The sequence below is a fragment of the Nocardia sp. NPDC023852 genome (genome assembly GCF_040639505.1).
In the GTDB taxonomy this organism is placed as follows: domain Bacteria; phylum Actinomycetota; class Actinomycetes; order Mycobacteriales; family Mycobacteriaceae; genus Nocardia.
In genome coordinates, this window is sequence record NZ_JBFAAB010000001.1 from 630,878 (window position 1) to 743,542 (window position 112,665).

At 67.2% G+C, this 112,665-nt stretch carries 110 protein-coding genes (2 of these 110 only partly in view); 64 read left to right on the forward strand and 46 right to left on the reverse strand.

Going from position 1 to position 112,665, the window contains the following annotated elements; all coding sequences use genetic code 11:
- On the reverse strand, positions 1–614 hold the 5' portion of the coding sequence (locus tag AB0H00_RS02815) for a beta-ketoacyl-ACP synthase III (protein ID WP_357259711.1). 415 nt of this gene lie to the left of the window's left edge; the window shows 614 of its 1,029 coding nt (coding positions 1–614); it begins with the start codon at positions 612–614; its stop codon lies off the left edge, out of view.
- Between the two features lie 222 nt (positions 615–836).
- On the opposite strand from AB0H00_RS02815, the gene AB0H00_RS02820 reads away from it, so the two are divergent.
- The 6 genes from AB0H00_RS02820 to AB0H00_RS02845 all read left to right on the forward strand — a co-directional run bounded on the left by AB0H00_RS02820 (position 837) and on the right by AB0H00_RS02845 (position 5,907).
- A complete protein-coding gene (locus AB0H00_RS02820) occupies positions 837–1,109 on the forward strand; it encodes a GlsB/YeaQ/YmgE family stress response membrane protein (RefSeq protein WP_357259713.1) in 273 nt (90 codons plus the stop codon).
- Positions 1,110–1,210: 101 nt separating this feature from the next.
- A complete protein-coding gene (locus AB0H00_RS02825) occupies positions 1,211–1,936 on the forward strand; it encodes a phosphatidylserine decarboxylase (RefSeq protein ID WP_357259715.1) in 726 nt (241 codons plus the stop codon).
- Entirely contained in the window at positions 1,936–2,859 is a 924-nt protein-coding gene (locus AB0H00_RS02830) for a phosphatidylcholine/phosphatidylserine synthase (protein ID WP_357259717.1), read from the forward strand. The genes AB0H00_RS02825 and AB0H00_RS02830 overlap by 1 nt, the downstream gene beginning before the upstream one ends.
- 165 nt (positions 2,860–3,024) lie before the next feature.
- Complete coding sequence (locus AB0H00_RS02835; RefSeq protein ID WP_357259720.1) at positions 3,025–3,954, forward strand: RNA polymerase sigma-70 factor; 930 nt, start codon at positions 3,025–3,027, stop codon at positions 3,952–3,954.
- An 81-nt stretch (positions 3,955–4,035) separates the two neighbouring features.
- Positions 4,036–5,124: an FAD-dependent oxidoreductase gene (locus tag AB0H00_RS02840; RefSeq protein ID WP_357259722.1), complete on the forward strand. Its 1,089-nt coding sequence runs from the start codon at positions 4,036–4,038 to the stop codon at positions 5,122–5,124.
- A gap of 57 nt (positions 5,125–5,181) precedes the next feature.
- A complete protein-coding gene (locus tag AB0H00_RS02845; RefSeq protein ID WP_357259725.1) occupies positions 5,182–5,907 on the forward strand; it encodes a Clp protease N-terminal domain-containing protein in 726 nt (241 codons plus the stop codon).
- Between the two features lie 36 nt (positions 5,908–5,943).
- On the opposite strand, the gene AB0H00_RS02850 is transcribed toward AB0H00_RS02845, so the two are convergent.
- Positions 5,944–6,618: a suppressor of fused domain protein gene (locus AB0H00_RS02850; protein ID WP_357259728.1), complete on the reverse strand. Its 675-nt coding sequence runs from the start codon at positions 6,616–6,618 to the stop codon at positions 5,944–5,946.
- A 60-nt stretch (positions 6,619–6,678) separates the two neighbouring features.
- A complete protein-coding gene (locus tag AB0H00_RS02855) occupies positions 6,679–8,778 on the reverse strand; it encodes an NAD(+) synthase (protein ID WP_357259731.1) in 2,100 nt (699 codons plus the stop codon).
- A 163-nt stretch (positions 8,779–8,941) separates the two neighbouring features.
- Between AB0H00_RS02855 and AB0H00_RS02860 the strand changes: the two genes are divergently transcribed.
- Both AB0H00_RS02860 and groL read left to right on the forward strand, forming a co-directional pair.
- A complete protein-coding gene (locus AB0H00_RS02860) occupies positions 8,942–9,235 on the forward strand; it encodes a hypothetical protein (protein WP_357259734.1) in 294 nt (97 codons plus the stop codon).
- A gap of 226 nt (positions 9,236–9,461) precedes the next feature.
- Positions 9,462–11,087 carry a chaperonin GroEL gene (gene groL / locus AB0H00_RS02865; protein ID WP_357259737.1) on the forward strand — a complete coding sequence of 542 codons (1,626 nt, stop codon included), beginning with the start codon at positions 9,462–9,464 and terminating at the stop codon, positions 11,085–11,087.
- An 88-nt stretch (positions 11,088–11,175) separates the two neighbouring features.
- Here groL and AB0H00_RS02870 read toward each other — a convergent pair whose 3' ends face one another.
- Entirely contained in the window at positions 11,176–12,171 is a 996-nt protein-coding gene (locus AB0H00_RS02870; RefSeq protein WP_357259740.1) for a superoxide dismutase, read from the reverse strand.
- 124 nt (positions 12,172–12,295) lie between these two features.
- On the opposite strand from AB0H00_RS02870, the gene AB0H00_RS02875 reads away from it, so the two are divergent.
- A complete protein-coding gene (locus tag AB0H00_RS02875) occupies positions 12,296–12,748 on the forward strand; it encodes a MarR family transcriptional regulator (RefSeq protein ID WP_357259743.1) in 453 nt (150 codons plus the stop codon).
- A gap of 145 nt (positions 12,749–12,893) precedes the next feature.
- On the opposite strand, the gene AB0H00_RS02880 is transcribed toward AB0H00_RS02875, so the two are convergent.
- Entirely contained in the window at positions 12,894–13,583 is a 690-nt protein-coding gene (locus AB0H00_RS02880; protein ID WP_357259746.1) for a ZIP family metal transporter, read from the reverse strand.
- A 481-nt stretch (positions 13,584–14,064) separates the two neighbouring features.
- On the opposite strand from AB0H00_RS02880, the gene AB0H00_RS02885 reads away from it, so the two are divergent.
- The 4 genes from AB0H00_RS02885 (at position 14,065) to AB0H00_RS02900 (ending at position 16,272) form a co-directional block, all read left to right on the forward strand.
- On the forward strand, positions 14,065–14,298 hold the full coding sequence (locus AB0H00_RS02885; protein ID WP_357259748.1) for an HAD hydrolase-like protein: 234 nt from the start codon (positions 14,065–14,067) through the stop codon (positions 14,296–14,298).
- Complete coding sequence (locus AB0H00_RS02890) at positions 14,277–14,495, forward strand: hypothetical protein (RefSeq protein WP_357259751.1); 219 nt, start codon at positions 14,277–14,279, stop codon at positions 14,493–14,495. The genes AB0H00_RS02885 and AB0H00_RS02890 overlap by 22 nt, the downstream gene beginning before the upstream one ends.
- 240 nt (positions 14,496–14,735) lie before the next feature.
- The gene (locus AB0H00_RS02895) at positions 14,736–15,368 is read left to right on the forward strand and encodes a TetR/AcrR family transcriptional regulator (RefSeq protein ID WP_357259754.1); all 633 of its coding nucleotides are present in this window, start codon (positions 14,736–14,738) and stop codon (positions 15,366–15,368) included.
- A 46-nt stretch (positions 15,369–15,414) separates the two neighbouring features.
- Positions 15,415–16,272, forward strand: a complete 858-nt coding sequence (locus AB0H00_RS02900) for an alpha/beta fold hydrolase (RefSeq protein ID WP_357259757.1) — start codon at positions 15,415–15,417, stop codon at positions 16,270–16,272.
- A gap of 156 nt (positions 16,273–16,428) precedes the next feature.
- On the opposite strand, the gene AB0H00_RS02905 is transcribed toward AB0H00_RS02900, so the two are convergent.
- Both AB0H00_RS02905 and AB0H00_RS02910 read right to left on the reverse strand, forming a co-directional pair.
- Positions 16,429–18,486, reverse strand: coding sequence for a prolyl oligopeptidase family serine peptidase (locus tag AB0H00_RS02905; protein WP_357259760.1), 2,058 nt, complete (start codon positions 18,484–18,486; stop codon positions 16,429–16,431).
- Positions 18,487–18,522: 36 nt separating this feature from the next.
- A complete protein-coding gene (locus AB0H00_RS02910; RefSeq protein ID WP_357259763.1) occupies positions 18,523–19,062 on the reverse strand; it encodes a hypothetical protein in 540 nt (179 codons plus the stop codon).
- Between the two features lie 218 nt (positions 19,063–19,280).
- Here AB0H00_RS02910 and AB0H00_RS02915 point away from each other — a divergent pair, with 218 nt between their 5' ends.
- Positions 19,281–20,252 (forward strand): membrane dipeptidase, encoded by a 972-nt coding sequence (locus AB0H00_RS02915; protein ID WP_357259765.1) that lies wholly within the window; start codon positions 19,281–19,283, stop codon positions 20,250–20,252.
- Between the two features lie 7 nt (positions 20,253–20,259).
- Here the strand turns inward: AB0H00_RS02915 and AB0H00_RS02920 are convergent, their stop codons facing one another.
- Both AB0H00_RS02920 and AB0H00_RS02925 read right to left on the reverse strand, forming a co-directional pair.
- Entirely contained in the window at positions 20,260–21,285 is a 1,026-nt protein-coding gene (locus AB0H00_RS02920) for an NADP-dependent oxidoreductase (RefSeq protein WP_357259767.1), read from the reverse strand.
- Positions 21,286–21,477: 192 nt separating this feature from the next.
- A complete protein-coding gene (locus AB0H00_RS02925) occupies positions 21,478–22,575 on the reverse strand; it encodes an AraC family transcriptional regulator ligand-binding domain-containing protein (protein WP_357259770.1) in 1,098 nt (365 codons plus the stop codon).
- A gap of 132 nt (positions 22,576–22,707) precedes the next feature.
- Between AB0H00_RS02925 and lpdA the strand changes: the two genes are divergently transcribed.
- The 3 genes from lpdA (at position 22,708) to AB0H00_RS02940 (ending at position 25,359) form a co-directional block, all read left to right on the forward strand.
- Entirely contained in the window at positions 22,708–24,108 is a 1,401-nt protein-coding gene (gene lpdA, locus AB0H00_RS02930) for a dihydrolipoyl dehydrogenase (RefSeq protein ID WP_357259773.1), read from the forward strand.
- Between the two features lie 4 nt (positions 24,109–24,112).
- Positions 24,113–24,538 carry a hypothetical protein gene (locus AB0H00_RS02935; protein ID WP_357259776.1) on the forward strand — a complete coding sequence of 142 codons (426 nt, stop codon included), beginning with the start codon at positions 24,113–24,115 and terminating at the stop codon, positions 24,536–24,538.
- 119 nt (positions 24,539–24,657) lie between these two features.
- Positions 24,658–25,359 carry a polysaccharide deacetylase family protein gene (locus tag AB0H00_RS02940; protein WP_357259779.1) on the forward strand — a complete coding sequence of 234 codons (702 nt, stop codon included), beginning with the start codon at positions 24,658–24,660 and terminating at the stop codon, positions 25,357–25,359.
- A gap of 65 nt (positions 25,360–25,424) precedes the next feature.
- Here AB0H00_RS02940 and AB0H00_RS02945 read toward each other — a convergent pair whose 3' ends face one another.
- Together AB0H00_RS02945 and AB0H00_RS02950 are read right to left on the reverse strand one after the other, a co-directional pair.
- Positions 25,425–25,841, reverse strand: a complete 417-nt coding sequence (locus tag AB0H00_RS02945; RefSeq protein WP_357260415.1) for a PPOX class F420-dependent oxidoreductase — start codon at positions 25,839–25,841, stop codon at positions 25,425–25,427.
- Between the two features lie 53 nt (positions 25,842–25,894).
- Positions 25,895–26,293: a helix-turn-helix domain-containing protein gene (locus AB0H00_RS02950; RefSeq protein ID WP_357259782.1), complete on the reverse strand. Its 399-nt coding sequence runs from the start codon at positions 26,291–26,293 to the stop codon at positions 25,895–25,897.
- 98 nt (positions 26,294–26,391) lie between these two features.
- Here AB0H00_RS02950 and AB0H00_RS02955 point away from each other — a divergent pair, with 98 nt between their 5' ends.
- Positions 26,392–27,243, forward strand: a complete 852-nt coding sequence (locus tag AB0H00_RS02955; protein WP_357259785.1) for an SDR family oxidoreductase — start codon at positions 26,392–26,394, stop codon at positions 27,241–27,243.
- Between the two features lie 292 nt (positions 27,244–27,535).
- On the opposite strand, the gene AB0H00_RS02960 is transcribed toward AB0H00_RS02955, so the two are convergent.
- Complete coding sequence (locus AB0H00_RS02960) at positions 27,536–27,913, reverse strand: VOC family protein (RefSeq protein WP_357259788.1); 378 nt, start codon at positions 27,911–27,913, stop codon at positions 27,536–27,538.
- Positions 27,914–28,040: 127 nt separating this feature from the next.
- Here AB0H00_RS02960 and AB0H00_RS02965 point away from each other — a divergent pair, with 127 nt between their 5' ends.
- Positions 28,041–28,814, forward strand: a complete 774-nt coding sequence (locus tag AB0H00_RS02965) for a TetR/AcrR family transcriptional regulator C-terminal domain-containing protein (protein ID WP_357259791.1) — start codon at positions 28,041–28,043, stop codon at positions 28,812–28,814.
- A gap of 9 nt (positions 28,815–28,823) precedes the next feature.
- On the opposite strand, the gene AB0H00_RS02970 is transcribed toward AB0H00_RS02965, so the two are convergent.
- Entirely contained in the window at positions 28,824–29,357 is a 534-nt protein-coding gene (locus AB0H00_RS02970) for a carboxymuconolactone decarboxylase family protein (protein WP_357260418.1), read from the reverse strand.
- A 228-nt stretch (positions 29,358–29,585) separates the two neighbouring features.
- Here AB0H00_RS02970 and AB0H00_RS02975 point away from each other — a divergent pair, with 228 nt between their 5' ends.
- Positions 29,586–30,464, forward strand: coding sequence for an NERD domain-containing protein (locus AB0H00_RS02975; protein ID WP_357259794.1), 879 nt, complete (start codon positions 29,586–29,588; stop codon positions 30,462–30,464).
- A 3-nt stretch (positions 30,465–30,467) separates the two neighbouring features.
- On the opposite strand, the gene AB0H00_RS02980 is transcribed toward AB0H00_RS02975, so the two are convergent.
- The 6 genes from AB0H00_RS02980 to urtA form a co-directional block, all read right to left on the reverse strand.
- Entirely contained in the window at positions 30,468–31,175 is a 708-nt protein-coding gene (locus AB0H00_RS02980; protein WP_357259797.1) for a GntR family transcriptional regulator, read from the reverse strand.
- An 8-nt stretch (positions 31,176–31,183) separates the two neighbouring features.
- Positions 31,184–31,876 (reverse strand): urea ABC transporter ATP-binding subunit UrtE, encoded by a 693-nt coding sequence (gene urtE / locus AB0H00_RS02985; protein ID WP_357259799.1) that lies wholly within the window; start codon positions 31,874–31,876, stop codon positions 31,184–31,186.
- Positions 31,876–32,706, reverse strand: a complete 831-nt coding sequence (gene urtD, locus AB0H00_RS02990; RefSeq protein WP_357259801.1) for an urea ABC transporter ATP-binding protein UrtD — start codon at positions 32,704–32,706, stop codon at positions 31,876–31,878. Before urtD ends, urtE begins: the two co-directional genes overlap by 1 nt.
- Positions 32,703–33,845, reverse strand: coding sequence for an urea ABC transporter permease subunit UrtC (gene urtC, locus AB0H00_RS02995; RefSeq protein ID WP_357259804.1), 1,143 nt, complete (start codon positions 33,843–33,845; stop codon positions 32,703–32,705). Before urtC ends, urtD begins: the two co-directional genes overlap by 4 nt.
- The gene (gene urtB / locus AB0H00_RS03000; RefSeq protein WP_357259807.1) at positions 33,842–34,726 is read right to left on the reverse strand and encodes an urea ABC transporter permease subunit UrtB; all 885 of its coding nucleotides are present in this window, start codon (positions 34,724–34,726) and stop codon (positions 33,842–33,844) included. The genes urtC and urtB overlap by 4 nt, the downstream gene beginning before the upstream one ends.
- Before the next feature lie 136 nt (positions 34,727–34,862).
- Positions 34,863–36,143: an urea ABC transporter substrate-binding protein gene (gene urtA, locus AB0H00_RS03005; RefSeq protein ID WP_357259810.1), complete on the reverse strand. Its 1,281-nt coding sequence runs from the start codon at positions 36,141–36,143 to the stop codon at positions 34,863–34,865.
- A gap of 374 nt (positions 36,144–36,517) precedes the next feature.
- Between urtA and AB0H00_RS03010 the strand changes: the two genes are divergently transcribed.
- A complete protein-coding gene (locus AB0H00_RS03010; protein ID WP_357260421.1) occupies positions 36,518–38,347 on the forward strand; it encodes an acyl-CoA dehydrogenase in 1,830 nt (609 codons plus the stop codon).
- Between the two features lie 52 nt (positions 38,348–38,399).
- Here AB0H00_RS03010 and AB0H00_RS03015 read toward each other — a convergent pair whose 3' ends face one another.
- Positions 38,400–39,242: a TetR family transcriptional regulator gene (locus AB0H00_RS03015; protein ID WP_357259813.1), complete on the reverse strand. Its 843-nt coding sequence runs from the start codon at positions 39,240–39,242 to the stop codon at positions 38,400–38,402.
- A 73-nt stretch (positions 39,243–39,315) separates the two neighbouring features.
- Here AB0H00_RS03015 and AB0H00_RS03020 point away from each other — a divergent pair, with 73 nt between their 5' ends.
- On the forward strand, positions 39,316–40,527 hold the full coding sequence (locus tag AB0H00_RS03020) for an MFS transporter (RefSeq protein WP_357259816.1): 1,212 nt from the start codon (positions 39,316–39,318) through the stop codon (positions 40,525–40,527).
- A gap of 344 nt (positions 40,528–40,871) precedes the next feature.
- Here AB0H00_RS03020 and ramB read toward each other — a convergent pair whose 3' ends face one another.
- Complete coding sequence (gene ramB, locus AB0H00_RS03025; protein ID WP_357259819.1) at positions 40,872–42,278, reverse strand: acetate metabolism transcriptional regulator RamB; 1,407 nt, start codon at positions 42,276–42,278, stop codon at positions 40,872–40,874.
- 93 nt (positions 42,279–42,371) lie between these two features.
- Between ramB and AB0H00_RS03030 the strand changes: the two genes are divergently transcribed.
- The 6 genes from AB0H00_RS03030 to AB0H00_RS03055 all read left to right on the forward strand — a co-directional run bounded on the left by AB0H00_RS03030 (position 42,372) and on the right by AB0H00_RS03055 (position 47,564).
- Positions 42,372–43,883, forward strand: coding sequence for an ATP-dependent DNA ligase (locus tag AB0H00_RS03030; protein WP_357259822.1), 1,512 nt, complete (start codon positions 42,372–42,374; stop codon positions 43,881–43,883).
- 149 nt (positions 43,884–44,032) lie between these two features.
- Entirely contained in the window at positions 44,033–45,289 is a 1,257-nt protein-coding gene (locus AB0H00_RS03035; protein WP_357259825.1) for a lipase family protein, read from the forward strand.
- A gap of 91 nt (positions 45,290–45,380) precedes the next feature.
- Positions 45,381–46,616, forward strand: coding sequence for an inorganic phosphate transporter (locus tag AB0H00_RS03040; protein ID WP_357259828.1), 1,236 nt, complete (start codon positions 45,381–45,383; stop codon positions 46,614–46,616).
- Between the two features lie 11 nt (positions 46,617–46,627).
- Entirely contained in the window at positions 46,628–46,909 is a 282-nt protein-coding gene (locus tag AB0H00_RS03045; RefSeq protein WP_357259831.1) for a hypothetical protein, read from the forward strand.
- An 11-nt stretch (positions 46,910–46,920) separates the two neighbouring features.
- Positions 46,921–47,256, forward strand: a complete 336-nt coding sequence (locus AB0H00_RS03050) for a DUF3349 domain-containing protein (protein ID WP_357259834.1) — start codon at positions 46,921–46,923, stop codon at positions 47,254–47,256.
- 17 nt (positions 47,257–47,273) lie between these two features.
- Positions 47,274–47,564, forward strand: a complete 291-nt coding sequence (locus tag AB0H00_RS03055) for a DUF3349 domain-containing protein (RefSeq protein ID WP_357259837.1) — start codon at positions 47,274–47,276, stop codon at positions 47,562–47,564.
- 60 nt (positions 47,565–47,624) lie between these two features.
- On the opposite strand, the gene AB0H00_RS03060 is transcribed toward AB0H00_RS03055, so the two are convergent.
- Both AB0H00_RS03060 and AB0H00_RS03065 read right to left on the reverse strand, forming a co-directional pair.
- Positions 47,625–48,065, reverse strand: a complete 441-nt coding sequence (locus AB0H00_RS03060; RefSeq protein ID WP_357259840.1) for a DUF4254 domain-containing protein — start codon at positions 48,063–48,065, stop codon at positions 47,625–47,627.
- 50 nt (positions 48,066–48,115) lie between these two features.
- Positions 48,116–48,418, reverse strand: a complete 303-nt coding sequence (locus AB0H00_RS03065; RefSeq protein ID WP_357259843.1) for a hypothetical protein — start codon at positions 48,416–48,418, stop codon at positions 48,116–48,118.
- Positions 48,419–48,604: 186 nt separating this feature from the next.
- Between AB0H00_RS03065 and AB0H00_RS03070 the strand changes: the two genes are divergently transcribed.
- Both AB0H00_RS03070 and AB0H00_RS03075 read left to right on the forward strand, forming a co-directional pair.
- Complete coding sequence (locus tag AB0H00_RS03070; RefSeq protein WP_357259846.1) at positions 48,605–49,465, forward strand: DUF5753 domain-containing protein; 861 nt, start codon at positions 48,605–48,607, stop codon at positions 49,463–49,465.
- A 31-nt stretch (positions 49,466–49,496) separates the two neighbouring features.
- Positions 49,497–49,682, forward strand: a complete 186-nt coding sequence (locus tag AB0H00_RS03075) for a DUF397 domain-containing protein (protein WP_357260424.1) — start codon at positions 49,497–49,499, stop codon at positions 49,680–49,682.
- 523 nt (positions 49,683–50,205) lie between these two features.
- On the opposite strand, the gene AB0H00_RS03080 is transcribed toward AB0H00_RS03075, so the two are convergent.
- Positions 50,206–50,904, reverse strand: a complete 699-nt coding sequence (locus AB0H00_RS03080; RefSeq protein ID WP_357259848.1) for a class II fructose-bisphosphate aldolase — start codon at positions 50,902–50,904, stop codon at positions 50,206–50,208.
- Between AB0H00_RS03080 and AB0H00_RS03085 the strand changes: the two genes are divergently transcribed.
- Positions 50,816–53,827, forward strand: coding sequence for a Tn3 family transposase (locus AB0H00_RS03085; RefSeq protein WP_357259850.1), 3,012 nt, complete (start codon positions 50,816–50,818; stop codon positions 53,825–53,827). The two genes, AB0H00_RS03080 and AB0H00_RS03085, sit on opposite strands and share 89 nt — an antisense overlap.
- Before the next feature lie 145 nt (positions 53,828–53,972).
- Here AB0H00_RS03085 and AB0H00_RS03090 read toward each other — a convergent pair whose 3' ends face one another.
- Positions 53,973–54,551: a helix-turn-helix domain-containing protein gene (locus AB0H00_RS03090; protein ID WP_357259853.1), complete on the reverse strand. Its 579-nt coding sequence runs from the start codon at positions 54,549–54,551 to the stop codon at positions 53,973–53,975.
- 201 nt (positions 54,552–54,752) lie between these two features.
- Between AB0H00_RS03090 and AB0H00_RS03095 the strand changes: the two genes are divergently transcribed.
- The 5 genes from AB0H00_RS03095 to AB0H00_RS03115 all read left to right on the forward strand — a co-directional run bounded on the left by AB0H00_RS03095 (position 54,753) and on the right by AB0H00_RS03115 (position 58,410).
- On the forward strand, positions 54,753–55,568 hold the full coding sequence (locus AB0H00_RS03095) for an oxidoreductase (RefSeq protein ID WP_357259856.1): 816 nt from the start codon (positions 54,753–54,755) through the stop codon (positions 55,566–55,568).
- Between the two features lie 19 nt (positions 55,569–55,587).
- Positions 55,588–56,439, forward strand: coding sequence for an alpha/beta hydrolase (locus tag AB0H00_RS03100; protein WP_357259859.1), 852 nt, complete (start codon positions 55,588–55,590; stop codon positions 56,437–56,439).
- Positions 56,440–56,458: 19 nt separating this feature from the next.
- Entirely contained in the window at positions 56,459–56,725 is a 267-nt protein-coding gene (locus tag AB0H00_RS03105) for a low temperature requirement protein A (protein WP_357259862.1), read from the forward strand.
- A complete protein-coding gene (locus AB0H00_RS03110; RefSeq protein ID WP_357259865.1) occupies positions 56,722–56,934 on the forward strand; it encodes a hypothetical protein in 213 nt (70 codons plus the stop codon). Before AB0H00_RS03105 ends, AB0H00_RS03110 begins: the two co-directional genes overlap by 4 nt.
- 438 nt (positions 56,935–57,372) lie before the next feature.
- Positions 57,373–58,410 (forward strand): recombinase family protein, encoded by a 1,038-nt coding sequence (locus tag AB0H00_RS03115; protein WP_357259868.1) that lies wholly within the window; start codon positions 57,373–57,375, stop codon positions 58,408–58,410.
- A gap of 52 nt (positions 58,411–58,462) precedes the next feature.
- On the opposite strand, the gene AB0H00_RS03120 is transcribed toward AB0H00_RS03115, so the two are convergent.
- From AB0H00_RS03120 to AB0H00_RS03140, 5 genes are read right to left on the reverse strand one after another with little or no spacing between them, the layout of a single operon-like run.
- On the reverse strand, positions 58,463–58,834 hold the full coding sequence (locus AB0H00_RS03120) for a class II fructose-bisphosphate aldolase (RefSeq protein WP_357259871.1): 372 nt from the start codon (positions 58,832–58,834) through the stop codon (positions 58,463–58,465).
- A 13-nt stretch (positions 58,835–58,847) separates the two neighbouring features.
- The gene (locus AB0H00_RS03125) at positions 58,848–59,795 is read right to left on the reverse strand and encodes a 1-phosphofructokinase family hexose kinase (RefSeq protein ID WP_357259874.1); all 948 of its coding nucleotides are present in this window, start codon (positions 59,793–59,795) and stop codon (positions 58,848–58,850) included.
- Positions 59,792–60,943: an amidohydrolase family protein gene (locus AB0H00_RS03130; RefSeq protein ID WP_357259877.1), complete on the reverse strand. Its 1,152-nt coding sequence runs from the start codon at positions 60,941–60,943 to the stop codon at positions 59,792–59,794. Before AB0H00_RS03130 ends, AB0H00_RS03125 begins: the two co-directional genes overlap by 4 nt.
- The gene (locus tag AB0H00_RS03135) at positions 60,940–61,926 is read right to left on the reverse strand and encodes an ROK family protein (RefSeq protein ID WP_357259880.1); all 987 of its coding nucleotides are present in this window, start codon (positions 61,924–61,926) and stop codon (positions 60,940–60,942) included. Before AB0H00_RS03135 ends, AB0H00_RS03130 begins: the two co-directional genes overlap by 4 nt.
- Positions 61,927–61,939: 13 nt before the next feature.
- Positions 61,940–62,851 (reverse strand): sugar isomerase, encoded by a 912-nt coding sequence (locus tag AB0H00_RS03140; RefSeq protein WP_357259883.1) that lies wholly within the window; start codon positions 62,849–62,851, stop codon positions 61,940–61,942.
- 158 nt (positions 62,852–63,009) lie between these two features.
- On the opposite strand from AB0H00_RS03140, the gene AB0H00_RS03145 reads away from it, so the two are divergent.
- The 8 genes from AB0H00_RS03145 to AB0H00_RS03180 all read left to right on the forward strand — a co-directional run bounded on the left by AB0H00_RS03145 (position 63,010) and on the right by AB0H00_RS03180 (position 70,995).
- Positions 63,010–64,260 carry an extracellular solute-binding protein gene (locus tag AB0H00_RS03145; protein WP_357259886.1) on the forward strand — a complete coding sequence of 417 codons (1,251 nt, stop codon included), beginning with the start codon at positions 63,010–63,012 and terminating at the stop codon, positions 64,258–64,260.
- A gap of 1 nt (position 64,261) precedes the next feature.
- Positions 64,262–65,143, forward strand: a complete 882-nt coding sequence (locus AB0H00_RS03150) for a sugar ABC transporter permease (protein ID WP_357259889.1) — start codon at positions 64,262–64,264, stop codon at positions 65,141–65,143.
- On the forward strand, positions 65,140–66,033 hold the full coding sequence (locus tag AB0H00_RS03155) for a carbohydrate ABC transporter permease (RefSeq protein ID WP_357259892.1): 894 nt from the start codon (positions 65,140–65,142) through the stop codon (positions 66,031–66,033). Before AB0H00_RS03150 ends, AB0H00_RS03155 begins: the two co-directional genes overlap by 4 nt.
- A gap of 155 nt (positions 66,034–66,188) precedes the next feature.
- Complete coding sequence (locus AB0H00_RS03160; protein ID WP_357259895.1) at positions 66,189–66,980, forward strand: DeoR/GlpR family DNA-binding transcription regulator; 792 nt, start codon at positions 66,189–66,191, stop codon at positions 66,978–66,980.
- Positions 66,981–67,129: 149 nt separating this feature from the next.
- Positions 67,130–67,933 (forward strand): ABC transporter ATP-binding protein, encoded by an 804-nt coding sequence (locus tag AB0H00_RS03165; RefSeq protein ID WP_357259898.1) that lies wholly within the window; start codon positions 67,130–67,132, stop codon positions 67,931–67,933.
- A 127-nt stretch (positions 67,934–68,060) separates the two neighbouring features.
- On the forward strand, positions 68,061–68,807 hold the full coding sequence (locus AB0H00_RS03170; RefSeq protein WP_357259901.1) for an ABC transporter permease subunit: 747 nt from the start codon (positions 68,061–68,063) through the stop codon (positions 68,805–68,807).
- A 211-nt stretch (positions 68,808–69,018) separates the two neighbouring features.
- On the forward strand, positions 69,019–69,816 hold the full coding sequence (locus AB0H00_RS03175; RefSeq protein WP_357259904.1) for an ABC transporter permease subunit: 798 nt from the start codon (positions 69,019–69,021) through the stop codon (positions 69,814–69,816).
- A 90-nt stretch (positions 69,817–69,906) separates the two neighbouring features.
- Positions 69,907–70,995 carry an ABC transporter substrate-binding protein gene (locus tag AB0H00_RS03180; RefSeq protein WP_357259907.1) on the forward strand — a complete coding sequence of 363 codons (1,089 nt, stop codon included), beginning with the start codon at positions 69,907–69,909 and terminating at the stop codon, positions 70,993–70,995.
- Here the strand turns inward: AB0H00_RS03180 and AB0H00_RS03185 are convergent, their stop codons facing one another.
- Both AB0H00_RS03185 and AB0H00_RS03190 read right to left on the reverse strand, forming a co-directional pair.
- Positions 70,996–72,033: an XdhC family protein gene (locus tag AB0H00_RS03185; RefSeq protein WP_357259910.1), complete on the reverse strand. Its 1,038-nt coding sequence runs from the start codon at positions 72,031–72,033 to the stop codon at positions 70,996–70,998.
- A gap of 13 nt (positions 72,034–72,046) precedes the next feature.
- Positions 72,047–72,634 carry an NTP transferase domain-containing protein gene (locus AB0H00_RS03190; protein ID WP_357259913.1) on the reverse strand — a complete coding sequence of 196 codons (588 nt, stop codon included), beginning with the start codon at positions 72,632–72,634 and terminating at the stop codon, positions 72,047–72,049.
- A 151-nt stretch (positions 72,635–72,785) separates the two neighbouring features.
- Here AB0H00_RS03190 and uraD point away from each other — a divergent pair, with 151 nt between their 5' ends.
- Genes uraD through AB0H00_RS03210 form a run of 4 tightly spaced genes read left to right on the forward strand, consistent with a single transcriptional unit; the run spans position 72,786 to position 75,864 of the window.
- Positions 72,786–73,289, forward strand: a complete 504-nt coding sequence (uraD, locus tag AB0H00_RS03195; RefSeq protein ID WP_357259916.1) for a 2-oxo-4-hydroxy-4-carboxy-5-ureidoimidazoline decarboxylase — start codon at positions 72,786–72,788, stop codon at positions 73,287–73,289.
- Positions 73,286–73,603 carry a hydroxyisourate hydrolase gene (gene uraH, locus AB0H00_RS03200; RefSeq protein WP_357259919.1) on the forward strand — a complete coding sequence of 106 codons (318 nt, stop codon included), beginning with the start codon at positions 73,286–73,288 and terminating at the stop codon, positions 73,601–73,603. Before uraD ends, uraH begins: the two co-directional genes overlap by 4 nt.
- Positions 73,604–73,609: 6 nt before the next feature.
- On the forward strand, positions 73,610–74,515 hold the full coding sequence (pucL, locus tag AB0H00_RS03205) for a factor-independent urate hydroxylase (protein WP_357259921.1): 906 nt from the start codon (positions 73,610–73,612) through the stop codon (positions 74,513–74,515).
- Positions 74,503–75,864 (forward strand): 8-oxoguanine deaminase, encoded by a 1,362-nt coding sequence (locus AB0H00_RS03210; RefSeq protein WP_357259924.1) that lies wholly within the window; start codon positions 74,503–74,505, stop codon positions 75,862–75,864. The genes pucL and AB0H00_RS03210 overlap by 13 nt, the downstream gene beginning before the upstream one ends.
- A 109-nt stretch (positions 75,865–75,973) precedes the next feature.
- On the opposite strand, the gene AB0H00_RS03215 is transcribed toward AB0H00_RS03210, so the two are convergent.
- On the reverse strand, positions 75,974–78,589 hold the full coding sequence (locus AB0H00_RS03215) for an AAA family ATPase (RefSeq protein ID WP_357259927.1): 2,616 nt from the start codon (positions 78,587–78,589) through the stop codon (positions 75,974–75,976).
- A 984-nt stretch (positions 78,590–79,573) separates the two neighbouring features.
- On the opposite strand from AB0H00_RS03215, the gene AB0H00_RS03220 reads away from it, so the two are divergent.
- The 5 genes from AB0H00_RS03220 (at position 79,574) to puuE (ending at position 86,823) form a co-directional block, all read left to right on the forward strand.
- Positions 79,574–80,425 (forward strand): FAD binding domain-containing protein, encoded by an 852-nt coding sequence (locus AB0H00_RS03220; protein WP_357259930.1) that lies wholly within the window; start codon positions 79,574–79,576, stop codon positions 80,423–80,425.
- Positions 80,422–83,226 (forward strand): molybdopterin cofactor-binding domain-containing protein, encoded by a 2,805-nt coding sequence (locus tag AB0H00_RS03225; protein ID WP_357260427.1) that lies wholly within the window; start codon positions 80,422–80,424, stop codon positions 83,224–83,226. The genes AB0H00_RS03220 and AB0H00_RS03225 overlap by 4 nt, the downstream gene beginning before the upstream one ends.
- The gene (locus AB0H00_RS03230) at positions 83,223–84,452 is read left to right on the forward strand and encodes an aldolase/citrate lyase family protein (RefSeq protein ID WP_357259933.1); all 1,230 of its coding nucleotides are present in this window, start codon (positions 83,223–83,225) and stop codon (positions 84,450–84,452) included. Before AB0H00_RS03225 ends, AB0H00_RS03230 begins: the two co-directional genes overlap by 4 nt.
- 257 nt (positions 84,453–84,709) lie before the next feature.
- Positions 84,710–85,687 (forward strand): allantoicase, encoded by a 978-nt coding sequence (gene alc / locus AB0H00_RS03235; RefSeq protein WP_357259936.1) that lies wholly within the window; start codon positions 84,710–84,712, stop codon positions 85,685–85,687.
- Positions 85,688–85,914: 227 nt separating this feature from the next.
- Entirely contained in the window at positions 85,915–86,823 is a 909-nt protein-coding gene (gene puuE / locus AB0H00_RS03240; protein ID WP_357259939.1) for an allantoinase PuuE, read from the forward strand.
- Here the strand turns inward: puuE and AB0H00_RS03245 are convergent.
- Together AB0H00_RS03245 and AB0H00_RS03250 are read right to left on the reverse strand one after the other, a co-directional pair.
- A complete protein-coding gene (locus AB0H00_RS03245) occupies positions 86,813–87,262 on the reverse strand; it encodes an RDD family protein (RefSeq protein WP_357259942.1) in 450 nt (149 codons plus the stop codon). The two genes, puuE and AB0H00_RS03245, sit on opposite strands and share 11 nt — an antisense overlap.
- Positions 87,263–87,361: 99 nt before the next feature.
- The gene (locus AB0H00_RS03250) at positions 87,362–88,621 is read right to left on the reverse strand and encodes a cytochrome P450 (RefSeq protein ID WP_357259944.1); all 1,260 of its coding nucleotides are present in this window, start codon (positions 88,619–88,621) and stop codon (positions 87,362–87,364) included.
- A 776-nt stretch (positions 88,622–89,397) separates the two neighbouring features.
- Here AB0H00_RS03250 and AB0H00_RS03255 point away from each other — a divergent pair.
- From AB0H00_RS03255 to AB0H00_RS03280, 6 genes are all read left to right on the forward strand, one after another.
- Complete coding sequence (locus tag AB0H00_RS03255; RefSeq protein ID WP_357259947.1) at positions 89,398–91,176, forward strand: long-chain-acyl-CoA synthetase; 1,779 nt, start codon at positions 89,398–89,400, stop codon at positions 91,174–91,176.
- Positions 91,177–92,049: 873 nt separating this feature from the next.
- Complete coding sequence (gene aceA / locus AB0H00_RS03260; RefSeq protein WP_357259950.1) at positions 92,050–93,336, forward strand: isocitrate lyase; 1,287 nt, start codon at positions 92,050–92,052, stop codon at positions 93,334–93,336.
- A 289-nt stretch (positions 93,337–93,625) separates the two neighbouring features.
- Positions 93,626–94,495, forward strand: coding sequence for a 3-hydroxybutyryl-CoA dehydrogenase (locus tag AB0H00_RS03265; RefSeq protein ID WP_357259953.1), 870 nt, complete (start codon positions 93,626–93,628; stop codon positions 94,493–94,495).
- A gap of 352 nt (positions 94,496–94,847) precedes the next feature.
- Positions 94,848–97,151: a 5-methyltetrahydropteroyltriglutamate--homocysteine S-methyltransferase gene (gene metE, locus AB0H00_RS03270; protein WP_357259956.1), complete on the forward strand. Its 2,304-nt coding sequence runs from the start codon at positions 94,848–94,850 to the stop codon at positions 97,149–97,151.
- A 123-nt stretch (positions 97,152–97,274) separates the two neighbouring features.
- Positions 97,275–97,694 (forward strand): VOC family protein, encoded by a 420-nt coding sequence (locus AB0H00_RS03275; RefSeq protein ID WP_357259959.1) that lies wholly within the window; start codon positions 97,275–97,277, stop codon positions 97,692–97,694.
- Complete coding sequence (locus AB0H00_RS03280) at positions 97,694–98,260, forward strand: TetR/AcrR family transcriptional regulator (RefSeq protein ID WP_357259962.1); 567 nt, start codon at positions 97,694–97,696, stop codon at positions 98,258–98,260. The genes AB0H00_RS03275 and AB0H00_RS03280 overlap by 1 nt, the downstream gene beginning before the upstream one ends.
- On the opposite strand, the gene AB0H00_RS03285 is transcribed toward AB0H00_RS03280, so the two are convergent.
- From AB0H00_RS03285 to AB0H00_RS03295, 3 genes are all read right to left on the reverse strand, one after another.
- The gene (locus AB0H00_RS03285; RefSeq protein WP_357259965.1) at positions 98,250–99,590 is read right to left on the reverse strand and encodes a hypothetical protein; all 1,341 of its coding nucleotides are present in this window, start codon (positions 99,588–99,590) and stop codon (positions 98,250–98,252) included. The two genes, AB0H00_RS03280 and AB0H00_RS03285, sit on opposite strands and share 11 nt — an antisense overlap.
- A 127-nt stretch (positions 99,591–99,717) precedes the next feature.
- Positions 99,718–100,935: an AI-2E family transporter gene (locus AB0H00_RS03290; RefSeq protein WP_357259968.1), complete on the reverse strand. Its 1,218-nt coding sequence runs from the start codon at positions 100,933–100,935 to the stop codon at positions 99,718–99,720.
- 72 nt (positions 100,936–101,007) lie between these two features.
- Positions 101,008–102,060, reverse strand: coding sequence for an NAD(P)-dependent alcohol dehydrogenase (locus tag AB0H00_RS03295; RefSeq protein WP_357259971.1), 1,053 nt, complete (start codon positions 102,058–102,060; stop codon positions 101,008–101,010).
- 265 nt (positions 102,061–102,325) lie between these two features.
- Here AB0H00_RS03295 and AB0H00_RS03300 point away from each other — a divergent pair, with 265 nt between their 5' ends.
- On the forward strand, positions 102,326–103,444 hold the full coding sequence (locus tag AB0H00_RS03300) for a trypsin-like peptidase domain-containing protein (RefSeq protein ID WP_357259974.1): 1,119 nt from the start codon (positions 102,326–102,328) through the stop codon (positions 103,442–103,444).
- Between the two features lie 9 nt (positions 103,445–103,453).
- Here the strand turns inward: AB0H00_RS03300 and AB0H00_RS03305 are convergent, their stop codons facing one another.
- From AB0H00_RS03305 to AB0H00_RS03315, 3 genes are all read right to left on the reverse strand, one after another.
- Positions 103,454–104,020: a vitamin K epoxide reductase family protein gene (locus AB0H00_RS03305; protein ID WP_357259977.1), complete on the reverse strand. Its 567-nt coding sequence runs from the start codon at positions 104,018–104,020 to the stop codon at positions 103,454–103,456.
- Positions 104,017–104,793 (reverse strand): thioredoxin domain-containing protein, encoded by a 777-nt coding sequence (locus AB0H00_RS03310; protein ID WP_357259980.1) that lies wholly within the window; start codon positions 104,791–104,793, stop codon positions 104,017–104,019. Before AB0H00_RS03310 ends, AB0H00_RS03305 begins: the two co-directional genes overlap by 4 nt.
- A gap of 233 nt (positions 104,794–105,026) precedes the next feature.
- A complete protein-coding gene (locus AB0H00_RS03315; RefSeq protein ID WP_357259983.1) occupies positions 105,027–105,602 on the reverse strand; it encodes a TetR-like C-terminal domain-containing protein in 576 nt (191 codons plus the stop codon).
- A 91-nt stretch (positions 105,603–105,693) separates the two neighbouring features.
- Between AB0H00_RS03315 and AB0H00_RS03320 the strand changes: the two genes are divergently transcribed.
- Positions 105,694–107,031: a carboxylesterase family protein gene (locus tag AB0H00_RS03320; protein WP_357259986.1), complete on the forward strand. Its 1,338-nt coding sequence runs from the start codon at positions 105,694–105,696 to the stop codon at positions 107,029–107,031.
- Positions 107,032–107,395: 364 nt separating this feature from the next.
- On the opposite strand, the gene AB0H00_RS03325 is transcribed toward AB0H00_RS03320, so the two are convergent.
- From AB0H00_RS03325 to AB0H00_RS03340, 4 genes are all read right to left on the reverse strand, one after another.
- Entirely contained in the window at positions 107,396–108,241 is an 846-nt protein-coding gene (locus tag AB0H00_RS03325; RefSeq protein ID WP_357259989.1) for a polyphosphate kinase 2 family protein, read from the reverse strand.
- A gap of 61 nt (positions 108,242–108,302) precedes the next feature.
- A complete protein-coding gene (locus AB0H00_RS03330) occupies positions 108,303–109,013 on the reverse strand; it encodes an ESX secretion-associated protein EspG (protein ID WP_357259992.1) in 711 nt (236 codons plus the stop codon).
- Between the two features lie 5 nt (positions 109,014–109,018).
- Positions 109,019–109,672, reverse strand: a complete 654-nt coding sequence (locus AB0H00_RS03335; RefSeq protein WP_357259995.1) for a hypothetical protein — start codon at positions 109,670–109,672, stop codon at positions 109,019–109,021.
- A 40-nt stretch (positions 109,673–109,712) separates the two neighbouring features.
- Positions 109,713–110,105 (reverse strand): hypothetical protein, encoded by a 393-nt coding sequence (locus tag AB0H00_RS03340; protein ID WP_357259997.1) that lies wholly within the window; start codon positions 110,103–110,105, stop codon positions 109,713–109,715.
- 184 nt (positions 110,106–110,289) lie between these two features.
- Between AB0H00_RS03340 and AB0H00_RS03345 the strand changes: the two genes are divergently transcribed.
- Positions 110,290–111,018 (forward strand): GntR family transcriptional regulator, encoded by a 729-nt coding sequence (locus tag AB0H00_RS03345; protein WP_357260000.1) that lies wholly within the window; start codon positions 110,290–110,292, stop codon positions 111,016–111,018.
- Between the two features lie 80 nt (positions 111,019–111,098).
- Positions 111,099–111,290 carry a hypothetical protein gene (locus tag AB0H00_RS03350; protein WP_357260002.1) on the forward strand — a complete coding sequence of 64 codons (192 nt, stop codon included), beginning with the start codon at positions 111,099–111,101 and terminating at the stop codon, positions 111,288–111,290.
- A gap of 76 nt (positions 111,291–111,366) precedes the next feature.
- Here AB0H00_RS03350 and deoC read toward each other — a convergent pair whose 3' ends face one another.
- Positions 111,367–112,035: a deoxyribose-phosphate aldolase gene (gene deoC / locus AB0H00_RS03355; RefSeq protein WP_357260005.1), complete on the reverse strand. Its 669-nt coding sequence runs from the start codon at positions 112,033–112,035 to the stop codon at positions 111,367–111,369.
- 155 nt (positions 112,036–112,190) lie between these two features.
- Between deoC and AB0H00_RS03360 the strand changes: the two genes are divergently transcribed.
- Positions 112,191–112,665 carry the 5' portion of an N-acetyltransferase gene (locus AB0H00_RS03360; protein WP_357260008.1) on the forward strand. 89 nt of this gene lie beyond the right edge of the window, so only the first 475 of its 564 coding nucleotides appear in the window; it begins with the start codon at positions 112,191–112,193; the stop codon falls past the right edge of the window.

Sequence of the window (112,665 nt, forward strand, 5' to 3'; positions counted from 1 at the left end):
TCCTTGTCCTGCCGGATCGCGTGGTGCTGGGTGCCGTCCGAGCCCCACACGGTCGGGCCGATGCCCTGCTCATCGGAGGGGCCGACGATCACCGCGCCCGCGCCGTCGGCGAAGAGGAAGGCGGTGGAACGGTCGGCCGGGTTGATCGTGTTCGTCAGTTTCTCCACGCCGACCACCAGCACATGCGCGGCGGTCCCCGCCCGGACCAGATCGGAGGCGAGCGCGAGCGAGTGGCAGAAGCCCGCGCATCCCGCCGAGATGTCGAAGGCCGCGGCGCCGTTCATGCCGAGCTCGGTCGCGATTTGCGGGGCGGCGGCGGGCGTCAGCAAGAGATGCGTCGACGTAGCAACGATCACGCAATCGACTTGGTCGACCGCGATGCCCGACGATTCCAGCGCTCCGCGGGCGGCCGCGACGCTCATACTGTGCAGCGTCTCCGATTCGTCGGCGAAGCGGCGGGTTTTGATCCCCGACCTGGTCCGAATCCACTCGTCGCTCGAGTCGATCGGACCAGCCACCTCGTCGTTGGTGACTACTCGAGCAGGGCGGTATACGCCGAGCCCGAGGATCGCCGTGTGCGCTGCCCCGGTGGTCTGGGCGATTCGAGCAGCCATCTGCGTCTCCTATGTACCTGCGGCGGCGCCGCCGGGTTGTCCCCGAAGCATCGAAATCGGTCCCTCATCAGCCATGGCTTGCGCGGGCGTAGACATGAGGCCTCCTCATATTAGCCCGATAGTCGCTCACATGGCGCGCGTATTCTCACAATCGGCGGGTATCCCCTCGAAAGCACGTCGATGCACTTGCGGCGTGGACCCAACTAGTGATTCGAGGACACCATGCTCGGACTCGGGATAATCGGATGGATCATCATCGGCGGTCTTGCCGGATGGATAGCCAGCAAGCTCATGAAGACGGACGCCCAGCAGGGCATCCTGCTCAACATCCTTGTCGGCGTCATCGGTGGCCTACTCGGCGGGTTCCTTCTGAAGGTGCTGGGCGTCGACGTCGAGGGCGCCGGCCTCTGGTTCAGCTTCTTCACCTGCCTCGGCGGCGCGGTGATTCTGTTGTTCCTGGTGAAGCTGGTGACCGGGCGTAGAGTCAGGTCCTGAGGGCCGGTGCCACAGGTTCCTTTCCCGTAAGGTGTGAACGCTTGCGCCGGTCTTATCGTTGAGGGCGCAACCTGTCTGCATCGAGCACGAAAGAGGAGCCTGTGGCCCGCCGTCCCACCCCGCCCGGCACGCCTGAACGCACCGGGGTCGGCCACGTCGCCGACCTGGTCCGCAACGCGATTCCCCCCTTGCATCCCGCCGGGCTTCCGTTCGTCGCCGTCCCGCTCGCCGTCGCCGTCGCCGGCGGCAGACGCAAGTGGGTGCGCCGGACGGGACTGCTGGCCGCGGCGGCCTGTGCGACGTTCTTCCGGCATCCGAACCGGGTGCCGCCGAATCGCGTCGGTGTCGTGGTCGCCCCCGCTGACGGTGAGATAGCCCTCGTCGACACCGCCGCTCCGCCCGCGGAGTTGGGCCTCGGCGACCAGCCGTTGCCCAGGGTCAGCATTTTCCTCTCCGTGCTGGACGTGCACGTGCAGCGCACGCCGGCCTCCGGCATCGTGCGCACGGTGCTGCATCAGCCCGGCCAGTTCCGCTCGGCAGACCTGCCCGAGGCCAGTTCGGTGAACGAGCGCAACAGCATGGTGCTGGAAACGTCCGGCGGACAGCAGGTCGTCGTCGTGCAGATAGCTGGGCTGCTGGCCCGCCGGATCGTCTGCGACGCCCAGGTCGGTGACGTGCTCACGATCGGCGACACCTACGGTCTGATCCGCTTCGGCTCCCGGGTCGACACATACTTCCCGCCGGGCACCGAGCTGCTCGTGGAGCCAGGCCAGCGCACCATCGGCGGCGAGACCGTGCTCGCCGTGCTCGCGTCAACCGAGTCGTGATGGAAGCCGCGGTACCCACACAGCGGCGGCGGCGGCGCAGGACGATTCGGCTGCTGCCGAGCATCGTGACAATCCTCGCGCTGTGTGCGGGACTATCGGCGGTGAAGTTCGGCCTCGACGGCAAGCTCGACATCGCGCTGGCGATGATCGGCGCCGCGGCCGTGCTGGACACCCTCGACGGCCGCCTGGCCAGGATGCTCGACGCCACCACCAAGATGGGCGCCGAGCTCGATTCGCTGTCGGATGCCATTTCCTTCGGCGTCGCCCCAGCGCTCGTGCTCTACGTGACGCTGCTCAACAGCAACAGCGCGGGGTGGATCGTCTCGCTGCTTTTCGCGGTGAGCATCGTGCTGCGTCTGGCCCGATTCAACACTCTGATGGACGACGACACCAGGCCGGAGTGGGCACGGGAGTACTTCGTCGGCGTGCCCGCTCCGGCGGGCGCGCTGATCGCCATGGTGCCGGTGGCGCTGTTCGTGCAGTTCGGCGACGGCTGGTGGGTCGGCTACTACGAGGTCGCGGCGTGGACGGTTTTCGCGGCGGCGTTGTGCGTCAGCACGATTCCGACGCTCGCCATGAAGTCGGTGTCGGTGGCGCCGCAGGCGGCGGCCGGGTTGTTGGTGCTGGTGGCGCTGGCCGCGGCGGCACTGATCACCTACCCGATCGTGCTGCTGCTGGTCATGGTCGCGTTGTATCTGGGGCATATTCCGTTCGCCTGGCATTCCCAGCGGTGGGTGGCCGCGCGGCCGGAGACCTGGCAGCACAAGCCCGCCGAGCGGCGTGCTCAGCGCCGCGCCAACCGGCGGCTGCCCGCGATCCGGCGTCCGGCGATCCGTGGTTCGTCTGCGCGCTTACGGTTGCGCCGTCCGGGCGGCAAGCAGCGCCAAGAGGGAAATCCGCCGCCGGGCGCGGGCATTTCTTAAGGCGCCGGTGCGACACCCTGCCGTGCCGGAGATCGGTTCTTCGTAGATCTCGGGTGGGTGCGTTCTTCGATGTCCCAGAGATCGGAGCGGGTCGAGCGCGCGCGCTCATGCGGCCGGGGGAGCGGTACGGTCGTATCCGGCGTTCGGGCGCGAAAGAAGGTGACGATGGAGTCGGATGGGCTGCGTGAATTCGTAGAGCATCGACCTCGGCTGTTCGCGCTCGCCTACCGGATGCTCGGCTCGGCGAGCGAAGCCGAAGACGCGGTGCAGGAAACCTATCTGCGCTGGGATGCCACCGATCGCGCCCAGATCCGTTCCGCCGAAGCGTGGTTGACCACCACGCTGGTGAATCTCTGCCGTAGCTGGCTGGTTTCGGCGCGAGCGCGGCGGGAGCGTTATGTGGGCCCCTGGCTACCGGAGCCGGTGTCCACCGCGCGCGGTGAGCTCGGTCCGTTGGAGACCATCGAAGAGCACGAACTGGTTTCGCTCGCGCTGCTGACCGCGTTGGAACGGCTGACCCCGGTCGAGCGCGCCGTCTTCGTGCTGCGTGAGGCATTCGGGTACGCGCACCGCGAGATCGCCGACATGCTCGACGTGACCGAGGCCAATTCGCAACAGATCTTCCGTCGAGCCGGGCAGCATGTGCGAGAAGGCCGGGCCCGCTTCGGCATTCCGGCCGAACAGGCCCGCGAACTGATCGACCGATTCCTGAAGGCGGCGTGCGACGGCGACATCGAGTCGCTGGAACAGTTGCTCGCCGCCGATGTGAGCGCGACGGCCGACGGTGGCGGTGTGGTCAAGGCCGCCCGGCGGCAAGTGCACGGCTCGAAGCATATGGCGCGCTACCTTGCGGGGTTGCTGCGTCTGGAGGTGCCGGGCCTGGAGCTGCTCGTCGAGGAGGTCAACGGCGCGCCTGCCGTCGTCGCCCGGTCGAGCGGCGCTCCGCTACTGGTCGTCGGGATCGACGTTGCCGACAGCGCGATCGCGGCCCTGCGGTTGATCGCCAATCCCGAGAAGCTGGCCTACTTTGCCAGGTCGAGTGGTTCGGACGGGGCGATCGGCGCGTTGCAAGGCCGCCGTCGCCGCTCACTGTGACGCGCTTCACGGCCTTGGTCTGTCAGGAATTGCGGTCCTGTCCGGTCTGGAGGATGTCGGCCGTTCGAAAGGAGCCACATCATGACCGGACAGCATCGGATCGTCGTTCTGGGCGCGGGATACGCGGGACTGGCGGCGGCCCGCAGGCTCGCGGGCACGGCGCGGGACGCGCAGATCATCGTGGTGGACGCCCGCTCGACGTTCGTCGAGCGGGTGCGGCTGCACCAGCAGGCGGCTGGTCAGCGCATTCCGGCGTGGGATCTACGGAAAGTGCTGGAAAGCAAGAACATTCGCTTTGTGCACGCCAGGGCAACGGAGCTCGATACGGCGGGAAGGCGGGTGCTTTTCGACGCGGAGCCTGCCCTCGACTACGACATCCTGGTGTACGCCCTCGGCAGCATCGCGGACCCGGAGAGCGTGCCCGGCGTGGCCGAACACGCCTATTCCATTGCGACACCGGAGGATACGCATCGGCTCGCCCTCTCGCGTGGTCCGGTAGCGGTCGTCGGCGCGGGGTCGACCGGGATCGAGCTCGCCGCGGAACTCGGGGAATCGTATCCGGGCCTACCGGTCCTGCTGCTCGGGTCGGAGGAGCCCGGTGCGTGGCTGTCGCCGCGGGCGCGGGCGCACATCCGACGGACGCTCGAGCGTCTCGGCGTGCGGATCCGTTCGGACGCCAAGGTGATCGAGGTGACAGCCGACGGTGTTCGGCTGGCCGACGGCTCGTTGGTCGAGGCCGCCGCGACCGTGTGGACCACCGGTTTCCGCGTGCCCGAGCTGGCTGCGCGTTCGGGTCTCGCGGTGGATGCCGAGGGCCGGGTGCGGACCGATGGCACCCTCCGCTCGGTGTCGCATCCGGAGATCTACGCCGCGGGCGACGCCGCCGTGGTCGCCGGACCGGGCGGGCGCGAGCTGCGTATGGCCTGTGCCACCGCACTGCCGACCGGCAAGTACGCGGCCGATGCCGCCGTCGCGCGGCTGCGCGGGGTCGAGCCGCGACCATTGCGCTTCCGGTATCTGGTGCAGTGCCTGAGCCTGGGGCGTCGGGACGCGCTGCTCCAGTTCCTGCATGCGGACGATTCGCCGCGTCGAACCGTGCTGACCGGGCGGACCGCGGCTTGGGTGAAGGAGGGGATCGTGCGCGGCGCCGCGCACGCCGCGCGTCCATGAAGGCCCGGTCGTCAACCCATGGTTGACGACCGGGCATCGTCAACCTATGGTTGACGTATGACATCTCAGTTCCGCCTCGACGATCTGATCGAGGGCATCAAGAAAGCCCGTCCCGACAACGCGCTCGAGCAGCTTTCCGACGCGGTGGTCGTGGCGAATCACCTCGGCGAAGTAGCCGATCACCTGATCGGCCACTTCGTGGACCAAGCTCGTCGCTCCGGGGCATCGTGGACCGATATCGGCGCCAGCATGGGTGTCAGCAAGCAGGCCGCGCAGAAGCGGTTCGTGCCCAAGGCGCCCGACCCGGCCGACGCCTCGGCAATGGACCCGAACGCGGGCTTCGCACGGTTCACCCCCCGGGCACGCGCGGTCGTCATGGCCGCGCAGGAGGCCGCGCGCGCCGCGGGCAACCCGGAGATCACCGTCGGGCACCTGGTGCTCGGCTTGCTCACCGAACCGGACAGTCTCGCGGTGCACGAGATCATCGCCAACGGCGTCGAGCTGGACGCGGTCGCCGCCGCTGCCACCGCGTCCCTGCCGGCGAGCGAGGACACGGTCCCCACCCTGATCCCGTTCGGCCCGGAGGCCAAGAAGGTGCTCGAGCTCACCTTCCGCGAGGCGCTTCGCCTGGTGCACAACTACATCGGCACCGAGCACATCCTGCTCGCCCTGCTCGAACAGGAGAACGGCTCCGGTCTGCTCAGCGATCTCGGCATCGAGAAGGCGAAGACCGAAGCGCACCTGGTCGAATTGATCGCGTCGATCGTGCCCGGGAAATCCTGATTCCGCGATATTCGTCGGGACGCTCGAGAGCGGATGTCAAACCCGACCGCGCAGGCCTCCGCCCCACCGCGGCCAGCGGGCCTGGGGTTTCGGCTCTGATACCAGCGGGTCGCGGTGGATGTCGGTGACGTACAGGGGTAGGTGGGGATCCAGCCTCGTGAGCAGTTCGAGGGCTCGGCCGCCCTGCGCCGCATGGTATTCCGGCATGGTCAGGCCGACGATCTGGAGGAATCGGACGCGGCCGTGCGGGGTGTCGATGCGGCCGAGTTCCGGGTCGACCGCGAAGCAGACGGCATGGATCGTGCACTCCGCGCGGCCGGTCGCGATCGGCCCGTTCGCCTTGATCGTGTGCCCAGGCTCGAACCACTTACCGGACTGGAACACGTAGCGGGCCAGGTTCTGCAGGAAGTTCGTCGGCCACACCGGCGGCTCCGTCTCGTCTGTCTTCCGGACCAGGCGAAAGGTGAATTCGAAGCCCCAGCCGGACTCCTCGGGGTTGTCCCACTCCTTCTCGTACAGTTCGGTCATTCCGTAGCAGACGTAGTGCCAGTGCGGCACCGGCTCGGTGCGGGAGTACGCGCTGATCCCGTCGAGCGGGTCGGGTCCACCGAGGGACCACGGGTGGTCGGGCGCCCAGTGGAAAGGCTCGATATCGCCGTACAACGGTCGCAACGCGCCGTCGATGGCATCCCAGCCGGGTTTTTCACTCACCCCGCCACCATAGGCATGCGCCGCGTGCCCGCATCCGGGGCGTCGGAATGCGTTGCCGGGTCAAGCCTCCGGAACATTACGCGCCAGCTCGTCCAGCCAGGCCGCCGCCGAAGCGTCGCTCGGGGCGCGCCAGTCGCCGCGCGGCGAAAGCGATCCGCCGGAGCCGACCTTCGGCGCGTTCGGCAGCGTCGAGCGCTTGAACTGGCTGGTCTGCACGAAGCGGCGCAGGAATTCGGCCAGCCAGTGCTTGATCGTGGCCAGGTCGTAGGCATTGCGCTGGTCGACGGGCACGAGGTCGGGCCAGCGTCCGCGGTGCGGGTCGGACCAGGCGTGCCTGGCCAGGTAGGCGATGCGGCTCGGCAGATAGCCGAAGCGCAGCAGGTAGTACAGGTGGAAGTCCTGCAACTCGTACGGGCCGACCGTGGCTTCCGAACTCTGGCTCGGTGCCGAGGAGTCGGTGTGCGGAATCAGCTCGGGCGAGATCTCGGTCCGCAGCACCGAAGAGAGCACCTCGCCCGCTTCGGGGCCGAACTGGTCGGTGTCCACCGCCCAGGCGATCAGATATTTGATCAACGTCTTCGGTACCGAGGCGTTGACGCTGTAGTGCGCCATGTGGTCACCGACGCCGAAGGTGCACCAGCCCAGCGCCAGTTCGCTCAGGTCACCGGTGCCGACCACGAGCGCACCATGCTGGTTGGCCAGCCGGAACAAGTGCGAAGTCCGCTCGCCGGCCTGCACGTTCTCGTAGGTGATGTCGTACTGCGCCGCGCCGTCGGCCGCCGGGTGGCCCAGGTCGCGGAGCATCACGGTGGCCGAAGGGCGAATATCGATCTCCCTCGCCGTCACGCCGAGCGCGGCCATCAGGCGGTGCGCATCGGTCCTGGTTCTGGTGCTCGTCGCGAATCCGGGCATGGTGTAGGCGAGCACGTTCGCCCGCGGCAGGCCGAGCCGGTCCATCGTCTTGGCCGCCACGATCAGCGCCTGAGTGGAATCCAACCCGCCCGACACCCCGATCACCACGCGCTGTGATCCGGTGGCGCGCAGACGCGTGCTCAAGCCCTCCACCTGGATGTGGTGTACCTCGGCGCAGCGTTCGTTGCGCAACGCCGGATCAGCGGGGACATAGGGGAAGCGCTCGATATCGCGTTCCAGCGCGACCGGTCCGTCGGGGACCGGCAACTCCACCTCGACGCGTCGCAGCGCGACCAGCCGTTCCCGGTGGTCGTGCACGTTGTCGGCGAAGCTGGTGGTGCGCAGCCGATCCGCCGCGAGGCGCTGGAGATCGAGGTCGGCGGTGACCAGCTGCGGGTGATCGGAGAACCGCTCGCCCTCGGCTAGCAGGTCGCCGTTCTCGCAGACCAGCGCTTGTCCGTCCCAGGCGAGGTCCGTGGTCGACTCGCCGTGTCCGGCGGCCGAGTACAGGTACGCCGCGAGATAGCGCGCCGAATGCGACGTGCACAGCGCCCGCCGGTAGTCCGCCTTTCCGATCACGATATTGCTCGCGGACAGGTTGACCAGCACCGTCGCGCCCGCCAGCGCGGCGAACCCACTGGGCGGCAGCGGAACCCAACCGTCCTCGCAGATCTCCAGGTGGAACACGAACCCGTTCAGATTGCTCGCACGGAACAGCAGATCGGATCCGAACGGCGCCCGCTGCCCGGCGATCGTGATGTGGTCCTCCAGCGTCTCCCGTGCCGCCGCGAACTGCCGCTTCTCGTAGAACTCCCGATAGCTCGGCAGGTAGCTCTTCGGCGCCACTCCGAGCACGACCCCGCGGCAGATCGCGATCGCGCAGTTGAACAACCGGCCCTGCGTCCGCACCGGCGCTCCGACCACGAGCACAGTGTCGATCTCCGTGCTCGCCGCGACGACCCGCGCGAGCGCCGCCTCGACCGCCGCGTCCAGCGCGTCCTGATGGAACAGGTCGTCGGCGGTATACGAGGACAAGCCCAGTTCGGGAAAAACCGTCAGCACCACTCCGGCCGCCGCCGCCCGCGCCGCCAGCTCCAGCGTCTGCTCGGCGTTGTAGCTCGGATCCGCCACCCGGACCCGGGGCACGGCTACCGCCACCCGCGCGAACCCGTGTCGGTAGAGCGAATCGAATGGCACCTCGGCCACCACATCCCCCTTCGGGATCGACGCGAACTGATCGTGGTCCATCCGGAATCTACGCCGGGTCGGGTAAGTCGGCACGGCACCGCGGGCACCTCTCTCGCCTCGACAACGCTGTGACTTGCGATTTTGTCGAAGCATCCGGCTCTGGCGCGAGGGGGTCGGGTCCTCCGAACCGGGGAGGGGGACCACTGGCGGCTAAGCTATAGCAATGGCGGATGACACCGATTCCGACCTAATCGCGGGGGAGCGGCGCGCTGATCTTCTGCGTGCGCTGTCTTATGTGTCCACCGAGTCCCAGCCGGACGGCAGCTACATCGTGAACGGAGACCTCCCTCCGGACGTGGCGCCGCCGTTTATTCGCGCCATCATGCGGGTGGAGGCGGAGCTCCTGCTGCACGACGCCGAACTCGTCACCGTGGAGGGCGGCGAGCCCCGCACCCCGGAGGAACGGCGCACCGACGCGTTCGTCGCCTTGGTACTCCGTGTGGACGACCGTCCCTAGACCGCGGCCGCGGCGGCGGGTGACCTTGCACTCGTCACCCTCGAGTGCTAAAAAGGGCTTTGGCACTCTCTACCTGTGAGTGCCAGGTCGGGACGGTGAGACCGGGTTCCATCGACACCCTCGGTCGTCCGTCGCGGGCACCGAACCTGGCCAGCGTAAATAGGGCGATCCAACCTGCGGTCGCTCTGTGTGTCAGCCCCATATACATGTGGAGGATCTCAACGCAATGGCCAAGACAATTGCGTACGACGAAGAGGCCCGTCGCGGCCTCGAGCGGGGTCTGAACGCCCTCGCCGACGCGGTCAAGGTGACGCTGGGGCCGAAGGGTCGCAACGTTGTCCTGGAGAAGAAGTGGGGCGCCCCCACGATCACCAACGATGGTGTGTCCATCGCCAAGGAGATCGAGCTGGAGGACCCGTACGAGAAGATCGGCGCCGAGCTGGTCAAGGAAGTCGCCAAGAAGACGGATGACGTCGCGGGCGACGGCACCACCACCGCCACCGTGCTCGCCCAGGCGCTGGTGCGCGAGGGTCTGCGCAACGTCGCGGCCGGCGCCAACCCTCTCGGCCTGAAGCGCGGCATCGAGAAGGCCGTCGAGGCCGTCACCGCCAAGCTGCTCGACACCGCCAAGGAGATCGACACCAAGGAGCAGATCGCTGCTACCGCGGGCATCTCCGCGGGCGACTCGTCCATCGGTGAGCTGATCGCCGAGGCCATGGACAAGGTCGGCAAGGAAGGCGTCATCACCGTCGAGGAGAGCAACACCTTCGGCCTCCAGCTGGAGCTGACCGAGGGTATGCGCTTCGACAAGGGCTACATCTCGGGCTACTTCGTCACCGACCCCGAGCGTCAGGAAGCGGTCCTCGAGGACCCGTACATCCTGCTGGTCGGCTCGAAGATCTCGACCGTCAAGGACCTGCTGCCGCTGCTGGAGAAGGTCATCCAGGCGGGCAAGCCGCTGTTGATCATCGCCGAGGACGTCGAGGGCGAGGCCCTGTCCACCCTCGTGGTCAACAAGATCCGTGGCACCTTCAAGTCTGTCGCCGTCAAGGCGCCCGGCTTCGGTGACCGCCGCAAGGCGCAGCTCGCCGACATCGCCATCCTGACCGGTGGCGAGGTCATCAGCGAAGAGGTCGGCCTCTCGCTGGAGACCGCGGGCGTCGAGCTGCTCGGCCAGGCGCGCAAGGTCGTCGTCACCAAGGACGAGACCACCATCGTCGAGGGCGCGGGCGACGCGGAGGCCATCAAGGGCCGGGTTGCGCAGATCCGTTCCGAGATCGAGAACTCGGACTCGGACTACGACCGGGAGAAGCTGCAGGAGCGTCTGGCCAAGCTGGCCGGCGGTGTCGCGGTGATCAAGGCGGGCGCGGCCACCGAGGTGGAGCTCAAGGAGCGCAAGCACCGCATCGAGGACGCCGTCCGCAACGCGAAGGCCGCCGTCGAGGAGGGCATCGTCGCCGGTGGTGGCGTGGCCCTGCTGCAGTCGGCTCCGGCGCTGGACGAGCTGAAGCTCACCGGTGACGAGGCCACCGGCGCCAACATCGTGCGTGTCGCGCTGTCGGCTCCGCTGAAGCAGATCGCCTTCAACGCGGGCCTCGAGCCCGGCGTCGTCGCCGAGAAGGTCTCGAACCTCCCGGCGGGCCACGGCCTGAACGCCGACTCGGGCGAGTACGAGGACCTGCTGGCCGCCGGCGTTGCCGACCCGGTCAAGGTCACCCGTTCGGCCTTGCAGAACGCGGCCTCCATCGCGGCCCTGTTCCTGACCACCGAGGCCGTTGTCGCCGACAAGCCGGAGAAGTCCGCCGCCCCCGCGGCCGACCCGACCGGCGGCATGGGCGGCATGGACTTCTGAGTCCCGCCACTGCGTAACACCTCTCGAACCGGAAGCCGGTCCACCTTCGGGTGGGCCGGCTTCCGGCATTTCGGGGATGGCTGGTTGGTCAGATTCCGTCGATGGTGACGACCGCGAAGGGTGTCGTCGGGCTGCCCGGGCCCATGGGACCGCCCTTGTCGAACTGAGAGGAGACGATGAGCGTCCGGTCGCCGTTTCTGGCCAACGTGGTGGGGAGGCCGAGGGATTCGTCGGTGACTCGGCGCTCCTGAGTGGCGGTGGCGCCATCGTCGGAGACGGTCCAGCGGGCGATGGTGTCGATCGTGTTCTGGGCCACCCACAGCGTGTCGTCCCGCAGTTCCAGTCCGTCGCCCCTGGCGAAATCTCCGCCGCGCGCTGTCACCTTGGTGATCGGATTCGCCGCTGGTGTCAGCGCGATGCGGTACAGATCGCCGCCAGTCATATCGACCGTCAGCAGGTATCGGCCCGCCGGGTCGGCGACGATGCCGTTCAGGGTGCAGCCGCCCGGATTGCTCGGCTCGAGGACGGTGCGCAGGTCGAATTGTGGTGTCAGCTCGCCATGTCCGCCCTGTGTGGCGGCGGTCAGCTGGTCGGGGGTGACGCGATAGACGACCGGCCGTGCGCTGTCGGTCAGGTACGCCGTGCCGTCCGGTGTGATGGCGAGGTCATTCACGAAATGCGGGTCCGTGCCGGGCACGGTGAAGTCTGCAAGCAACGCACGGGTCGCGATGTCGTACACCGCGACTCCCGTGGTCGAGTCGGTCACCCACAGCCTGCCCTGCCGGTCGACTTTCAAGCCATTGGCGGTTTTGTGGCCGTTGGCGCCTTGGGGCAGGAAGACTTCGGCCTGGCGAGCTTCCCGCGTGGCTCGATAGACGGCGCCGGTGGTGTAGGAGCCCACATAGGTGTCTCCCGTGCGTGAATCTACCGCGATGCCTTCCGGGTAGGCGCGATCGCCGGGAATTTCATAGGCGGTGTGGACGTGGCCGGCGGGTGTGTCGGTCGAGCCGCAGGCGGCAAGCGCGGTGCAGGTGACCGCGGCAGCCAGGGCCGACATGAGGTGGTGCGGCAGTGCGAGAGACATCGGGTCTACCTCTTCGAGATCATGCAGTTGAATATAGTCACATTGAAGTGTGTATTCAAAGATAGATTAGAGCTCTAATTCTCGTCAAACTTCGAATCATATGACGTGCAGATATCATGCGGATATGACGTCCATGCCCGCCGCCGAACGCATCGGCTCGTACCTCAAGCGCGCCGAGCAGTCCCTGAACACGGCCAAGAACGCCGCGTTGAAACCGGCGGGCGTCACCGTCTCGCAGTACGCAGCGCTGCTGTACCTCAGCGAGAACCCCGGCATCTCGGCCGCTGCCCTCGCGCGGCTCTGTGGGGTGACCCCGCCCACCATGAACACCGTCCTGGGCAATCTGCAGGACCGCGGCCTCATCGAACGCACCCCGCACGCATGGCACAAGAACGTCCTGGAGACAGCGCTGACCGAGAAGGGAGCGACCGTGATGCGGGACGCGGACGCCCGCGCCATCCGCGTCGAACGCGCCCTGGCCACGGAATTCACCGCGGCCGAACAGGTAAGCCTGCAAGACCTACTCACCCGCTGCGCCGACAAACTCGACTCCATCCGCCCCGACCCGGTCGCATAATGGGCGCAGCCGGACCAAGTCCGCAGCCCACGCAGGGCCGAGTGAAGGCTCGAGGCAGCCGCTGCCGCACGATCTGCGCCGCATGACCTGGATCAGCGTTCTCCCGGCCTCCTGGACGGGGTTGTCACCGGCGCGCGCTGACCACTCAGCCGCCGAGCACGAAGGCGACTAGAAACCCTGCCGCCGTAGCCATTCCGATCCACCAGCCGCCCTCGCGGTAGGCCTCGGGCATCAGTGAGTCGGCGAGCACGGCGATCGTCGCGCCGCCCGCGAATGCCTGCACGATGCTGATGTGCGTCGGGGAAAGATTGTCCGACAAAGCGTTTCCGAGAACAGTGACCAGCACGAGCGCGACGGCGGTGATCGCCCAGAGCCAGAGGGCGCGGCTGCGTTCGAAGCCGTGTTGATCGCGCATCAGTGCGGCCCCGCTGATCGCCTCGGGGACGTTGCCGACGGCCACCGCCACCAGCAGCACAAGCCCGCCGCTCCCGGCGAGGGAGACGCCGAGCGCGGTGTTCTCCGGAACACCGTCGAGCACCGTGCCGAGCATCAGCGCCCAGCCGAGCGCGCGCGGTCCCAGTTTGTTCTCGATGAGATGGTTGGCCACCACATAGACGCCGGCACCCGCGAACAGGGCGAGCGCGGCGATCACTGCTCCCGCCTGGTGGAATGCCGGCTCGAAGAGTTCGGCGGACACCGCCGCGATCATGGTGCCCGCGCCGAAGGCCATCAGTGCGCCCAGCACCGCCTTCGGCAGCTGCCACCGCAACCCGATCGCGGCGCCGGCGACGAGCGGTGCGGCCGTCCCGAGTCCGTAGAGCAGCGCGGTCAGCATGAGATCACCCTAGGGCGGGGCAAATGCACCGGCCGCAGCGCGGCGAAGACACGGCCCCCGTCGGATCGTTGGTACCGGTAGCGCTTCGGCAGGGCAGGAGGTGTCGATGCGAGCCACGGGCGGTGGCGGGCGGCGTCATCGTGGTTGGGCGACGCCGCGGACCCGCGAAAGCGGTTTGCCGGGCATTTCTCACCAACGCCACGTCGCGGACCTGTGCCGAGATCGCGGAACGCCAGTGCGCCATCGGAATCAACGTAGCGCCCGCCGAGATCGCCGTCGCGGCGTGGCTCACCACCGAGTCGTGCGCCGCCGCTACCCAGGCGCGACCGTCTGGGTCCTGGACCACGGCGACATCGGCCCGACCTCACCGGTCTGGTGCTCGACGACCAGCCGGGCGTAGTGGTAATCGTCGGCACCGCGCGGAATTCACGCATCGGGAGCTGAGCCGAGTGGCTGAGCTGACGCTGAACGGCGCCCCGTCGTGGCCACGCACCGCGGACTCACCTGGGTGACGGCCGATGGGTTGCGCATCGACGCGGGCGCCTACCTGCCCGGCCTGGAGGCGGCCGGCAACGCGCGCATCGAAGTGGTCGGCAAGCCCCCTGCCCCCTGCTTCCGCACCTGGGCGGAACAGATGCGGCTCGACCCGTCGGAGGTGTCGATGATCGGTGACGACCTCATTCGGATGTGCTTGTGGCACAGGCGGTCGGGCTGACCGGCGTACTGGTGCGCACCCGAAAATTTCGGGCAGAGGTGCTCGACGCATCGGCCCACGCACCGAGCATGTCATCGACTCGGTGGCCGCGCTGCCCGCCCTCCTTGCCGACCGGGCGAATCGACCGTAACCGGCGAACGGGACTGTGCGCCAAAAAATTCTATATATCCCCTTTAAAATCAGCTGCAGTCGTGTAGGGTCTGAATATGGTCCATTTCGGCAAATGTCCAGTCACACGGTCGGATTGGAGCAGTCGAAGGCTTGTTTCCGTCGAGAGCGGTTGTTTACGCGCTAATGCATGGGTGGAACAAGGCAACTGATTCCACGAGGGTTCTAGCGCTCGGCCAACTTTCGGCTAACTCGGAGTCGGCCGAACGTTGTAACGAAGAGCCCGATCCATGACGATAGGTTCGGGCGCTTCTGTATTGTCTGGCCCAATGTCACAGGATGCGAATACGGGTCGAATGTATGCCGGGCAACCCGTAGAGGACCGGCAACGTCAGCGGCGTGCGCGTTTTCTGGAGTCAGGCCTGACGGTCTTCGCGCGCGACGGCTACGCCAATAGCTCGGTCGGCGCCATCTGTAAAGACGCCGGGCTCTCCTCACGGCAGTTCTACGAGGAGTTCACCGGTCGCGAGTCCTTACTCCTAGAGCTCTACGAACAGATCGACCGGGAGTCGCGCGACTCCGTGACGAAGGCGTTGGATGCGAAGTCCGACGCGAACGCGCTCGAAATCATCGACGCCTCGGTTCGCGCCTACGTCGAATCCATCGGATCCGATCCGCGCAAAGCGCGTGTCGCGCTGGTCGAGGTCGTCGGTGCAGGCCCGAAGGTGGAGAAGTACCGCCTCGAGCTGCGTCGGGTATGGGGCTCGCTGCTGGCGAGCGCAGCCGAGGACGCGGCCCGGCACGGCGAGATCCCGACCGGCGACTACGAGATGCGGGTGCTCGCGATCATCGGCGCTGTCAACTACGTGGTGGACTCGTGGAGCGGTGCGGACCCGCGCCCCCCGCTCGATGACGTGATCCGGGTGTTGAGCAGGGTGATCATCGGCGCGGTCGGCGCGTAGCGCGCGCGTGCGCGGCGGGGCACCGCAGGCGCGGTAGCGTGCGGACATGCAGACAGTTCCGATCCAGATGCCGGATGGCAGCACCGTGCCGGTTCGGCTTATGCCGGCCGAGGGCGTGCACCGGCATCCGGTCACGCCGGACGCGCCGCGCCCGGTCCTGGTGATCGTGCCTGGGCTCGGTGTGCCGGCGGGGTACTACGAGCTGTTCGGGTCGGGTCTGGCGGCGCGCGGGTTCGATGTGGCCATCGGCGAGCTGCGCGGCAACGGTGACAGCAAGCCGAAGCCGAGTTCCGCCAGCACCTTCGGCTACCACGAGCTGGTCTCGGTCGATTTCCCCGCGATCTTCGAGGTGGTCCGCGAACAATTCCCGGACAGCACGCCGTATCTGCTCGGCCACAGCATGGGTGGACAGCTCGCCGTCATGTACGCCGCGCGCATCCGTAGCAGGCTCGGCGGGCTGATCCTGATCGCGTCGGGAACTCCGTATTACCGTGGCTACCCAGGGCTTTCGAAACCTGGCATGCTGTTCGGGACGGCGGCGATCTCGCTGACCGCGAACCTGGCGGGCTTCTGGCCCGGCGACCGGATCTCGATGGGTTTCGGCCGCCAGTCCAAGGTGCTGGTCTCGGACTGGGCGAGGCTGGCGCGCACCGGCCGGTTCGTTCCGGTGGGGGCGGACATCGACTACGAGGAGCGGATCGCGCGGCTGAGGCTGCCCGTCCTGTCCATCACGATAACCGGCGACGATCTCACACCGCCCAGCTCCGCTGATCATCTGTTGGAGAAGCTGCCGAACGCCGAGGTGACGCGGTGGCGGCAGCCGGAAGAGCTGGGCCACAACGGCTGGATCCGGCAGTGCACCAGCACGGTCGACCAGATCGAGAAGTGGCTGCGCGATCGTTAGGGGCGTCAGGCGCTCGGCGAAGTCCGCGGACTGCGACGGGACGGTACGTGTCCGCCTGGGAATTCAGCAAGCGCATCGGTGGCGACGCGGACGTGCGCCCCGCCCCAGAAGAGATCGCGCACGAGGCGGCGACCCCTTCGGGCGGGGGCTGGACGGTTACCCGCGTCGTTCGATCAGCATCTGGGTGAAGAACTCGTAGATCAGCGCGGCTTGGAAGGCGGACTGCTTGTTGTCGGCGGCGCCGCCGTGGCCGCCTTCGATGTTCTCGTGGTACCAGAACTCGTGGCCCTGCTCCTCCAGCAGCGCGGCCATCTTGCGGGCGTGACCGGGGTGCACGCGGTCGTCCCTGGTCGAGGTGGTGAGCAGGATCGGAGGGTAGGCGAGGTCGGCGCGAGCATTCTGGTACGGCGAGTACTTGCCGATGTACTCCCACTCCTCCGGCTTCTCCGGGTCGCCGTACTCGGCCATCCACGAGGCGCCCGCGAGCAGCAGGTGGTAGCGCTTCATATCGAGCAACGGCACCTGACAGACGATCGCGCCGAACAACTCGGGATAACGGGTCAGCATGACGCCCATCAGGAGTCCGCCGTTGCTGCCGCCCACCGCGCCGAGCTGTTCGGCGGTGGTGATGCCGCGTGCGACGAGGTCTTTCGCGATCGAGGAGAAGTCCTCGTACACCTTGTGCCGGTTGGCCTTCTGCACAGAGGTGTGCCACTGCGGCCCGTACTCGCCGCCGCCGCGGATATTGGTCATCACCCAGGTGCCGCCGTGCTCCAGCCAGCCCATGCCGGACGCGCCGCTGTAACCGGGGGTGCGCGACACCTCGAAGCCGCCGTAGCCGGACATCACGGTCGGTCCGGGCGCACCCTTGCGGTCGCGATGCCGGACCACGAAGTACGGCACCATGGTTCCGTCGTCGGACTCGGCAAAGAACTGCTCGGTCTCGACACCGTCGGCGTCGAAGAAGCCCGGCTCCTGCTTGAGCTGCTCGGTGCGCCCGCCGACAGCGCTGGCCAGCAGCGTGGCCGGCGTGGTGAACCCGCTGGTGGTCAGCATGAATTCGTCGCCACCCTCCAGCGGGTCGAGGTTCGACACGCTGGTGGTCGCCATCGGCGGAGTGTCGGCCAGCGGCTCGCGCCGCCAGCCGTCGGCGCCCGGGGTCAGCACGTAGAGCTTGGTCTGCACGTCTTCGAGCGTGATCAGCAGCAGGTGGTTCTCGGTCCAGCCGTAGCCATGCAGCGAGGTGTGTGTGTCGGGAGTGAAGATCAGCTCGAATTCCCGGGCGCCGGCGAGGAACTTCTCGAAGTCGATGGCCAGCAGCGCGCCGGCGGGATAGCTGGCACCCCCCACCTCCCACGGCGACTTCAGCCGGACCAGCAGCCAATCCTTGTACCAGGATTCGCTCGCGTCGGTGGGGATGTCGAGATGGCGCAGCGTGCCGTCATCCTCGAGCAGGTAGACCTCTTCATTGAAGAAGTCGGTGGCGCGGCCGACGAAGTGCCGTTCGTAGCCCGGCGTACGGTCATACCCGGCTGACACCGCGACGTCACCGGTTTCACCCTCGAAAACCGTTTCCGCATCAGCCAATTCGGTGCCGCGCCGCCACCGCTTCGCGATGCGCGGATACCCGGAATCGGTCAGCGAGCCGGGACCGAAATCGGTGCCGACGTACACCGAGTCGATGTCGATCCAGTGAATCTCCGACTTCGCCTCCGGCAGGAAGTACCCCCCTTCGGCGGGATCGATGAACGCCTTGCGCTCCATATCGAACTCGCGCACCACCTTGGCGTCCGCACCGCCACGGGACAGGCTGATCAGAGCGCGGGACTGTTCCGGGCGCAGCACCGCGGGGCCGCCCCATACCCAGTTCTCGTCCTCGGCGGTGGCCAGCGCGTCCAGATCGATCAGCACGTCCCAGCCAGGGTTGTCCTTCACGTACTCGGCGAACGTGGTGCGCCGCCAGAGGCCGCGCGGGTGCTCGGCATCGCGCCAGAAGTTGTAGAGCCAGCGTCCGCGCCGCCCCGGGTAGGCGATCTTGGTGTCCGTGTCGAGCATGTCGAGGATGCGGCGCTCGAGCCCGCGGAACCGTTCCGACTTTGCGAAACGCTCGACCACGACGGCGTTGTGCGCGCGGGCCCAGTCCAGGGCGCGCTCGTCGGTCACTTCTTCGAGCCAGAGATAGGGGTCTGTCACATTCTGCTCAACACCGCTCATGCCCACATTGTTGCCGAGTGGCGCAACCGGGGATCATCAGGAGTGCGCTACGTCGACCACGACGCGCGACCCGCTGCCCGGTCCGTCCAGCCTGTGCACCTGGAACGGCAATCGAGCGCGCACGCCGAGTCCGACCGTGGTCTGCCCCTCGAACGATCCGGCCCAGGCCACCTGGCGGAAGGTCTGGTATCCGCCGACATCGGCCAGCTCGGCTCGGTTCTCGGGCCGGTAGGTGGCGTTGCCCGCGTCGTCGTAGGCGGGGGCGCCGACGACGATATTGAGCAACGCCCCACCGCGCAGCGGGACCACTGCTCCGGAGCCGTCCATGACGACCCGATCGACGTAGCCGACGTGATACCCGGTCGCCGATCCGGCAATGTCGAACACCAGTCGATCGAAGCATTCGTGCCGACCGGACCGCACCCCGGTGATCGGCGCGAGCGATCGGTCAGGACTCACCTTGGCCAGCGAATCCCAGGCCGATCCGCAGTCCGGGGCCGCGGCTGCCGGTCCTGGAGCGATCCAGCAGCCGACGAATGTCATGAGGGAGACGTACAGGAGAACCAAGCGACCCATGGTCGCACCGCCTTCGGGACGAAGGGAATGACGTACTGGTGCATCGGTCGTCGCGGACACTCTGTTACGAGTCCCGAAATACCGAAATGCGTTGGTGACGTGGGACGCTCGCCCGCCGCTGTCCGCGTAGCGATTCGATATTTGCTGGGCGCCGCCGCATGGTTCCGGCGGCCAGTAGGATCGCTGCTTCGAGGCCGATCCGACCAGGAGGTTCGAGGTTGCGACCGTTTCTCTGGGAGCAGCATTGCTGTCTGCCGCTGTCGCCCGCGGCGCGAATTTCCGACCTCGCGCGGTACCCGGCCGGGTCGTATCTGTCGGTGAACGTCGGATACTCCCGCCAGTCGACCGCCGACTCGCTGGCGCTGCTGCACCGGTTTCGCCGGGATGCGCAGGAAGACAGACGGTTTCGGCTGGTGCGCGGTGTCGAAGACATCGGCGGCGACACCATCGCGCTGGCGTTCGACCTGGAAGACTCCGGACCGCTCGGTGCAGATCTGGACAACGTCGAGCAGTTCTACGAGCTCGGCGTTCGCTCGCTGTTGCCCACCTACAACCACGCCAATGCCGCCGGTTGCGGCTGCCTGGACGCCGATGACACCGGGCTCACCCCCTATGGGCGCGATCTGGTACGCAAGCTCGATGAGGTCGGGATGTTCGCCGACGGATCGCACTGCTCGCGGCGCACCGGCCTGGAACTGTCCGAGCTGAGCGCGGCGCCGATGATCTACAGCCACTCGAATTTCGCCGCGCTGTGGGACCACCCGCGCAACATCACCGACGAGCAGGCCCGCGCGTGTGCCGCGACCGGGGGCGTGATCGGGATCAACGGCGTGGGGATCTTCTTGGGGCACAACGCCGTCGATGAGCGGGCCGAGCGAGTGGAGGCGATGGCGGCGCATATCGAATACGGGGCCGCGCTGGTCGGGATCGAGCACATCGGGGTCGGGTCGGACTATTCGTTCGACGCCGAGGACTTCAACGACGAGCTGAGGCAGAATCCGGACGCCTTCTCGGCGATGTACACCGCATGGGGTCCGCTGCAATGGGTTCCGCCGGAGGACCTGCTCGGCGCTACCGAGGTGCCCGGCCTGAACGCGGCGCTGGCCGGCCGCGGGTTCAGCGCGGCGGACCGGGCGGCGGTGTTCGGCGGCAATTTCGCACGGATCGCCGGGCAGGTCTGGCGGGCTTGACCGGAGATCACTGCAGCCGCACCAGCATCTTGCCGGTGTTGGCGCCGGACAGCACGCCGAGGAACGCGGCGGGCGCCTGCTCGAGTCCGTCGTAGACGGTCTCCTTGGTGCGCACAGTGCCGTCCGCGAGCCAGGCGGCGGCCGTGGCGATGTACTCCCCGAAGATAGGGAAGTAGCTGTTGACAAGCATGCCGCGCAGCGAGAGTTCCATGGTCGCGGCACGATACAAGTCCGGACCGGCTTCGCCGTCGGCCCCGTTGTATCCACTGATGGCACCGACCAGCGCGATCCTGCCTTTGCGGCGCATGGCCTCCACCGCGACGCGCAGGTGTTCGCCGCCGACGCTGTCGAGGTAGACGTCGATACCCTCGGGTGCGGCCGCGGTCAGCTGTCCGGCCAGATCACCCTTCCGGTAGTCCAGAGCGGCGTCGAAGCCGAACTCGTCGAGCAGCAGCGCCGTCTTCGCCGCTCCGCCTGCCGATCCGATGACCCGCGCCGCGCCGAGCGCCTTGGCGATCTGCCCCGCGACGCTGCCCACCGCACCCGCCGCCGCGGAGACGAATACGGTGTCGCCCGGCTCGACCCGCGCCACGTCGGTCAACGCCGCATAGGCGGTGAGGCCGGTGGTGCCGAGCGCACCGAGGTAGTGCTGCGGCGCGGCGAGCGCGATGTCGATCGGCGTGGCGGTCGCGGCGTCAACGACCGAGTAGTCCCGCCAGCCTGCGAAGTGGGTGACCGGCACGCCTACCGGGAGGCCCGGAGCGGCCGACGCGATCACCTCGCCCACCGCCGAGCCCTCCAATGCCTCACCCAGCTGGAACGGGGAAATGTAGGATGGGCGATCGTCCATCCGGCCACGCATGTAGGGGTCGACCGACATCCAGGTGTTGCGCACCAGGATCTGGCCCTCGGCGAGCTGCGGGATCGGCCGTGCGACCAGCGCGAAGTGGTCCGCCGTCGGCACGTCGGTGGGCCGCGCGGCCAGCTGGAACTCACGCGCGGTGGTCGGTAGGGCGAGGGTGGTCTGCGTCATGACACTGCCTTCTCTGTGGAGCTGTCCGTCTCTGTCCGATCCGGTACCGATGACGTTATGAGCGCCGTGGCTTCGCTCCCAGGTCCTGCGGCGCCACCGACCGGTCCCTGCGCGCCAACCGCGCCGGATCATCGAACTGATCGCCGGCCCAGCGCATCGGATCGCTCGTCGGGGCGATAGTGATCGCGGCGGTTACCGCGCTCGTGCCCGCGACGGCGGCGAGCCGCTCCACCGACGGTAGGCTTTGCGCAGCGCGCGGTCGTCGGCGAACCCGAGCCGCCCCGCGATCGCCGCCGTCGTCAGGCGTCCTTCCGCCAGCAGGGTTCGCGCCCGTGCGTAGCGGAGGAGATCGTATTCGTGCCGCCACGTGGTGTCCGCGTCGGCCAGTTGGCGTTGCAGCGTGCGCGTGCTCACCGCCAGGCGGCGTGCGACCGAGGCAAGAGACGGTTCGCCGTCATCGATCGCCGCGGCGAGCGCTATCCGAAACGTCTCCAGCGGCCCCGGGACCGGGCGCGCGGCGGCCAGGACAAGGTCGGCGTGGCTGCGCAGGAGGTCGGCGAGCACCGGATCGGCGCGCGGTAGCGGGGCGGTGGCGTCGGCCGCGGTGAAGGTGATCGCGTCGGCGGGTGCGTCGAATTCGATGTGTGCGGTACCGAAGGCTTCGACGAGGATGCGATGGTCGGCCGGTGCCGAGCGGCTGAATGTGACGCGTTCGGGAACCACGGGTCGTCCGGTGGCCTCGCGGGCCCGGCGCAGGTAGTAGGCGAGCACGTACTCGTTGATCACCGCGACCGCGGCCGGGTCGCCCGCGGTCGTGCGGTAGCCGATGGTGACCGCGCCGTCGTCGTCCAGGTCGAAGCCTTCGGCCGCCGCGGTGACCAGCCGGTGGTACGGCTGGGCCGTGCGCAGCGCATCGGCTAGGGTCGCCCCGTTCGTGACGAGATAGTCCCAGGTGTTGAGCGTGCCCAGCGGTGCGGCGTCGACAACTGCGAGCCCGGCGCCCGGCACGGTACGCGTCCGCGCGAGCAGTTCCCACAGCCGAACCAGCGAGCGCAGCGGGATCCGGTTCAGCTCGCCGCCCAGTGCCGCGTCGTCGACGCCGGGAACGGCGGCGATCCGGTCGGCCCCGACTCCTGCGCGCAGTGCGGTGTCGCGGACCAGCCGGGTCAGATGGGTGGAGGCGGTCCCATCCAGCAGATCCGGCCGCGGAATCCCGGCGCCGTCCCTGGTGGGTGTCGAAGGGCCGGGCGCGGGGACGGAGACCGGACCGCCCGATCCACCACTGCTCACGCGCCCAGACTAGCCGCGAGAACCTACTTGACCTGCACCGTCGATGGGTCGGTCTCGGTCAGATGTGGCGGGGCTCTCACTGTGGCGGGGACCGGTGGGTGAAGTTCACCCGGCGGAGCTAGGCTCGCACCTGTGACTTCCCATTACGATGTTGTTGTTCTCGGTGCCGGTCCAGGCGGTTACGTCGCCGCCATTCGTGCGGCACAGTTGGGCCTGCGTACCGCGATCGTCGAGCAGAAGTATTGGGGTGGGGTGTGCCTCAATGTGGGCTGCATCCCGTCCAAGGCGCTGCTGCGGAATGCGGAACTGGCACACATCTTCACCAAGGAGGCGAAGACCTTCGGCATTTCCGGTGAGGTGAACTTCGACTTCGGCGTCGCGTTCGACCGCAGCCGCAAAGTCGCGGACGGCCGGGTCAAGGGCGTCCATTTCCTGATGAAGAAGAACAAGATCGACGAGTTCGACGGCAAGGGCACCTTCACCGGACCCAACTCGCTGTCGGTCGAGCTCAGCAAGGGCGGCACCGAGGCGGTCACGTTCGACAACGTGATCATCGCGGCGGGCACCGTCACCAAGCTGCTGCCCGGCACCCGGCTGAGCGCGAACGTGGTCACCTACGAGGAGCAGATCCTCACCCGCGACCTGCCCGGCTCGATCCTCATCGTCGGCGCCGGCGCGATCGGCATGGAGTTCGGCTACGTCCTGAAGAACTACGGCGTCGACGTGCGGATCGTGGAGTTCCTCGACCGTGCCCTGCCGAACGAGGACGTGGACGTCTCCAAGGAGATCACCAAGCAGTACAAGAAGCTGGGCATCACCATCACCACCGGTGCGGCGGTGCAGTCGATCGACGACGACGGCGCCAAGGTGACCGTCTCGATCAAGGACAACAAGACCGGCTCGATCGAGACCGTCACCGTCGACAAGGTGCTGCAGGCTGTCGGCTTCGCGCCACGCGTCGAGGGCTACGGCCTCGAGACCACCGGTGTGCAGCTCGAGCGTGGCGCCATCGCGATCGACGACAACATGCGCACCAGCGTGCCGCACATTTACGCCATCGGTGACGTCACCGCGAAGCTGCAGCTCGCGCACGTCGCGGAGGCGCAGGGTGTGGTCGCGGCCGAGACTATCGCGGGCGCGGAGACCGTCACCCTCGGTGACTACCGGATGATGCCGCGCGCCACCTTCTGCCAGCCCCAGGTCGCCAGCTTCGGCTTGACCGAGCAGCAGGCCCGCGACGAGGGCTACGACGTGAAGGTCTCCACCTTCCCGTTCACCGCCAACGGCAAGGCGCACGGCCTGGGCGACCCGACCGGTTTCGTCAAGCTCGTCGCCGACGCCGAGTACGGCGAGCTGCTCGGCGGTCACCTCATCGGACCAGATGTGTCGGAGCTGCTGCCCGAGCTCACGCTTGCGCAGAAGTGGGACCTGACGGTCAACGAGCTGACCCGCAACGTGCACACCCACCCGACCCTCAGCGAGGCCCTCCAGGAGGCCTTCCACGGCCTGGCCGGGCACATGATCAACTTCTGATTGCGTGTCGTCCTCGAACGGCCCGGGCGGTCATGCGCGACCCGGGCCCTTCGCGCGGCTGCTGCTCTGCGCCGTGCTCGGCGGCTGTGCCACGCTGGCGATCGTCCTCGCTGACACCGGCCTCCACCGGTTCGAGGCGGTGCAGCGCATGGCGCAGCCGGAGCACGTCGAGTATCCCGAGGACACCGCAACCCATTACGTGGGCATCGTGCGGAAACGCAGCTGGCTGCTCGGCCGTCCCCAGACCTACGAGGTGTACGCCGGCCGGTCCCCCGATCTGGTCTACGGACATTTCGTCGAGATCGCCATCACCAACGTCGAGCGCCCCGTCCTGCGGGAGGCGGACTGGCGGCCGGAAGGCGTACACATCCGATTCGAATCGGGTCACGAGTTGTTCGTTCCCGCGAAGTCATTCCTCGGCGGACGCTGAGCGGGACCCCCGTGCCGTCTTTCGAGCGGCGAGCCTCTCGGCTTCTCGGGCAAGGGTTTCCGCGCCGGTAGGAACTTCGGAATTCGGCGTCGGCCCCGGTGGTCTGCTATACAGCGAGCATGCTTCGCAGATTGCTGCTCGGAAGTATTCCGGTGCTCGTCGTCGTGGTGCTGGTCGGGATGGGCAGCTACTACCTGATGAACGCCCGTACCTTCCAGCTGGGTGGTCACGTGGTGAGCCGGGTGGACACCGACGAGAAAGTGGTCGCGCTGACCTTGGACGACGGGCCATCCGACCGTGCGCCCGAGGTGCTGAAAGTCCTTGCCGACGCCCAGGTTCCGGCTACGTTCTACCTGAACGGCCGTGATATCGCCGCGCATCCCGAGCAGGGGCGGGCGATCGCCGCGGCAGGCCACGAGATCGGCAACCACACCTATTCACATCGGCGGATGGTCTTCGTCACCCCCGGGACGGTCCGTGACGAAGTGGAGCGCACCGACGCCGAGATCATGAAAACCGGTTACGTCGGGCCGATCACCTTCCGCCCGCCCTACGGCAAGAAGCTCGTAATGCTGCCGCACTACCTTGCCGAGCACAACCGCGTCACCGCGATGTGGGACGTCGAACCCGATTCCGGCAAGGACGCGACCGCGGACGGGATTGTCGCCGAAACCCTCGACAAGGTCCGCCCCGGCTCGATCATCCTGCTACACGTGATGTACGGGCCCACCGCCGCACTGGCCGCCATACCCCGCATCATCGCCGAATTGCGTTCCGCGGGCTATCGTTTCGCCACGGTGTCCGAACTGATGTCCCGCTGAGCGATCGGCGGCGCTCGACCGACTCGCTCCGGCATCCGCACGGGCCCGGCCCAGCGGTTGGCCCCTCAGAGCATGCCGTAGGCGTGTGTCGGGGTGAGTAGGACCATTGCGCGGCGGTCGGCGACCATCGCGGTGCGGTATTCGGCCCAATCCGGGTGTTCGCCGGAGGCGGTGCGGTAGTAGTCGACGAGGGCGTCGACCGTGGCGTCGTCGGGGGAGGCGGCGACAGCGGTGACTTCCACCGTGCCTTCGAGAACCACGTAGGCGAAGAAGTCGTCGCGGGTGATGTGAACGGCGGCCCATGGGTCGCGAATCAGGTTGTGATACTTGGCGCGGTCGGCGGTGATGGAGATGCGAAGGCGGCCGTCGTCGCCGACGACGTGCAACACGTTGGACAGTTGCGGGCGCCCGTTGCGGCGGATCGTGGTGAGCACGGACCTGCGGTGGTCCCGTGCGAAATCGACTGCGGCGGCGAGTTCCATGCCCATGTAACCGCCGGTGTCGGCGGTCTCTTCCCGTACGCGCGGCGATTCGCTCAGTCGCGGTGGTAGGCCGCCTGCGCTTCGTGGACGCGCGGCATGTTCGTTTCGACCAGCTGGATGAGTGCTTCCAGGGCCGCGGCTACCTCGGCGCCCAGTTCTGTGAGGGTGTACTCGACGCGCGGAGGAATGGTCTCGTGTACCTCGCGGTGCACCATGCCGTCGCGCTCGAGCGCCTGCAGGGTCTGCGACAGCATGCGCTCGCTCACGCCGTCGACCCGCCTGCGCAGGGCGCTGAATCGGTACGGACCTTCGCGGAGCGCGACGAGTGCCAGGGTGCCCCAGCGGCTGGCCACATTCTGTAACACCGGCCGTGACGTGCAGTTCCTGGCGAAGACATCGGCTTCCAGCGCGGGATCGTCGCCGTCCGCCGACACGGTTCGCTGGGGGCTCATGATTCCGATAGTACCCAGCTCGATGAAAGTAGTGTAGAAATGTTCAGTACTTACTATTTGTTAGTACTAGCAGAACCGTACATACCTTGGAGGTAGTCATGACCGTCGCAGTGACCGGGGCCAGTGGACAGCTGGGCCGACTTGTGGTGGAGGCGCTGGTGCGCGAGGGATCGACACCGGTCGTCGCGATTGTGCGCGACCCGCGGAAGATCGCCGACCTGGTCGAGCATGGCGTCGATGTCCGGAAGGCCGACTATGACGACGTGGCGGCGCTGGACAAGGCGCTCGACGGCGTCGACCGGGTGCTGCTGGTCTCCGGCAACGAATTCGGTGCGCGTGTAGCCCAGCACACCAACGTCATTCGCGCCGCCGAACGTGCAGGCGTCGAGCTGCTCGCCTACACCAGCATTCCGAACGCGACCGACAATCCGCTGATTCTCGCGCAGGAGCACAAGGGGACCGAGGCGGTGCTCGCCGAAGCGACGGTGCCGCACGTCATTCTGCGCAACGGCTGGTACTGGGAGAACTACCTCGGCGGCCTCGCGCACGCGGTGGAGTCGGGCGTGCTGCACGGCGCCGCGGGCGAGGGGCGGGTGGCGGGCGCGGCGCGCGCCGACTACGCCGAGGCGGCAGCCAGGGTGCTCACCACGGACGGTCACGCGGGACAGGTTTATGAACTCGGAGGCGACGAACGGCTCACCTACGCCGAACTGGCACAGGCGATCTCGCAGGCAGCGGGCAAGCCGGTGCGCTACGAGAATCTGCCGGAGGCGGATTACGCGGCGGGGCTCGTCCAGGCGGGGCTGCCCGCCGCCTACGCCAACGGACTCGCCGACGCCGACACCGGCGTCGCCCGAGGCATTCTCGATGTGCAGTCCGGCGATCTGCAGAAGCTGCTCGGCCGCCCCGCCACCTCGGCGGTCGAGGTATTCCGCGGTGCGCTCGGTTGAGGTAAGCGTCCTGGCGCCCGCCGCTTTCGTGACGTAGCCGCAACGACGTCACGGCCGCAAGGGCTAGTGGCGAATGCTCGGTGCTGCCGCGGTTGAGCACCGCACGCCACCGCTTCGGCACAACCCCGATTTTTCGAGCGGAGCGAACGGAGCGAGAACGAGCATTGCCCCTTCGCGGCCCGGCTCGCGTCCAAGCGGCCGACGTGTTCGCGACGAAGTCGCCGGCGTCGCCTGCTTGAACGCGAGCCGAGAGGGGCCGCGAACACGCCCCGCCCGCGCGGCCGAAAACACGTCACATCCACTGCACCAGTTGGATGACGATCCCGTTCGGATCGCTCATCTGGAAGTACCGTTCGCCCCACTCCTCGGTCTCGACGGGCGTTACGATCGGCACCCCCTCGCCGCGCAGCCGGGTGTATTCGGCATCGATGTCGTCCACGACGAACACCACGAGCAGTCCTTCGCCCGCGCTGCCCGCCGCGCTCTTCGGCTTGAATGTCGCCAGCCCGGTGCGCAGGTAGATCACGTTCAGCCCAGCGTCGGGCCGGTCCAGGGAAACGAAACCGTCGGCCGACATCTTCTCCTCGAATCCGAGGTGGTCGACGAGAAACTTCGCCGAGGCCTGCGGGTCGGGAACGTTGAGTGAGATGGCGGAAGCGGTGATGTTCATATGTCCTCCTCGGTTGCCGACATAATTCTATACTAAGTACGTTGTACTTTGTAGACTAAACTGCCCCGTTCGTGCTATGAGTTGAATCACGTCGATACGATCGGGGTTCGATCGGATCGGAGGCAGCGTGGGACAGCCGAAGGAGCGCAGCAGCGCGGGCGACCCCGTGCGCACTTTGGAGTTGCTGTGGCGGGTTCCGGCGAGCCCCGGCCGCGGGCCGAAGCAGCGCAGCAGCGTCGAGGCGGTGGTCGCGGCGGCGATCGCGATCGCCGACTCGGCGGGCATCGGTGCGCTCACCATGCGCGCGGTCGCCACCGAACTGGGCCTGACCCCGATGGCCACCTACACCTACGTGCCGGGCAAGGCGGAATTGGTCGACCTCATGCTCGACACGGTGTACGCGGAAATGGAGCGCGCCGATCTGACCGGCCTGTCCTGGCGTGAACGAGTCACTCTCGTCGCCGCGGAGAACCGCGCCATGCTGGCGCGCCATCCGTGGGTCGCCTACCTGCCGACCACCCGTCCGCCGCTCGGCCCCGGCCTCGTCGCGAAATACGACCACGAGCTGCGGGTGTTCGACGGTCTCGGTCTCGATGACGTCACGATGGACGCCGCCCTGACATTCGTGCTCGGTTTCGTCACGTCCATCGCCCGCATCGCCATCGATACCGAGCGTGCCGCCGCAGACAGTGCGATGTCCGACCGACAGTGGTGGGAACGCGCCGCCCCGCTGCTGGAGCAGGTCTTCGACGTGCGGCGCTATCCGCTGGCCGCACGTGTCGGCGCGGCCGCGGGCCGAGTCCACGACGCCGCCTACAGTGCTGACCACGCCTATGAGTTCGGGCTGGCGCGAGTGCTGGACGGGCTGGCCCGCCACATCGAGGGGACGCGCGCCCCCTGATGCCGGGACCTAGACGCCGTCGCGCTGGATGCGCAGGGCGGTGATAGTGGCCGCGAGACCCTCATATTGGTTGACGAGCAAGACGATTTCGATCAGGCGGCGCTCGTCGTAGTGTTCCGCCAGCGCGGCCCACGTCTCGTCGTCGAGGTCGCGCGTTTCTACCAGCTGGTCCACTGCGGTGAGCAGCGCCTGGTGCTTGTTCGACCAACCCTCCGCGCCCGGTCCCCCGCGCAGCCGATCGAGAATCTCTGTGGTCACACCGGCTCGCCTGCCGAGCCGGATATGATGGTCCATCTCATAGTCACACCCGCGCAGGTGCGCGACGCGAATGATGACCAGCTCCGATTCGAGGCGCGGCAGCCGCCCACCCGGCATGAGCTTGCCCGAATAGTGCAGCCAGCCGCGGAACAGGCCCCGCGTGCGACCGAGCGTGCTGAACAAGTGCGCGTCGTCGGTACCCGCGGCGCGGGAAAGTAGCTGCCAGGCAACCCAGTTGATCGGGCCGAGTTCCCGGAGTCGTCCGGGCGAAATGCGTGGTCGCAGCGCTGAAACCATGCTTGGTCGCCACCTCCGCGTGGTGTGTGCGGCCGGCGCCGGTGCCGGCCGAGTTGTGAGCCTACCTTGCGGTAGCCCTCGGATCGCGGAAGCATTCTTATGCTTTCCAGTGGTTTTCGGCGGCGTACACCGTCATCATCAGTACCGGTGCGAGTCGCCGCGGCCACAAAGGGATGCCCGCACCCAGGTGTACGCAACAGGTCGGCAGGGGAACAGATGCTGGTGAGGGTCAGGTCCGGAGCGCAGCTTTCCGGCGCCGAGCAGGAATTCGTCGCGTGCCTGCGGTCGTATCCGACGACCGGGCTCGCCATGATCGACCTGGAGGCGGACAACCGGCGGATCGACGCGGTGGTATGGACGCCGCGGGGGCTCACCGTGCTCGAGGTACACGGGTTCGAACGCAGGCAGAGCGGCATCCTCAGCATTCCCGCCGACGGACCGTGGAAGATCAGCGACGCCCCGGTGCAGCTGGACGACCTCGGTTCCGGAAGCCCGTCCGCTCGAGTGGAACACGGCATCTACGCCGTGAAGCACATGCTCGAGCGGTCGCTGCAGGACCCGGGGCACATCAGCGGAGCCGTCGTGCTCATTCCATTTCGTGGCGCGGTGGTGCGCCCTTCGCGCACCACCCTGCGGCCCGGGCTGGATGTCGTCGTCGGCAATGTCGCGGACGCGACCGAGCTGCGCATCTATCTGGAGGGGTTCTCCGCGGGCCCGCGCAATTGGACCGCGGACCGGGTGATCGGCGCGTGTAACGCGCTGGGCCTCGCCGACCTTGTCCCGCCCCGCACCGAGCTGATCGACGCGGGATTCGAGGAGAACGTGCCGGAGGCGACGACCACCATCGCGCGCCAACCGAAACCGCGAGTGGAGCCGACTCCGGGTGTCGCGACCAGACAACAGGCATACGCGGGCTGGACCGTGGTCGCCGTCGCGGTTGTCGGCATGGTGCTCGTGCTCGGAGTGATCGCCACCGCGCTGGCCCACGATTCGGCGCAGCAGGCCCCGGCGGCCGACACCACCACGATAAGTCCGACACCATCGCCGCCGCCGCACCGTCCGGCCGAGTGCTGGCCGTTCCAACCGAACTGCTGAACGTCAATCCCGCACGGCCCTGCCCAGTTTGGTGAGCCGCAGCGCGTGCTGCGCTCGGGCGAGCACATGTGCCCGCGAGGTATCGATATGGGTGGTGAGAGTCTCGAGCGCGGCGTCGACCGCCCCGGTCAGCAAATGCTCCGCGATGGCGATGTGCTCGGCGGTCATCGTGGCGATCCGGTCCGGGGTGGGTAGATCCAGTGTGCGCACCGGGCGTACTCGGACGTGCACGGCGGCGAGCGCGTCGGCAAGGGCGGCATTGCCCGCCGCGGCCAGCAACGTGGTGTGGAATCGTTCGTCGGCGGCCACCAGCCCGGGGCCGGGCTCGGGCGGATCGTCGCGCGAAGCGCGCCATATTTCGAGTTCCGCGTGCACCAGATCCAGGTCGTGCGCGGGTGTCGACCCGGGTCCTCCGGTCCGCACCCGCTGCATTCCCCTGGCCTCCAACACAATCCGCAACTCGTAGAGATGATCGAGTTCATCCAGCCGAGGCCGGTACGGGTACAGGCCGTCGGAGAGTCGCTCGACCAGCCCCTCGGCTTGCAACCGCGCCAGCGCCTCGCGCACCGGGGTGCGCGACACCTCGTAGATCTCGGCGAGACGTTCTTCGCCGAGCCGTTCGGTCGGCACAATCGCTCCGGTGGCCAGATCCCGGCGCAGCGAGTCGTACACGCGCTCGCTCAACGGGATCCGACCCCTGTGGCGGGTCATGGCGGCGCTCAGATCGCCATCGCCGAGCGGACCGCGGTCTCCGCGCCCGCGCCGCCGGCCCCGGTGGAGGTGACCCGGCCGGATCGCAGGACGTAGTAGCGCTGCGCCGCCTGCAGCGCGAAGCCGATGTGCTGCTCGACCAGCAGCACACTCAACCCGCCGCGCTGGGTGAGATCAATGATGGTGCGCTCGATCTCGTCGACCACCGACGGCTGGATGCCCTCGGTCGGCTCGTCGAGGATGAGCAGCTTCGGCTCGGTGATCAACGCCCTCGCGATCGCGAGTTGCTGGCGCTGGCCTCCGGAAAGCAGACCCGCCTTGCGGGTGAGCAGGTCACGCAGCGCGGGGAAGAGGTCGAGCGACTCGTCGATCAGCGTCTTGCCCCGCTTCCGTCCATCCGCGACGACCTGCAGGTTCTCCGCGGTGGTCAGCTGTGGAAAGCTTTGCTGCCCCTGCGGCACGTAGGCGATGCCGCGGCGCACCCGCCGAGACGGGGACAGCTTGGTGATGGTTTCTCCGTCGAATTCGATCCGCCCCGACTTCGTGCCGATCAGGCCGACGGCGGTGCGCAGCAACGTGGTCTTACCCGCCCCGTTGTGCCCCATGACGGCGACCACGCTGTCGTCCGGAACCGTCACCGAGACGCCGTGGATCACCTCGGTACGGCCGTAGCCGGAGTGGATATCGATCAGCTCGAGCATCAGTGGACTCCTTGCTCTGCATGGTCGTTTCGTCTTCCAGCTTCGGTCCCCACGGCAGCGGCGGTACCCAAGTACACCTCCTGCACCCTCGGGTCCGCCTGCACCTGCTCGACGGTGCCCTCGCTGAGCACTGTGCCGCCCGCCAGCACGGTCACCGAGGTGGCGAAGGCACGCATGAAGTCCATGTCGTGCTCGACCACGACGACGACACGTTCGGCACCGATCCGGCGCAACAGGTTCCCGGTCTCCTCGCGCTCTTCGGCACTCATGCCCGCGACCGGTTCGTCCAGCAGCAGTACCGAGGCGTTCTGCACCAGCAGCATGCCGATCTCCAGCCACTGCTTCTGCCCGTGTGCCAGCACCCCCGCGGGTTGGTCGCGCAGGTCGGCGAGGCCGATGGTCTCGAGCGCATCCTCGATGCCGGGCAGCACTGACTTGCGCCGCCGCAGCATGGTGAGCGCCGAGCGCCCCGCACCCGCCGCGATATCGAGATTCTGTAGCACGCTGAGCTGCTCGAACACACTCGCGGTCTGAAACGTCCGCCCGATGCCGAGTCTGGCGATCTGGTGCACCTTCTTGCCGAGCAGTTCGACGCCGCTCTTCTGCGCTGATCCGGTCGCTGTGACCAGTCCGGTGATCGCGTCGATGAGTGTGGTCTTGCCCGCCCCATTGGGGCCGATGAGAAAGCGCAGGTCGCCCTGCAACACCGTCAGGTCCACGTCGGCGACGGCCTTGAAGCCGTCGAAACTCACCGACAGACCCCGGATTTCGAGGTACTCGCTGGACATTCCGGCGTTGCCGCCGAGTTCGGGTCGGGTCGTCTCGGTCATCGGGATTCCACCTTCTCCGCCGAGGGGTCGGCCTCGGTTAGCACTTCGGTCACCACGACCAGTGCCGAACGCCGGAACCTGCTGTCCAGCATGCCTTTCAGCATCGGCCACAGTCCGGCGAGTCCGGCCGGCACGAAGCCGACCACTACGATGAACAGCACGCCTTGCAGGTAAGTCCAGCCGGAGGGGAACTCCTCGGAGAACGCCGTCTGAGCCCACGCCACGCCGATCGCGCCCAGCACCGGCCCGAGCAGGGTGGTGCGGCCGCCGATCGCGACGCCGATGAGGAACGCGATAGACGGAACGACGCCGATGTCGGCGGGCGAGATGATGCCGACGATCGGGGTGAACAACGCACCGGCGATGCCCGCGAAGAACGCGGCGACCACGTAGGCGACGATCTTCACGTTCGCCGGGTCGTAACCCAAGAAGCGCACCCGCTCCTCCTGGTCGCGCACGGCGACCAGCAGTTCGCCATACCTGCTGTGCATCAGCTGCCGCACCAGCGCGACCACACCCAGCAGGGTGCCCGCCGCGATGAAGAACAGCATCTGCCGGTTCGCCGGGTCGGACAGCTTGAAGCCGAAGAAGGCGCGGAAATCCGACAGGCCGGTGAAGCCGCCGATGGTCTGCCGGCCGGTGAGTAGGATGGCCAGCGCGGCGGCAAGTGCCTGGCTGAGGATGGCGAAGTAAGCACCCTTGACCCGGCGCTTGAACACGCCGTAGCCGAGCACCGCGGCGATCAGCGCGGGCAGCACGAGAATGCCCAGCAGCGCTACTGGAGCGGACGCGAACGGCGTCCAGAACGAGGGCAATTCGCGGATACCGGCGATCTCCATGAACTCCGGCACATCGTTGCCGAGCCGGGCCGCGTCCGCCATTTGCAGATGCATCGCCATGACGTAGGCGCCGATGCCGAAGAACACACCCTGACCCAGGGTAAGCATTCCACCACGGCCCCAGGCCAATCCGATGCCGACCGCGACGATCGCGAAGCAGAGGAACTTCGCGAGCAAGTTGAGCCGGAAGTCGCTGAGCACCGCGGGGGCGACCGCGAACAGCAGCAGGGCGGCGACCGTGAAACCGGCCAGAGCGGTCAGCGAGGAGTGCGCACGCCACCGTTGTACGAGCGAAGTCATGCGAGATTCCTTGTGCGGACGGTGAACAGGCCCTGCGGGCGGACCTGCAAGAAGATGACGATGATGACGAAGGCGACGACCTTCGCGATGGACGCGGTGGTCGAATACTCGATGTAGGAATTGAGCAGGCCGAGGGCGAACGCCGCGATCACCGTGCCCTTGATCTGGCCGAGCCCGCCGATGACCACCACGAGGAACGCGTCGATCAGATAGCTTTGGCCGATCGTCGGGCTGGTGGAACCGATCAGTGTGAGCGCGACACCGGCGACACCGGCCAGCCCGGAGCCGATGAAGAAGGTACTGATGTCGGTGAAACGGCTGGAGACACCGGACGTTTCGGCCAGTCCCCGGTTCTGCACCACGGCGCGGATCCGCCGCCCCAGCGGTGTCGTCGCGAGCACTGCGGCAAGCGCGGTCACCGCGGCGACCGCGAGGACGAGAATGAAGATGCGGGTCCTCGGCACCACCGCGCCCATAATCGTGACGCCGCCGCTGAGCCATCCCGGCGCGATGACGTTCTTGGCGGGTGCGCCGAAGATGTCGCGGGCGAACTGTTGCAACACCAACCCGACACCGAAGGTGACCAGCAAGGTGTCCAGCGGCCGGTCGTACATCCAGCGAATCAGGCCCATCTCCAACGCCGCGCCGAGCAGCCCACCGACGAGGAAACCGATGAGCAGCGAGACGACGAGCGAGACACCCGCCGACGTGATGACCTTCTGCACCACGTAAGTCGTGTAGCACCCGGCCATGATGAACTCGCCGTGCGCCATGTTGATCACGCCCATCTGACCGAAGGTCAGCGAAAGCCCGAGCGCTGCGAGCAAGAGAATCGATCCCAGGCTCAGCCCGGTGAAGAGCTGGCCGATCGCAACGTCCATAAGGAACTCCTGTGTCTTTGGCCGCGCGGCCGCGAACGGCGCTCGTAAGGCTCGCTGTGGTGGTTGCTCGAGCGTCCAGTGGTTCGGTGCAACCGCCGCTGGCCTCCTTGCGCCGTCCAGGGCTGCGATGAGGGACTTACTTCAGTTCTTTGGCCCAGTCGTAGGACTTCAGGTAGGGGTCCGGTGTGATTGCCTTGCCTGAGTCCCACACGGTGTAGATGAGTCCGTCCGGACGGATCTCGCCGATGCGGGCGGTCTTGGTGATGTGGTGGTTGGAGCCATCGATGGTGACCAGGCCCTCCGGCGCCTCGAAGGTCACGCCGTCGGCGGCGGCCTGGATATCCGCCACCTTGAACGACTTCGCCTTCTCGACCGTGTTCTTCCACAGGTAGACCGAGGCGTAGGCGGCTTCCATCGGGTCCGAGGTCGGCTTGTCGGCACCGTACGCGGCCTTGTAGTCCGCGACGAACTTGTTGTTCACGGGGGTGTCGACGGTCTGGTAGTAATTCCAGGCGGTCAGCTGTCCTGCGACGTTCTGCGCGCCGATGCCCGCGACTTCCTCTTCGGCGATGGATACCGAAACCACCGGCATGTCGGCGGCTTTCAGGCCCGCGTTGGTGTACTCGCGAAAGAAGGCGACGTTGGAGTCGCCGTTGAGGGTGTTGAACACCGCGCCGGCCTTCGCGGTGCGGACCTTGTTCACGATGGTGGAGAAGTCGGTCGAACCCAGCGGGGTGTAGTCCTCGCCCTTGATATCGATGCCGTTGGCCGCGGCGTAAGCCTTGATCTCGCGATTGGCGGTCTGCGGGAAGACGTAGTCGCTGCCGACCAGGTAGAGGGAGGTGATGCCCTTCTGCTTCAGGTAGTCCAGCGCCGGGATGATCTGCTGGTTGGTGGTCGCACCGGTGTAGAAGATGTTCTTGCTGTCCTCCAGGCCCTCGTACTGGACGGGGTAGTAGAGCAGTGAGTTCAGGCTCTCGAACTTCGGCTTCATGGCCTTGCGGCTCGACGAGGTCCACCCGCCGAACACGGCCGCGACGCAGTCGGAGCTGATCAGTTTCTCCGCCTTCTCCGCGAAGGTCTTCGGGTCCGAGGCGCCGTCCTCGAGCACCAACTCGACCTTCTTGCCCAGGACGCCGCCCGCGGCGTTGATCTGATCCACGGCCAGCTTGGTCGAGTTGGCGACCGTTACCTCGGAAATGGCCATGGTGCCGGACAGCGAGTGCAGCGAACCGACCTTGATCGTGTCCTTCGACGTGTCGACGCAGGACACGGAATTCGAGCCGGTAGTCGAGGCGTCGTCCTTGGCGCCACACGCGGTCAGCAACAGGCCGGCGAGTGCGACCGCGGTCGGTATCGCCAACGCCTTGACCATGCGCGTGGAGCGGTGTCGATGGATGGCACGGGAATCTGGCATGGGGCGGAACCCTTCTCCTCATCAGGTGGTGCGGCGGCGCTGGGTTCGCGCCGCATCGAGTACGCCGCCTTTCGCGCCGGTCACGGCGGTAGACCAGGCTGTATACAGCGGCTGTATTCGTGATGCGAACGGTAGACAGAAGTTATTGCGCCGGCATATCTCTCGGTCACGAGTCGGTTTCGTCTGTTTCATCGATGTGAACGTTTGCGGTCGACAGTGGGTGATCTGGTGCGAGGTCGGAAACTCCACGCTGCCGAGGGGGGTGTGTCTACGGTTGCGTAGCGTCGCCGCCGTGCGGCACGCTTCGATTTGTACGACGTCAGAACCCACGATCCGCACAATGGGCCGTGCAGCCGCGAGTCGAGGAGGACGAGGTGGGGCACTACAAGGCGAACCTACGAGACATCGAGTTCAACCTGTTCGAAGTGCTCGAGCTGGACAAGCTCCTGGATACCGGCGCCTATGGTGACCTCGACTCCGACACGGCCCGAGAGATCCTGTCCGAGGTGCGGCGGCTGGCCGAGGGGCCCGTCGCGGAGTCCTTCGCGGCGGCCGACCGCGATCCGGTGGTCTACGACGCGAACACCTTCTCTATCTCTGTTCCGGAGCCGCTCCGCAAGACGATCGCCGCCGTGCGGGACGCGGGCTGGAGCCGTTTGGGCATGCCGGAGGGTATGGGCGGCATCCCCGCGCCCGCGGCGTTGGTGTGGGCGGTCGCGGAGATGATCACCTCCGCCAACCCTTCGGCCTCCTTCTTCAACATGGGGCCGGTGATGGGCTCCGTGCTGTACAACGTCGGCACCGAGCAGCAGAAGCACTGGGCTACCCTCGGTCTCGAGAAGGGCTGGCAGGGCACCATGGTGTTGACCGAGCCGGACGCGGGCTCGGACGTCGGCGCGGGCCGCACCAAAGCCATCCGGCAGGAGGACGGGTCCTGGCACATCGAGGGCGTGAAGCGCTTCATCTCGGGTGCCGAGGTCGGCGACACCGCCGAGAATGTCTTCCACCTGGTGCTGGCCCGGCCGGAGGGGGCGGGCCCTGGAACCAAGGGCCTCTCGCTGTTCTACGTGCCGAAATTCCTGTTCGACCACGAGACGCTGGAACTCGGCGACCGCAACGGTGTGTACGTCACCGGGGTCGAGCACAAGATGGGCCTGAAGTCCTCGCCCACCTGCGAGCTGACTTTTGGTGGCACCGACGTGCCGGCCAAGGGCTGGCTGGTCGGCGAGGTGCACAACGGCATCGCGCAGATGTTCCAGGTGATCGAGAACGCGCGCATGATGGTCGGCATCAAGTCCTCGGGGACGCTGTCGACCGGATACCTGCACGCCCTCGGTTACGCCAAGGAGCGGGTACAAGGCGCGGATCTGACCCAGATGACCGACAAGGCCGCGCCCCGGGTCGCGATCAGCCAGCACCCGGACGTGCGTCGTTCGCTGGCCACCCAGAAGGCGTACGCCGAGGGGCTGCGCGCCGTGTACCTGTACACCGCGGCCCACCAGAACGCCGATGTGGCGCAGCTGGTTTCGGGCGCGGACGCCGACATGGCGCACCGGGTGAACGACTTACTGCTGCCGATCGTCAAGGGCGTCGGTTCCGAGCGGGCCTACCAGTGCCTGACTGAGTCGCTGCAGACTTTCGGCGGTTCGGGTTATCTCCAGGATTACCCGATCGAGCAGTACATCCGGGACGCGAAGATCGACTCGTTGTACGAAGGCACCACCGCCATCCAGGCGCAGGACTTCTTCTTCCGCAAGATCGTCCGCGACAAGGGTGTGGCGCTGGACCACCTCAACCGCCGGATCGCGGCCTTCCTCGACGCGAAGACCGGCCGGTTCGAGGCCGAGCGGCAGTTGCTGCACACGGCCTCGGCCGACGTGCAGACGATGACCGCCACGCTCACCGGTTTTCTGATGGCCGCGCAACAGTCGCCGACCGAACTGTACAAAATCGGACTCGGTTCGGTGCGCTTCCTGCTCGCGGTCGGTGACCTGCTCATCGGCTGGCGACTGCTGGTCCAAGCGGAGATCGCGGCCGCGGCCCTCGCGGCCGACGCGGCGGAGAAGGACCGCGCCTTCTACGCCGGAAAGGTTGCGGTGGCAAGTTTCTTCGCAAAGAATGTGCTACCGCAACTGACGGCGGTAAAGGGAGTGATCACCACCCTCGACAACGACATCATGTCCTTGGACGACGCAGCCTTCTGACCGCGGGCGGCGGACCGTAGCGACGCATTTTCGCGTTTGCCGGTACGCGCGGTCAGGTGCTGGGGGTGGACAGGAGTTTCAGTACGACGGGGCGGGAGAGGGTGCCGGAGACCTGTCTGGCCAGCTGGTTGGCGCTCGCGCCCTCGGCGCGGGCGGTGCGCAAGGCGGCGGCGAGGTCGTCGCGGGCGGCTTCGGTGGCCGCTTGGGCGTCGCGGAGTCGGCGTGCCGCCCGGTCCACATCGGACCTCTCGTCGGTGGTCAAGGCATTGACCGATTCGACTTCCGGGACGGCCGCTTCGTCGGCGTCCACGACTGGGTCGCGCCGCATCGCCGCCCTGGCGAATTCCATCATGAACTCGCGGGTCGCGTCCTTGTCCTCCGCGGCGGCCTCGCCGAGCAGGAGCCGGGTGGTCTGCGGTACCGCGTGCGACCAGTTGGCCAGGCCGCACAGTGCGAGCAGTAGGCGGCCCGCGCGGCTGGAGTCCACGTCGAATTGCTCTTGGGCGCGGTCGAATTTGCGCACATAGTGCTCGGCCCGCCAGCCATCGATATCATGCGCGTCCGCGCCGCGGTGCAGCGCTTCCCAAAGCAGCAGCCGCAGCAGCTGCGGGTTGTGCCGGTGATAATCGAACAGCTTGCCGACGTATGCGCCCGGTTCGGTGTCGGCCAACGGTTTGACCACGTCCAGAAACTCGCGCATGGTCTCGATGAGGATGACGTCGAACAACTTGTCCTTGCTGCCGAATAAGCCGTAGATGCGTTCCTTGTTCACGCCCGCCGCCTCTGCGATGCGGTCTACCCGGGCACCGGCCAGGCCGTATTGCGCGAATTCGTCGCGCGCGGCGCGCAGGAGGGCCTGCTTGGTGGCGTCGCTCCGTCTCATCGTGGCCGTCATGGGCCACACTTTACCATTTCATTAAACCAACTATTTGGTTGACAGTATGAGTCCATCGACCTACCGTCATGACATGGCTATGCCCACTCATCGGCTTGCGGCCGACACCCCGGCCGTCACGCGTCACCGCAACGCGTCGCCGCGCGCCCACACCGGGCGCACACTGCCCGCCTTCGTGCTGTCCGCCCTGCTGGCCACCGGCCAGATGTATGTCCCGATCCCTCTTTTCAACGCCATGAAAGCCGACTGGAGCGTCGGCTCCGGCGTGATGACCTGGATCATCAGCGCGTTCGCGTTCGGTTACGCGGGCGGCTTCGTGTTGTTCGGCCCGTTGTCCGACCGCTACGGCCACCGCCGGGTACTGGTCACCGGCATGCTGGCCGCCTCGGTGGTCACTCTATTGACCGGACTGGCGTTCAGTGCGCCGCTGGCCGTCGGCCTACGAGTGATACAGGGGCTGGTCGTCGGCTCGATTCCGCCCGCGATCATGGCCTACGTGGCCACCCGCATCGCACCCGCGCATCGCGCGGTGGTCACCATGTCGGTGGCGACATCGTTCCTCGCGGCGACGGTGGTCGCGCAGATCGTCTCGCAGGCGGTAGTCGGTTCGTTCCCCTGGCACGCCGTCTTCATCGGTGGCGCTGTCGGTTTCGCTGTGCTCGCGCTGGTGTTGCGCAGCGTGATGCTCGGCGACGTGCCAACTGGGCGGGATCTTCCGCTGCGGCACAGCTATGCCGCGATCCCCGCGGTGCTGCGCATCAAGCCGCTGCTGCCGATGCTCGTAGCCGGTGCGATGAGCATGGCGGTGATGGTCGGGATCTACACCGGCTTGGAACTCACCGGCATCGTCGAGGGATCGGGTGAGCTGCTCGCCCTGCGTGCTGGAGCGCTCCCGGTGATGATGGCACTGCCGCTGCTGGCCGTCCCGCTGGCCCGGCTGTCGAAGCACGCCCAGATCGTGCTCGGCGTCCTGATCGCGGCCTCGGCGATGGTGGCGGCCGCGTTCGAGGGGACGCACCTCGCGGTGCTTACCGTGCTACTCGCGATCCTGGTCGGTGGCCTCGGGGTCATCGCCCCCGCGGTGCTGCAGAGCGCGGGCGAATTGGGTGGCGAGTCGCGCGCCGCCGCCATGTCGGTCGCCATGTTCAGCTTTTACGTGGGTGCCACCGTGGGCCCGCTGGTCGCCGCGGTCGCTGCACCGCAAGGCTTTTCGGTTCTTGCCTGGACCCTTTCCCTGCTCCTGATCGCCGCGCTCGGCCTGACCCTGGTCGGCCGCCGTGTTTGATCGGCTGTGTTTGATCGGCAGCGCTGTGTTTGATCGGCAGCGCCTGCGGCGCCGCGTGTTCGCGGCCCCCTCATGGCTCGCGCCCGAGCGACCGACGCTGGCGACTTCGTCGCGGACGCGCCGGCCGCTCGGACACGAGCCGGGCCGCGACCGGGCAATGCTCGGTCTCGCTGCGCTCGAAAGCGAGAGTAGGGCCGGTGTGGTCGCGTCGGGAGGTGAAGGGGGATTGATCGTTCGCTCCTCGAAATGGCCGGGACCACAATGCGGCCGGGAATCTGCTGGCCGCGATGCTCGCCGACAGAGAACCCGAACGCAACCGTGACGACTCCCGAACGCAACCGCGACTACTTCAGCACGTACGGGGAGACCGAGCTGCGGTGTTCGCTGATGTCGAGGACCTTGCCGAGTGGTGGGAAGGCGCGTTGGGGGCAGTTGGCACGTTCACACACGCGGCAGCCCGCGCCGATCGGAGTGGCTTGGGCTTCGTCCAGATCGATGCCGTCGGCGTAGATCACGCGGCCTGCGTGTCGTAGTTCGCAACCGAGGCCGATCGCGAAGGTCTTGCTCGGCTGCCCGTAGCGGGTGGCGCGGCGCTCCACCGTGCGGGCCACCCACAGGTATTTGCGGCCGTCGGGCATTTGGGCGATCTGCGTCATGATCTTGCCGGGATAGGCGAAGGTCTCGTAGACGTTCCACAGGGGGCAGGTGCCGCCGCTGGCGGAAAAGTGGAAGCCGGTGGCGGACTGGCGCTTCGACATATTACCCGCCCGGTCTACCCGGACGAAGGAGAACGGGACACCGCGCAGTGTCGGTCGTTGCAGCGTGGACAGACGGTGGCAGATGGTCTCGTAGCTCTGAGTGAAGAACGCCGACAGCCGCTCGATGTCGTAGCGGAAATCTTCGGCAACCTCGTGAAAATGGGTGTACGGCAGCACCATTGCCGCGGCAAAGTAGTTGGCGAGGCCGAGCATGGCCAGCTTGCGGGCGTCCTCGGACGCGAAATTGCCCTCCTCGACCAGCTTGTCGAGCAGCTCCCCGCACTCGAAGTAGGCCAGCTCGGCGGCCAACTTGAAGGTGCGCTGTCCACCGGAGAGGTGCGGCGCGATCTCGAGGTGCTGGGTCTGCGGGTCGTAGCGGTGCAGCACGCCATCGCCGAGGTCGATGCGCTCGATGATCCGCACGTCGTGTGCGCGCAGCATCCTGGCTACCTCGCTGCTCACGTCACCACCGTGGAATCGGATGCGCGCGGTGAGGTCCTCCGCCGCCGTATCCAAGGCGTGGATGTAGTTCTGCCGCTGGTAGAAGTAGTCGCGCACCTCCTCGTGCGGTTTGCTGATCGCCGCGCTGCCCGCGCCATCGGCGAACCGGTCCTCGGTGGCGGCCGCAAGCTGGGCGGAGGTGTTGCGGTAGCGGTTGTGCATATTGACCAGCGCGCGGGCCATGCTCGGGTGCGCCGAGATCATGTCCGCGATCTCCTGGGTGTCGGCCTCGATGCCCAGCTCCTGGTCCATCACGACCTCCTGGAGTTCGGCGATGAGCCGGGTGTCGTCCTGGGAGGAGAAGAACGTCGCGTCGACGCCGAACATCTCGCTGATCTTCAGCAGCACCGGCACGGTCAGCGGGCGCACGTCGTGTTCGATCTGGTTGAGATAGCTCGCCGAGATCTCCAGCTTCTGGGCGAGTGAGACCTGGCTCAGCCCTCGTTCGGTCCGCAGCTGGCGTAGCCGCGTTCCGACATAAGTCTTGGCCATATGTCCAGTTTATGGGCGCTTTCGCATACCTGCCAAGGGCAAATTAGCAGTCGTTCCGAGCGATGTGTCACACCCGCGGGTTACCGTCGAGAGGTGTTGTTCTCGGATGTCGTGCAGGCCTCGGAGACCGTTCGAGCGACCAGGTCACGAAAGACGAAGATCGCCACGTTGGCGCAGCTGCTGACGTCGGCCGCGCCGGAGGAGCTGGCGCCGGTGGTCGCCTGGCTGTCCGGCGAACTGCCGCAGGGCCGGATCGGGACGGGCTGGCGCACGCTCACCGCGATGGACGGCGCACCGGCAATCGTCGCGACGCTGACGGTTTCGGCGGTGAACTCCGCGCTGAGCGATCTGGCCGAAACCGCGGGCCCCGGCTCGACGGCCCGGCGCAAGGAACAACTCGCGGCGCTGTGGTCCGCCGCGACCCGCGGCGAACAAAACTTTCTCCTGCGACTGCTGGCCGGCGAGTTGCGGCAGGGCGCGCTCACGGCGGTCGTCGGCGAGGCGGTGGCCGCGGCCGCGGACGTGCCGCCGGAATTGGTGCGCAGAGCGTACATGCTTTCCGGTCAGTTGCCGGTCACCGCCGCGGCCGCGCTCACCGGCGGAGCCGAGATGCTGGCCGAGTTCCGTCTGGAGGTCGGCCGTCCGATCCAGCCGATGCTCGCCTCGCCGGGCGCGACGCTCGATGAGGCGCTGGCCGAATTCGACGGCGAGGTCAGTGTCGAGCACAAAATGGACGGTGCCCGCATCCAGGTGCACCGGGAGGGTGATCAGGTTCGGGTGTTCACCAGGACGCTGCGTGACATCACCGCGGGGGTGCCGGAGCTGGTGGAACTGGTCGCCGGACTTGCCTGCGCCAGCGTCGTGCTGGACGGGGAGACGCTCGCGCTCACCGACTCCGGGCGGCCGCGTCCATTCCAGGAGACCATGAGCCGCTTCGCCGAGGTGAGTTCCACGCGGGAGTTGCTGCTGCACCCCTACTTCTTCGACTGTCTGCACCTGGACGGCAGGGACCTGCTCGATGCTCCGCTGTCCGAACGGCGCGCCGCGCTCATGAAGGTGGCCGGGGCGTACAGCATTCCCGCGCTGATCCGGCCCGACGCCGAAGCGGCCGCCGAATACTTCGACGGTGTGCTCGCGGCCGGCCACGAGGGCGTCATGATCAAGTCGTTGACCGCACCGTACGCGGCGGGAAGGCGCGGGCGGGCCTGGCAGAAGATCAAGCCGACGCACACCCTCGACCTGATCGTGCTCGGCGCGGAGTGGGGCTACGGTCGCCGCACCGGCTACCTGTCGAATCTGCACCTCGGCGCGCGCGATCCGGAAACCGGCGATCCGGTGATGGTCGGCAAGACATTCAAGGGGCTGACCGACGCGCTACTGCACTGGCAGACAGCCGAATTCCCACGGCATGAGCGGGCCCGTGACCGGTCCACCGTGTACCTGTGGCCCCAACTCGTGGTCGAAATCGCCCTGGACGGTGTCCAGGTCAGCCCGCGCTACCCCGGCGGCGTCGCCCTGCGCTTCGCCCGGGTGGTGCGCTATCGACCGGACAAGGATCCGGTCGAGGCCGACACCATCGACACGGTGCGCGCACTCCTGCCTTGATCAGACCGTGATGTGACACCGTCGGCGTGTGACGCTGCGATGGCGGTGGTGCCGCTGTCAGTATGGGCTCATCAGCGTGGCGGATGCTCGACACCGCAATGGTTCGGCAGGGTTTCTTGCTTCGGGACAGGGGTCAGCAGGTGGGTGCGATGGTGCGATGGCGGCTGCGTGGGCGTCAGGTCGGAACAGTGTTGGCGCTGGTCGGCGCATTGGCGGTGAGTACAGCCGGGACGTCCGCGCGCGCGAATCCGATCGAACAATTCCTCGCGCCCTCGCGTGAGTACCCCGGAGTTCTGCCGACGCCGCTGGGCGATCCGTTCTACACGCCGCTGCCGGACTTCGAGAACAAGCCGCCGGGCACGATTCTCGCGACCCGCCCGAGCGGCACGGGCCTGACCTTCTTTCCGCTGATCTCGACCGAACTGCTGATCCGATCCACCGACGCCAAGGGCCGGCCGGCGCCGGTGGTAGCGACGCTGCTGATGCCGACCGCGCCGTGGACCGGCCCGGGGCCGCGTCCGCTGCTGTCCTTCAACGCCGCGATCGACTCGCTCGGGCACAAATGTGCGCCGTCCTACGAGCTCAAGTCCGCGATGGAGAACAAGTTGTGGGCCGCGCAGATTCCGCTGTCCAAGGGATATGCCGTGATCGTCCCCGACCACCAGGGACCGCGGCAGGCGTACGGGGCTGGTCGGATGGCCGGTCACGCGGTGCTCGACGCGATCAGGGCCGTGGTCCGCACGCCGGACTTCGGGTTGCCGCCCGACACACCGACCGTGGTCACTGGTTACTCCGGCGGCGCGATCGCGAGCGGATGGGCTGCGCAGCTGGCGCCGGAGTATGCACCTGAGGTGAATCTGGTCGGCGCGGCATTCGGGGGCGTGCCCGCCGACTTCGGCATGCTGCTGGCCGGCATGGACGGCCGCAACGCCGCCTCCGGGGTATTTCTTGCCGCGACACTCGGCCTCGCCCGGGAGTATCCGGAAATGCTGGGTCTGATGAACGACGATGGCTGGCGCTTGGCCCAGATCGGCAAGGACATGTGTATGTCGGCGGAAAGTTTCGCCGGTGTCGTCGCGCCGATTCCGGTGCAGGCGCTCACCAACGTCGCCGCGCCCACCGAGCTGCCGATGATCAAGGAGATCCTGGCCGACAATCGCATGGGCGCGACCGCTCCGAAGGTGCCGGTGTTTCTCTATCACGCCACGCACGATCCGTGGGTGCCATTGGCAGGCGCCGAAAATCTCTACGCGGACTGGTGCCGTGGCGGGGCCGAGGTGGACTTCGAGGTGTATCTCGGGGAGCACTTCCTCGTCGGCCTCAGCGGGATCCCCGGTGCGAACGCGTGGATAGACGACCGGTTCGCAGGTCGTCCGGTCACACCGGGATGCACGCGGGTCGGCTGAGCGGGGACACAATCCACGCTATCGCCTCCCAGACATTCGACTAACGGCAACCACTTGGCGATGAGATCGGCGGGTGCCGCACACTGGAGGCGTGACCGTCGAATTACTGGTTCTCCTGATCGTCGTCGTGACGGCACTCGCATTCGATTTCACCAACGGCTTCCATGACACCGCCAACGCCATGGCGACGTCGATTGCCACCGGTGCGCTCAAGCCTCGCGTCGCGGTCGCGCTGTCGGCGGTGCTGAACCTTTTCGGCGCCTTCCTGTCGGTCGCCGTCGCCGCCACGGTGGCCAAGGGCATCGTGCGTCTGGATGCCGTGTCGGGTCACGAGCTGCTCATCATCGTGTTCGCCGGTCTGGTCGGCGGTATCTTGTGGAATCTGCTCACCTGGCTGTTCGGCCTGCCGTCGAGTTCGTCCCACGCCCTGTTCGGCGGTCTGATCGGCGCGACGCTCGCCTCGCTGGGCTGGAGCGGCGTGATCTGGGCGTCCGGTTCGGACGGGGTGGTCACCAAGATCATTCTTCCTGCGGTGCTCGCTCCGGTCGTCGCCGCGCTGGTCTCGGCAATCGGCACCTGGCTGGTCTACCGGATCACCAGGTCCTCCGCCGAGGACAAAGTCACCGAAGGCTTCCGTTGGGGCCAGATCGGCTCCGCCGCGCTGGTATCGCTGGCGCACGGCACCAACGACGCGCAGAAGACGATGGGCGTGATATTCCTCGCCCTCGTCGCGCATGGGACGCTCACCAAGAACGACGAGCTGCCGCTGTGGGTGATGGCCGCCTGCGCCGTCGCTATCGCGGCGGGCACGTATCTCGGCGGCTGGCGGATCATCCGGACGCTGGGCAAGGGGCTCGTCGAGATCGACTCGCCGCAGGGGCTCGCTGCCGAATCCGCGTCCGCTGCCATCATTCTCACCTCCGCCCACTTCGGGCTGCCACTGTCCACCACGCAGACCGCGACCGGCTCGATCCTGGGTACCGGGCTCGGTAAGGGCGCCGAGGTGCGGTGGGGTGTGATGGGGCGGATGGTGGTCGCATGGCTGCTGACGCTGCCGCTGGCCGGTGTGGCCGGTGCGATCTGCTGGGCCGTCGCGCACTTCGTCGGCGGGCTGGCCGGCGTGCTCGTGGTCTTCGGCATTCTGATCGCCTTATCGACGGTGATGTATCTGCGGTCCCGGCGGAATCCGGTGCACACCGGCAACGTCAACGAGTGGCCGGGCGATTCGCCGGGCGCAGCCACCGATGGGCCGGGAGTTATCCACGATTCGGCAGGCGGCGGGCAGGCGAAGGAATTCGGCTCGACGTCCCATTCGGCACAGGTCTAGGAGGTCCGTGCGTGCACACTCTCGTCACGAATCTGAACTCGCTGTGGAAGGTGGTTTCGGCCGGACTGCTACTCGGGGCGGGGCTGCCGATGATCTTCGCGATCGGAGTGCGGTTCTGGTCGGCGTCGGAAATCGTCGAGGAGGGCGGCGCGGTGCGGCGCAACTACCCGGCCCTCGCGGTCGCGATGGTGTGTCTCGTGTTGGTCGTGGTGGCAATCCTCACCGGAATCCTCTACACCGCAAAAGCTTTCATCGCGGCAAGGTTCGGCATTCATCTGTTCGAACGGGCATGAGGGGCGTCAGAGTGACCGATCAAGCGAAACCAGCACAGCTACGGCCGCACCTGCTCGGCAAGATCGTGGGCTGGCTGCGCGCCGGCTATCCACAGGGAGTCCCTCGTTCGGACTATGTCGCCCTGTTCGCGGTGCTGCACCGCCACCTCACCGACTACGAGGTGGTCGCGATTGCCGAAGAGTTGGCGGCCTCGAACCCGGACCGCGAGATCACCCACGCCGAGATCGAGGAAGCGATCGCCCGGGTCGCGAAGGAGCAACCCGACGACCGCGACATCGCCCGCGTCGCCTCTCATCTGGCGGCGGGCGGCTGGCCACTGGCCGACCCCCCTGCCGATTCCGACTGAACGAAAAGCGTTCGCCGATGCCACCTTTCCTGAACGCCATCATCGACTGGCTGCGGGCCGGATATCCGGACGGTGTCCCGGAATCCGACTACATCCCGCTGCTCGCTCTACTGCGCCGCCGACTCTCCGATGAGGAGGTGGCTCAGATCGCGGCCGAGCTGACCGGCTCCGGCGAACTGCCCATCGACAAGACCGACATCCAGGTGATGATCACCAAGCTGACCAACGACATGCCTTCGGAGGCGGATGTGACCCGCGTGCGCACTCGGCTGGAAACCCACGCCTGGCCGGACCCATCGGAGGATTAGCTCGGGCGGAGACTTCCCGAGCTGTCAGCGGCGAGGCTCTCGGCAGGTTTCCGTCGCGGTTCATCGTTGGTCGCGCGGGCCGCTGAGGTACGGGAGGCGGCGCAGGCCCACCGAGACCTCGTAGGCGAGGTCTTCATAGCCGAGCGCGAGCTCGGCGAGGCGCTCCCAGGAGTCGTGGACGGCCCATTCCGGTGCGAGGGGCAGGACTTCGTCGGCGCACGCGGAGAACTGGGCGAGGCGGTCGATCACCATGCCGACGGTTTCGGTGTGCATGTGGGCGCCGCCGTGTGGGGGCGGCACCTCAGTGGCGACCCAACGGTCGACGGCGAGAACGAGTCGGGCGCGGTGCTGATCGATGTCGTTCGCCTCGCCCAGTTCGGTAAGCAGCCGTTGCCGGTGCAATCCGGCGAGTAGGTGTGCGGACTCGAGGATCGGATGGTCGCCTCGGGGCACGACACGGCAGGCGCGTAAAACGAGTTCTTTGGTCGGCAGCGGTTCCACTGCGATAACCCCCTGGATCGAATGGTGTTGCGGTATGCGAGATGTGAAAATCAGCGGCGATGCCGCCCGGATGGACGCGGCAACCGTGGCCGACGTCGCGGCGGCCCGGTATCCCAAGGCGTTTCGATAACGACCAGGCCGAGGGCTTCCAGCGCCGTCAGTCCCATCCGGCTCGCCAGCTCCTCCATCAGCGAAACCGTTTCCGCCGCTTGGATCGCCGCCGTAGCCTGCTCGGTCGTCAGCATCCGACCGCGCAGATACGACACCACCCACGCATCCTCACTGACCCGACGCGCCTGGTGCGGCGTGCGATCACTGACGATCCACGCCCGGTCGATGACGTGCACAGACATCAGAACCCCCCTCGTTCCCGCCATACGGGCCCCGGAAAGCCCCCGCCTGCGATGCGAAACACGAAAAGAGTAGGCCGGGGAACATCGATAGGTCAAGTTGACCTATCTATTGACAAATCTCTTTGAGCATGGATGCGGGTACGGTCGTCTCCACGATTGCCGGAGCTGGAAGGACACGATCGGACGATGGCACCACTCTCGCCTACGGTCGCGCGCTGGGAGCTCATGCGGCGTATTCGACGCCGTCGCAACGAGTTCGATGTCAGCGCCTCGGTGGTCGCGAAGGAACTCGGCTTCACGCTGTCGTATTGGTCGAAGGTGGAGAAGGAACGCGTCCTGGCCGAGGACAAACTGAAGAAGCTGATGAAGTTGCTCGAATTCGACCCCGCCGAGCGCGCGGAGATGCTGCGGTTGCGGGACATTGCGAAGCAGCGCGGGTGGTGGTCGGAGTATGCGGGGCTGTTGTCGGATGAGGTGACACGTCTGTACGGGTTGGAGTACGGCGCACAGCGCATCCGCACTTACGAAAGTGTGCTGGTCCCTGGCTTGCTGCAAACGCGCGACTACGCGCAGGCACTATTCACCAACGACCACGCTCGTGTTCGGAGAGTGGAGATCGACCGGTTGGTCGAGGTGCGTATGCGCCGCCAGGAAAGATTGACCGGACCAGATCCGCTGCACCTGGTGGCGGTGGTGGGTGAAGCCACGCTTACCCAGCGCACCGGCGGTGCCGACGTGCTGCGACGGCAGCTGCACCATCTCGCATCGTTGATCGAGCAGTGTCCTGACACCCTGGACATCAGGGTCATACCGTTCGCCGCACCAGGCGGGATTCTGCTCGGAGGAGCCACGTTTCACGTGCTCGGCTTCGAGAGCGCACTCCTACCGGACATCGCCTGGAGCGAAACTCTTGTGCATCTCGGGTTGATCGAGGACACCGAGCCGGTACGGTACCTCAGCACCATGTTCGACAATGCGCTTGCCGATCACGCCATGTCCCGTGCCGATTCGCTCGCGTTGATCGAGACAAGAGCCGACAGCTTGTAAACTCGAGGATGTGGATAGCCCGAATTTTCCTATGGAGGGCTGGTTCAAGTCGTCCTATTCCAGCGACAGTCAGGCATGCGTCGAGGTTTGCTTCGACGGTGAGCGAGTCCTCGTCCGAGACAGCAAGTTTCCGGGGCCGCCGGAAGTCCGACCAGTTCTCGCGTTCACGCCGACACAGTGGTCCGCGTTCACCATGGCGATCCGGGCGGCTGAGTAGTCCTGGAAGACATGGGTTGCGCGATGTCCCGAGAACAGCTGGTTCAGATCAACGCACCCCCCGTGACGCGGCAGCTCGCGTAGGGGTGAAATTCGACGGTGAGCAAGGTCTCGTCCGGGCCAGCGAGTATCAAGGCGCGGTCGGTGCCCGACGGATTTGTCCGACATGTTCGACCGGGCCGACTGGTCGAGCTTCACCTACGCCATCCGCTCCCGACCTGATTCGACCGGCCCACGCCACTGCGGTTCCCAGCTGACTCTCAGCTCGGTAGAAACGAACACCCAGCTGGGCGCGCGAGAGTAACCCTGTCGGTGCGACGCGATCGGCCCGACAGCTCTATCGGTGGACAACTGCCCTGTTCCACCACCTCGCCGGCCGGCGGCGCCGACCCCTCGCACGCGCCGTCGGCCGCACCTCCTCCTTCGGAGCGGAACCGACTTCGGTCACAGGCAAGATCCCCAGCCCCGCGGGCGATCCATGATCGAAGTGAAACGCGAGAAGGCCAACTGTGGTGTGCCGCTCGTCAGGTGAGGAGGTGGAGGAAGTGTTCGACTTCGGACTGGATGGCGGAGCGGGCGGGGACGAGGTATTTGCGGGGGTCGGCGAGGGTGGGGTCGGCGGTGAGGGTGGTGCGGATGGCGGCGGTCATCCGGACGTTGAGGCGGGTGGCGATGTTGATTTTCGTCATGCCGTGGTCGACGGCGGCGCGCAGGCCTTCGTCGGGGACGCCGGATGAACCGTGCAGGACCAGGGGGACCGGGACTTTCGCGGCCAGGCGGGCGATCAGGTCGGTGTCGAGTCGCGCCGTGCGGCTGTGCATGGCGTGGGAGGATCCGACGGCTACCGCCAGGGCGTCGACGCCGGTGGCCGTGACGAATTCGACCGCCTCGTCGGGATCGGTGCGGACGCCGCAGGCGTGGGCGCCCTCTTTGCCGCCGACTTCGCCGAGTTCGGCCTCTACGTGGACGCCGCGCTCGTGGCACCAGCGGGTGATGGGGTCGCCGTAGCATTGGCCGAATTTTGGGCGGATATTGTGTATCGCCCTGGTAGGGAGCGGGTTTTGCGTGAGCGGGTGGTTGGTGCTCGGCTTGGCTGCCGATGAGGATTGATCGGCGTGCTGGAGGTTCGGGTTCGTGGCGACGCGGGTGTTCGCGGATGAGGAGTTGGAGCGTCTGCGGGGGTTCCCGGAGATCAGCCGCGAGGAGCTGTTCCGGTATTTCACGCTGACTCCGGCGGATCTGGCGTTCGTGGATCCGGGCCGTGGCCGGGGCCCGGCAGACCGGCTGGGCCTGTCGATCGCGCTGTGCACGCTGCCATGGTTGGGGTTCGTGCCGGACCGGCTGACAACGGCGCCGCCGGTGGCGGTAGCCCGGCTCGCCGAACAGCTTCGGGTGGACCTGGCTCAGATCGGCTCGTACGGCAAGCGCGCCAAAACCCGCACCGAACATGTCCGGTTGGCCGCCCAGTATCTGGGCTGGCGGCCGGCTGGACCATTGGAATCGAAGGAGCTGGAGGAGTTCCTGCTGGCGCGGGCAATGGAACACGATTCCCCGACGCTGCTGTTCCGGCTGGCGTGCGAATATCTGATCTCGGCACGGGTGATCCGACCGGGTTCGGTCACGGTGGTCGAACGAGTCGCGCACGCCCGCCACCAAGCCCAGACCGAGACCTACGACCGGCTCGCGCACGAGTTCACCCCTGCGAGGTGCGCGGAGCTGGACGCGTTGCTGGTCACCGATCCCTCACTCGGGGTATCGCGGTTGCGGTGGCTCTCGACCGGCCCGGTGGAGGCGTCCGCGAGCGCGGTGAAAGCCGAGGTGGACAAGCTGGGATTCCTGCGCGAACTGGGCGCGGACAGGCTGGACATGTCGGTGCTGCCCGCCGAGCGGCGCCGGTTCCTGGCCACCATGGGCCGCCGGTTGACTCCTCAAGCCTTGGAGCGGCGTGACCCGCAGCGCCGCTACCCGATCCTGCTGACGGTGCTGGCGCAATCGGCCACCGACGTGCTCGACGAAGTGATAGCGCTGTTCGACCAGGCGATCTCGGCGAAGTTCGGGCAGGCCGAGCGGCGCACGCAGCGGGAATTGGCCGAGCGTGGAAAATCCGGTGAGGACCGCCAAGCGTTGCTGGACGAGCTACTGGCTATCGCCTGCGATCTGCAGATCGCCGATGAGGATGTCGGCGGGTTGATCCGTGGCGAGAAGATCGGGTGGGACCGTCTTCGGGCGGCGATCGCCCAGGCCAAACCCCGGTTGCCTCGTGATCATGGGCATCTGGCCACCCTGGATTCGTCCTACAACTATCTGCGGCAGTTCACTCCGGCGGTGTTGTCGTCGGTGCGGTTCGCCGGTGGCACCGCGGCGACCGAGCTGCTGGTTGCCGTCGATATGTTGCGCGAGTTGAACGCGACCGGCCGCCGCAAGGTGTTCGACGAGGCACCGGCCGGGTTCGTGCCGACCAAGTGGCGCGGCTATCTCGACGAGGCCCGCAAGTCCGGCAGTGTCACCGCGTACCGGCATTACTGGGAGCTGTGCGTGCTGCTCGGGTTGCGTGATGGTTTACGCAGCGGGGATGTGTACGTGCCGGGTTCGCGTCGCTACGCCGACCCGGCCGCCTACCTGCTCACCACCGGCCAATGGGCACCGCAGCGCGCCGAGTTCTGCCGCCTGGTCGGCAAACCCGCCGACCCCGGGCAGGGGTTGGCCGCGGTGACCGACGAGCTGCACGCCGCGGTCGGCGAGCTGGAGGCGGTGCTGTCGGGCGGGGATGGCCCGGTGCGCGTGGACGAGACCGGCGATCTGGTGATCTCGCCGCTGACCGCCGAAGACGTGTCCACGGAGGCGGTTTCGCTGAAGGCGGAGCTGACCGAGATGCTGCCGTTCGCGCCGATCGTGTCTTTGCTGATCGAGCTGGACAAACGCACCGGCTACCTGGACTGCTTCACCCACGCCTCGGGCAAGCAGACCCGCACTCCGGAGCTCAAACGCAACCTGATCGCGGTGCTGCTGGCGTATTCGACGAACCTGGGTTTGACCCGGATGGCGGAGGCGTGTGGCATCTCTTATGACATCCTGGCCTGGACGTCGGAATGGTATGTGCGGGAAGAGACCTTGCGCGCGGCGAACCTCGCGATCATCGACTACCACCAGCGGCTCCCACTGACCACGGTGTTCGGCGCGGGCACCCTGTCCTCGTCGGACGGCCAACGCTTCCCGGTCCGCGGCAAGTCGACTACCGCGCGGGAGATGATCATCCACGGCGGCCGGGTGCTGTCGACCTACACCCATGTCACCGATCAGCACGCCACCTACGGCACGAAGATCATCGTCGCCACGAAACGCGAAGCGCACTACGTGCTGGACGAAATCCTCGGCAACGCCTCGGATCTGCCGATCACCGAACACGCCACCGACACTCACGGGGTGACCCTGGTGAATTTCGGGCTGTTCGACCTGCTCGGGATGCAGCTCTCACCCCGGATCCGGGACCTGGGCCGGATCACCCTGTACCGGCCCGGCTCGCGCCGTGAGACCGAGGCCCGGTTCCCGCACGCCGGGCCGCTGATGACGCGGCGGGCCAACCTCGAGCTGATCGCCGAGCACTGGGACGACCTGCTCCGGTTGGCCGGGTCGCTGAAGTTCGGGCACGCCACCGCCTCGCTGCTGGTCGGCAAGCTGTCCGCGTCCGGGCGGCAGAACACCCTGGCCACCGCGCTCAAGGAATACGGCGCGGTGCGGCGCACCATCTACGCCGCCCGGTATCTGTCGGATCCGGACTATCGGCGCAAGATCTCCCGCCAGCTCAATAAGGGCGAGTCCCTGCACGCGCTGCGCCGGGACCTGCTGTATGCGCACGAGGGCATGATCCGTGCCCGCCAGCTTGAGGACCAGACCGAGCAAGCGTGGTGCCTGACTCTGGTCACCAACGCTGTGATCGCGTGGACCACAGAGTATTACGGGCTCGCGCTCGACCAGATGCGTCGGGCCGGGCGCCGGATAGATGACGATGTGCTGGCACATATCAGCCCCGCGCACAGCGAGAACATCAACTTCTTCGGCGCGATCGAGGTCGACATCGACGCCGAACTCGCCGCGCTCGGACCGACCGGGTACAGGCCGCTGCGTGTGCGTGACACTCTCTTCTAATGGGAGTTGCCGAGTCTGCCCTACAGGCTGACCCGACAACTCCCATTAGGGAAGGTGAGCCACTGAGCTGCCGCTGGCCTGCGGTGGCTCAGTCTCAATGGCAGGACTATGTTTCGGAATTGTCACCGAAGATGCGCCAATTGGTTCAGCCGCGTGGTCCTGCGCCGTGCAGGAGTGTGTCGATGACGAGTGTGGCGAGTGCGTCCGGGTCCTGTGCGGCGGGGTCCTGGTCGGCGCCGGGCCGGTCGAGGGCTTCGCTGAGCAGGGCGTAGTACACCTGTCGCGTCCACTCCAAGTCCACATCCGGGGCGAGGAGTCCCTCATGCTGCGCCCGGTTCAGGAGGTTGACGGTGTGGGCGTTGATCTCCTCCCAGAGTGCCGCCGCGGCGCTGGTGTGGGCCGTGGCGTGGCTGAGGGTGTAGCGCCAGGTGCTCTTGACCTGCATGACGTTCGCGGTCACCCGATAGAGAGCTACGAGCGCGGGAGCGGAGTCCGGCCGGGCTTCCTCGATCGCCTCGATGAGCTGCTGCTTCGCGGAGACGGCGAGCGCCTCCAGCAACGCCTGCCGGTTCGCGAACCGGCGGTGGACCGTGATCCTGGTCAGCCCCGCCGCCTCCGCGATCTGCTCCATCGAGGCGCTGGCGTCCTCGGCGAGGACCCGCTCGGCCGCCTCAAGAATCGCGCGCACACTGCGCTCGGCGTCTGCCCGCAACGCTCGGCCCATGTCGGTGCTCCCATCTCGTTCACCATCAACCCCAGGTAGAGGATACGTGACCGATACGACTATCCGATAAACTGATACTAACATGTTGCGCCTCGTCCAACTAAGTGATACGTTCATGAAACGGATCAAGGAACGCGGCCCGCAACATCGGCGGGCTGAAATCTCCGCCAGGCACCGAAAACGACAGTCAGGAGTTCCACGATGACAACGAACAAACCAGTAGCCCTTGTGACGGGCGCGTCCTCCGGCATCGGGAAGGCCGCGGCCCTCGCTTTGGCCGAAGCCGGCTATGACGTGGTCGGCACGAGCCGTGACGCGTCGAAAGCCGATTCGCTGCGCGGGGTGAGCTTCATCGACCTCGATGTCGCCTCCGACGAATCAGTCGCCGCCGCGGTCAAGCAGGTGATCGAGCGCTCCGGCCGGATCGACGTCCTGGTCAACAACGCCGGTTTCGGCTCCGGCGGCGCCGCCGAGGAAAGCTCCCTCGCGCAGGACCAGCGTGTCTTCGACATCAACGTCTTCGGCGTCATCAGGATGACGAAGGCCGTCCTGCCGCACATGCGCGCCCAGGGCCGCGGGCGGATCGTCAACATCTCCTCGATCGTCGGGTTCATCCCCATGCCCTACATGGCCGTCTACGCCGCGTCCAAACACGCGATCGAGGGCTACTCCGAATCCCTGGACCACGAGGTCCGCGAGTACGGCGTGCGGGTACTGCTCGTCGAGCCCGCCTGGACCAACACCTCCTTCGAGGCCAACGCCGCGCAACCCGACCAACCGCTGCCGGTCTACGCCCAGCACCGGCGCGAGTTCGAGCAACGGACGGCGAAAGCGGTCAAGGACGGCGACGACCCCGCCACCGTCGCCAAAGCGATCGTCGCGGCCGCCACCGACGCCAAACCCAAGCTGCGCTATCCCGCCGGCGCGCAGACCGGTCGCGTCCACACGATGCGCCGCCTGGTCCCGTCCCGGATCTTCGACCGGCAGATCCGCAAACTCAACCAGCTCCCCGCCTGATCTCGGAAAGGATCCTGTCATGAGCACCTATTTGGCTGACACCGCGGAGAACCTGACCATCGACGGGCCCTCTGCGACATTCATCTACCGGCGCCTCGGTCCGCGAGGCGGTGTCCCGCTGGTTCTGCTGAACCGGTTCCGGGGGACCATCGACTGGTGGGACCCGGCGCTTCTGGACCGCCTGGCCGCCGAGCACGACGTGATCGTGTTCGACGACATCGGAGTCGGCTACAGCACCGGTACCCCGCGGGACTCCGTCGAGGGATTCACCGACGGCGCGATCGAGTTCATCGCGGCGCTCGGACTGTCGCAAGTGGACCTGCTCGGCTGGACGCTGGGCGGCATCGTCGCCCAATACGTCACCCGCAGGCGGCCCGACCTGGTCCGCAAGCTGATTCTGGCGGCCAGCAACCTGGGCGGTCAGGTGCCGGGTGCGCCCGCCCCGAACGCGCAGGTGCGGGCGATCATGGCCCAGCCCGAGGTCACTGCGGACGACCTGGTGTACCTGTTCTTCCCCGACACCGACGCCGGACGCGCCGCCGGGCACGACTACCTCGCCAGGGTCGCCGGCCGGTTGGCCACCGGGCGGCCCGAGGTGTCCGAGGCGGCGGCCACGGGCCAGTTCACCGCGATCGGGAAGAGCGCGGGGATCCCGTTCGATCAGGTGCTGGCGGAGCTGGAAACCATCGAGCAGCCTGTCCTCTACGCCACCGGCATGCGGGACGCGATGATCCCTGCCCTCGGCTCTTACACCGCCGTCCAGCACCTGAGCAACGCCACCCTCGTCATCTACAGCGACGCCGGCCACGCCTTCCTGTTCCAGCACGCCAAGGACTTCGCCACCCAAGTGACCAACTTCCTGACCGCCTGACCCAGGCCAGGAGCCCATCGTGGATTCGACCAGCGATCCGGCGCGCCGGGAGATCACGCCGCTGGAGCTGTTCTTCGGCCTGGTCTTCGCCTTCGCGATCGGCCAGCTGTCGCATCAGTTGCTGGCCCACCCGACGTGGACCGGCGCGGCACAGACACTGGTGCTGTACCTCGCGGTCTACGCGGCGTGGGCGTACACCACCTGGGCGGTCACGCTGGGTACCGGCCGAGGACCCGCGGACCGGGCGGATGCTGCTGGCGGTGATGTTCGTGGGGGCTGTTCATGAACGCCGCGATTCCCCGGGCCTTCGACGACGCCGGGTGGGCCTTCGTCGCCAGCTTCCTGCTGATTCACCTCGGCCGGACGGTGTGGCTGCTCGGGGTCGGTCTCGACCGGGTCAACCAGGAGCATTTCGTCTCGGTGGGTGGCGATGTGGTGCCCGAACAAGGCCACCGTCATCGATCAGGCTGCCAAAACTTTCAACGCTTTGCGTGACCACGCAGAGGCGAGTCGGCATTTCGAGCTGGAGCGACGATCTGGAATCCCACCACCCATGCCCGCGTTCATGCTCTCACCTGCGCCGATGCCGGACTCGCCCGATGGCGCATCGGCGACGACAGTGGCGCGGTCGAGCTGTGGACCAAGGTCGTACCCACCCTGCAACAGGTGCGCTCGGACCGAACGGCCAAGGCGCTGACCAAGATCGGCAAACACGTCGCAGATCTGGTCACGACGATGTGACGGGGTTCGCCGCGTCGTAGCCTGGCAGCAGGGTGCGGTCGAAGAACTCGTCCTCCCGGAAGGTAGACCTCCGTCGACAAACGACCGTCTGTCGACACTCGACACTCAGTCGGAAACCCTCAGGTCGCGAGTGTCGAGAACCCGTGCCGAAAAGCTCTGTCGGCAAAGGATCAAATCGGATATTTTCGACACATGCTCATCGGTTACGGGCGGGTGTCGACCGCGGACCAGAACCCCGACCACCAAATCGACGCCCTCACCCGCGCCGGCGTCGATACCGGCGACATCCATCTCGACATCGCCTCCGGAGCGAAAGCCTCACGTCCGAAATTCGACCTGGTGCTCGAGATCGCCCGCACTGGCGACACCATCGTGGTCACCCGCCTGGACCGGCTCGGCCGCTCGCTGCTGCACCTGGTGCAGCTCGGCGAACAGCTCCGAGTGCGTGGGGTGGGGTTGAAGGTGATCGAGCAGGGCGTGGACACCTCCACCCCGGAAGGCCGCGCGATGTTCGGAATGCTCGCCGTACTCGCGGAATTCCAACGCGACTTGATCGTCGCCAACACTCGCGATGGTCTGGCCGCTGCCAAGGCCCGCGGCCGCAAAGGCGGGCGCCGCGCCAAACTCACCTCCGCCCAGATCGAACAAGCCCAACGGCTCTACGACGAAGGCGAACACACCGCCCAGCAGATCGCCGATATCCTCAAGGTCAAACGCAGCACCCTCTACGGCCACCTCGACAAAACCACCGTCGGCACCCGAGTACGTGCCCGAAAAGCCGAAGAAAACGACCGGACCCCCGCCAATGCCGAGCTTGCTGCCATACCGGCGGTGCCCGTGGGCGAAGACCCGAAGCCGTCGCAGGCGTGGGCTGGTCGCCGGAGCCGGTTGCGGTCATTTACCTGCCCCAGCTGCGGACACGAACCAGTAGACCGCGGTGAGCGGTGGCAGCAACGCCAAGATCTCGCCGTCATCTGGCTACGTCTCGACGGCCGCGGACAGGTGGTCGATCACCGTCACTGCGCCAAATGTCAGCCCCGCCAACGCTTTCACCCCGTCGACTGCTCACTCTGCGGTGACGGACCGATCCTCACCGGCGGTCTGGCCGACCAAGCCGAAAAACTCGACGCCGTACCCGAACCCGCCCACCAATGGCTACTCGCCAACGGCTGGGCAGACGATCCCGATCACGGACTCATCTGCACCGACCACATCAAAAACCCTCAGTAACCCCGCAGATCAGCGGACTACAGATTCATATCCGCCCAAAATTCGGCCGATACTACGGCGACCCCGTGATGGCGACGGTGGCGGCGACGTTGTCCGCGTAGTCGAGGACGGAGCCGTCGAACATGATCGAGCGGATACCCAGATCTACGGCGGCGCGGGCCAGTTCGGGGTCGGTGGCGTGGTCGAGGTGGACGGCGACGGCGGCGCTGCTGTCGGCGGCGATCCGCAGGCAAGCGAGTGCGAGCGGGGCAAGACTGCGGTGATAGCGCACCGTATTCTCCGAAATCTGCAATACCACCGGCCTTTTCGATGATTCGGCAGCAGCTGTGATCGCCTCGGCATGCTCCAGGGTGATCACGTTGAGCGCGCCGAGACCGCTGGGGCTGACGGCGGTGACCAGGTCGGAAACCGAAGTCAGCGGCATTGCGGGCGTCTTCTCATGGCCTAGCGCGTGTCGGCAGGTCCAGGGGTTCGACACGGACGGTCGGGGCGATTCGGGCGCGCAGACCGCGGTCGATTTCGCCGGCTACCGGGATGACGACGGAGGATGCGGAGGTGGCCACCGCGTCGGTGAGGATGGCGGGCCAGTCCGGGGTGGTCTCGGTCGAGAGTGCGGCGATCACGGCGGCTGTCGCGGAATCTCCTGCGCCGATGGGGTTTCCGGCGAGTGGTTCAGGGAGCACTGCCGACCAGGCGCCGCCGGCGGTGACCGTGACAACCCCTTCGGCACCACGCGTGACGATGACCGCGCGCACCCCCCGATCGATGAGCGGAAAGGCGGCGGTCACGACGTCGGCGGCGGTGTGCGGTTCGGCACCGGTCAGTCGGTGCAACTCGTCACCGTTCGGCATGAGCACGATCCCGGGCACCTGGGCGGCCAAGCGCAAGGCCTCGCCGTCGACATCGCAGATGGTCGGCACCTCGGCCGCGATCGCGGTCCGCGCGATCTCGGCGGGCAGCGAGGGGGCGATGCCAGCCGGCAGTGATCCGGAGATGACCAGCCCATCGATATCGGGGAGCAGACCCGCCACACGAACGGCTAGTTGTTCGGCGGCATGCGGGTTGGACACGCGGGCGCCGGGCTCCCACAGCGCGGTGGCGGTGCCGTCCTCGGACTCGCTGATCACCACGGTGCGGCGTACCCAGGGCAGCGCGTGCACGAAGTCGACCGGCATCTCCAGCTCGGCGATCGCAGCGAAGGCGTGGTCGGAGAACCCGGTCGCCCTCGAGTACTTGCCGAGTTGGTTCAGCACGCGGGTCACGTTGATGCCCCTGCCGCCGATGCGCTGCTCCACCGAGCGGACCCGGTGGGCCTGCCCGCGTTCGAAGCGCTCGACCCGGTAGGTCATGTCGTACGCGGGGTTCATTGTCACGGTGAGGATCACGACAACCACTGTCCTCGTCTGAGCACCCGGCGCAACTGGAGACTGTCATCGACTGTCAATATGTCGGCGAACTGCCCGGGCCGCAGGTCACCGACATCGGTCAGCCCGAGCACGGCGGCCGGGGTCGACGTGGCCGCCAGCACTGCCTCCCGCAGCGGAATATCGGATTCGCGCACCGCCCCGGCCACGCACTGCAGCAGCGTGCTGACCCCGCCCGCGATCGAACCGTTGGCGATACGCGCGACCCCGCCGCGCACCGTGACGGGCTGCGTGCCGAGCCGGTACTCGCCGTCCGGGAGCCCCGCCGCTTGCATGGCGTCGGTGACGAGCGCGACCTGTCCCGGTGCGGTCGCGAACACCAGCGCGGCGAATCCGGGATCGACGTGCACGCCGTCGCCGATCAGCTCTACGGTCGCGTGCCCCGCCGCCGCGGCGACCAGACTCGCGGCGACCGGGCCGGGGTCACGATGATGCAGTGGCGCCATCCCATTCGCCAGGTGGGTAACGAGACCGCCGAAGCCGTTGGGGCGCAATGCTTTCCGGAACGAATCGAAGTCGGTGTCGCTGTGTCCCAGCGCGACAACGACGCCGTTGTCGACCAGCCGCCGCGCGACGGACGCGTAGCCGGGCAACTCCGGTGCGATCGTCAGCACGCGCAGATGCGCGCCACCGGCGGCAAGGAGTTGGTCGGTCAGCTCGAGATCGGGGTCGCGCAGAAATCGCGGATCCTGTGCCCCACATCGTGCCTCGGACAAAAAGGGACCCTCGAGGTGTATGCCGCCGAGTACGCCTTCCTCGGCCAATTTCCGCAGCACGGCGGTCTGCGCCACCATGTCGGCGCCGGCTCCCGTGACCACGCTCGCCACCACCGTGGTCGATCCGCTCGCGTGATGCGACTCGGCCGCCGCCCGCGCGTCCGCGCCGTCCACGGTGTCGAACCGGTACCCGAATCCACCGTGGTTGTGAATGTCCACAAGCCCAGGCAGCACGATTCCCGAGATCGGCGGCTCGGGTGAATCCAGGTGCCCGGCGCGCCACTGCGCGAACGACTGCACGGCAGCGATCCGCGCTCCGGAAACCGAAACCACCCCGTCGTCCAGGGCCGTGCTCGCCGAAACGATGCGCCCTCGAATCGTCAGGTCACTCATTCGAGTGCCCCCTGCCGGGCGAACAGCGCGGCGCCCGCCAGACCTGCGCGGGCACCATACTCTCCGAGTACCACTCGTGGTGCCGGGACCAGGCGCAGCCGGTCGGCCAGAGCTCGGTGTAGCGGGTCGGTGAGGGCGGCGCCCGCTCCGGCGAGACCGCCGCCGAGGACGACCAGTTCGGGGCAGGTCGCGTGCACCAGGCCGACCAGTCCGTCGGCGAGCGCGTCGACCGCGTCCTCGACTACCGCCGCGGCATCGGGGTCGGTGGTCGACAGTGCGAAAACTTCTGCGGCGCCGTCTATTTCGCGTCCGGTGCGGCGCGTGTAGGCGCGCGTCACGGCCGCTCCGGAGGCCACGGTCTCCACGCAACCGATATTGCCGCAGAGGCACGGTAATCCGCCCTCGCGTCGAACCGGCACATGGCCGTATTCGCCGACTTGCCCGTAGTTGCTGCGTACGAGGCGTCCACCTACGGAAAGCGTGCCGGAGATGCCGGTACCGAGGTTGATCACGCATACGTTGTCGTGCCCACGTCCCGCGCCGAACCGCGATTCGGCCCAACCCGCCACGACGACATCGTGCTCGATGAGGACCGGGATCCTCCAGCGTCGGATGAAGCGGTCGCCGATGCGCACGTCCCGCCAGCCGACATTGCTGCTGAACACGGCGATCGAGTTCGCCGTGTCGACGATGCCCGGCAGTACCACCGCGGCACGGCCGACCCGGTGGCGCTGCTCGCCGGACAGTTCGGCGAGCAATCGGTCGCCGAGCTCGCCCATCGCGTCGAACGCGGCCTCGCCCCGCGGGGTGGCAAGGGTTCCGGTCGCGAGCACCGTGGCCGCGGCGTCGGTGATCTCACCTTTGATGGTGGTCCCGCCGACGTCCATTCCGAGCACAAGCGCGTCGTCGGACAACCCCACGGCCGGCTGCGGGGACACCGCCGCAGTTCGGCGTCGGGACGCTGCGCCCGGTGCGGAGTTCATCACAAGACTTTGGTCACGGCTCGAGGACCACGGAGCGGTTCAGGTTGCGCGGGTGGTCGGGATCGAGTCCGAGATCGGCGGAGCGCAGCACGCAGAGCTGGTGGACGCGCATCAGGTCGGCCATCGGGTCGATGTCGCGATGTTCCAGGTGTGCGCCGGTGACGGCGACATCGTCGGCGAAGTTCGGCTCCAGCGGTCCGAAGGCCCAGACCGCGCGGCCCGGCGCGGAGATGCTGATCGGGCCGTGGCGGTATTCGGTCGCCAGGTACGCCTCGGTCCATGACTGGCAGGATTCGCGGAGCTTGAGCGCCGCCTCGTCGGCGATGGCAGCCGCGAACCCCATGCCGACGAAGCTGATCTGCTCGGCCCCGCGTACTTCGGCGAGCGATACCGCCGGGTCCTCCGCGAGCACCGCACGGGCCTGCGCGATCACCGGAGCCAGGTCGTGGCCCAGGTGTGCGCGCAGGATCGCCAGTGTGGTGGTCGCGAAGCGGGTCTGCACCACCGACTGTTCGTCGACCTCGCCGATGAGGATCGGATCGCCCAGCTCCAGCACCGGGGTGCCAGGGCTGGAGCAGATGACGGCACGAGGGATGTGCGCCGGAATATCCCGCATGGCCCGCACCACTTCGGTGGTGGTGCCGGAGCGGCAGATCACGAGGTAGCGGTCGTAGTCGCGGTCGCGTACCTCGCTCGCCGGCCAGGCATCGGTGCGCCCGTGGCCCGCGCCTTCGCGCAGCGCGGAGATTGCGCGGGACATGAACAGTGAGGTTCCGCAGCCGATCACGGCCACGTGCTCGCCCGGCTGGGGCAGCACGGCGTGGTGGTCGGCGGCGACGGTCGTGGCGCGCGCCCAGTCATCCGGCTGGGTGGCGACCTCGGTGGCCAGATGGGTCACGGGGGCGGATTCGGCAGAGAGCGGCACACGGACAGAATCACTCTGGTGATCGTTCATGTCAAATTTACTGGCAAATCAGTCACGTATGATCACCGCACGGGCTAGATTGAAGCGCACGGACGGTATGTCCTCCCATCATCGGCGGTCCGCTGGCGCAGGGTGCGCAAATCTGAAAGGTTCTGCTCGTGAAAAGACCACTCCACCGCGTACTTGCCGGAGTCGCGATGGTCACCGGCCTTGCGCTGGCGCTGTCATCCTGCGGTTTCGGTTCGAAAGATGCCGCGGACTCCGACACCACGATCAACTTTCTCGCCCCCGCGTACAGCGACGGCGCCACGGGTACCAAGGCGCTGTGGGACGGCATCATCGCCGACTTCCAGAAGCAGAACCCAGGCATCACCGTGCATCTGCAGATGGAGTCGTGGAACTCCATCAACGACGTGGTGCGCACCAAGCTGCAGTCGAAGTCCACCACACCCGACATCCTCAACATCGACGCTTACGCCAGCTTCGCAGGCGACGGCATGCTGTATCCGGCCGCCGACATTGTGTCGGCACCGGTGCTGGCCGACATCCAGCCCGGCTTCGCCGACAACGCCTCGTTGAACGGAACGCAGTACGCGCTCCCGCTGTTCGCCTCGACTCGCACGCTGTTCTACAACACCGAACTGTTCGCCGAGGCGGGCGTCGCCGCGCCGCCGAAGACCTGGGCCGAGCTGACCGACGCGGCGAAGAAGATCCAGTCGCTCGGCGGTGGCGTGTCCGGCTACGGGCTGCCGCTCGGCAGCGAGGAGGCCCAGGGCGAGACCTCCATCTGGACCTTCGGCGCGGGCGGCTCCTGGGCCGAGGGCGACCGGATCACCGTGGACACCCCGCAGAATCTCGAGGGCGTGCGGGCGATGCGTGAGCTGATCGATGCCGGCGCGACCCAGCCGAATCCGGGCGCGACCGACCGCAAGGACGTGATCAACGCCTTCATCCAGGGCAAGATCGGCATGATCGAGGGCCTGCCGCCGACCATCGGCCAGATCGCCGCGAAGAACTCGGGCCTGCGGTACGCGACCGCGCCCTCGCCGACGAAGACGGGTGAACCGGTCACTCTGGGCGTCGCCGACCACCTGATGGCCTTCCAGAAGGACGGCAAGAAGACCGAGTCGATCAAGAAGTTCCTCGACTACTTCTATTCCGCCGACGTGTACTCGAACTTCGTACGGCACGAGGGCTTCATCCCGATCACCAAGAGCGCCGCCGCCCAGCTCGCGGACGACCCGGTCACCAAGGCGTTCGCCGGGACGCTGCCGGTGGCGCGGTTCTACCCGAGCAACAACGCGAAATGGGCCGCGGCCCAAGGCGCCATCCGTCAGCAGATGGGCACCATCGGCCAGGGCGCGGACCCGGCCCAGGTGTTGCGGCGGATCCAGGAAGCCGTGAAGTAGGGTGCGGCGCAGAGGAATCCTGGCGGCGCTGCCGTGGATCGGACCGTCGCTGGTCTTGATCGCGGCCATCGTCGCCTTTCCCGCCTGCTACATGGTGTGGACCAGCACCAGGGACCTGAGCGCTTACGGCCAGGACCGCGGCAACGCCGGGCTGGCCAACTACCGAACTTTGTTCGGGATTTCGGAGCTGGGCTCGGTCCTGGTTCACACGGTGATCTGGGTGGTCGGCGTCGTGCTGATCACGCTGCTGCTCTCCGCGGCGTTGGCTCAGTTCCTGAACAAGGACTTTCCCGGCCGTACCGCGGTGCGGATGGCGATCCTGGTGCCGTGGGCGGCGTCGGTGGTGATGACGACGTCGATCTTCTACTACATGCTCGATCCGGACGTCGGCATCGCGAACCGGTTTCTCGTCGACATCGGGGTGCTCGACCGGGGTTACGGCTTCACCAAGCAGCCGACGCAGGCGTTTCTGGTGGCGATCGGCGTCGCGGTGTTCGTGTCCGTGCCATTCACCACCTACACCATCCTGGCGGGACTGCAATCGATCCCGGCCGAGATCGACGAAGCGGGCCGAGTCGACGGCGCGCGAGCGTGGCAGCGCTACCGCTATCTCACTCTGCCGCAGCTACGTCCGGCGATCGCGGTGGCGACCATCATCAACATCATCAACGTGTTCAACTCGCTGCCGATCCTGCAGGTGATCACCGGAAGCATCGCGGGATTCTCCGCGGACACCACGACGACGTTGACCTTCAAACTGATTCGCCAGAACCAGGAGATCGACACCGCCGCCGCGATGAGCGTGCTGAACTTCGCATTGATCCTCGTCATCATCGCGATCTACGTGAAGGTGATCCGGCCGACCAAGGAAATCGACCGATGACCATCCCAGCGGACGTCACGGGGGTCGCGGGTGCGGTCGAACCCGGCACGCGCACGGGCGCCCGGACCAAGCGCCGTCGCTGGGAACTCACCGCGGTCGGTGTGGTGCTTTCCGCGGTGTTCCTGCTGCCGTTTCTGGTGATGGTGCTCGGTTCGCTGAAGAGCAGGGCCGAAATCCTGCGCATCCCGCCGACATACCTGCCGCAGGAGTGGCACCCGGAAAACTACGCCACGATGTGGAATACCCCGGAAACGCCGCTGCCGTTCAATCTGGTCAGCACGATCATCATCTCGGTCTGCGCGACCGCGCTGGTGCTTGTCGTCGCGATTCCGGCGGGTTATTACACGGCGCGTCATCGTTTTCCGGGCCGCGTGGTCTTTCTCGGCCTGGTATTGGTGACCCAGATGCTGCAGCCGACCGTCCTGGTGACCGGGTTGATCCGGGAGTTCTTCGCACTCGGCATCAACGACACCTGGCTGGCGATGATCCTGGTGAACGCCGCGTTCAACCTGTCGTTCGCGGTGTGGATCCTGCACAGCTTCTTCGCCGCCATCCCGGTGGAGATCGAGGAAGCCGCGCTGCTCGACGGGTTGAACCGCTGGCAGACGCTGATCCGGGTCAGCCTGCCGCTGGTCTGGCCGGGCATCGTTACCGCGACGATCTTCGTCGTGGTCTCGTGCTGGAACGAGTTCGCTGCCAGCCTGGTCGTGCTGACCACACCGGAGAACCAGCCGCTGTCGGTGGCGTTGACCAAGTTCGTCGGGCAGTACGACACGGCGTGGCAGTATGTGTTCGCCATTTCCACTGTCGGCATCATTCCGGTGGTGTTGCTGTTCGCGCTCATCGAGAAGCGTCTGGTGGCAGGTCTGACCGCCGGCGGCGTCAAGTAGATGCCCCGGTCCGAGCGGCTACCGGGCGAGGTGGGACAAGCGGTCGATCCGGCATCGCCGCCGGGGAATCTTGACGGTCGGCACCGCGCCTGTGGTCATATTGGTCGCGTGTTTGGAGAAACAGCAGGTCGTTCGAACGGCCCTGGCGGTGTGCGATGACCGGGTCGACGGACCGGCCGCAGCGGTGGAACCGGCTGCTGGAACTGCTCGCCGAATCCGGGCGGCTCTCGGTGGACGAGGCCGCCGAGCGGCTGGGCGTGTCGCCCGCGACGGTGCGCCGCGATTTCACCGCGCTCGCCGAACAGCAGCTGGCGACCAGGACGCACGGCGGTGTCGTGGCAACCTCGGTCGCCTATGACCTGCCCGCCCGCTACCGCCAGACCGGGGGCGAAGCCAAGCAGCGGATCGCGGAATACGCCGCATCCCTTGTCGATCCGTGCGCGGTGGTGGCGATGAACGGTGGCACCACCACCACGGCGGTGGCCAGGGCGCTGGCCGGGCGCACCGATCTCGGGATGTCCGGCGACGATCAGCTGACCATCGTCACCAATGCGCTCAACATCGCGGGTGAGATGGTGCTGCGGCCGCACCTGCGCACGATCGTCCTCGGTGGCGTGGCGCGGCGGGAGTCCTACGAGCTGCACGGGCCGCTGACCGAACGGGCGCTGGCCGAACTGCGGCTCGACGAACTCATCCTCGGCGTGAACGCGATCTCCGCCGAGGGCGGCGCGCAGTGCAGGCACATCGACGAAGCCGGGGTCACCAGCGAGATGGTGCGGCGCTCCGGACAGGTGATGGTGGTCGCCACCGCCGACAAGCTGGAACGCACTGCGCTGGCCCGGATCTGCGGCATCGAGCAGGTGCATGTCCTGGTTACCGACAGCGACGCCGACCCTGCGGCAGTGGCAGCGATCCGTGCGGCGGGAGTGCGGGTCGACATGGTGTAGGCGCCGACGGGCGGCGACGGGGCCTGTCCCATCCGGATCGCTCGTCCCGATTCGAAATACCCGCCTCGACGCCCGGCATGTAACGATTGCGCAATCTGGCGATGCGATTCGCAATATCAGCGCAACCGGGTGCTCTTAGGGTGACCGTCATGAGCACGGACAGCAGCACTGCCGGGGGGACCGGAATTCATATCAGCGGGTTGACCAAGACCTTCCGGGTCGGGCGGAAAACGGTGCAGGCGCTGGATTCGGTAGATCTGCATACCGAGCAGGGCGCGTTTCTCGCGCTGCTCGGTCCGTCCGGTTGCGGGAAGTCCACGGTGCTGCGCATTCTCGCCGGGCTGGAGACGCCGACCGCGGGCAAGGCGCTGATCGACGGCGAGACACCCGCCGAACTGCGCGGCCACCACGAATTGGGCATCGCGTTCCAGGATTCGGCGCTGCTGCCCTGGCGTTCGGTGGAATCGAATATCAAGTTGCCGCTTCAGGTCGCCGGAATGACGCCCGATCCCGCGCAGATCGCCGAGCTGGTCCGGCTGGTGGGACTGGACGGATTCGAGAAGGCCAAACCCGCGCAGCTGTCCGGCGGCATGCGTCAGCGTGTCTCGATCGCGCGTGCGCTGGTGGTGAAGCCGACTGTGTTGCTGCTGGACGAACCGTTCGGCGCTCTCGACGACATGACCAGGCAGCGGCTCAATCTGGAGCTGCTGCGAATCTGGACCGAGAAGCCGGCGACCACGCTGATGGTCACACACGGCATCGCCGAGGCGGTGTTCCTGTCCGACGTGGTGGCCGTGATGAGTCCGCGGCCGGGCCGGGTGCTGGAGGTGGTCGAGATCGATCTGCCGCGTCCGCGGCTGCCCGAGATGATGCGAACGCCGGAGTTCCACAAGCTGCACGACTATCTGTCGGAGCTGCTGTTCGGAAAGTCCGGGAAGGGAGGTGTGGCATGAACGCCCATGATCCGGCTCCCTGTCCCCGCAGCGGTGAGCCCGGCCGACAGCGGGTGAGCACGCACACGCAACCGGTGCGGCACCACCCGCTCCCGTGGTGCCTCCGACGTGGCAGGGGAGGCGCACAATGAAGCGCCTCGGCGGCGTGCTCGGCGTACTCGGGCTGATCGCGGTGTGGTGGATTCTCGCGGCGCTCGGCGTAGCGGGCGGCACCATACCCAGCCCGTGGCAGGTGCTGCACACCATGGGCACCGACGGATGGGGGCTCTACGGCCCCAACTTCCGGATCACCGCGCTCGGAGCGCTGAAGGGGTTCGTCTGGGGCAACGGGTTGGCCATCGCGCTGGCCATCCTGATTGTGCTGGTCCCGCCGATCGAGTCGCTGGCCACCCAGCTGGCGATCTTGAGCTATTGCACGCCGCTGCTCGCGCTCGGCCCGATCATCCTTGTCGTATTCGGTGGACGAACTCCGACGGTGTTCCTAGCCGCGATGTATTGCTTCTTCACGACGATGGTCGGCACCGTCACCGGGTTGCGATCGGCCGACCGGACCAGCCTCGAGCTGGTGCGCGCCTACGGTGGTGGGCGCTGGCAGCAGTTGTACCGGGTGCAGGTGATATCGGCACTGCCGAACACGCTCGCGGCGTTGAAGGTCGCCGCGCCGTCCGCCGTGCTCGGCGCGATCATCGGCGAATATCTCGGCGGTGTGGACAGCGGCATCGGGGTGGCGCTGACCGCAGCGCAGACCGCCTACAACGTCCCGCGCACCTGGGGCATGGCGCTGGCCGCCGCGGCGCTGGCCGGACTCGGGTACGCGGTGGTGGCCCTGGCCGCACGGCTGGTCGCTCCGTGGACTGCCCAGGAGGAGCGATGAGGGACCATTGCGCAGCGCCTGATCGTTCCGACCGGGTGCGGGTGTCCCGCATGAGCACAGGAGGAGCGATGAGGGACCATTGCGCAGTGCCTGATCGTTCCGACCGGGTGCGGGTGTCCCGCATGAGCACAGGAGGAGCGATGAGGGACCATTGCGCAGCGCCTGATCGTTCCGACCGGGTGCGGGTGTCCCGCAAGGCGCAGGGGGAGAGATGAAACTGCTGCGACGGATCGGACGATTTCTGTTCCCGCTGGGGACCTCGCTGCTGCTGATGCTGGTGATCTGGTACGTCTTCCTGAAAGCTTTCCCGCAGGTCGGGCCGCGGGTCGGTAAATCGCCGGGTGACATCTGGACCTATCTGGTGACCGCGCCCCACGCGAGCACCGCGCGACAGGCGATCATCGACGATCTGCAGATCACCCTGCGGGACGCGGCGATCGGGTTCGGGGCGGGCATGCTCGCCGCGCTGGTGGTCGCGGCGCTGTTCGTGTCGTTCGCCGCCGTCGAGCAGACGTTCCTGCCGGTGGCGATGTTGTTGCGCTCGGTGCCGCTGGTCGCGCTGACCCCGATCATCGTGTTGGTGTTCGGCCGCGGACTGGCCGGGGTGACGGTGATGGCCGCGATCGTCGTGTTCTTCCCGGCTCTGGTCATGGTCATGGCGGGCCTGCGCACCGCGCCGCGCCAGGCCTTGGATCTGGTGGCCGCGTACGGCGGATCGCGGTGGACCGGGCTGCGGATGGTGGCCGTCCCCGCCGCGCTGCCCTCGGTGTTCGCCGCCGCGCGAATCTCGGTGCCCGGCGCGCTGATCGGCGCGTTGCTCGGCGAATGGCTCGGCAGCGGTACCGGGCTCGGCGCCAGCCTGATCCGGGCCATCCCGACCTTCCAATACAGCAGGCTGTGGGCTTCGATCGTCATCGTGACGCTGGTTTCGGTGGTGCTCTACGCGATCGTCGGCGTGGTCGAGAACCTGGTGCTCGCGCGTTTCGGGCCGGAGGCCGGACGGTATTGACCGAGCGATCCGGTCGGCGGAATTCGCGCGAATCCACGCTCGGAACGTCAAATTAAAGAAATTGAAACGCGGTAGACCTAGATTCGGCCCATGACACCCGCGCAACGCTCTTCGTTCGGGCACCTGAACCGACGCACGTTTCTCCGTTACACCGCGCTGACCGGCGCCGTGCTCGGCGGTGCCGGAGTACTGGCCGCCTGTGGCAGCGATTCCAGCGACTCGTCGGGCGGGTCGACCCCAGACGGTTCCAAATACGGCAGGGTCGCGGTGCAGCTGTCCTGGCTGAAGAATATCGAGTTCGCCGGAGAGTACTTCGCGGACTCGAAGGGCTACTTCGAACAAGCCGGTTTCGGTTCGGTCGACCTGGTAGCGGGCGGTGCCGCGAGCACCTCGGTGGAAGCAGGCCTGGACACCGGAAAGATGTGGCTGGGGCTTTCCGCGCCGCAGACCACCGCGCCCGCGGTCTTGGAGGGCTTGCCCGCGAAGATCGTCGGCACCACCTACCAGAAGAACCCGTTCGCGATCGTCAGTTCCGCCGCCAAGCCGATCAGGACACCCGAGGACATGAAGGGACGCAAGATCGGTGTGCAGGACACGAACCAGCTGATCTTCAACGCGCTACTCACGGCCAACGGCCTGACGCCGAGCGACGTCACCATCGTGCCCGCCCAGTTCGATCCGACCCCGCTGGCCAGCGGCGAGGTCGACGGATGGGTCAGCTACGTGACCAACGAGCCGATCACCTTGGCGGCCAAGGGTTTCCCGAACACGCATTTTCTGTTCGCCGACTTCGACCTGCCATTGGTGGCCGAGACGCTGACGGTGAAGCAGTCCACGATCGACAAGGAGCGCGACAAGCTGAAGGCATTTTTGGTCGCCGAGATCAAGGGCTGGAAGGACGCGGTGGCCGCGCCTGCCGAGTCGGCCAGGCTGGCGGTCGAGGTGTACGGCAAAGACCAGAAGCTCGATCTCGATGAGCAGACGAAGGAGGCCGCCGCCCAGAACGAACTCGTGGTCTCGCCGGACACGGCCGTGAATGGCCTGCTCACGATGACCGACACGCTGATCGAGCAGAACATCGCCGCGCTGCGTGCCGCCAAGATCGACATCAAGGCCGAGCAGTTGTTCGACCTGTCCGTGTTACGCGAGGTATATGCCGAGAACCCTGATCTGAAGTGACTACATTCTGAGCCCGACAATAGTTTTCGGTGCAACCGGAATCTCGCCGCTGTATGGGTCGGACGGTCGCGCCGGTTGGGCGGCGCGCGCGGCGAGTAGTTCGGCCGCGATAGCGACCGCCACCTCCGGCGCGGTGCGCGCGCCGATGTCCACACCCGCCGGGGAATGCAGGCGGGCCAGTGTCTCGTCGCCGAAACCGCCTGCCCGCAGGTCCTCCATGCGCCGGAGGTGCAGCTGACGTGACCCTATCGCTCCGAGATAACCGAGCTCGGGTAATCGCAGCGCGACGGTGAGCAGTGGAATCTCGAACATGGGGTCGTGCGACAGGACGACGATGCCGGTGCTGCTGTCGATTTCCCCCGCCGAGGACAGGGTGTTGAGATACCGGTGCGGCCAGTCGACGACGACCTCGGCACCCGGAAACGATTCCGGCGTCGCGAAATTGGGTCGCGAGTCGCAGATCGTCACCCGGTATCCGAGCAGCCGGGCCTGCACCGTGAGCGCGGCGGCGAACGAGTTGGCGCCGAAGATGATCAGCCGGGGTGGCGGGGCGAACGAGGCGACGAACACATCCGAATCCGGCAGTGCGACCAACTCGGTGGCGTGTTTCTTGTCGGTGATCAGGTGCTGGCCGATCAGGTCCGGGTCGGAGTTCCACACCACGGTGAAAACGGTGACCCTGCGATGCGCGGCGATCTCGGCCGCCACGTCGGGAAACTCGGGAAAGTCGCGGCGGGAGAACGGCTCGGTGAAGACATCCATCATGCTCTCGCCGTTCGCGCCCGTCTCCATTCCGGTAGCCACGCCGTAGCGGTGCAACGCACGACGGCCCGTGCGCGCCGCTTGGAGTACTGCCTCGTAGGCGATCTCCTCCAGCCCACCGGCGCCGACCGCCCCGTACACGCCGCCATCCTGGTCGACAAGCATTGCCGAGCCCATCGGTAGCGGGGCGGAACCCACCGTGCGCACGATGGTGGCCAGCCCACCCGTCCGGCCCGAATGCCACACCCGCAACAGATCGTCGACGATGTCCCGCATCACCTAGCTCCGATCACCGTGCGGTCGTGACCGGGAAGTCGCGATCGCCCCCCGTCGCCAAATCGTCGCACGTGACGCATACCATATCGTCCCTGCCTGCCAAATATGTGCGAGCTCCGGAATCTCCTACGGCGGCAGTGCAAACCGCGTTCCAATGCTTGTGTGCGATCACGACGGGATGGCCCGGCGTGTCGTGGAACACAGCCCGTGCGAGACCGCTCGTCGCCGCGAACGCGGCGGCGGTCACCCGAGCGACCACCTCGGCTCCGACATCCGGGGTGTCGACCGGCATGATCGCGGCGAACCGCGCGGGCGTGCGCGCCACCGCGATCAGCCCCGCCCGCAGCGAGGCGCCGAGTCCGGTGGCCCAGTCCGCCGCCCACACATACTGGGCGCCCGGCGGCAGATCGACGATCTGCGGCGAAGGGCCGGTCGCACCGAGGACCACGATCACCGGTTCACAGCCTCCACCGGTCAGCGCGGCCACCGCGGCACGCAGCCACGCGCCACCTTCGGCGATCGCCTTCGGCCGCCCGTAGCGTGTTCCGGCGCCCGCGGCGAGCACGATGCCCGCACAGGCCGGGGATATGGGGACAACCATGGGTATGAAGGTAATACCGCGTCGTTTCTTCCGCACGAGGCAAAACCGGTGCTCAGACGGTATGCCCTGCCGTGTCGCCCGATGCGACACGCCGAAGGTGATCTCGCGCTCTCCGGTGGCGGCCGGGCGGGTCGTGGTCGATGCTGGTTCGATGACAGACCAGGGACCGGGCCTCGCGGGATTCGCCGCGATGTCCGACGACGCGGCCTATCAGGCGTTGCTCGCCTGTTGCTCGTCGCCGGGGCTCGCTGGTTCGCTGGTCGCGGGCCGCCCGTATCCGAGTGTCGAGGCCCTCTTGGACGCCGCCGACGTGGCGGTGATGCGGCTGCCCGAGTCCGAGATGGATCTGGCCCTCGCGGCGCATCCCCGGATCGCGGAGCGGCCGCGTTCGGCGGCCTCGGCGCGTGAGCAGGCCGGGGTCGCGACGGCCGCGGACGCGGTTCGCGCGGCGCTGGTCGCGGGCAACCGCGCCTATGAGGAGCGGTTCGGGCACATCTACCTGGTATGCGCGACCGGCAAGTCGGCCGAGGAGCTGCTCGCGCTGCTCACCGCCCGGCTGCGCAACGATCCCGAGACCGAAAGGCGAGTCGTGCGAACCGAACTGGCGAAGATCAACCGGATCCGGCTGCGCGGGTTGCTGGAGTACCGGCGATGAGCACGCTGAGCACCCATGTGCTGGACGCGGTGCGCGGCATGCCCGCCGCCGGGGTCGCCGTGACGCTGTATCGGCACGCGCGGCAGCTCGATTCGAGCGCGACCGACGACGACGGCCGGATCGGGGCGTTCGGCGCGGAGCTCGAACCGGGTACCTACCGCCTTGTGTTCGACACCGGCGCCTATTTCGCTCGCCGCGAAGTCGCATCTTTCTACCCGGAGGTCGCCATCACGTTCGCCGTCACCGAAGAGCGGCATTACCACGTCCCGTTGTTGCTCTCGCCTTTCGCATTTTCCACCTACCGAGGGAGCTGAGCCGAGATGGAACTGACCGGGCCGATCGTGCTGTCGGATCATCGATACGGCAAGGCGGAGAACCGGATCGTCCGGATATACCGGGAGACCGCGCGGCACGAGATCCGCGACGTGAACGTCTCCACGGTGCTGCGCGGCGATTTCGCCGACGCGTACGTCGCCGGCAGCCAGGCGAAGGTGCTGCCCACCGATACCCAGAAGCAGACCGCGTACGCCTACGCGAAGCAACCGGGACTGCGGGCGATCGAGGACTACGCGCTGGCTTTGGCCGGTCATTTCGTCGCCGAGATCGAGCCGGTGACCAGCGCGCGGGTCGACGTCGACGAATACGCCTGGCAGCGGGTGCCGGTCGACGGCGTCGAGCACGATCACACTTGGGTGCGCCGAGGTCCGGAGGTGCGCACGGCGGCGGTCACCGTGGCGGGCAAGGGCGAGGACCGGCAGGCGTGGGTCGTCGGCGGAGTGAAGGACCTGACAATCCTGAAGTCGACCGGCTCCGAGTTCGCGGACTTCCTGACCGACGACTTCACCGTGCTCGCGCCGACCCACGATCGGATGCTGGCCACCTCGCTGATCGCCGACTGGCGGTTCGCGACCACCGACGGGGTCGCCTGGGATGAGGTCTACGCCGGGGTGCGGGCGCGGCTGGTGGAAACGTTCGCGACGAAGCACTCGAAGGCACTGCAACAGACGTTGTTCGAGATGGGCAAGGCCGCGTTGGCGGCGTACCCGGTGCTGGCCGAGATCCGGCTCGCCGCCCCGAACAAACACCACTTCGACTACGACCTGGGCCGGTTCGGCATCGAGAACCGCGGCGAGGTCTACCACGCCGCCGACCGTCCCTACGGCCTGATCCATGCCACCGTGGCGCGTGCCGACGCACCGGAAGCCGGGCCCGCATGGACCCGGTGACCATCATCGAGGGCTGTGCGATCGCGACGATCGACGCGCAGCGCACCGAATACCGGCGCGGTCATGTCGTTGTACGCGGCAATCGGATAGCGGCGGTCGGTGCGGGGCAGGCGCCCGAACCCGAACCGGGCGCGCGTCGCTTCGACGGCCGGGGCTGCCTGCTGACCCCGGGGCTGGTGAATACCCACCACCACCTCTACCAGTGGATCACCCGCGGCCTCGCGGTGGACAACTCGCTGTTCGAGTGGCTCACCACGCTGTACCCGATCTGGGCGGGCATCGACGAGGACGCGGTGCGTGTCGCCGCCACCGGTGGACTCGCCGCGCTCGCGGGAACAGGGTGCACCACCACGACCGATCACCACTATCTCTTCCCGCGCGAGGGCGGTGACCTGCTCGGCGCCGAGATCGCCGCGGCGGAGGAAGTGGGTCTGCGCTTCCATCCGTGCCGTGGCTCGATGGATCTGGGTGCGAGCACGGGCGGGTTGCCCCCCGATCACGTGGTGGAGAGCCTGGACGACATTCTCGCCGCCAGCGCGGAAGCCATTGCCCGCTGGCACGATCCGTCGTTCGACTCGATGCTGCGGATCGCGCTGGCCCCATGTTCGCCGTTCTCGGTCACGCCGGACCTGCTGTGCGAATCGGCGGTACTGGCTCGCTCGTCCGGGGTGCGGCTGCATACCCACCTCGCGGAGACCATCGACGAACAGCACTACTGCGAACAGAATTTCGGCTGCACGCCCGCGCAGTACCTGGAGCGGCTCGGGTGGCTCGGCCCTGACGTCTGGTACGCGCACGCCATCCACCTCGACGACGCCGCCATCGCCACCATGGCGAAAACCGGCACCGGCGTGGCACATTGCCCGACCTCGAACGCGCGGATCGGCGCCGGTGTCGCCCGCACCGCCGCCTTGGTGCATGCGGGCGTCCCGGTGGGACTGGGTGTCGACGGCGCCGCGAGCAACGAAGCCGGATCGATGATCGAGGAACCGCGCAACGCGCTGCTGTATGCCCGCAACAAGGGTGGTCCCGGTGCGATGACCGCCCGCACCGCGCTGGAACTGGCCACAATCGGCGGCGCCAGAGTGCTCGGGCGAGATACCGAGATCGGTTCCATCGAGGTGGGCAAACTGGCGGACCTGGCGCTGTGGCGCCTGGACACGGCCGCACACGCCGGGATCGACGACCCGGTGACCGCGCTCGTCCTCGGCTCCGCCCCGCCACTGGCCGCGCTGATCGTCAACGGGCGTGTGGTGGCGCGGGATGGTGAAGTGCGCACCGTCGCGATGGATGCGGTCGCCGCGCAGGTGGCGCGCGCGCAAGCGGCGTTGATCGCTAAGGCGGGGTGATCCGTCTGTTTATCTGGTACCTGTAGGCCATCCGCACGACTTCCGGCGTATGTGCTGGGGGAGCGAGCGATTGCAGACAATTTACGGCGCGGCGGCAATCGTGCGAAGGTCAGCCTTTGCCTCGCTGCGGTCTGCGGGTCGCTTCGATGCGGACTTCGTCGATGACGCTGCGGGGAACCGTTTCGATAATGTCCTCGCGGGTGGTGAGGACGAGTTTCTGCAGGATAGCGGCGACCTGCGCGTCGACGGTTCGGACGGAACTTCCCCGGCGTGTGGCGATCGCGATGTTGGTCCACCCGGCCGCGGCCAAGGTAGCGACCTGCTGCTCAGCGGTGGTCAGTTGCAGCCAGCGTGACGTGGAGTCCGCGCCGCGGGTGTCTTTTTTCGGCGTTTCCTCAATGGTGAGTGTGCCCAGGGCGAGTCGCTGCACCTCGTCGTATTCGGGACGTAGCCGCGATCCGCGGGCTTCGGCCGCGGCGAACATGTCCGGCCCGAGTACCTGACGAGCGACGGCGATGGCCTTGGCGGATTCGACGGCGAAAGGACCCATTCTGTCGATGTCGACGCCCAGTTTGGTGCGAAGGGTTCTGACTCCTCCGGCCAAGTGAGCTATTTCAGTGGCCGGCGCGACCAGCCTGGCACGGTCGATCTTGTCGCCTGAGGTGAGCAAATCGGTGATGAGGCGCGCCAACGACCAGGTTCGGCACTCCACGCCCCACATAGTGGCCCATCGATCGCCGCCCGCGGCCCTGTGGCACAGCAGTGAGGACTGTCCAATCGCCAGCGCTTCTATGGGATCGCCGTGTTTGGCCAAGGCGATTTCCCGGGCGTGCTCGGCCCAGGCTTTCACCCGCGTCGTCGAAGCAGCCGCCGATTCGAGAAAACGCTGTGTGATCTCGTGGGCTTGCTGCCCGGTTCCCAGCAGGCCCGCGGACATGGCCGCGTACAGCTCGCTCAGTGACGCCGTGCCGTGGTGGCCGAGATCGTTCAGTTTTTCTCTGGCGCGGGTGAACACGGTAATGGCACAGGCGTCGCGGCGCACGAACAGCAGCTCCATTCCCCAGGTGAATTCGACGGCGGCGGGCAAGCCGATATCCCGCTCGCACGTGTCGCGCCAGTTCGCTCTGTCCTGCTGCGCAGCCGGAAGGCAGGCGGCGACGCACTCCTCCAGCAGACGCTCGGCGTTATCGTGATCGCCCTGGGTCAGGGCAAGCCATGCGATGGCGGCCATGGCGTCGATGTGAAGATTGGTAAGTGCCGAGGTCGACGTCCGTGTGGCGTCGAGGCATCGTTGCGTCCATTGGCGCATTCCTCGTAGCGAACCTCTGATAAAAGGCATGCGCAAATTGATCAGTCCGAGACAGATTTCCAGACCGATACCGGCCTGACCCGTGGTCAGGCTGTTCTCGATCGCGGTCAGCGTGTTGGCCCAAGCCGTCTCTGCCCAGCGCACCAGTTTCTGCTCTCCGTCGGAACGAAACCAGTTCGCAGCTGCGTAGGCGATTTTGTCCCGGTAATAGCGAAGGTGGCGGTCGGTCGACCGCGCGGGTTCGTCGATCTCTGGGGTCGACCGTTCGCGCAGTCGCTGCTGTGCATACACGCGAAGGCTTTCCACCAGGGAATACCGCACCGTTGTCGACGTGATGTGCGCGGTCACCAGCGAGTGACCGACAAGAGACTCGAGCAAGTCCTCGATTTCCGCGCCCGCCAAGTTCACATCGATGCCGCCGGGCCGGGCGGGTTCGCCGGGGCCGAGGGCGTGGTCGTCACTGCACACGGCCTTGATGGCTTCCAGCTCTATGCCCACATCGCTCGAAGCGTTGCCGCCGTTGTCGTCGGGATTCGTGTCACAGCCCGCAGCGAACACCGACATCCGGTCGAAAAGCAGGCGTTCTTTCTCGGTGCACAGCTCATACGACCAGGCGATGACGTCGCTGACCCCACGATGCCGCGAGTCGGCACCGGAACGGGGACCGTGGGACCAGCGCAAGCGTGCGTCATCGGCACGACCGGTGAGCTCGCGCAGAATCACCGCCAGCGGTTGATAACGCAGTCGCGCCGCCGCCAGTTGGATATAGAGGGGGTGGTTGTCGACGCGGCGGCAGATCATCGCTGCGGTGGTGTTCTGCTCGCTTCCGGCGATGGAATGCCCGGTGAGGTCGGCCCGCTGCCGGAACAAGGTCACCGCATGCTGGAGGGCCAGGGACGGGACGGTGATCAGATGCTCGTCCACCCAGCCGATCGGTTCACGGCTGGTCGCCACGATGGTCAGCTCAGGCACGGCGTCGAGCAGTTTCGCTATCACCGCAGCGGCGCTGACGAGTACATGTTCGCAGTTGTCCAGCACCAACACGATTCGCCGCTGCCGCCCCACAGCGGCGACTCGGGTGAGAGTATCGACGATCAACTCCCAGGCCGATCGCCCGGAGAAATCGGCCTCGACCACCGAGCGCGCGATCTCTTCTTCGACGGCCGCCGTGTCGCAGTCTCTGGCCAACCGCGCCAATCGCACCCAGTACATCGGCGTGCTCTTCGCTTTGTTCAATCGGCGCACAGCCTCGGCGGCCAATCGGGTCTTGCCGATACCGCCCGGCCCGGTCAGCGTGACCAACCGGACAGGTTCCCACAGCAGGAGGATGATCTTCTCCATCTCACGGTCACGACCGACCAAGTTCGCGCCGGCTGCTGGCAAACCACCGGCGCGATCCCGACTTCTGATCGTCACACGTCGTAATCGTAGTCCTTGCCCATTGTCGACGCTGGTCGAAGCGAATCAGGCCCGCGACCCGTGATGTCGCCGGCGGACCTCGACGGCCCCGTCAGCCTCCGCCACCGGGCTCGTACGTAGCCACGGTCTCGTCCGCATCGAAGCATTTCGATATCGAAATACGGCACCGGGCCTGGTTTCGCGCGGGCGAGGTGGGCGAGAATCGCGCGCCGCGGCGGCTGCGGGGAAGAGCCCGAAACGATGGCACGTCACACAGCCCCTCGCGGGACCGATCGGCGTGCGAAGAGCGCCCTATCTCGGACACGACGAGCGGCTGGCCGGTCGAGGGAACCCGCGGGCGATGCTTCCGGACGTTGCGTTCGCAGAACGCCGGTCCTCGCCTCGTAGGTAATGACCCCTATCGCTGTCTCTCCATTACCGATGCGGGAACCTACCCCTAATCGCGCATGCTTGCTGCCGTGAGGGAAATGGTTCGGGTGGCGAGGGGTCACCCGGACACTCCCCGGCCCGACGAGGAAGTCGGGTGGTCGACAACGATGTCGGCCCGACACCGTGAGGGAAGTGGTTCGGGTGGCGAGGGGTCACCCGGACACTCCCCGCCCCGACGACGATGTCGGGTGGTCGACATCGATGTCGGCACGACGGCGGGGGACCCCGGCAAAAGGGGCAGCCAACGATCATCGGCCCGGAGTTCGGGAGCGCCACCCACAGATAGACCACCCTGCCTCTTGCACACGTGCGGTTCAGAAATCCGGGCGTTCGCTGCGCCACACCGCGCCACTATTCGAGTTGCGGCGGCTCGTGCCTGGTCAGGCCGTAAGCGAGATACTGGAACAGTATCGGTTCGGACAGCCCGGAGATCCCGGCCGGAGGTGGTGGCCCCCGACCAGGTAACGGCCGCGAAATCTGCGGTGGTGTCGCGCAACATCGCGGCAACCGACTGGCTCTACCTTTGGCGGAGAGGCAGGAATGAGGTGAGACGTGGACCTGGACACCATCCGGGAGGTAGTGGTCGCGCGCGAGCGAGCGGATCTGGGGGCGCTCGGGACGTCGACCGCGATTCTCGCCGGAGGGACGTTTTTGTTCTCCGAACCGCAGGATCGGTTGGAGCGGCTGGTCGACATCACGACCATGGGGTGGCCCGCGTTGGAGGTGGTGGCGGACGGACTGGAGATCGCCGCGACCTGCACCCTGGCCGAGTTCGCGGGGGCCGCGCCGGGGCGCGAGCTGGGGACACCCGTGCTGCTCGAAGGTTGGCCGGGAACCGCGCTGTTCGCGCGGTCCTGCCGCGCGCTGCTCGCGTCACACAAGATCTGGCGTACTGCCACGGTGGGCGGCAACGTCTGTCTCGCGCTGCCCGCCGGTGCGGTGCTCGGTGCGCTGACCGCACTCGACGCTGTCGCGCTGGTGTGGGCGTCGGATGGGTCGGATCGGCGTATTCCATTGCGGGACTTCGTCATCAGCCCGGGATGCACCGTGCTGCGGCAGGGTGACGTACTGCGGTCGATCACCGTACCGCTGCCGAGTCTGCTGGCGCGGATCAGCTTTCGGAAGATCGCGCTCGCGCCGCTCGGGCGGTCCGGTGCCGTGGTGATGGGTCGGCGGGACCCGGACGGTCGGAGTGCTGTCACCCTCACGGCCGCAACGATCCGGCCCGTCGTCCTGGATTTCGCTGTGCCGCCGAGTGACAGCGAGATCGCGGGAGCGGTCGGCGCGATCGATTCCACCGTGTGGTTCGACGACCCGCACGGATCGCCGGATTGGCGTCGGCACGTCGCCGGGCTGCTCGCCCGCGAGGTCGCCGCGGAACTGCGAGAGCGTGAGTCGTGCTGAGGTTCGAGGTGGACGGCAGGTCCGTCGAGATCGAGGTGCGGCCGGGGCAATGCCTGCGGACCGCGCTGCGCGAGAGTGGCCATCTGGCGGTGAAAAAGGGCTGTGACGCGGGTGATTGCGGCGCGTGCTCGGTGCTGGTCGACGGCGCGACGGTGCACTCCTGCGTGTTTCCGGCGTATCGCGCCGCCGGTCGTGTCGTTACCACGGCGGCCGGGCTCGGGACGCCGGACGACCCGCACCCGGTGCAGCGCAGGTTCCTCGACAACGCCGGATTCCAATGTGGTTTCTGCACTGCGGGCATGGTCGTCACCGCCGCGGGCCTCGGTTGCGGGATCGCGGGACAGGTCGGGGAGTCCGAGACGGAACGTGCCGAATTGATGAAGGGAAACCTGTGTCGCTGCACGGGTTACCGGGCGATCGTAGCGGCGCTGGGCACGCCGACTACCGCGGACGACCTTGGCGCGGACCCGACTTCCGCGCAACGAGTCGATACGACGGGGCGGGCCGGCAGCGGAGTCGGGGCTCCGGCCGGACCCCGTATCGTCACCGGCACCGAGCCTTTCACCTTCGACATGCTGCCCCGCGCCATCGCGGACGGCGAGCGACCGGGCGATACCGCCACGGCTCCTCCGACGCCCCCGCTGCATATCGCGGTACTGCCGAGCCCGCACGCGCACGCGCTGATCCGATCGATCGACAGTGTGGCCGCCGAAGCGCTGCCCGGGGTGCACGCGGTGCTCACCTACGCCGACGCGCCACCCGTCGCGTTCTCGACCGCGCGCCACCAGCTGCGGGCGGACGATCCCGATGACACCTACATGCTCGACCGCACGGTCCGCTTCGTCGGACAGCGCGTGGCGGCGGTCGTTGCCGAGAGCGTCGCGGTCGCCCGCGCGGCGTGCTCGCTGCTGCGCGTGGATTACCAGATTTTGCCCGCGGTGTTCGACCCGGAGGAGGCGTTGCTCCCCGGCGCGCCGAAACTGCATGGAGACAAACCGGACGGGGCGCGGATCACTGACGCCAACCGCAACCTGGTCGCCGAAGTGCACGGCGCCGTCGGCGACGTGGCGGCGGGTCTGGCCGCCGCGGCGCACGTGGTGCGGGGTGTGTGGCATTCGCCGCGCGGGCAGCATGTGCATCTGGAGACGCACGGCGGGATCGGATGGCTGGACGCGGACGGCAGGCTCGTCATTCGGTGCAGCACCCAGGTTCCATTCCTGGTGCGCGACGAGCTGTGCCACCTGTTCGGGCTGTCGCGCACGCAGGTGCGAGTGTTCGCCGCGCGGGTCGGTGGCGGGTTCGGCGCCAAGCAGGAGATGCTGGCCGAAGACCTGATCGCGCTGGCCGTGCTGCGTACCGGCAGGCCGGTGCAGTACGAATTCACCCGCACCGACGAGTTCACCGCCGCGACCTGCCGCCATCCGATGCGGGTCGCGGTGTCAGCGGGCGCCGACGCGAACGGCGTGCTCACCGCGCTGGCCGTCGACGTTCTAGCCGATGCCGGTGCGTACGGCAACCACAGTGCGGGAGTGATGTTCCACGGTGTCGGCGAGTCGGTGGAGCTCTACCGCTGCGCCAACAAGCGGGTCGACGCCAAGGTGGTGTACACCAACAACCTTCCGTCCGGCGCATACCGCGGCTACGGCCTCGGCCAGGTGATCTTCGGGGTGGAGTCGGCGTTGGACGATCTCGCCAGCACGCTCGGCATCGACCCGTTCGAGTTCCGGCGGCGCAATGTGGTGGTGCCCGGCGACCCGTTCGTCGGTGCCGCGGTGAACGAGGGCGACCTGATGTTCGGCAGCTACGGCCTGGATCAGTGTCTCGACCTCGCCGAGCGAGCTCTACTGCGAGGCAACGATGTTCGTGCGCCCGGCTCGGAATGGCTGGTCGGCACGGGCATGGCCACCGCGATGATCGCGACGATTCCGCCACGCGGTCACCATGCGGACGCGACGGTGAGCCTGCTGCCGGACGGACGCTACGAGATCCGGGTCGGCACGACGGAATTCGGTAATGGCACAACAACAGTGCACGCGCAGCTGGCAGCCACCGTGCTGGACACCGACGCGTCCCGCATCGTGATCCGGCAGTCCGACACCGACTTGGTCGGGCACGACACCGGCGCGTTCGGCTCCACCGGCATCGTGGTCGCCGGCAACGCCTGCTATGTGGCGGCGCGGGAGCTGCGCGCACTCATACTGGCCAGGGCGGCGAAGCTGGCGGGAATTCCCGAGCACGACTGCGTGCTGGAGGCAGGCGGCGTCCGTTGTGGCGACCGACTGCTCGGCGCGGACGAGCTGCTGGTCGACGGTGCGCTGACCGCGCACGGTCAGCACGCGGGCAGCCCCAGGTCGGTCAGTTTCAACGTGCACGCCGTCCGCGTCGCCGTGCACCCCGACACCGGCTCGGTCCGCATTCTCCAGTCGGTCCATGCCGCCGACGCGGGCACGGTGCTCAACCCGGTGCAGTGCCGCGGGCAGGTGGAGGGTGGTGTCGCGCAGGCCGTCGGATCGGCGTTGTATGAGGACATGCGCAGCGATCATGGTGCGGTGACCACACGGAGCTTGCGGCACTACCACGTCCCGCAGTTCGCCGACGTGCCACGTACCGAGGTGTACTTCGCCGACACGGCCGACGAGCTGGGGCCGCTCGGCGCGAAGTCGATGAGCGAGTCACCGTACAACCCGGTCGCGCCCGCCCTGGCCAACGCGATCCGCGATGCCGTCGGGGTGCGCGTGGCCCGGCTGCCGATGACGGCAGACCGGGTCTGGCGTGCGATTCAGGAGGAGGGCCGACGGTGACAAAGGTGCCCACGAACGTCCGCACCAGGATCGAGGCGCTGCTCGACGGGGTCGACGCCGACCTGCGGCGCAGGTATCCGGGCTCGAATGGTAGGCCGCCGCACGGCAGAACACAGCCGATCCACACCGTGTACGTTCCGGCCGATCGGGTCGCCGAGGAGACCCCACGCGAATGGGGCACGGCCGCGGTCGAGCTGCTCGACCGCCATTTCGACCTGCTGGCGTCCCTCGACCGAACCGCGTCGCTGCCGGACGTTCGCAAACGGCTGGAGCGGGACCCGGTCCAGGACCTGCGCATCGACTTCGAGGACGGCTACGGCTTCCGTGCCGACGCCGAGGAGGACCGCGCCGCGGTGACGGCAGGCACTGTTCTCGCGGCTTGGGCGCGGCGGCCCGGCAGCCCTACCGGTGGCATTCGGATGAAGGGCCTGGCAGGCGGCGAGCGGCACCGTGCCCTTCGCACGCTCGAACTGGTGCTCGACAGCGCGGGCGGGGTGCCGGACGGCTTCGTCTTCACTGTGCCGAAAGTTCGTGCCGTGCAGCAAGTCGCGGCGTTGACGCAGCTATGCGCGGGCATCGAACGTGGCTACGGCTTCGCGGAGGGCACGCTGCGTTTCGAACTGCAGATCGAGAGTCCGCAGGCGATCATCGCCGCGGACGGCACCGCGCCGGTTGCCGAGATGATCGGACTGGCCGAGGGGCGATGCAGCGGACTGCATTTCGGCACCTACGACTACACCGCCGCCTGCGGTGTCGCCGCGCCGGACCAGGCGCTCGACCACCCCGCCGCCGACTACGCCAAGGCGGTCATGCAGGTCGCGGCCGCGCAGACCGGGGTGTGGGTGTGCGACGGCTCCACCCAAATCGTGCCCGAGGCCGAGCCCGAAGCCGCGCTGCGCAACCATCACCGCCTGGTTGCCCGCTCACTGCGACGCGGTTACTACCAGGGCTGGGACATGCATCCCGGCCATCTGGTCACCCGCTGGCTGGCCACCTACGACTTCTTCCGCACGGCGATCGACGTGGCGGTACCGCGTCTGCTGGCCTACTTGGACCGGCGCGGCGGTGGCGTGCTGGACGAGCCCGCCACCGCGGAAGCCCTGGCCGCCACCGTCCTGCGCGGGATCGGCTGCGGCGCCCGCAACGACTCGGGCGCCCCTGCGTTGACCCAGGCTGTCCTACGCGCCTTGGTGGCCCGTGCACCGATTCCGCCGGAGACGCGATGAACGGCCACCCGAACGGTGCGGTCGCGCGAGACACAGGAGGTGTGATGAGACACGATCGCGCAGCGCTCATCGACGCCGACCGGGTGCGGGTGTCCCGCAAGATACAGGAGGTGTGATGAGACACGATCGCGCAGCGCTCATCGACGCCGACCGGGTGCGGGTTTCCCGCAAGGTACAGGAGGTGTGATGAGACACGATCGCGCAGCGCTCATCGACGCCGACCGGGTGCGGGTTTCCCGCAAGATACAGGAGGTGTGATGCGCGATCTCGTCGAGAACGAAGAGTTCACGCTGCTGCCGGATCTGGCGGTTCGCTTGCTCGGCGGCTCGGTGATCTGGGCCGATGACGAATTCTTCGCCGAGAAGGAAAATTTGATCAACCCGGGCCCTGCCGACTATCGGCCGTCCACCTTCGGGCACAAGGGTCAGATCTATGACGGCTGGGAGACCCGCAGACGCCGCGGACGGCCCGGCGACGACTCGGCGATCGTGCGGCTCGGCGTGCCGGGCGTGATCCGTGGGATCGTGGTCGACACCGCGTGGTTCACGGGCAACTACCCGCCTGCGGTCTCGGTCTCCGCGCTGGAGATCGATGATTATCTTCCTGCGGAATCCATTGCCGCGCATGATGATTGGGTAATCCTGGTCGATCGATCGCCGGTGGCGGGCGACAGCCGCAACCTTTTCACCGTCGAGAGTGAGAAGCGCTGGACGCATGTGAAGCTCACCATGCACCCCGACGGTGGCGTGGCCAGGCTGCGGGTGCACGGCGAGGGCAGGCCCGACCAGAGGCTGCTCGGCATCGGCCCCCTGGATCTGGCCGCGCTGGAGAACGGCGCGCTGGTGCTGGACTGCTCCAACCGCTTCTACAGCTCGCCCAATCAGCTGCTCTATCCGGGGCTGGCCAGGCGCATGGGCGACGGCTGGGAGACCGCCCGTCGCAGGGACGACGGCAACGATTGGGTTCGTATCCGGCTTGCCGGGCCCGGATTGATCCGGCTCGCCGAGCTGGACACCTCGTACTTCCTCGGCAACAGTCCGGGCGCGGCCCGGCTCACCGGCCGCACCACCGACGGCGCCGAGCTGGAGTTGTTGCCACGTACCGCACTGCTGCCCGACACCAGGCACCGGTTCCCGATAGCGCCGATGGCCGCGTCGGTGGAGGAGGTCCGCCTGGACGTCTATCCCGACGGCGGGCTCGCGCGGCTGCGGTTGTACGGGGAGCTCGGCACATGAGCGGGTCAAGGCCCGGAGGAGGCAGCCTGCGTAACCACGGAGGGCCTCCCGCTCATGCTCGAGAGGACACCGCATGAGCGGGTCAAGGCCCGGAGGAGGCAGCCTGCGTAACCACGGAGGGCCTCCCGCTCATGCCAGAGAGGACACCGCATGAGCGGGTCAAGGCCCGGAGGAGGCAGCCTGCGTAACCACGGAGGGCCTCCCGCTCATGCTCGAGAGGACACCGAATGAGCGAACGGGATTTCGTCGGCTACGGCCCGAGACCACCCGACCCGAAATGGCCGGGTGACGCGCGGATCGCGGTCCAGTTCGTACTCAACTACGAGGAAGGCGGCGAGAGCAGTGTCCTCGACGGTGACGAGCACTCCGAGACGTTCCTTTCGGAAATGACTCCGGCGGAAGCGTTCCCCAACCGCCATATGAGCATGGAATCGCTCTACGAATACGGTTCCCGTGCGGGGCTGTGGCGCGTGCTTCGCGTCTTCGAGCGGCGCGAGCTGCCGTTGACCGTATTTGCCGTTGCCCGTGCCATGCAGCGAAACCCCGAGGCGGTGGCCGCCTTTCGCGATCTCGGCCACGAGGTCGCCTGTCACGGCTTGCGCTGGAAGTCCTACCAGCTGGCCGATCGTGACACCGAACGCGCGCACATGGCGGAGGCGGTGCGCATCCTGACCGAACTGACGGGCGCCGCGCCGCTCGGCTGGTACACCGGCCGCGACTCGCCGCATACCCGTGAGCTGGTGGTGGAGCACGGCGGCTTCGTCTACGACTCGGACTCCTACGCCGACGACCTGCCGTACTGGGTGCGGGTGCACGACCGGGACCATCTGGTGGTGCCCTACACCCTGGACACCAACGACATGCGTTTCGCCTCGCCCGCCGGATTCCCCACCGGCGAGCAGTTCTTCGCGCACCTGCGCGACGCCTTCGATGTGCTATATCGCGAAGGCGCGGAGGGCAGCCCGAAGATGCTGTCGATCGGACTGCACTGCAGGCTGGTCGGCCGTCCCGCCCGCACCGCCGCACTGGAGCGGTTGCTCGACCATGTGCAGTCGTACGACCAGGTCTGGATCACCCGCCGCCTCGACATCGCCGAGCACTGGCAGAAGGAGCATCCAGTGGGCGCTATGTCCTGAGCTCGTCACGTCTGCGTACGGTCCGCAGGCCACATGCCTGCCCGACACTCTCGCCCTCCAAGATGTATTGCATGGCGATAACGACGAATCCGAACAACCACCGCCAGAACGTCTGCCAGAAGCGTGGCTGTCGACCGTCCTTCCACCGCACCACCCGCATGCCATAGAGGAGCTTGGCGATACTTCCCCGGAAAAGCAGGGTGCCGATCACATGATTGGCGAAGGACAGCGCGAGCACGCAGACGACCCAGGCCGCGAGAAACGCCACAGTGCCATCGGTGTCGGGAAAGACGCGCTGAGAGACACCGAGACCGACGAATAGCACCAGGAAGCCGTCCGTTACCGCGGCCAGACCTATCCTATTCTCGCCCGCCTCCTCCGGCACCCGCACCTGCGGCTGCCGGTGTGGCTGAGACTGTGCCTGCGAACTGAAAGCCATTGCGAAGATTCCTGATTCAATGCTGATCGGCGGAACGGTCGATTGTAGTCGGTAAGAATTCGGGTTTTTCTGGTAGAGAAGGCCGACGACATAGCGCGTTTACGCCAGAGGCAGCGGCGGCGATTTCGGGAAGACGACGGGCAGGGATGTCATTGCTCGATGGAACGGGCCCGGCCGCCAAGTCAGCTCACCAGGTGGGAGTGCCAGACGCATCTCGGGCAACGCGTCGAGCAGTTGGTCGATGGCATCCTGCGCGATGAGGTAAGCCAGCGAGCTGGCGGGGCACCTGTGCGGGCCTCCAGCAAAAGCCAGATGGGCGCGATTCCCCGCGTACTGGTCCGAGCCGATCGCTGGGTCGGTATTGCAGGCGGTCATGCTGATCAGGACAGGTTGGTGGGCGGGCAGCCAGACATCGTCGATCAGGATCGGCTGCTTCGGGAAGCTGATACAGAAGTTCGCCATCGGCGGATCGTTGAACAGCACCTCGTCGAGAGCATCCCGGGTCGACAGGCTCCCACCCAGCACACTGCCACCGAATCGCTCGTCGGTCAGGATCAGCAACAGGGTGTTGACGATCAGATTTTGCTGCGGTTCGATGCCCGCGCCGTACAGTGTGCTCAGCTGATACACCATCTCCGTATTGCTCAGCTCGGCCGGGTGCTGCATTATCCGCGTCGTCACGTCGTCGCCGGGTTCGGCACGCTTGAGCAGGACCAACTTCGTCAGCGCGTCGGCGAGGGTCTTGTTCCCGCTCTCCGCGCCCGCGCCGCCCTCGACGATAGCCCGCAAACTGGTTGCGGCCTGCTGTGCGAGCTCGGCGGGACAACCGAGCATGGCGTTCAGCACTCTGAAGGCCAGCGGAAGCGCATACTGGCGAACCAGATCCGCTGACCCGTCCGCGCAGAACGAGTTGATCAGCGGGATCGCGATCTGCGCCACGATGTCATGCAGGCCGTACTGATCGACACCGTCGAGACCCGCGATATTGGCTTGGCGATAACGGACATGCTCGGCGCCCGAGTTACGCATCGCGTTCGGCCGCCACTGCATCATCGGCAGCAACGGGCAGTCGGCGGGTATGTCCTGCTCCCAGGTGCGCGGATCGGCCGGAAAATGGTCCGGGTCGTTGAGGATCCGCACCGCGGTGTAATACCCGATCACCAAGGTGGCGGGCACGCCCGGCGCCAGCTCGACCGGCACCAACGACCCGTATCTTTCACGCATCTTGCGATAGGTCCCGTGTGGATCGGACGAGAATTCCGCTGAGTACAGCGGAATCCGCGGGCCGTCGGTGTCGATCGGCGAGCCGTGCGGCGTGCGGCCGGGTCGGCTATGCGCTGGAGACGGGGGCATCGTCATCGGCGAAACTCCAAGCGGTCGAACAACAAGGGCCGTGAGCCTAACCCGGATCATTCGTGCCGCTGAGGTGCTTTGCGTGATCTGGTTCGGATCGGGTTTCGCGGCCGCGTCGTCCACGCAACGGCGTGGTTATAGCGGGCCGTGCTGCTGGAACCGGTGTACGGTCGCAGCGGGAATTAGACTGACCACAAGGTGAACTCGCCGCGCGATTCGATGCCGGAGATAGCTGCGCTCGCCGCGCACGACCCCGGAGCGGCCGCGCGGCTAGATGCGGCGCTCGGTACAGAGGGATGACGATGTTCACCAATATGATCGGTCACAGCAGTGCCGGTATCTCAATGCGCTCAACGTGCCGTGGCCCGCCTTTTTTCCTCGGAGAGAATGAAACCTGGGCGCAGTTCGGGGCTGAGCCCACCGCCTTCCGCTGGGTCTTCTATCGCGAGCGCGACACCTTATGGATCGGCCTAGAGCTGCCCGACGGTCGCGAGCATGACAACGCCAGACCGAAACCTGGGCGAGCCAGCAGATCGTCGATACCCTCGCACGGTCAGCTATCCGTCGCTGTTCGAGCCGTGAATCGTTGAATGCTATGGGGTGCATGGCAAGTCGACGTGCCACCCGATTCTGCATGGCGATGTGGCGGGCTGATCGGGTGGCTGGATGCTTTGGGGAGCAAGGTAGTGTGCACAAGGCCGCCTAGGTCGCGCCTCATCGTCGTAGCCGATCTCGAAGCGGCATCACCAACCTGATGCCGTCAATGGAGAGACTCGAATTAGATGGGCAACAACCACACTGGTGTTCGGTCGACCGTCGGGCTGCGCGATGTTGTCAGAGCGTTGCCCGGTCTGGCGCGGGACATGCCGGGCATAGTCCGCAATGTGGGCGCGTTGCTTACCAGCCCCGACAGCAAGCGGTCGGTCGGGTTGGTTTTCCAGGAGGCTGCGCACCGTCACCCCGATCAGTGTTTCGTACGGTTCGAGGGTCGCGACTACAGTTACGGCGAAGCCAACACCATCGTCAACCGCTATGCCTCAGTGCTGGTGGGATACGGAGTGCAGCGCGGTGATGTGGTCGGCATCATGCTGACCAACCGTCCGGAAACACTGTTGCTGATATTGGCGACCGTGAAACTGGGCGCCACCGCCGGGATGCTCAACCACCACCAGCGTGCGGATGTGCTCGCGCACAGCATCGGTTTGTTGCGAAGCCGGGTGCTGGTTGTGGGCTCGGAGTGCCGTGCGGCCGTCGACGAGTTGCGCGCGCTGCCCACCGTCGTGGTTGCCGCCGAGGACCTGGAACAGGCTTCACACAGCGCGTCCGCGGAGGACCCAGAGGTGTGCGCTGAGATCACCGCGGCCGAGCGCGCGTTCCTTGTCTTCACCTCTGGAACCACCGGCCTGCCCAAGGCCAGCATTATGTCGCATCTACGCTGGTCCAAGAGCTTCGCCGGGTTTGGCGGCGCAGGCGTGCGGCTACGTGCCCGCGACACCCTTTACTGCTGTCTGCCGCTGTACCACAACAACGCGCTCACCGTTGCGTTGTCGTCGGTTCTGGCGGGCGATGCCACGTTGGCGCTGGGTCGCAAGTTCTCGGCATCACGGTTCTGGCCGGATCTCATCGGTAATCAGGCCACCGCCTTCGTCTATGTCGGCGAGTTGTGCCGGTATCTGCTCAACCAGCCTGCCGAGGCGACCGACCGCCTACATCAGGTTCGGGTGATGGTCGGCAACGGACTGCGGCCGGAGCTGTGGGACGCGTTCCGGGAGCGTTTCGGCGTCCGTCGGATCGTCGAGTTCTATGGCGCGAGCGAGGTTCCGTTGGCGTTCATCAATATCTTCAACGCCGATAAGACGGCAGGTTTCGGCGCACTGCCCTATGCGGTCGTGGAGTACGACAACGAGACCGGACGAGCCAGTCGAGGTCTGGACGGCAGGCTGCGTCGGGTTGGGCGCGGCAATGTCGGGCTGTTGCTGTCCAAGATCACCGCCCGCACGCCGTTCGACAGCTATACCGACGAGGAGGCAGGCGAACAGAAGCTGGTCCGTGACGCGTTCGAGGCGGGCGACGTCTGGTTCGACACCGGCGACTTGGTCTTGGATCAGGGCCTGAACCACATCGCGTTCGTCGACCGCCTCGGTGACACCTTTCGCTGGAAAGGTGAGAACGTCGCGACCACCGAGGTCGAGGCGGTAATCGCGGCTGAGGACACCATTGATCAGGCCGCCGTCTACGGCGTTGCTATCCCGGGCGCCGACGGAAAGGCTGGAATGGCCGCTGTCACGCTGCGCCAAGGCGCATGTTTCGACGGGGCAGGGCTGGCGCAGCGGCTGTATCAGCGGTTGCCGTTCTATGCCGTTCCGTTGTTCATCTGCGTGGTCGATGAGTTGGAGCAGACCTCGACCTTCAGAAGCCGCAAGGTCGAGCTACGCAAGACAGGCTATTCATCCGAAGTCGACGGCCGTCTTTACGTCCTGGAAGGCCGCGACAACGGCTACATCGACGCCTACGACGGCTACGCGACCGAGGTGGCCGAAGGCAAGCGGCCCCAGCCATAAGCATTGCCATGGGCGGTCAGTGTCCCGGCCGCCATGGCACACCGACGACGCACCGGGCAAATGGCGACGGTGCGCGAGTGGTCGGTCGCGCAGTAACCGGCAGCTGGTGATGCGGATGGCGTCCCAGACGCCGAAGTCTTCCGCCGGACGGTCGCTTTCGTAAGACGCGTGCGCACGGCAGCGGAAGCATAGGGGACGTCGCTCCTCCTACGGCCGTGCGGTGATCGCGCACAGGGGAGCGAAGCTCAGAAACACCGGGTAAGAAGTGTGGCCAGGCCACCTCGCAGATCGGTGGGCACACTCCGTCGGCCGCCAGCGCGAAACCTCGGGTCGCCGATGGGGAAGCCCTCGTGGATCCGACTGAAAGGCATCTACGGATGGTGCTACGGACCGCATGCGTCCACATCTCACAGCTCGCGCGTGGTCGGGTTGCCTACCAGTAGGTGGCGTGTTCTGCTCCTGCCGGTACTGGGGGTCGAAATCTCCGCGATCCTGTCCGCCAGTCCTCGGGTGGCCCAGGACACAGCGGCTTTGTGAATGTGCTCACAAGAGGGAATTGCCGGGCGCGTCGCGGGTGTACCAGCCGTCGATCGCTAACAGTACAAGCGTTACGCTGAAACCGCATGTCAGAGCTACTGACTGGTAGGTTGCACGCTTGCAATTCGGTGGCAAATTTCGCAGAGTTGGCAAACGTTGCTCGAAACCTAGCTGAGATTCGCAGTAGCAACAGGTAGACGGCTATTTCTCGTTGTGCAATCGTGTGGAAGTACATCCGATAGGCCTAGCAAGCCTGCAAATTGCCGCTCCAGCAGTCTGAGTTGTTTCCACGCTCGACCCCTGCGGCATCGAACGAACGAGGAAGTGGAGTCAGAGATGTCGACCACCGGCACCCCGAAGACCGCTGCGGAAATCCAGAAGGATTGGGACACCAACCCCCGCTGGAAGGGCGTCACTCGGAACTACACCGCGGAGCAGGTGTCGAAGCTCCAGGGCACCGTCGTCGAGGAGGCCACCCTCGCGCGGCGCGGTTCGGAGATCCTCTGGGATCTCGTCAACAACGAGGACTACATCAACTCGCTCGGCGCCCTCACCGGCAACATGGCGGTCCAGCAGGTCCGCGCCGGCCTGAAGGCCATCTACCTGTCCGGCTGGCAGGTCGCCGGTGACGCGAATCTGTCCGGCCACACCTACCCGGACCAGAGCCTCTACCCGGCCAACTCGGTGCCCGCCGTGGTCCGCCGCATCAACAACGCGCTGCTGCGCGCCGATGAGATCGCCAAGGTCGAGGGCGACACCTCCGTCTCCAACTGGCTCGCCCCGATCGTCGCTGACGCCGAGGCCGGCTTCGGTGGCGCGCTGAACGCCTACGAGCTGCAGAAAGCCATGATCCAGGCCGGCGCCGCCGGCGTGCACTGGGAAGACCAGCTCGCCTCCGAGAAGAAGTGCGGCCACCTGGGCGGCAAGGTCCTCATCCCGACCCAGCAGCACATCCGTACCCTGACCTCCGCGCGGCTCGCGGCCGACGTCGCCGACGTGCCCTCGGTGATCATCGCCCGCACCGACGCCGAAGCCGCCACCTTGATCACCTCGGACGTGGACGAGCGCGACCGGCCGTTCCTGGACGGCACCCGCACTTCCGAAGGCTTCTACGGCGTGCGGAACGGCATCGATCCCTGCATCGCGCGTGCCAAGGCCTACGCCCCCCACGCCGACCTGATCTGGATGGAGACCGGCAAGCCCGACCTCGAGCTGGCCAAGCAGTTCGCCGAGGCCGTGCGCAACGAGTTCCCGGACCAGCTGCTCGCCTACAACTGCTCCCCGTCCTTCAACTGGAAGGCGCACCTGGACGACGCGACCATCGCGAAGTTCCAGAAGGAGCTCGGCGCGATGGGCTTCAAATTCCAGTTCATCACCCTGGCCGGCTTCCACTCGCTCAACTACGGCATGTTCGACCTGGCCTACGGCTACGCCCGCGAAGGCATGACCGCCTACGTCGACCTGCAGGAGCGCGAGTTCGCCGCCGAGGAGCGCGGGTACACCGCCACCAAGCATCAGCGTGAGGTCGGTGCCGGCTACTTCGATCTGATCGCGACCACCGTCGACCCGAACACGTCGACGGCGGCGCTGAAGGGCTCCACCGAAGAGGGGCAGTTTCATTAAGCAGCGCCTGCAGCGCTGCTAACGGCGCTCGATGGCCTCGCGCGTTGTGGTTGCGCAAGCAGTGACCTAACGATTTGGGGCTCGGCTGATGCTAACCGAGGGAAGTGAGGTTCCCGACGTGAATACCGACAATTCTCTACTCCGGTAGGGGTGTATCGGCCTCCCCGCTGAACAGCCCCGGCGGGGAGGGCATCCCTATAACTTGGACCATCGAAGGCTTCGCTCCCACCCGAGCGGCGCCTTCGCCACAAAGCCACCCGACAGCCAGACAAACCAGCAGGAGCGGGACGTGAGCAGCGAAAAGATCCAACGCGTCGGTGTTATCGGCGCCGGCCAGATGGGCGCCGGAATAGCGGAGGTGTGTGCCAGAGCGCACATCGACGTGCTGGTGTACGAACAGACCCGAGAACTGGCTGCCGCCGGCCGTGCCCGCATCCTCCGGTCGCTCGACCGCGGTGTGAGCAGCGGCAAGATCACCGAGCGCGAGCGCGAACAGGCCGCGTGGCGTCTGCGCTTCACCTCCGACATCGGCGACTTCGCCGATCGCCAGCTGGTGGTCGAGGCGGTACTCGAGGACGAGAAGGTGAAGACCAGCATCTTCGCCGAGCTGGACAAGGTCGTCACCGACCCGTCCGCGGTGCTGGCATCCAACACATCCTCCATCCCGATCATGAAGATCGCGGTCGCCACGGCGAACCCCGAGCGCGTGGTCGGTATGCACTTCTTCAACCCCGTCCCGGTGCTGCCGCTGGTCGAGCTGGTCACCACGCTCAAAACCAGCGAGTCGGTCGCCGCGCGGGCCGAGGCCTTTGCGGGCGACGTGCTCGACAAGCAGGTCGTGCGCTCCGCCGACCGCTCCGGTTTCGTGGTCAACGCCCTGCTGGTGCCGTACCTGCTGTCGGCCATCCGCATGGTCGAATCAGGCTTCGCCACCAAGGAGGACATCGACAAGGCGATGGTGCTCGGCTGCGCCCACCCGATGGGCCCGCTGGCACTGACCGACCTGGTCGGCCTCGACACCGTGAAGTCCATCGCCGACTCGATGTACTCGGAGTTCAAACAGCCGCTGTACTCGGCACCGCCCCTGCTCATGCGCATGGTGGAGGCGGGATTGCTCGGCAAGAAGACCGGGGCAGGTTTCTACCAGTACAACCGCTAGACGTCCGGCACAACTGCGGGTTGTCGGGCGAACCACGGAGTGAAACCGACCGATTCGTTCCCTCCCAGCGCGGTCGGGTGCGAGTCTTGCAAGTACCGTTCGCTGCCAGACTTGTGTTCGAGTGGGCGAAGCGCATACGCCGTAGGCGCGAGTTTCGCCCGCTCGGATGCGAGCCATGAGGGGGCCGTGAACAACGCGGCGCCGCGGGCGCTGCAACTCGAACACAGCGCATGCGCCAAAGGCGCGAGTCTCGCCACTCGAACGCAGACCATCGAGGGGCCGCGAACACGCAGCGCCGCGGCGCGGCAAATCAAGCACAGCGTTGCACATCGAACACAGGAGTATCCCGCTCATGGTGAACGTGACTGACGGCTATGGGTCGAGCATCCTCGGCTATCCCAGGATCGGACCGCACCGGGAGCTCAAGCGGGCACTGGAGGCCTACTGGCGCGGTGCGATCGGGCGCGACGAGCTGCTCGCGGTCGGCCGCGATATCCAGGAGCAGCAGTTCAGCGAGCTGGCCGCCACGGGGCTGACTCAGGTTCCCGGAAATACCTTTTCGTTCTACGACCACGTGCTGGACAACGCGCTGCTGTTCGGTGCGATCCCCAAGCGGTTCGGGCCGTACCGGGACGGGTTGGACCCGCTGGACTTCTACTTCCTGATGGCGCGCGGCCGGCCCGACCTGCCGCCGCTGGAGCTGGTCCGTTTCTTCGGCACCAACTACCACTACCGCCAGCCGGAACTGGACGCCGACACCGAATTCTCGCTGCACCCCGAGGCCCTGCTCGACGAATTCGACCGCGCGAAGGAGCGCGACATCGAGCTGCGGCCGGTGGTCATCGGCCCGGTGTCGCTGCTGCTGCTGTCCAAGGCCGGGCACATCCCGGGTGAGCCGGATTTCGAAACCCTGAGTCTGCTGGACAAGCTGCTTCCGATATACGAGGAGCTGTTCGAGATCCTCGCCAAGCGCGGCTCCACCTGTGTGCAGCTGGACGAGCCCGCGTTCACCAGCGAGCGCGCGCCCGCCGAACTGGCCGCGTTCGAAGCCGCCTACCAACGGCTTTCGAAGGCGCCGTTGCGCCCACGCATCCTGGTCACCGGCCAGTACGGCGATTTCGGCGAGGCATTGACCATCCTGGCCGGCACCGGCGTCGAGGCGATCGGCCTCGACCTGGCCAGCTACCGGATCCGTCCGGATGATCTGGCCAAGGTGCCGGGCATCCGGCGTAAGCGCTTGTACGCGGGCGTGATCAGCGGTCGCAACGTGTGGCGTGCCGACCGCTACGTGACGCTGGAATACCTCAACGAGCTCGCTCAGGTCTGCCCGGACCTGGTCGTCTCGACCGGGACCACGCTGCTGCACGTGCCATACGACCTGCTGGCCGAATACGACATCGAGGGCCATGTCGCCGACCGCCTCGCCTTCGCGAAACAGAAGGTGGGGGAGGTGGTTTCGCTGGCGAAGGCGCTCACCGAGGGTGCCTCGGACAAGTGGCGCAAACGTCCGACCGAGGTGCATTTCAAGCAGAAGCACGCGGTACGGCAGCGGGTCTACGCGGTGACGCCGGACATGCGTTCGCGCGAGCCCTACGAGGTGCGCAGGGAAGCGCAGCAGCGCAAGCTGAATCTGCCGCCGGTGCCCGCGACCACGCTCGGGTCCTTCCCGCAGGCCGGCCGAATCCGCCAGGCGCGCTATGAACTCGGTGCGGGTCGGCTGTCCTACGAGGACTACCGCAAGCGAATCGAGGCCGAGATCGAGGCCACCATCCGGCTGCAGGAGAACATCGGTCTCGACGTGCTGGTGCACGGCGAGCACGAGCGCAACGACATGATCCAGTACTTCGCCGAGCTGCTCGACGGATTCGTCACCACTCACTTCGGCTGGGTGCAGGTGTACGGATCCCGGTGTGTGCGTCCGCCGATCTTGTACGGCGACGTGGCGCGGCCCGCGCCGATGTCGGTGGAGTGGACCGGCTACGCGCAATCGCTCACCGACAAACCGGTCAAGGGCATGGTGACCGGTCCGGTCACTATGATCGCGCGCTCGTTCGTCCGTCAGGACCAGCCGTTGCACGAGACCGCCGACCAGGTGGCGCTGGCGATTCGGGACGAGGTGGTCGACCTGGAAAAGGCGGGTATCTCGATCATCCAGGTCGATGAGCCCGCGATCCGCGAGATGCTGCCCTTGCGTCCGGAGGGCAGGGCGGAGTATCTGCGCTGGGCGGTGGCGGCGTTCCGCCTGGCCACCTCCGGTGTCCAGGCGGAGACCCAGATTCACACGCATATCGGTTATTCCGGCCGCACCGAGGTGGTCGAGGCGATCGAGGAACTCGACGCCGACGTCACCGCGATCGTGGCGACCCGCTCCATCGAGTGGGTGCTGCGGGCGCTGAAAGAGGACGCGCGTTCGGGGCACGGGCTCAGCCACGGCGTCGGCCCCGGCGTGTACGAGAGTCGCTCCGCGCGCATCCCGGACATCGATGAGCTCGACGAATTGCTCACGGCGGCAGCGGAAGCGGTGACGCCGGAACGGTTGTGGGCGAATCCGGACGGTGGGTTGAAGACGCGCCATTACTGGCAGCTGGAGCCGTCATTGCGCAATCTGGTTGCCGCGGCGCGCCGCGTCCGCCGGCGTGTCGAGGCGGCCGAGTGAGGTAGCGGCTGACCATCGAAAGAGCTGGGCCGCCGTCGCGTTCGACGAATCGAAGGCGGCCCGGGATCTGGGCGGAGTGCGATCGGGCTTAATTCGGTTCGGTACGTACCGTAATATGCACGTATGGAAACCGACACCTGGCCGGACTCGCTGCGCGTCGCGCAGGTCCGTATCGCCCGCCCGACCGATCGGCTCGACGAGGTGGTGCGCTTCTATGTCGAGGGTCTCGGCCTGCGCGAGCTCTACCGATTCGAGAACCACGCGGGCTACGACGGGGTGATGCTCGGACTGCCTGGGACCGGATATCACCTGGAATTCACCACGCATGAGAACGGCAGCCCCGGCGATGCGCCGAGTGCGGAGAATCTCTTGGTGTTCTACTTCGACAGCGAGACCCACATGTACGACGTGGCGCAACGACTCGGCGAAGCCGGTGTCGAACCGGTGCCCGCGGAAAACCCCTTCTGGGCAGCCAACGGCGGCTTGACCTTTCCCGATCCGGACGGCTGGCGCGTCGTGCTGATGCCACGCCCGATCTTCTGATGGCGGGCCGGACCCGCGACGACCGGATCGACGCCGCGGTGCTGATCGCCGCGCGCGAGGAGCTCGATGAGGTCGGCTACGCCGACCTGTCCATCGGTCGGGTCGCCGCTCGCGCGGGCCTGCACCGCCCGGCGATCTACCGCAGGTGGCCGTCGAAGCGCCACCTGGTGATCGACGTGGTCGCCGACCTGCTCGGCCTGCAACCGACCCCGGACACCGGTGACCTGCGCGCCGACCTCACCCACGCTATGCGCAGTCTCATTGCCGCGCTGCGGGATACCTCGCTGCACCGGGTACTGCCCGCACTGGTCGCGGACTTGGCGGGGGACGCGCGGCTACGCGCCCACTTCCTGGCCACCATCTTCGAGCCGCGCAGGCAGACCACCGCGATCGCGCTGCGGTCGGCCGTCGAGCGGGGTGAGGTCGATCCGGGGATCGATCTGGACTTCGTGCTGGACGCGGTCGCCGCGCCGATCTACTACCGCGCGCTGTTCGGGCACCTGCCGCTGTCGGATGAACTCGCCGGGCAATCGGTCGAGGTGGTGCTGCGCGCGATCACCCGTTGAGAGAGGGTAGCGAGGTGAGCGTCGCGAGCACGTCGGTAGCGGCCTCGGCTACCGAGTCGGGCTCGGCCGAGGCCAGCGTTGCGGCGGCAGCGGCGCGGAAATCGGTGAACAGCGCGACGCAGGCCGCGGCGGCGGCGCGGTCGGCCGGGCTGAGTTCGGCGTCGTCCTCGGCGGCGGACTGCCATGCGGCGGTGGCGATCACCTCATGCAGCCAGTTGAGCAAGCCGAGTCGCAACGGCTGCGGTCCGGTGAGCCAGCGGGATGCGCTGGCGTGCATTACGTCGGTGCGCTCGTGCAGCATGGCGCCGAGCACGACGACCGCGGCGGGCGCGGTGACGGAGTAGATCGAACCCTGATGCAGGACAGTGGAATACAGGAACTCGATGCCGCGTGACTGATCATCGGTGTGGGGACTGATCAAGTCGGCGAGCAGTTCGGGCGCGTCGGACGCGGAACCGTAGGCGTGCTCCAGCCCAGCCCAGTCGGTCTCACACAGCACGGTCGCGGCGCGCTCCCAGTAGATCGGCGCGATGGCGGCGGCCGCCCGTGCTCGGGCTTCGGCGTCGGTCGAATCGAGTGCGCGCTGGAAGGCGGCCAGCGCCGCGGCGGTGTCGCCGAGCCTGCTGCTGAGCAGCCCGACGTCGCAGCTGGCCCCAGCGGACACGGCGGGATCGCCCGATTCGACCAGGTGGCGGCTGACGTCCCTGGCTCCGGCCAGATCGCCGGCTTCGCTCAAGTGCTGGACGAGATCGCGCGCCACCACGACTGCCTGCTCTGCGGGCCAACGATCGATGGCGGTGCGGTAGGCGATCTTCACACCGTCCAGGTCGTCCTCGTTGCGCAACAGGTAGGCCAGATTGGACAAGGCGAGCCGGGTGATCTCGCCGGGGCCGAAGGCCATCGCATGTCCGTAGGCCGCCCGCGCCGCACCAGAATCTCCCCGCTGGGCCAGCGAATAGCCGAGATTGATCCACGCGCGGGGCGCCGCGTCCGGATGCCCGGACTCAGCGGCGAGCTGGTACGCCGCTTCCGCGGCGGCGATATCGCCGCGCTCGGCAAGCAACACGGCGAGGTTGTACGCCGCGCGCGCCGCCGCCTCGGAATGACCGGAATCGACGGCCACCCGGTAGGCCGCCTCGGCCCCCGGCTTGTCGCCCGCCGCGCTGAGTAAGTCACCCAACTCCACGGCGGCCAGCGGCGCCCAGTTCGGATGCCCGGAAGCGACAGCGGCGTGGAACGCCTCGCGCGCGGCTGCCACGTCGTTGCGCCTGCGGTGCATCTTGCCGAGGTCGAAGGCCAGATCCGGCGGCCGCTTCAGCATTGTTCCCATCCAGCCTCGGCACCATAGGGTGCGAATCGTCTCCGAAGAGTTCTACCCGGGAGGCGAGCCCATGGCCAGCGGTGGCGACATGCCGGACGCGGCGGTCATGTTCGCACGTGGTGATCCACCCACAGCCTCACCGTGCGGGCGGTTTGCCGCTGCCGGAGAAGCGAATACTCAACTTTCTCGTCCATTTTCGTGGCTGCTTGGGTTCCGGCGGATTGATGTCGAGGCCCGGCTGGACGTCGTAGCGGCGGATATACGCGCTGGAGAACGCCTGGACCGTCGCGGTCACCGGAATGGCGAGCAGCGCGCCGGTCGGGCCGAGTACCGCCGCGCCGGCCAGTACCGCGCCGAACGTGACGGCCGGGTGCATGTCCAGCGTGGTCGCGGTGATGCGCGGTTGCAGCACATAGTTTTCGAACTGTTGATAGAGCACGATGAAGCCGAGAATCCACAGCGCGGTGCTCGGGCCGTGCACCAGCGCGACGATCACCGGAAGCGCACCCGCGAGATAGGTGCCGACCGTGGGGATCAGCTGCGAGACCACACCGACCCAGAGTGCGAGCGCGAAGGCGGAGGGAATGTCCAACACGCGCAGCGCGGCGTAGTGGGCGAGCGTCGAGATGAGCGCGAGCAGGCCGCGCGAGAAGATGTAGCCGCCGGTCTTCGCCACCGCGATGTCCCAGGCACGCAACACATGTCGTTGTCGCCTCGGCGGCAGCAGCGAGCAGACGGCGTGACGGAAGCGGGGGCCGTCGGCGGCGAAGTAGTAGGTGAACAGCAGGATGCCGAGGCCCTGGAAGACGGCGCCGATCGCGGCGGTGCCGATACCCCATACGTTGCCTGCCAACCCGGTCAGGTAGCCCTCCAGGTTGGAGCTCCAGTCGGTGGCGTACTTCTGGATATCCGTACTGGACATGTCGGTCTTGAAGGTGCGGTTGACCCAGTCCACGGCCCGGTCGGCATAGTCGGGCGCATTTCGCACCAGCGTGGTGGCCTGGTCGATCAGCAGGTTACCCAGTGTCCACCCGAAGGCGACGACGAGGGCGGTCACGGCGAGGAACACCAATCCGGTGGCGGGACCTCGGCGCATGCCGCGTTGGGCCAGCCAGTTCACGGCGGGCTCGATAGCGAAGGCGAGGAACAGCGAGACGAGCAGAACCGTCAGCAGGCCCTGCAATTTCTGGAGTACCCAGAATCCCGCCACCAGCCCGGCGACCGTCGCCGCGGCGAGCAGGAACGCACGCAGCAACCACGGCGGTGGACTCGAGCTCGCCGCAGCGGCAACCACCGCCTTGTCGGCGGACGCGCCGCCGTGTCGTGTCGTTTCGTCCTTTTCCTCCGCAGACACAAGGCCAACGTACCTATGCCGGGACCGGTTCGTTCGCCGACACCGCCTGCCCGCACCGGTCCGCGACGCGGGTCACATGGTCGCGATGTCGATGACGAACCGGTAGCGCACGTCGCTGGCCACAACGCGGTCGTAGGCTCCGTCGATCTCGTCGGCGGAGATCAGTTCGATTTCGGCGCCGATGCCGTGCTCGGCACAGAAGGTCAGCATTTCCTGGGTCTGCGCGATGCCGCCGATCATCGAGCCCGACAGTGAGCGCCGATATCCGGTGAGGGCGAACGGCTTGACGGTCAACGGGTGCTCGGGGAGGCCGAGGATCACCAGGGTGCCGTCCAGGTTGAGCAGTCGCAGGTAGTCGTCCAGCGGGAGGTTCGCCGAGACGGTGTTCAGAATGAGGTCGAACCGGCCGCGCAGGTCGCGGAAGGTCTGCTTGTCACTGGTCGCGTAGTAGCCGCTCGCGCCGAAAAGCTTGCCGTCGTCCTGCTTGCTCAGCGAATGGCTGAGCACGGTGACCTCGGCGCCCATCGCTGCCGCGATCTTCACGCCGACGTGACCGAGCCCGCCCATACCGACGATGGCGACCTTCTTGCCCGGCCCGGCGCCCCAGTGCCGCAGTGGCGAGTACAGCGTGACGCCGGCGCACAGCAGCGGCGCTGCGACATCGAGGTCGATGCCCTCCGGGATCTGGACGACGAAGTGCTCGGTCACCACGACCTGCGTCGAGTAACCGCCGAGGGTGTTCCCGCCGGGCTGCACCGCCGGGTCGACCGGGGTGTTGTAGGTCATCGTCGCGCCTGCGGTGCAGTACTGCTCCTCGTCGGCGAGGCAGGGCGCGCAGACACCGCACGAGTCGACCATGCACCCCACACCAACGCGGTCACCGACCTGGTGTTCGGTCACCGCGGACCCGACCGCCGCGACCAGGCCCGCGATTTCGTGTCCCGGCACGCAGGGGTACTTGGCGCCGCCCCATTCGTCGCGCGCCGTATGGATGTCGGAGTGGCAGATGCCCGCGAACTTGATGTCGATCAGCACATCGCGCGGACCCAGGTCCCTGCGCTCGATCGAGACCTTCTCGAAGAGGCCATCGGGTGCGGGCAGGGCGTAGGCGGCAGCTGTACTCATGACTCCACCTCGCTGGCGCTGGGCTCCGCTATGACCACCGGGGTGGCGGTGCTGATTGTTCGCTCGCCGCGCTCGCTCATGAATACATGCCTACCGTCGCATGGGCGTCGTTGCCAACCACGGACACGGAAGAGGCAGGTCGGGGGCCCGGTGGTGGCAGTCTGCCGGCGGCGCGGACCGGACCTTCCCTCGTGTTTCCCGATCTTCGGCGAAGAGATGCGGCCACAATGGAATTGGTCAGCGGTTCAGCCGAAGCGGGAGAACCATGGACGAGGAACGGCAGCACATGACCCGGCGCCCGTCGGGCCGCGGCCGCGCACTGGTGATGATCGTCACCCTCGTGCTCGCCGTGACCGCTTTCCTCGGGTATCGGGGCGAGCTGCCGAGTCGTACCTGGTCCTACCCTTCCGAGATCGCCACCCCGATCACCCTGGGCCCGCGCGCGCCGCTCGATCAGATGTTCGCCGAGGCGGCAGTAGGGTCGGCGCTGGTCAACATCAACGCGTCCACCAAGACCTCCGGGCTCGACGCGGCCGGGTCCGGCATCGTGCTCACCGCCGACGGAGAGGTGCTCACCAGCCACCACGTGATCAAGGGTGCGGAAACTGTGACTGTCACCGACGTCGGCAACGGAACGGTCTACGACGCCGCGGTGCTCGGGTACGACTCCGGTGCCGACATCGCGCTGCTCGGCCTCTCCGCCGCGTCGCCGCTGAGGATCGCCACTATCGGCAGCTCGGCCGGCCTGCGTGTGCGGGACGAGGTGATGGCGATCGGCAACGCAGGTGGGGCAGGCGGCACCCCGACCGCGGTTCAAGGCCACATCACCGACCTGGACAGCGCGATCGTGGCGGTCAACTCCGTCGATCTGTCGCGGAAACCGCTCAGTGGAATGCTCGAGGTCTCTGCGGCGGTGACCTCTGGCCAGTCCGGCGGAGCATTGGTCGACCGGCGGGGGGATGTGGTCGGGGTCATCGCGGCGGCGTCGGGTGCGTCTGCGCGCGCGGACACCGGACCACCGACCGGCTACGCGGTGCCGATCGATACGGCCATGCGAGTGGTCCGCCAGATCCGTTCCGGCATCCCGACCGACACCGTGCACATCGGCCCCACGGCCACCCTCGGCGTGATCACCTCGAACGCGCTGCCCACCGGCACAGGCGCCCGAGTGGATGCCGCGATCTACGGCATGCCGGCCCATTCCGCGGGACTCGGCACCGGCGACGTGATCACCTCGGTCGACGACCGCGTGATCACCAGCGCGAAATCCTTGCGCGCGGCGCTGAACACGCGCAGACCGAACGACACCGTGCGGCTGGCCGTCACCGGCGCGGGCGGACAGCGCACGGTGGCGGTGGTGCTGACCGTGGGCCCGCCGAACTGATCCGCCGTCTCAGACCAGGGACAGCCAGTAGTCCTGGAAGCGCAGGAACACCAGCAGCAAGACGACCGCGTAGAACAGTGCGACGATGGTCCAGCGCCACTCGACAAGTACGCCGAGCGGGCCGGGGGAACGCCCCCACAGCTGGTCGGTGATCACCGCGAGCAGCGGCGTGATGATCGCCCACACGACGAGGCAGTACGGGCACAGCGCGTTGATCCGGTAGAGGCTTTCGAAGATCAGCCAGCAGATGAAGCCGACGCCGAACACGGTACCCAGCCAGAGTCCGCCCCAGATCCAGCGCGGGAAGCCCACGCCGGCGACTGCGAGCGCGCCCAGGGTGACCACGACGGAGAAGCCGACGACGCCGATGAGCGGGTTGGGGAACCCGAACACGGCGGCCTGGTCGGTCACCATCACCGACCCACAGGACAGGATCGGGTTGATGCTGCACGACGGGGTGTAGCCGGGGTCGGTGAAGAGCTTGAACCGTTCGACCGTGAGCGCCACCGCGGCCAGCCAACCCGCGAGTCCGCCGATCAGCAGGATCCACGCGGCCCGTGGCCCGGCGGTGATCACTGGGCCGCGGCGGCAATCGTGGGCGCGAGGCCGCCGGGGGCGAAGATCTCCTGGCTCGACTGGATCTGCTTGCCGTTGACGAAGATCGACGGGGTCGACTGGATGCCGCTTTCCAGCACGTCCTTGGTGCGGGCCTGGATGTACTTGTCGTACTTGCGTTCGGTGATGCACTCGGCGACCGCGTCGTCGGTGTAGCCGGCGTCCTTGGCGATCTGGATCAGCTTGTCGTCGGGCAGACCGCTGCCGCCCTCCGCGGGCTGTTGGGCGAACATCGCGGCCAGCCATGCCTGGTACTTCGTGGGGTCGGACTCGGCGACGCAGTAGGAGGCGTTCGCCGCGCGCGAGGAGTACTGGGTGGTGGAGGCTTTGTCCAGGAATGCGATGATGTTGTACTCGACCTTGGCTGTGCCGTTGTTCACCGCGTCCGCGAGCACCTGGGTGTTGGCCGCCTCGAAGGCTTTGCAGGCGGGGCACTGTAGGTCGGCGATGACGCGAACGGTCACCTTCGCGTCCGGCTTGCCGATCCGGACGGCGCCGTTGTCGGTGATCGAGCCGGGGGTGCCGCCGGCATTCATGCTCCCGGTCGCGGCGATGGACGGCGTGGGACCGGGATCGTCCTTGCGGGCCTTCTTCACGGCGATGCCGATGCCGATCGCCGCGACGAGCCCGACGAGCACGGCGGCGACGGCTACCTGAATGAAGATCTTGCGATTGCGGTCGGCGCGTTCCGCCGCCAGCAGCGGGTTCGTCTTCCCACCCGGGTTCTTGCTCACCGTGCGCTCACCACGCCTTTCGCTCGCCTGCCGGTTCCTGCCGCCACGATGGTAGATCCTCCGAACACGTCCTCGCGTGATCGGGCCACGGTCCACATCATCGCGGGTGAACCTGAGAGATTCCGAAATGCCGGGCGCGGATACGCGCCCAGTGTCGGTCGGGGCGGAGGATATCGGTCGCCCCGCCGCGATTTCGGTTATCGGCGAAATGCCGGTCATCGGTGTGTTGCCGGTCAGCGCGGGGTGATCCCGGCGAGGACGAGATCGACGGCAGTGTGCGCGAGATCGGCAGGCAGTGGACCGCCCAGCTGTGTGACGTGCAGATGCACCAGCCCACCGAGCGTGAGCATGGTCAGTCGCGGATCCACGGTCGCAGCCAGCTCGCCGCGGGCGATGCCGCGCCGGACGATCTCCTCGGACGCCGCCAGCCGCCGCGCCCAGAATTCGCGCCGCGCCGTTTCGGCATCCAGGTCGGTTTCGGCTATCACCGTGCCGCGGATCAGGGCCAAGCCGGACGCCGTCTGGGCGAAGCGGATCAGGTCGGTCATGAACGCCTCCAGGTCACCGCGCACCGCCCCGGTGTCGGGCAGCGGGATCTCTTCGGCCACCCGGGACAGCAGCGCGTCCAGCAGCAGTCGGGGCAGGGTCTTCCAGCGCCGGTAGATCGAGGTCTCGTGGACACCGGCGGCGGCGGCAACGTCGGCGACCCGCACGTTGCCGATGCCGACGGACTCGATGTGCGCGAGCGTCGCGTCGAGCACGGCTTTCCGCAGCCGCGCCCCGCGGATCTGCGGAGAGGGTTCGACCATGCGCGCAATTATCGCAAGCTCTCTTGCGTTGTGCGGGCCCAGCTCGTAGCGTGCTATCGCAAGTTGACTTGCGATAGAAGGCGAGAGTGGCATGCACGAAGTGGTAGCGCCCTCCGGGCACTGGCTGGGGGAAGTGGTAGGTGACGTCGCGGTGTTCCGCGGCATGGCGTACGCGCGGGCCGCGCGATTCGGTGCGCCGGAGCCGGTCGCACCGCACGACGGAGTGTTCGAGGCGCTCCGGCGGCACGCCGTCGCGCCGCAACTGCCCGGTCGACTCGAAGGGGTGATGGGGCGGGCGGAACCGCTGGACCAGTCGGAAGACTGTTTGGCGCTGACTGTGACCATGCCGGCGCGCGCCGAGCCCGGCAGCTGCCCAGTGCTGGTGTGGCTGCACGGCGGCGCCTATCTCGCCGGCAGTGGGCAGTGGAATTTGTACGACGCCGACCGGCTCGTGCGCGAGACCGGCATCGTGGTGGTCTCGGTGAGCTACCGCCTCGGTGCGCTCGGGTACCTTCGGGCGCCGGGCGTTTCGTCTGGAAACCTCGGTCTCCTGGATCAAATCGCGGCATTGCGCTGGGTGCGGGAGAACATTCGCGCGTTCGGTGGGGACACCGACCGGATCACGTTGTCGGGACAATCAGCGGGTGCGCAGTCGGTGCTGGCGCTGCTCGGTATCGAGGAGGCCAGGCCGCTGTTCGCGCGGGCGATCGTGCAGAGCGCGCCCTTCGGCGTCGGGTTCCAGAACCACCGACGGGCCGAGCGGGTGGGTGCGATGTTCCTGGCCGAGCTGGACGCCGACCCGCACACGGTATCGGTGCCCGATCTGCTTGCCGCGCAAGGCCGTACCGTCCGTCGGATGGCGGGGCCGGGCGCGCTGAACTCGGCGCCGCCCTTCCTGCCGGTCGCCGACGCGGGTCCGTTGCCCGACGAGCACTCATGGCAGAAGAATGTGCGCAGCGCCGCCGCTGATCTCCACATCGTGCTCGGGTGCACGGCGGAGGAGGCGCGGGCGTTCTACGACGGACCGCATCCGGTGTTCGCGCCGGTGCGGCAGGTACCGATGATCGGGACAAGGCTCACCTCCACCGCGCAGCGGGTCATCGGTCGCAAGGTTTTCGAGAACGGCATGTTCCGGTTCGCCGATCAGCTGGCCGACGCCGGGGCGGACGTCTTCTGCTATCGCCTCGAGCAGTTGCATCCGGCGAACCCGTACGGCGCCTGCCACTGCATCGACTTGCCGCTGCTGTTCGGGGACGGCACAGCCTGGCGCGACGCGGCGATGCTGAAACCACTCGCCCCCGCGGAGGTCGAGGCGCTCGGCGTTCGAATCCGTCGATACTGGGGCGAATTCGTGCACACCGGGCGGGTCGGCGCCGCGAACTGGCTGCCGTACCGGACCGGCTCACGCTTCATCCAGCAGTTGCCCTGAGCCGAGCCGACCGCGGTCCGCGCTCGATCCGGTTGCGGCGAGCACGCCACCCTCCTGGATTCGAGCACCGACGCCGGGGGTGTCCGTGCCGCGCGCACGCTGATCGACGAGGACCGATCGCCACTGATCGCCGTCACCGGCTCGAACGCCGCCGCGCCGCCGAACGCGCCCGGACCACGCTTCTGGCGCCGGCGTCGCGGGCGACGCACGCGCAGTCGCCGCGGCCGTCCGCCGCTCGGCCACGGCCAGCGCTGACACCGTCGCTCTCCAAACATCGCCGACGACCTCGATCCCGTCGCCTTATCCGCTTTGTCGCCGAGGAAGTCCGATCCTGGTCTCCCGACCAGAGGCGGCGCTGCGCGACTCAGGCCTGCGCTAGGCGCCGCCTCTGCTCCTCGACGTCGAATGTCGCCGGTGGCCAATCGAGCTCCAAGCGCTCGAGCGCCTCGATGAGCAGTTCGGTGACCGCGAGCCGTGAGTACCACTTGTGGTCGGCGGGCAGCACATGCCATGGCGCGTACGCGGTGGATGTGCGGTCCAACATTGTCTGGTAGGCCGCCTGATAAGCGGGCCAGAACGCGCGCTCGTCGATGTCGGCCGCGTTGAACTTCCAGTACTTGTCCGGGCGCTCCAGGCGCTCGGCGAGCCGCTTCTTCTGTTCGTCGAGTGAGACGAACATGGCGACCTTCACCAGCGTGACGCCCTCGTCCACCAGTTCACGCTCGAAAGCGTTGATCTCGTCGTAGCGCGGCTCCCACTCCGTCGACGGCACCAGGTTGTGTACCCGCACCACCAGCACGTCCTCGTAGTGCGAGCGATCGAACACCCCGAGCTGACCGGCACGCGGGAGCGCCTTGCGGATGCGCCACAGAAAGTGGTGGCGCTTCTCCTCCGGCGTCGGCACGCCGAACGCGGCGTGGTCGACACCCTGCGGGTCGACCGAGCCGATGACGTGCCGGACGATGCCGCCCTTGCCCGCGGTGTCCATACCCTGCAACACCAGCAGCACGCTGCGTTTATCTCCGGAGCGGCCGTTGGCGTAGAGCTTCTCCTGCAGATCCGACAGCACCAGGGCGCGCTTCGCGAGCAGCTCGGTGCCCGCCTTCTTGTCACCCACGAACCCCGGCCGTCCGGACGTGTCCAACTCGGCAATCCGCAACCCGTCGGCCTTCAAGGCATCGGAAGCCGCAACAGCCAAACGCTTCGCCATGCCTACACCTAACCACCGATTCCGACCATGATCCGCCGGAAGCGTGCCGCAGGCACGGCAATCAGATACAGGCCAAGTGTTGCAATTGAGTGGCGAAATCCTCATCGGAGACCGGGGCGAGGATGAGGTCGTGTGCGGTAGTCAGCATGTAGCGCCCATCCCCGCTGATATCCAGCCATGTGCGGTGGCGGGTCGGCGGCGACATGGGGTTGTCCGGTTTCACGGTGACGGTGATGAAGCCGCGGCCGTCGACTGGTTTGCGCAGGGTCTGGCGGAATCGGGCTGCGCCGCGGTGACCGTTGGTGGCGAACGGTTCCGTGCGGTCCGGGCCCAGCACCGCGTCCTGTGGCTCGCGCATCGGTCCAAGCCTGCCCGGCTGGGCGGACCCGATGATCTGCACCAGGCGTTCGCCCAGGGCACGTGCATGGCACATCAGCACGGTCACCTTGTCCGGGGTGGCGACCAGGATGCCCGCGTGGTTGTGCACCACCGCGGCGAAGGCAAGGATCCGTTCGGCGTCGTCCTCATTGCGCGGGAGGGTGGAGCGCTCGCCGGAGATGGTGATGGTGGTCGCGTCGGTGCGGGCGCAGACCATCAGCGCGGCGGCCAGGTCGGGGTCGGCTTGGCGGGCGAACCGTTGCGGCAGGCGTAGTGCGCGGTATTCCGATGCGGTGCGCACGGTGGCCGACGGGACCATGTTGATCGGATAGGGCCTCCGGTCCAGGCTTGTTTCGTTTGCCCAGACGTGCGTGAACTCGTCCGGGGTGAGCACCCATTTCACCGTGCGCCGCCTCCGCGGGCGGAGCCGGGATCGGGCCAGGCGCCTGCCGGCCCTTGCGGTCGGGGAAATTGCGGAACGCGGTCGCCGGAGGCAGGCATGGTCGGGGCGTAGACGTAGGTCATCGTGTCCCGGACATCCGCCTCGATGTCGGCTGCCGCACTGTCGTGATCCATCCTGCGTTTTCCGCCGTATACCGCCTCGGCGGCCGGGTCCTCCAGCGGCCGATACCGCTGCTGCGGCGGGATCGCACCCCGGAGCGTTTGAGCGGCATCGCCATTCAACTCCATAAGGCGCGCTATTGCGCGACATACATCTTGCGCCTCGGTGCCCGCACGCACGAATTCCCTTGTCGCGCGTACCGCGGCGTCGGCCGCACGGCCCGACCAGTGCGCGAATTCACGGTTGGTCGCGTCGGAGAACGCCTGGAACGCTTCGGCGATCGCGCGGGCGTTCGCCTGCCATGCCTCGGCAGTCCGGTTGAGCGCGGCCGGATCGAGCGCTTCGTGTACCAGCTCCCAGATCTGCTGGTGGGTGTAGGCGCCGAACAGTTCCCGATCCGGTGCGTATGCGGGATCGGTTGCTCCTTCGGTGAATCCGGCCAGTTCCTTCCGGATGTCGTCGGCGGCGGCACGAGCCACGGAGTCTGCCAATTCGTTCCCCCTCAGTCGATCCCGGCGCGGAGGTGCGTACTCACCTGGGCTCCAGGTAGTCGGTGATCAGTCGCAGGGCAGCCTGGTTCGCGGCCTCGGCTTCGGCAAGACGGTTGGCAGCCGCCAGATACGCGGCCTTGAACAACAGCGCCGTCTCCTGGAACGCCGCAAGCGTGTCCAGGTACTGCCTGCCTTTTTCTGCGAATCCGCGTGTGAGGCCATGCCCGGTCGGCAGATTCGGGAAGCCGGTCACGTCGGTGACGAGATGCCGCTCGGCCATGGCCCGATGCAGGTCGTCGACTAGTTTGTCGCATGCCGCGGCGAGGTTCTCGGCGACCGTGGTGTCCAGAGCGAAGGGCTCGTCGCCGCCTTCGCCGATGGCCGCCGCGTACAGCTTTCGAGCCGTCCCCTGCCCGGTGTCGGGTACCGCCATCTGGAAGCCCCCTTCCGTTCGGTCCTGTCCGTACCGCGCTGTCCTGGTTCGGCAACTCTATCGGTCGGTAGTGTCCCCGCGGGGTCGGCTCGGCGCGGGCTTGTGCGAGCTCCCGGTGCACGGACTTGCCGTTGTTACACTGGCACGTGGTCCGAGGGGCGGAGTCCGTGGCGGAAGGCGACCGGTGGCCGAAATCGACGAAGGGCTCCCGAAATATCTCCGGATCTCGGGGTATCTCCGTGAGCAGATCGAGCGCGGCGAGCTGGCTCCCGGCGCCGAAGTCCCCTCCGAGCGCGAGCTCGCCGCGCGCTGGAAGGTTGCCAGGCCCACTGCGGCCAAAGCGCTCAATGCCTTGCGGCAGCAGGGGATCGTGGAATCACACCGCGGATCGGGGACTTATGTGGTCGATCGGCCCGCGCTGATGCGGGAGCGGGCGCCGCGATACGGACCGTCCTTTGCCGAGGACCGGTCGGTGACCGTGCTGGAAGCGGCAGTCGTCGCCGGGTCGAGCGAGGTCAGCGATGTCCTCGGCCTGCCGCAGGGTAGTGCGGTGGTGACGCGAAAGCGGCTGAGCGCTAGCGATTCCGGTGCGTTGGAACTGGTGATCTCATGGTTCCCCGGCGGATTCGCCGAGTCCGCCGCCCTGCTGCTCGACGCGAAGCGGCTGCCCGGCGGAACGCTGCGCTATCTGGAATCCGTGATCGGTAGTAGCGTCGCGTTCGTGCGTGAGCGTGTCGGCGCGCGACTGGCCACGGCGGACGAGCGGCTTCACCTCGGTCTGTCGCGGCCCGCTGCGGTGCTGGTCCGGCACCGCACCGCGCACGACGTCGACGGAGTGGTGATCGAGTTCGACGAAGTGGTCCACCCGCCCGGACACTGGGCACTCCAGCGAGAGTATTACACCAGGTCATAGGCCGATTTCCGCCGTTGACACCCTCGAATCACAAGTGGCATAGTCCACCTGTCGGAAGAATCGAAGGGTGGGAGAGCGCGATGTCCGATCAGTTGACCATCGGTGGCTGGGTAATCGTAGGGGAACACTGCACCGTCCGACTGGTGCCATTACCTCGGGACAATTACCTGGCTTTCGTCTTCGAAAGCGGCGGAAACGAATTCGAACTCGCGCTGTCGCCGGCTATCCTCCACCGCATGGTCGCCCTCGGTGCCGCGCCCTCTACACCCTGACCCGGCCCGACGAGTGCCAAGTGGCTGCGGCGAACTGCGAGCAGCCCCGTCGTGGCGTGCTACTCGATGCGTGAATTCAGGCCGGAAAGCCGTCGAGCACCTCGTGAGACTTCGACAGACCCAATCGGGTCGCACCCGCCGCGATCATCTCGGCCGCCGCATCGGCGGTGCGGATGCCGCCGCTGGCCTTGACGCCGAGCCGCCCGCCGACTGTCTGCGCCATCAACCGCACCGCGTGCGCGCTGGCGCCACCCGCGGGGTGAAATCCCGTGGAGGTCTTCACGAAATCAGCTCCTGCGCGCTCGGCGACCCGGCACACCTCGATGATCATCTGGTCCGTCAGTGCCGCGGATTCGATGATCACCTTGAGCAGTGCCCGATCGCCCACCGCCTCGCGCACCGTGACGATATCGGCGAGCACCGCCGTGTAGTCACCGGCGCGCGCCGCGCCGACGTCGATCACCATGTCGACCTCGTCCGCGCCCTGGTCCACCGCGAGCCGCGCCTCGGCGCCCTTCACCAGCGAATGATGCTTGCCCGAAGGGAATCCGGTGACCGTCGCGATCGCCAGCCCCGGCGCGCGCACCGGAAGCATGGACGGCGACACGCAGATCGCGAACACGCCGAGCGCACGCGCGTCCTCGACCAGCGCGGCGACATCGGCGGTCGACGCCTCCGGAGCCAGCAGCGTGTGGTCGATCAGGCGGGCGACTTCGGCCCTGGTCAGCGACGCGGAACTTGCCATGGGGTGAGAGTCTGGCATACCGCGGCGAATTCCATTGCGCGCCTCCGCCGCTTCCCGCACACTCGTAACTGGTTGGCGATTCGTCGATAGTGACGCCCCGGTCGAGGCGACTAACGTGTGCGGATGAGCCCAACTTCGTTCGGGAGGAGACGACCGTGCTGATCCGTCGCGAACGCGCTGACGACGCTACTGCGATCGCGGCAGTGCACCGCAGCGCGTTCGCACCGCGATACGCGGACCGCGTCGGTGTCGGCGAGTCGCCGCCCGTGCCCGTCGACGACCGCAGCGCGGACCCGCCCGAGGTGGACCTGATCGCCCGCCTGCGCAGCGACGAGGGCTGGATCCCTACTCTCTCGATGGTGGCGATCGAGCACGACCTCGTGATCGGTCACCTATGCCTGACCAGGGCAGCGGTCGGCCCGTTTCCGGTACTGGCGCTCGGCCCGATCGGGGTACTCGCCGATCATCAGCGCGGCGGTGTCGGCTCAGCGCTCATGCACGCGGCCCTCGGCGCCGCCGACGCACTCGACGAGCCGTTGATCGGCGTGCTCGGCAGCCCGGAGTTCTACCCGCGCTTCGGCTTCGTCCCCGCGGCGCGGGTCGGTATCGCCCCTGACGAGCCCGCTTGGA

Excerpts from the sequence above, each read along its gene's own strand:
- AB0H00_RS02820 (WP_357259713.1), top strand. The coding sequence starts at position 837 with ATGCTCGGACTCGGGATAATCGGATGGATCATCATCGGCGGTCTTGCC.
- AB0H00_RS02830 (WP_357259717.1), top strand. The coding sequence starts at position 1,936 with ATGGAAGCCGCGGTACCCACACAGCGGCGGCGGCGGCGCAGGACGATT.
- AB0H00_RS02835 (WP_357259720.1), top strand. The coding sequence starts at position 3,025 with ATGGAGTCGGATGGGCTGCGTGAATTCGTAGAGCATCGACCTCGGCTG.
- AB0H00_RS02840 (WP_357259722.1), top strand. The coding sequence starts at position 4,036 with ATGACCGGACAGCATCGGATCGTCGTTCTGGGCGCGGGATACGCGGGA.
- AB0H00_RS02845 (WP_357259725.1), top strand. The coding sequence starts at position 5,182 with ATGACATCTCAGTTCCGCCTCGACGATCTGATCGAGGGCATCAAGAAA.
- AB0H00_RS02855 (WP_357259731.1), bottom strand. The coding sequence starts at position 8,778 with ATGGACCACGATCAGTTCGCGTCGATCCCGAAGGGGGATGTGGTGGCC.
- AB0H00_RS02860 (WP_357259734.1), top strand. The coding sequence starts at position 8,942 with ATGGCGGATGACACCGATTCCGACCTAATCGCGGGGGAGCGGCGCGCT.
- groL (WP_357259737.1), top strand. The coding sequence starts at position 9,462 with ATGGCCAAGACAATTGCGTACGACGAAGAGGCCCGTCGCGGCCTCGAG.
- AB0H00_RS02870 (WP_357259740.1), bottom strand. The coding sequence starts at position 12,171 with ATGTCTCTCGCACTGCCGCACCACCTCATGTCGGCCCTGGCTGCCGCG.
- AB0H00_RS02875 (WP_357259743.1), top strand. The coding sequence starts at position 12,296 with ATGACGTCCATGCCCGCCGCCGAACGCATCGGCTCGTACCTCAAGCGC.
- AB0H00_RS02880 (WP_357259746.1), bottom strand. The coding sequence starts at position 13,583 with ATGCTGACCGCGCTGCTCTACGGACTCGGGACGGCCGCACCGCTCGTC.
- AB0H00_RS02895 (WP_357259754.1), top strand. The coding sequence starts at position 14,736 with ATGTCACAGGATGCGAATACGGGTCGAATGTATGCCGGGCAACCCGTA.
- AB0H00_RS02900 (WP_357259757.1), top strand. The coding sequence starts at position 15,415 with ATGCAGACAGTTCCGATCCAGATGCCGGATGGCAGCACCGTGCCGGTT.
- AB0H00_RS02905 (WP_357259760.1), bottom strand. The coding sequence starts at position 18,486 with ATGAGCGGTGTTGAGCAGAATGTGACAGACCCCTATCTCTGGCTCGAA.
- AB0H00_RS02910 (WP_357259763.1), bottom strand. The coding sequence starts at position 19,062 with ATGGGTCGCTTGGTTCTCCTGTACGTCTCCCTCATGACATTCGTCGGC.
- AB0H00_RS02920 (WP_357259767.1), bottom strand. The coding sequence starts at position 21,285 with ATGACGCAGACCACCCTCGCCCTACCGACCACCGCGCGTGAGTTCCAG.
- AB0H00_RS02940 (WP_357259779.1), top strand. The coding sequence starts at position 24,658 with ATGCTTCGCAGATTGCTGCTCGGAAGTATTCCGGTGCTCGTCGTCGTG.
- AB0H00_RS02945 (WP_357260415.1), bottom strand. The coding sequence starts at position 25,841 with ATGGAACTCGCCGCCGCAGTCGATTTCGCACGGGACCACCGCAGGTCC.
- AB0H00_RS02950 (WP_357259782.1), bottom strand. The coding sequence starts at position 26,293 with ATGAGCCCCCAGCGAACCGTGTCGGCGGACGGCGACGATCCCGCGCTG.
- AB0H00_RS02955 (WP_357259785.1), top strand. The coding sequence starts at position 26,392 with ATGACCGTCGCAGTGACCGGGGCCAGTGGACAGCTGGGCCGACTTGTG.
- AB0H00_RS02960 (WP_357259788.1), bottom strand. The coding sequence starts at position 27,913 with ATGAACATCACCGCTTCCGCCATCTCACTCAACGTTCCCGACCCGCAG.
- AB0H00_RS02975 (WP_357259794.1), top strand. The coding sequence starts at position 29,586 with ATGCTGGTGAGGGTCAGGTCCGGAGCGCAGCTTTCCGGCGCCGAGCAG.
- AB0H00_RS02980 (WP_357259797.1), bottom strand. The coding sequence starts at position 31,175 with ATGACCCGCCACAGGGGTCGGATCCCGTTGAGCGAGCGCGTGTACGAC.
- urtE (WP_357259799.1), bottom strand. The coding sequence starts at position 31,876 with ATGCTCGAGCTGATCGATATCCACTCCGGCTACGGCCGTACCGAGGTG.
- urtD (WP_357259801.1), bottom strand. The coding sequence starts at position 32,706 with ATGACCGAGACGACCCGACCCGAACTCGGCGGCAACGCCGGAATGTCC.
- urtC (WP_357259804.1), bottom strand. The coding sequence starts at position 33,845 with ATGACTTCGCTCGTACAACGGTGGCGTGCGCACTCCTCGCTGACCGCT.
- urtB (WP_357259807.1), bottom strand. The coding sequence starts at position 34,726 with ATGGACGTTGCGATCGGCCAGCTCTTCACCGGGCTGAGCCTGGGATCG.
- urtA (WP_357259810.1), bottom strand. The coding sequence starts at position 36,143 with ATGCCAGATTCCCGTGCCATCCATCGACACCGCTCCACGCGCATGGTC.
- AB0H00_RS03015 (WP_357259813.1), bottom strand. The coding sequence starts at position 39,242 with ATGACGGCCACGATGAGACGGAGCGACGCCACCAAGCAGGCCCTCCTG.
- AB0H00_RS03020 (WP_357259816.1), top strand. The coding sequence starts at position 39,316 with ATGGCTATGCCCACTCATCGGCTTGCGGCCGACACCCCGGCCGTCACG.
- ramB (WP_357259819.1), bottom strand. The coding sequence starts at position 42,278 with ATGGCCAAGACTTATGTCGGAACGCGGCTACGCCAGCTGCGGACCGAA.
- AB0H00_RS03035 (WP_357259825.1), top strand. The coding sequence starts at position 44,033 with ATGGTGCGATGGCGGCTGCGTGGGCGTCAGGTCGGAACAGTGTTGGCG.
- AB0H00_RS03055 (WP_357259837.1), top strand. The coding sequence starts at position 47,274 with ATGCCACCTTTCCTGAACGCCATCATCGACTGGCTGCGGGCCGGATAT.
- AB0H00_RS03065 (WP_357259843.1), bottom strand. The coding sequence starts at position 48,418 with ATGTCTGTGCACGTCATCGACCGGGCGTGGATCGTCAGTGATCGCACG.
- AB0H00_RS03070 (WP_357259846.1), top strand. The coding sequence starts at position 48,605 with ATGGCACCACTCTCGCCTACGGTCGCGCGCTGGGAGCTCATGCGGCGT.
- AB0H00_RS03075 (WP_357260424.1), top strand. The coding sequence starts at position 49,497 with ATGGAGGGCTGGTTCAAGTCGTCCTATTCCAGCGACAGTCAGGCATGC.
- AB0H00_RS03090 (WP_357259853.1), bottom strand. The coding sequence starts at position 54,551 with ATGGGCCGAGCGTTGCGGGCAGACGCCGAGCGCAGTGTGCGCGCGATT.
- AB0H00_RS03095 (WP_357259856.1), top strand. The coding sequence starts at position 54,753 with ATGACAACGAACAAACCAGTAGCCCTTGTGACGGGCGCGTCCTCCGGC.
- AB0H00_RS03100 (WP_357259859.1), top strand. The coding sequence starts at position 55,588 with ATGAGCACCTATTTGGCTGACACCGCGGAGAACCTGACCATCGACGGG.
- AB0H00_RS03110 (WP_357259865.1), top strand. The coding sequence starts at position 56,722 with ATGAACGCCGCGATTCCCCGGGCCTTCGACGACGCCGGGTGGGCCTTC.
- AB0H00_RS03115 (WP_357259868.1), top strand. The coding sequence starts at position 57,373 with ATGCTCATCGGTTACGGGCGGGTGTCGACCGCGGACCAGAACCCCGAC.
- AB0H00_RS03120 (WP_357259871.1), bottom strand. The coding sequence starts at position 58,834 with ATGCCGCTGACTTCGGTTTCCGACCTGGTCACCGCCGTCAGCCCCAGC.
- AB0H00_RS03130 (WP_357259877.1), bottom strand. The coding sequence starts at position 60,943 with ATGAGTGACCTGACGATTCGAGGGCGCATCGTTTCGGCGAGCACGGCC.
- AB0H00_RS03135 (WP_357259880.1), bottom strand. The coding sequence starts at position 61,926 with ATGAACTCCGCACCGGGCGCAGCGTCCCGACGCCGAACTGCGGCGGTG.
- AB0H00_RS03155 (WP_357259892.1), top strand. The coding sequence starts at position 65,140 with ATGACCATCCCAGCGGACGTCACGGGGGTCGCGGGTGCGGTCGAACCC.
- AB0H00_RS03160 (WP_357259895.1), top strand. The coding sequence starts at position 66,189 with ATGACCGGGTCGACGGACCGGCCGCAGCGGTGGAACCGGCTGCTGGAA.
- AB0H00_RS03165 (WP_357259898.1), top strand. The coding sequence starts at position 67,130 with ATGAGCACGGACAGCAGCACTGCCGGGGGGACCGGAATTCATATCAGC.
- AB0H00_RS03170 (WP_357259901.1), top strand. The coding sequence starts at position 68,061 with ATGAAGCGCCTCGGCGGCGTGCTCGGCGTACTCGGGCTGATCGCGGTG.
- AB0H00_RS03175 (WP_357259904.1), top strand. The coding sequence starts at position 69,019 with ATGAAACTGCTGCGACGGATCGGACGATTTCTGTTCCCGCTGGGGACC.
- AB0H00_RS03180 (WP_357259907.1), top strand. The coding sequence starts at position 69,907 with ATGACACCCGCGCAACGCTCTTCGTTCGGGCACCTGAACCGACGCACG.
- AB0H00_RS03185 (WP_357259910.1), bottom strand. The coding sequence starts at position 72,033 with ATGCGGGACATCGTCGACGATCTGTTGCGGGTGTGGCATTCGGGCCGG.
- AB0H00_RS03190 (WP_357259913.1), bottom strand. The coding sequence starts at position 72,634 with ATGGTTGTCCCCATATCCCCGGCCTGTGCGGGCATCGTGCTCGCCGCG.
- uraD (WP_357259916.1), top strand. The coding sequence starts at position 72,786 with ATGACAGACCAGGGACCGGGCCTCGCGGGATTCGCCGCGATGTCCGAC.
- uraH (WP_357259919.1), top strand. The coding sequence starts at position 73,286 with ATGAGCACGCTGAGCACCCATGTGCTGGACGCGGTGCGCGGCATGCCC.
- pucL (WP_357259921.1), top strand. The coding sequence starts at position 73,610 with ATGGAACTGACCGGGCCGATCGTGCTGTCGGATCATCGATACGGCAAG.
- AB0H00_RS03210 (WP_357259924.1), top strand. The coding sequence starts at position 74,503 with ATGGACCCGGTGACCATCATCGAGGGCTGTGCGATCGCGACGATCGAC.
- alc (WP_357259936.1), top strand. The coding sequence starts at position 84,710 with ATGCGCGATCTCGTCGAGAACGAAGAGTTCACGCTGCTGCCGGATCTG.
- puuE (WP_357259939.1), top strand. The coding sequence starts at position 85,915 with ATGAGCGAACGGGATTTCGTCGGCTACGGCCCGAGACCACCCGACCCG.
- AB0H00_RS03245 (WP_357259942.1), bottom strand. The coding sequence starts at position 87,262 with ATGGCTTTCAGTTCGCAGGCACAGTCTCAGCCACACCGGCAGCCGCAG.
- AB0H00_RS03250 (WP_357259944.1), bottom strand. The coding sequence starts at position 88,621 with ATGACGATGCCCCCGTCTCCAGCGCATAGCCGACCCGGCCGCACGCCG.
- AB0H00_RS03255 (WP_357259947.1), top strand. The coding sequence starts at position 89,398 with ATGGGCAACAACCACACTGGTGTTCGGTCGACCGTCGGGCTGCGCGAT.
- aceA (WP_357259950.1), top strand. The coding sequence starts at position 92,050 with ATGTCGACCACCGGCACCCCGAAGACCGCTGCGGAAATCCAGAAGGAT.
- metE (WP_357259956.1), top strand. The coding sequence starts at position 94,848 with ATGGTGAACGTGACTGACGGCTATGGGTCGAGCATCCTCGGCTATCCC.
- AB0H00_RS03275 (WP_357259959.1), top strand. The coding sequence starts at position 97,275 with ATGGAAACCGACACCTGGCCGGACTCGCTGCGCGTCGCGCAGGTCCGT.
- AB0H00_RS03280 (WP_357259962.1), top strand. The coding sequence starts at position 97,694 with ATGGCGGGCCGGACCCGCGACGACCGGATCGACGCCGCGGTGCTGATC.
- AB0H00_RS03285 (WP_357259965.1), bottom strand. The coding sequence starts at position 99,590 with ATGGGAACAATGCTGAAGCGGCCGCCGGATCTGGCCTTCGACCTCGGC.
- AB0H00_RS03295 (WP_357259971.1), bottom strand. The coding sequence starts at position 102,060 with ATGAGTACAGCTGCCGCCTACGCCCTGCCCGCACCCGATGGCCTCTTC.
- AB0H00_RS03300 (WP_357259974.1), top strand. The coding sequence starts at position 102,326 with ATGGACGAGGAACGGCAGCACATGACCCGGCGCCCGTCGGGCCGCGGC.
- AB0H00_RS03315 (WP_357259983.1), bottom strand. The coding sequence starts at position 105,602 with ATGGTCGAACCCTCTCCGCAGATCCGCGGGGCGCGGCTGCGGAAAGCC.
- AB0H00_RS03320 (WP_357259986.1), top strand. The coding sequence starts at position 105,694 with ATGCACGAAGTGGTAGCGCCCTCCGGGCACTGGCTGGGGGAAGTGGTA.
- AB0H00_RS03325 (WP_357259989.1), bottom strand. The coding sequence starts at position 108,241 with ATGGCGAAGCGTTTGGCTGTTGCGGCTTCCGATGCCTTGAAGGCCGAC.
- AB0H00_RS03340 (WP_357259997.1), bottom strand. The coding sequence starts at position 110,105 with ATGGCGGTACCCGACACCGGGCAGGGGACGGCTCGAAAGCTGTACGCG.
- AB0H00_RS03350 (WP_357260002.1), top strand. The coding sequence starts at position 111,099 with ATGTCCGATCAGTTGACCATCGGTGGCTGGGTAATCGTAGGGGAACAC.
- deoC (WP_357260005.1), bottom strand. The coding sequence starts at position 112,035 with ATGGCAAGTTCCGCGTCGCTGACCAGGGCCGAAGTCGCCCGCCTGATC.